Origin of the sequence: Methylobacterium sp. 88A, from assembly GCF_000376345.1 — a bacterium.
Taxonomy (GTDB): Bacteria; Pseudomonadota; Alphaproteobacteria; order Rhizobiales; family Beijerinckiaceae; genus Methylobacterium; species Methylobacterium bullatum.
Genome location: NZ_AQVT01000001.1, coordinates 2,414,189 through 2,526,844, shown reverse-complemented (window position 1 = coordinate 2,526,844; position 112,656 = coordinate 2,414,189). Strand labels below are relative to the sequence as shown.

The 112,656-nt window shown below is 67.9% G+C and carries 102 protein-coding genes and 1 tRNA gene (2 of these 103 only partly in view); 43 read left to right on the top strand and 60 right to left on the bottom strand.

Features of this window, described 5'->3' with window-relative positions:
- Window positions 1-403, top strand: partial view of an acyl-CoA thioesterase gene (locus A3OM_RS0112040; RefSeq protein ID WP_198290824.1) — the 3' portion only. Its footprint begins 5 nt before the window's first position; the window shows 403 of its 408 coding nt (coding positions 6-408); its start codon lies beyond the left edge, outside the window; the stop codon is at window positions 401-403.
- A 17-nt stretch (window positions 404-420) separates the two neighbouring features.
- On the opposite strand, the gene A3OM_RS23925 is transcribed toward A3OM_RS0112040, so the two are convergent.
- Together A3OM_RS23925 and A3OM_RS0112030 are read right to left on the bottom strand one after the other, a co-directional pair.
- Window positions 421-876: a MarR family transcriptional regulator gene (locus A3OM_RS23925; RefSeq protein WP_018044009.1), complete on the bottom strand. Its 456-nt coding sequence runs from the start codon at window positions 874-876 to the stop codon at window positions 421-423.
- A 149-nt stretch (window positions 877-1,025) separates the two neighbouring features.
- Window positions 1,026-3,368 carry a bifunctional salicylyl-CoA 5-hydroxylase/oxidoreductase gene (locus tag A3OM_RS0112030; RefSeq protein ID WP_026175972.1) on the bottom strand — a complete coding sequence of 781 codons (2,343 nt, stop codon included), beginning with the start codon at window positions 3,366-3,368 and terminating at the stop codon, window positions 1,026-1,028.
- A 242-nt stretch (window positions 3,369-3,610) separates the two neighbouring features.
- On the opposite strand from A3OM_RS0112030, the gene A3OM_RS0112025 reads away from it, so the two are divergent.
- From A3OM_RS0112025 to A3OM_RS0112005, 5 genes are all read left to right on the top strand, one after another.
- The gene (locus tag A3OM_RS0112025; protein ID WP_018044007.1) at window positions 3,611-5,278 is read left to right on the top strand and encodes a benzoate-CoA ligase family protein; all 1,668 of its coding nucleotides are present in this window, start codon (window positions 3,611-3,613) and stop codon (window positions 5,276-5,278) included.
- The gene (locus A3OM_RS0112020; protein ID WP_018044006.1) at window positions 5,275-5,766 is read left to right on the top strand and encodes a thioesterase family protein; all 492 of its coding nucleotides are present in this window, start codon (window positions 5,275-5,277) and stop codon (window positions 5,764-5,766) included. Before A3OM_RS0112025 ends, A3OM_RS0112020 begins: the two co-directional genes overlap by 4 nt.
- A 5-nt stretch (window positions 5,767-5,771) precedes the next feature.
- Entirely contained in the window at window positions 5,772-6,185 is a 414-nt protein-coding gene (locus tag A3OM_RS0112015; protein ID WP_026175969.1) for a RidA family protein, read from the top strand.
- 4 nt (window positions 6,186-6,189) lie between these two features.
- Window positions 6,190-7,032, top strand: a complete 843-nt coding sequence (locus tag A3OM_RS0112010; RefSeq protein WP_018044004.1) for an alpha/beta hydrolase — start codon at window positions 6,190-6,192, stop codon at window positions 7,030-7,032.
- 407 nt (window positions 7,033-7,439) lie between these two features.
- Window positions 7,440-8,975, top strand: a complete 1,536-nt coding sequence (locus tag A3OM_RS0112005; protein WP_018044003.1) for an FAD-dependent oxidoreductase — start codon at window positions 7,440-7,442, stop codon at window positions 8,973-8,975.
- Between the two features lie 141 nt (window positions 8,976-9,116).
- Here A3OM_RS0112005 and A3OM_RS0112000 read toward each other — a convergent pair whose 3' ends face one another.
- A complete protein-coding gene (locus A3OM_RS0112000; RefSeq protein ID WP_018044002.1) occupies window positions 9,117-10,148 on the bottom strand; it encodes an AraC family transcriptional regulator in 1,032 nt (343 codons plus the stop codon).
- Between the two features lie 217 nt (window positions 10,149-10,365).
- On the opposite strand from A3OM_RS0112000, the gene A3OM_RS0111995 reads away from it, so the two are divergent.
- From A3OM_RS0111995 to A3OM_RS0111985, 3 genes are all read left to right on the top strand, one after another.
- Entirely contained in the window at window positions 10,366-10,830 is a 465-nt protein-coding gene (locus tag A3OM_RS0111995) for a cupin domain-containing protein (RefSeq protein ID WP_018044001.1), read from the top strand.
- A gap of 118 nt (window positions 10,831-10,948) precedes the next feature.
- Window positions 10,949-11,965 (top strand): transporter, encoded by a 1,017-nt coding sequence (locus tag A3OM_RS0111990; RefSeq protein WP_210162314.1) that lies wholly within the window; start codon window positions 10,949-10,951, stop codon window positions 11,963-11,965.
- Between the two features lie 301 nt (window positions 11,966-12,266).
- Window positions 12,267-12,506, top strand: a complete 240-nt coding sequence (locus A3OM_RS0111985; RefSeq protein WP_026175967.1) for an Lrp/AsnC family transcriptional regulator — start codon at window positions 12,267-12,269, stop codon at window positions 12,504-12,506.
- Window positions 12,507-13,194: 688 nt separating this feature from the next.
- Here the strand turns inward: A3OM_RS0111985 and A3OM_RS0111975 are convergent.
- From A3OM_RS0111975 to A3OM_RS0111945, 7 genes are all read right to left on the bottom strand, one after another.
- Complete coding sequence (locus tag A3OM_RS0111975; protein ID WP_018043997.1) at window positions 13,195-14,556, bottom strand: CmpA/NrtA family ABC transporter substrate-binding protein; 1,362 nt, start codon at window positions 14,554-14,556, stop codon at window positions 13,195-13,197.
- 162 nt (window positions 14,557-14,718) lie between these two features.
- A complete protein-coding gene (locus A3OM_RS0111970) occupies window positions 14,719-15,486 on the bottom strand; it encodes a sulfite exporter TauE/SafE family protein (protein ID WP_018043996.1) in 768 nt (255 codons plus the stop codon).
- Between the two features lie 79 nt (window positions 15,487-15,565).
- Window positions 15,566-16,516 carry an MBL fold metallo-hydrolase gene (locus tag A3OM_RS0111965; protein WP_018043995.1) on the bottom strand — a complete coding sequence of 317 codons (951 nt, stop codon included), beginning with the start codon at window positions 16,514-16,516 and terminating at the stop codon, window positions 15,566-15,568.
- Window positions 16,517-16,526: 10 nt separating this feature from the next.
- Window positions 16,527-17,861 carry an FAD-dependent oxidoreductase gene (locus A3OM_RS0111960; RefSeq protein ID WP_018043994.1) on the bottom strand — a complete coding sequence of 445 codons (1,335 nt, stop codon included), beginning with the start codon at window positions 17,859-17,861 and terminating at the stop codon, window positions 16,527-16,529.
- Window positions 17,858-19,054: an acyl-CoA dehydrogenase family protein gene (locus A3OM_RS0111955; RefSeq protein WP_018043993.1), complete on the bottom strand. Its 1,197-nt coding sequence runs from the start codon at window positions 19,052-19,054 to the stop codon at window positions 17,858-17,860. The genes A3OM_RS0111960 and A3OM_RS0111955 overlap by 4 nt, the downstream gene beginning before the upstream one ends.
- Window positions 19,055-19,113: 59 nt before the next feature.
- A complete protein-coding gene (locus A3OM_RS0111950; protein WP_018043992.1) occupies window positions 19,114-19,665 on the bottom strand; it encodes an OsmC family protein in 552 nt (183 codons plus the stop codon).
- A 211-nt stretch (window positions 19,666-19,876) separates the two neighbouring features.
- Entirely contained in the window at window positions 19,877-21,409 is a 1,533-nt protein-coding gene (locus A3OM_RS0111945; RefSeq protein WP_081612663.1) for a sigma 54-interacting transcriptional regulator, read from the bottom strand.
- Between the two features lie 465 nt (window positions 21,410-21,874).
- Here A3OM_RS0111945 and A3OM_RS0111940 point away from each other — a divergent pair, with 465 nt between their 5' ends.
- On the top strand, window positions 21,875-23,350 hold the full coding sequence (locus A3OM_RS0111940; RefSeq protein WP_018043990.1) for a protein adenylyltransferase SelO: 1,476 nt from the start codon (window positions 21,875-21,877) through the stop codon (window positions 23,348-23,350).
- Window positions 23,351-23,384: 34 nt separating this feature from the next.
- On the opposite strand, the gene A3OM_RS0111935 is transcribed toward A3OM_RS0111940, so the two are convergent.
- From A3OM_RS0111935 to tgt, 4 genes are all read right to left on the bottom strand, one after another.
- Window positions 23,385-24,821, bottom strand: a complete 1,437-nt coding sequence (locus A3OM_RS0111935) for a carotenoid oxygenase family protein (RefSeq protein WP_018043989.1) — start codon at window positions 24,819-24,821, stop codon at window positions 23,385-23,387.
- A 59-nt stretch (window positions 24,822-24,880) separates the two neighbouring features.
- Complete coding sequence (locus A3OM_RS26585; protein ID WP_280790498.1) at window positions 24,881-25,006, bottom strand: hypothetical protein; 126 nt, start codon at window positions 25,004-25,006, stop codon at window positions 24,881-24,883.
- Window positions 25,007-25,248: 242 nt separating this feature from the next.
- Window positions 25,249-25,324, bottom strand: a tRNA-Lys gene (locus A3OM_RS0111925).
- Window positions 25,325-25,410: 86 nt separating this feature from the next.
- On the bottom strand, window positions 25,411-26,589 hold the full coding sequence (gene tgt / locus A3OM_RS0111920; protein WP_018043987.1) for a tRNA guanosine(34) transglycosylase Tgt: 1,179 nt from the start codon (window positions 26,587-26,589) through the stop codon (window positions 25,411-25,413).
- A 283-nt stretch (window positions 26,590-26,872) separates the two neighbouring features.
- On the opposite strand from tgt, the gene A3OM_RS0111915 reads away from it, so the two are divergent.
- Window positions 26,873-27,667, top strand: coding sequence for a DUF4239 domain-containing protein (locus A3OM_RS0111915; protein WP_018043986.1), 795 nt, complete (start codon window positions 26,873-26,875; stop codon window positions 27,665-27,667).
- Window positions 27,668-27,708: 41 nt separating this feature from the next.
- Here A3OM_RS0111915 and queA read toward each other — a convergent pair whose 3' ends face one another.
- Entirely contained in the window at window positions 27,709-28,797 is a 1,089-nt protein-coding gene (gene queA / locus A3OM_RS0111910) for a tRNA preQ1(34) S-adenosylmethionine ribosyltransferase-isomerase QueA (RefSeq protein WP_018043985.1), read from the bottom strand.
- Between the two features lie 209 nt (window positions 28,798-29,006).
- On the opposite strand from queA, the gene A3OM_RS23915 reads away from it, so the two are divergent.
- The 3 genes from A3OM_RS23915 to A3OM_RS0111895 all read left to right on the top strand — a co-directional run bounded on the left by A3OM_RS23915 (window position 29,007) and on the right by A3OM_RS0111895 (window position 32,311).
- Complete coding sequence (locus tag A3OM_RS23915) at window positions 29,007-29,336, top strand: hypothetical protein (RefSeq protein ID WP_018043984.1); 330 nt, start codon at window positions 29,007-29,009, stop codon at window positions 29,334-29,336.
- A 135-nt stretch (window positions 29,337-29,471) separates the two neighbouring features.
- Window positions 29,472-30,359 (top strand): cation diffusion facilitator family transporter, encoded by an 888-nt coding sequence (locus A3OM_RS0111900; RefSeq protein ID WP_018043983.1) that lies wholly within the window; start codon window positions 29,472-29,474, stop codon window positions 30,357-30,359.
- A 143-nt stretch (window positions 30,360-30,502) separates the two neighbouring features.
- Window positions 30,503-32,311: a hypothetical protein gene (locus A3OM_RS0111895; RefSeq protein ID WP_018043982.1), complete on the top strand. Its 1,809-nt coding sequence runs from the start codon at window positions 30,503-30,505 to the stop codon at window positions 32,309-32,311.
- Window positions 32,312-32,605: 294 nt separating this feature from the next.
- On the opposite strand, the gene A3OM_RS0111890 is transcribed toward A3OM_RS0111895, so the two are convergent.
- Together A3OM_RS0111890 and A3OM_RS0111885 are read right to left on the bottom strand one after the other, a co-directional pair.
- Window positions 32,606-34,585 (bottom strand): PAS domain-containing protein, encoded by a 1,980-nt coding sequence (locus tag A3OM_RS0111890; RefSeq protein WP_026175965.1) that lies wholly within the window; start codon window positions 34,583-34,585, stop codon window positions 32,606-32,608.
- A 736-nt stretch (window positions 34,586-35,321) separates the two neighbouring features.
- Window positions 35,322-36,026 (bottom strand): YoaK family protein, encoded by a 705-nt coding sequence (locus tag A3OM_RS0111885; protein WP_018043980.1) that lies wholly within the window; start codon window positions 36,024-36,026, stop codon window positions 35,322-35,324.
- Window positions 36,027-36,171: 145 nt separating this feature from the next.
- Between A3OM_RS0111885 and A3OM_RS0111880 the strand changes: the two genes are divergently transcribed.
- Window positions 36,172-37,041 carry a LysR family transcriptional regulator gene (locus A3OM_RS0111880; protein ID WP_018043979.1) on the top strand — a complete coding sequence of 290 codons (870 nt, stop codon included), beginning with the start codon at window positions 36,172-36,174 and terminating at the stop codon, window positions 37,039-37,041.
- Window positions 37,042-37,106: 65 nt separating this feature from the next.
- Here the strand turns inward: A3OM_RS0111880 and A3OM_RS0111875 are convergent, their stop codons facing one another.
- The 4 genes from A3OM_RS0111875 to dctA form a co-directional block, all read right to left on the bottom strand.
- Window positions 37,107-38,180 (bottom strand): tartrate dehydrogenase, encoded by a 1,074-nt coding sequence (locus A3OM_RS0111875; protein WP_018043978.1) that lies wholly within the window; start codon window positions 38,178-38,180, stop codon window positions 37,107-37,109.
- A 31-nt stretch (window positions 38,181-38,211) separates the two neighbouring features.
- Window positions 38,212-39,186, bottom strand: coding sequence for a 2-hydroxyacid dehydrogenase (locus A3OM_RS0111870; RefSeq protein WP_018043977.1), 975 nt, complete (start codon window positions 39,184-39,186; stop codon window positions 38,212-38,214).
- 430 nt (window positions 39,187-39,616) lie between these two features.
- Window positions 39,617-40,780: a mandelate racemase/muconate lactonizing enzyme family protein gene (locus A3OM_RS0111860; RefSeq protein ID WP_018043975.1), complete on the bottom strand. Its 1,164-nt coding sequence runs from the start codon at window positions 40,778-40,780 to the stop codon at window positions 39,617-39,619.
- 71 nt (window positions 40,781-40,851) lie between these two features.
- Window positions 40,852-42,183, bottom strand: a complete 1,332-nt coding sequence (gene dctA, locus A3OM_RS23910) for a C4-dicarboxylate transporter DctA (RefSeq protein ID WP_018043974.1) — start codon at window positions 42,181-42,183, stop codon at window positions 40,852-40,854.
- 172 nt (window positions 42,184-42,355) lie between these two features.
- On the opposite strand from dctA, the gene A3OM_RS0111850 reads away from it, so the two are divergent.
- Complete coding sequence (locus A3OM_RS0111850; protein WP_018043973.1) at window positions 42,356-43,255, top strand: LysR family transcriptional regulator; 900 nt, start codon at window positions 42,356-42,358, stop codon at window positions 43,253-43,255.
- 138 nt (window positions 43,256-43,393) lie between these two features.
- Here the strand turns inward: A3OM_RS0111850 and A3OM_RS0111845 are convergent, their stop codons facing one another.
- Window positions 43,394-44,527, bottom strand: coding sequence for an aminomethyltransferase family protein (locus A3OM_RS0111845; RefSeq protein ID WP_018043972.1), 1,134 nt, complete (start codon window positions 44,525-44,527; stop codon window positions 43,394-43,396).
- A gap of 98 nt (window positions 44,528-44,625) precedes the next feature.
- Entirely contained in the window at window positions 44,626-46,377 is a 1,752-nt protein-coding gene (locus A3OM_RS0111840) for an APC family permease (RefSeq protein WP_018043971.1), read from the bottom strand.
- Window positions 46,378-47,365: 988 nt separating this feature from the next.
- Between A3OM_RS0111840 and A3OM_RS0111835 the strand changes: the two genes are divergently transcribed.
- The 3 genes from A3OM_RS0111835 to A3OM_RS0111825 all read left to right on the top strand — a co-directional run bounded on the left by A3OM_RS0111835 (window position 47,366) and on the right by A3OM_RS0111825 (window position 50,036).
- Window positions 47,366-47,935: a dimethylamine monooxygenase subunit DmmA family protein gene (locus A3OM_RS0111835; protein WP_018043970.1), complete on the top strand. Its 570-nt coding sequence runs from the start codon at window positions 47,366-47,368 to the stop codon at window positions 47,933-47,935.
- Window positions 47,932-48,885 (top strand): PDR/VanB family oxidoreductase, encoded by a 954-nt coding sequence (locus A3OM_RS0111830; RefSeq protein WP_018043969.1) that lies wholly within the window; start codon window positions 47,932-47,934, stop codon window positions 48,883-48,885. The genes A3OM_RS0111835 and A3OM_RS0111830 overlap by 4 nt, the downstream gene beginning before the upstream one ends.
- A 92-nt stretch (window positions 48,886-48,977) precedes the next feature.
- Window positions 48,978-50,036: a DUF3445 domain-containing protein gene (locus tag A3OM_RS0111825; RefSeq protein WP_018043968.1), complete on the top strand. Its 1,059-nt coding sequence runs from the start codon at window positions 48,978-48,980 to the stop codon at window positions 50,034-50,036.
- A gap of 252 nt (window positions 50,037-50,288) precedes the next feature.
- On the opposite strand, the gene A3OM_RS0111820 is transcribed toward A3OM_RS0111825, so the two are convergent.
- Window positions 50,289-51,167, bottom strand: a complete 879-nt coding sequence (locus tag A3OM_RS0111820) for an SDR family oxidoreductase (protein WP_026175962.1) — start codon at window positions 51,165-51,167, stop codon at window positions 50,289-50,291.
- A gap of 212 nt (window positions 51,168-51,379) precedes the next feature.
- On the opposite strand from A3OM_RS0111820, the gene A3OM_RS0111815 reads away from it, so the two are divergent.
- The gene (locus A3OM_RS0111815) at window positions 51,380-52,411 is read left to right on the top strand and encodes a LysR family transcriptional regulator (RefSeq protein ID WP_018043966.1); all 1,032 of its coding nucleotides are present in this window, start codon (window positions 51,380-51,382) and stop codon (window positions 52,409-52,411) included.
- Between the two features lie 69 nt (window positions 52,412-52,480).
- Here the strand turns inward: A3OM_RS0111815 and A3OM_RS0111810 are convergent, their stop codons facing one another.
- Window positions 52,481-53,539: a LuxR C-terminal-related transcriptional regulator gene (locus A3OM_RS0111810; RefSeq protein ID WP_018043965.1), complete on the bottom strand. Its 1,059-nt coding sequence runs from the start codon at window positions 53,537-53,539 to the stop codon at window positions 52,481-52,483.
- Between the two features lie 427 nt (window positions 53,540-53,966).
- Here A3OM_RS0111810 and A3OM_RS0111805 point away from each other — a divergent pair, with 427 nt between their 5' ends.
- The 4 genes from A3OM_RS0111805 (at window position 53,967) to A3OM_RS23905 (ending at window position 60,853) form a co-directional block, all read left to right on the top strand.
- Window positions 53,967-55,322, top strand: coding sequence for an NAD(P)/FAD-dependent oxidoreductase (locus A3OM_RS0111805; RefSeq protein ID WP_018043964.1), 1,356 nt, complete (start codon window positions 53,967-53,969; stop codon window positions 55,320-55,322).
- Window positions 55,323-55,688: 366 nt separating this feature from the next.
- Window positions 55,689-58,067, top strand: a complete 2,379-nt coding sequence (locus A3OM_RS0111800; RefSeq protein ID WP_018043963.1) for an aminomethyltransferase family protein — start codon at window positions 55,689-55,691, stop codon at window positions 58,065-58,067.
- Window positions 58,068-58,377: 310 nt separating this feature from the next.
- Entirely contained in the window at window positions 58,378-59,010 is a 633-nt protein-coding gene (locus tag A3OM_RS26580; RefSeq protein WP_026175961.1) for a PAS domain-containing protein, read from the top strand.
- Between the two features lie 466 nt (window positions 59,011-59,476).
- Window positions 59,477-60,853, top strand: a complete 1,377-nt coding sequence (locus A3OM_RS23905) for a calcium-binding protein (protein WP_157196478.1) — start codon at window positions 59,477-59,479, stop codon at window positions 60,851-60,853.
- Window positions 60,854-60,877: 24 nt separating this feature from the next.
- Here the strand turns inward: A3OM_RS23905 and urtA are convergent, their stop codons facing one another.
- From urtA to A3OM_RS0111740, 10 genes are all read right to left on the bottom strand, one after another.
- Window positions 60,878-62,140, bottom strand: a complete 1,263-nt coding sequence (gene urtA, locus A3OM_RS0111785; RefSeq protein WP_026175960.1) for an urea ABC transporter substrate-binding protein — start codon at window positions 62,138-62,140, stop codon at window positions 60,878-60,880.
- A gap of 179 nt (window positions 62,141-62,319) precedes the next feature.
- Complete coding sequence (locus A3OM_RS0111780; RefSeq protein ID WP_018043959.1) at window positions 62,320-63,180, bottom strand: urease accessory protein UreD; 861 nt, start codon at window positions 63,178-63,180, stop codon at window positions 62,320-62,322.
- A gap of 5 nt (window positions 63,181-63,185) precedes the next feature.
- The gene (ureG, locus tag A3OM_RS0111775; protein ID WP_026175959.1) at window positions 63,186-63,821 is read right to left on the bottom strand and encodes an urease accessory protein UreG; all 636 of its coding nucleotides are present in this window, start codon (window positions 63,819-63,821) and stop codon (window positions 63,186-63,188) included.
- A 14-nt stretch (window positions 63,822-63,835) separates the two neighbouring features.
- On the bottom strand, window positions 63,836-65,548 hold the full coding sequence (ureC, locus tag A3OM_RS0111770) for an urease subunit alpha (protein ID WP_018043957.1): 1,713 nt from the start codon (window positions 65,546-65,548) through the stop codon (window positions 63,836-63,838).
- A gap of 10 nt (window positions 65,549-65,558) precedes the next feature.
- The gene (locus A3OM_RS0111765; protein ID WP_018043956.1) at window positions 65,559-66,254 is read right to left on the bottom strand and encodes an urease subunit beta; all 696 of its coding nucleotides are present in this window, start codon (window positions 66,252-66,254) and stop codon (window positions 65,559-65,561) included.
- Between the two features lie 59 nt (window positions 66,255-66,313).
- Window positions 66,314-67,012, bottom strand: a complete 699-nt coding sequence (locus A3OM_RS0111760; protein WP_018043955.1) for an urease accessory UreF family protein — start codon at window positions 67,010-67,012, stop codon at window positions 66,314-66,316.
- On the bottom strand, window positions 67,012-67,476 hold the full coding sequence (ureE, locus tag A3OM_RS0111755) for an urease accessory protein UreE (protein WP_018043954.1): 465 nt from the start codon (window positions 67,474-67,476) through the stop codon (window positions 67,012-67,014). The genes A3OM_RS0111760 and ureE overlap by 1 nt, the downstream gene beginning before the upstream one ends.
- Window positions 67,477-67,623: 147 nt before the next feature.
- A complete protein-coding gene (locus A3OM_RS0111750; RefSeq protein WP_018043953.1) occupies window positions 67,624-67,845 on the bottom strand; it encodes a hypothetical protein in 222 nt (73 codons plus the stop codon).
- Between the two features lie 119 nt (window positions 67,846-67,964).
- Window positions 67,965-71,840 (bottom strand): M10 family metallopeptidase C-terminal domain-containing protein, encoded by a 3,876-nt coding sequence (locus tag A3OM_RS26575; protein WP_018043952.1) that lies wholly within the window; start codon window positions 71,838-71,840, stop codon window positions 67,965-67,967.
- A 386-nt stretch (window positions 71,841-72,226) separates the two neighbouring features.
- Window positions 72,227-72,982, bottom strand: a complete 756-nt coding sequence (locus A3OM_RS0111740; RefSeq protein WP_051074320.1) for a GntR family transcriptional regulator — start codon at window positions 72,980-72,982, stop codon at window positions 72,227-72,229.
- Between the two features lie 79 nt (window positions 72,983-73,061).
- Here A3OM_RS0111740 and A3OM_RS0111735 point away from each other — a divergent pair, with 79 nt between their 5' ends.
- Together A3OM_RS0111735 and A3OM_RS0111730 are read left to right on the top strand one after the other, a co-directional pair.
- Complete coding sequence (locus A3OM_RS0111735) at window positions 73,062-74,081, top strand: PfkB family carbohydrate kinase (protein WP_018043950.1); 1,020 nt, start codon at window positions 73,062-73,064, stop codon at window positions 74,079-74,081.
- Window positions 74,082-74,172: 91 nt separating this feature from the next.
- Window positions 74,173-74,655 (top strand): hypothetical protein, encoded by a 483-nt coding sequence (locus tag A3OM_RS0111730; protein WP_018043949.1) that lies wholly within the window; start codon window positions 74,173-74,175, stop codon window positions 74,653-74,655.
- Here the strand turns inward: A3OM_RS0111730 and A3OM_RS0111725 are convergent.
- Window positions 74,646-75,476, bottom strand: coding sequence for a hypothetical protein (locus tag A3OM_RS0111725; RefSeq protein WP_018043948.1), 831 nt, complete (start codon window positions 75,474-75,476; stop codon window positions 74,646-74,648). The genes A3OM_RS0111730 and A3OM_RS0111725 overlap by 10 nt on opposite strands.
- Before the next feature lie 91 nt (window positions 75,477-75,567).
- Complete coding sequence (locus A3OM_RS0111720) at window positions 75,568-76,200, bottom strand: response regulator transcription factor (protein WP_026175958.1); 633 nt, start codon at window positions 76,198-76,200, stop codon at window positions 75,568-75,570.
- A gap of 385 nt (window positions 76,201-76,585) precedes the next feature.
- Here A3OM_RS0111720 and A3OM_RS0111715 point away from each other — a divergent pair, with 385 nt between their 5' ends.
- The 11 genes from A3OM_RS0111715 to A3OM_RS0111665 all read left to right on the top strand — a co-directional run bounded on the left by A3OM_RS0111715 (window position 76,586) and on the right by A3OM_RS0111665 (window position 88,519).
- Window positions 76,586-77,173, top strand: a complete 588-nt coding sequence (locus A3OM_RS0111715) for a hypothetical protein (protein WP_018043946.1) — start codon at window positions 76,586-76,588, stop codon at window positions 77,171-77,173.
- 3 nt (window positions 77,174-77,176) lie between these two features.
- Window positions 77,177-78,268 carry an AAA family ATPase gene (locus tag A3OM_RS0111710; RefSeq protein ID WP_018043945.1) on the top strand — a complete coding sequence of 364 codons (1,092 nt, stop codon included), beginning with the start codon at window positions 77,177-77,179 and terminating at the stop codon, window positions 78,266-78,268.
- A 66-nt stretch (window positions 78,269-78,334) separates the two neighbouring features.
- Window positions 78,335-80,290 carry an AAA family ATPase gene (locus tag A3OM_RS23895; protein WP_043764329.1) on the top strand — a complete coding sequence of 652 codons (1,956 nt, stop codon included), beginning with the start codon at window positions 78,335-78,337 and terminating at the stop codon, window positions 80,288-80,290.
- A gap of 19 nt (window positions 80,291-80,309) precedes the next feature.
- Window positions 80,310-81,689 (top strand): hypothetical protein, encoded by a 1,380-nt coding sequence (locus A3OM_RS0111700; protein ID WP_018043944.1) that lies wholly within the window; start codon window positions 80,310-80,312, stop codon window positions 81,687-81,689.
- Complete coding sequence (locus tag A3OM_RS0111695) at window positions 81,686-83,047, top strand: hypothetical protein (protein WP_018043943.1); 1,362 nt, start codon at window positions 81,686-81,688, stop codon at window positions 83,045-83,047. The genes A3OM_RS0111700 and A3OM_RS0111695 overlap by 4 nt, the downstream gene beginning before the upstream one ends.
- Entirely contained in the window at window positions 83,044-84,441 is a 1,398-nt protein-coding gene (locus tag A3OM_RS0111690; RefSeq protein ID WP_026175957.1) for a peptidoglycan-binding protein, read from the top strand. Before A3OM_RS0111695 ends, A3OM_RS0111690 begins: the two co-directional genes overlap by 4 nt.
- A 9-nt stretch (window positions 84,442-84,450) precedes the next feature.
- Window positions 84,451-85,779 (top strand): hypothetical protein, encoded by a 1,329-nt coding sequence (locus A3OM_RS0111685; protein ID WP_018043942.1) that lies wholly within the window; start codon window positions 84,451-84,453, stop codon window positions 85,777-85,779.
- Between the two features lie 44 nt (window positions 85,780-85,823).
- A complete protein-coding gene (locus A3OM_RS0111680) occupies window positions 85,824-86,708 on the top strand; it encodes a hypothetical protein (RefSeq protein WP_245257787.1) in 885 nt (294 codons plus the stop codon).
- An 85-nt stretch (window positions 86,709-86,793) separates the two neighbouring features.
- Window positions 86,794-86,991 carry a hypothetical protein gene (locus A3OM_RS0111675; RefSeq protein ID WP_018043941.1) on the top strand — a complete coding sequence of 66 codons (198 nt, stop codon included), beginning with the start codon at window positions 86,794-86,796 and terminating at the stop codon, window positions 86,989-86,991.
- Between the two features lie 147 nt (window positions 86,992-87,138).
- Window positions 87,139-87,558 carry a lysozyme inhibitor LprI family protein gene (locus A3OM_RS0111670; protein ID WP_018043940.1) on the top strand — a complete coding sequence of 140 codons (420 nt, stop codon included), beginning with the start codon at window positions 87,139-87,141 and terminating at the stop codon, window positions 87,556-87,558.
- 124 nt (window positions 87,559-87,682) lie between these two features.
- Window positions 87,683-88,519 (top strand): alpha/beta hydrolase, encoded by an 837-nt coding sequence (locus A3OM_RS0111665; RefSeq protein ID WP_018043939.1) that lies wholly within the window; start codon window positions 87,683-87,685, stop codon window positions 88,517-88,519.
- Window positions 88,520-88,586: 67 nt separating this feature from the next.
- On the opposite strand, the gene A3OM_RS23890 is transcribed toward A3OM_RS0111665, so the two are convergent.
- The 4 genes from A3OM_RS23890 to A3OM_RS0111645 form a co-directional block, all read right to left on the bottom strand.
- Window positions 88,587-88,979, bottom strand: coding sequence for a response regulator (locus A3OM_RS23890; protein WP_043764328.1), 393 nt, complete (start codon window positions 88,977-88,979; stop codon window positions 88,587-88,589).
- 171 nt (window positions 88,980-89,150) lie between these two features.
- Entirely contained in the window at window positions 89,151-89,822 is a 672-nt protein-coding gene (locus A3OM_RS0111655; RefSeq protein WP_018043937.1) for a response regulator transcription factor, read from the bottom strand.
- A complete protein-coding gene (locus tag A3OM_RS0111650; RefSeq protein ID WP_018043936.1) occupies window positions 89,819-91,762 on the bottom strand; it encodes an ATP-binding protein in 1,944 nt (647 codons plus the stop codon). The genes A3OM_RS0111655 and A3OM_RS0111650 overlap by 4 nt, the downstream gene beginning before the upstream one ends.
- Entirely contained in the window at window positions 91,744-91,944 is a 201-nt protein-coding gene (locus tag A3OM_RS0111645) for a hypothetical protein (RefSeq protein WP_157196477.1), read from the bottom strand. Before A3OM_RS0111645 ends, A3OM_RS0111650 begins: the two co-directional genes overlap by 19 nt.
- 539 nt (window positions 91,945-92,483) lie before the next feature.
- On the opposite strand from A3OM_RS0111645, the gene A3OM_RS0111640 reads away from it, so the two are divergent.
- Window positions 92,484-94,142, top strand: coding sequence for an FAD-dependent oxidoreductase (locus A3OM_RS0111640; RefSeq protein ID WP_018043934.1), 1,659 nt, complete (start codon window positions 92,484-92,486; stop codon window positions 94,140-94,142).
- A 31-nt stretch (window positions 94,143-94,173) separates the two neighbouring features.
- On the opposite strand, the gene A3OM_RS0111635 is transcribed toward A3OM_RS0111640, so the two are convergent.
- From A3OM_RS0111635 to A3OM_RS0111625, 3 genes are all read right to left on the bottom strand, one after another.
- Window positions 94,174-94,356: a hypothetical protein gene (locus A3OM_RS0111635; RefSeq protein ID WP_018043933.1), complete on the bottom strand. Its 183-nt coding sequence runs from the start codon at window positions 94,354-94,356 to the stop codon at window positions 94,174-94,176.
- Between the two features lie 49 nt (window positions 94,357-94,405).
- On the bottom strand, window positions 94,406-94,651 hold the full coding sequence (locus A3OM_RS0111630) for a hypothetical protein (protein WP_018043932.1): 246 nt from the start codon (window positions 94,649-94,651) through the stop codon (window positions 94,406-94,408).
- 184 nt (window positions 94,652-94,835) lie between these two features.
- A complete protein-coding gene (locus A3OM_RS0111625) occupies window positions 94,836-95,459 on the bottom strand; it encodes a response regulator (protein WP_018043931.1) in 624 nt (207 codons plus the stop codon).
- A gap of 290 nt (window positions 95,460-95,749) precedes the next feature.
- On the opposite strand from A3OM_RS0111625, the gene A3OM_RS23885 reads away from it, so the two are divergent.
- Both A3OM_RS23885 and A3OM_RS24770 read left to right on the top strand, forming a co-directional pair.
- Window positions 95,750-96,646 carry an AraC family transcriptional regulator gene (locus A3OM_RS23885; protein WP_043764656.1) on the top strand — a complete coding sequence of 299 codons (897 nt, stop codon included), beginning with the start codon at window positions 95,750-95,752 and terminating at the stop codon, window positions 96,644-96,646.
- 210 nt (window positions 96,647-96,856) lie between these two features.
- Window positions 96,857-97,789 (top strand): AraC family transcriptional regulator, encoded by a 933-nt coding sequence (locus A3OM_RS24770; RefSeq protein WP_245257786.1) that lies wholly within the window; start codon window positions 96,857-96,859, stop codon window positions 97,787-97,789.
- A 24-nt stretch (window positions 97,790-97,813) separates the two neighbouring features.
- Here A3OM_RS24770 and A3OM_RS0111610 read toward each other — a convergent pair whose 3' ends face one another.
- The 9 genes from A3OM_RS0111610 to phnG all read right to left on the bottom strand — a co-directional run bounded on the left by A3OM_RS0111610 (window position 97,814) and on the right by phnG (window position 104,860).
- Window positions 97,814-98,434 carry a pyridoxamine 5'-phosphate oxidase family protein gene (locus tag A3OM_RS0111610; RefSeq protein WP_018043928.1) on the bottom strand — a complete coding sequence of 207 codons (621 nt, stop codon included), beginning with the start codon at window positions 98,432-98,434 and terminating at the stop codon, window positions 97,814-97,816.
- A 148-nt stretch (window positions 98,435-98,582) separates the two neighbouring features.
- Window positions 98,583-99,119 (bottom strand): phosphonate metabolism protein/1,5-bisphosphokinase (PRPP-forming) PhnN, encoded by a 537-nt coding sequence (phnN, locus tag A3OM_RS0111605; protein ID WP_018043927.1) that lies wholly within the window; start codon window positions 99,117-99,119, stop codon window positions 98,583-98,585.
- Window positions 99,119-100,261, bottom strand: a complete 1,143-nt coding sequence (locus A3OM_RS0111600) for an alpha-D-ribose 1-methylphosphonate 5-triphosphate diphosphatase (protein ID WP_018043926.1) — start codon at window positions 100,259-100,261, stop codon at window positions 99,119-99,121. Before A3OM_RS0111600 ends, phnN begins: the two co-directional genes overlap by 1 nt.
- Window positions 100,262-100,290: 29 nt before the next feature.
- Window positions 100,291-101,004 (bottom strand): phosphonate C-P lyase system protein PhnL, encoded by a 714-nt coding sequence (gene phnL, locus A3OM_RS0111595; RefSeq protein WP_018043925.1) that lies wholly within the window; start codon window positions 101,002-101,004, stop codon window positions 100,291-100,293.
- Between the two features lie 11 nt (window positions 101,005-101,015).
- On the bottom strand, window positions 101,016-101,804 hold the full coding sequence (phnK, locus tag A3OM_RS0111590; protein ID WP_018043924.1) for a phosphonate C-P lyase system protein PhnK: 789 nt from the start codon (window positions 101,802-101,804) through the stop codon (window positions 101,016-101,018).
- Window positions 101,801-102,688: an alpha-D-ribose 1-methylphosphonate 5-phosphate C-P-lyase PhnJ gene (locus A3OM_RS0111585; protein ID WP_018043923.1), complete on the bottom strand. Its 888-nt coding sequence runs from the start codon at window positions 102,686-102,688 to the stop codon at window positions 101,801-101,803. The genes phnK and A3OM_RS0111585 overlap by 4 nt, the downstream gene beginning before the upstream one ends.
- A complete protein-coding gene (locus A3OM_RS0111580) occupies window positions 102,685-103,800 on the bottom strand; it encodes a carbon-phosphorus lyase complex subunit PhnI (protein WP_018043922.1) in 1,116 nt (371 codons plus the stop codon). Before A3OM_RS0111580 ends, A3OM_RS0111585 begins: the two co-directional genes overlap by 4 nt.
- Window positions 103,791-104,417, bottom strand: a complete 627-nt coding sequence (gene phnH / locus A3OM_RS0111575; protein ID WP_018043921.1) for a phosphonate C-P lyase system protein PhnH — start codon at window positions 104,415-104,417, stop codon at window positions 103,791-103,793. The genes A3OM_RS0111580 and phnH overlap by 10 nt, the downstream gene beginning before the upstream one ends.
- On the bottom strand, window positions 104,417-104,860 hold the full coding sequence (phnG, locus tag A3OM_RS0111570) for a phosphonate C-P lyase system protein PhnG (RefSeq protein ID WP_085984222.1): 444 nt from the start codon (window positions 104,858-104,860) through the stop codon (window positions 104,417-104,419). The genes phnH and phnG overlap by 1 nt, the downstream gene beginning before the upstream one ends.
- A gap of 120 nt (window positions 104,861-104,980) precedes the next feature.
- Here phnG and phnF point away from each other — a divergent pair, with 120 nt between their 5' ends.
- Entirely contained in the window at window positions 104,981-105,727 is a 747-nt protein-coding gene (phnF, locus tag A3OM_RS0111565; RefSeq protein WP_018043919.1) for a phosphonate metabolism transcriptional regulator PhnF, read from the top strand.
- Between the two features lie 91 nt (window positions 105,728-105,818).
- Here phnF and A3OM_RS0111560 read toward each other — a convergent pair whose 3' ends face one another.
- Complete coding sequence (locus A3OM_RS0111560) at window positions 105,819-106,262, bottom strand: PACE efflux transporter (protein ID WP_018043918.1); 444 nt, start codon at window positions 106,260-106,262, stop codon at window positions 105,819-105,821.
- 89 nt (window positions 106,263-106,351) lie between these two features.
- On the opposite strand from A3OM_RS0111560, the gene A3OM_RS0111555 reads away from it, so the two are divergent.
- Window positions 106,352-107,260, top strand: coding sequence for a LysR family transcriptional regulator (locus tag A3OM_RS0111555; protein ID WP_018043917.1), 909 nt, complete (start codon window positions 106,352-106,354; stop codon window positions 107,258-107,260).
- Window positions 107,261-107,287: 27 nt separating this feature from the next.
- Here A3OM_RS0111555 and phnE (A3OM_RS0111550) read toward each other — a convergent pair whose 3' ends face one another.
- The 6 genes from phnE (A3OM_RS0111550) to A3OM_RS0111525 form a co-directional block, all read right to left on the bottom strand.
- The gene (phnE, locus tag A3OM_RS0111550; protein WP_018043916.1) at window positions 107,288-108,139 is read right to left on the bottom strand and encodes a phosphonate ABC transporter, permease protein PhnE; all 852 of its coding nucleotides are present in this window, start codon (window positions 108,137-108,139) and stop codon (window positions 107,288-107,290) included.
- A complete protein-coding gene (gene phnE, locus A3OM_RS0111545) occupies window positions 108,136-109,014 on the bottom strand; it encodes a phosphonate ABC transporter, permease protein PhnE (protein ID WP_018043915.1) in 879 nt (292 codons plus the stop codon). Before phnE (A3OM_RS0111545) ends, phnE (A3OM_RS0111550) begins: the two co-directional genes overlap by 4 nt.
- Before the next feature lie 42 nt (window positions 109,015-109,056).
- Window positions 109,057-109,983 (bottom strand): phosphonate ABC transporter substrate-binding protein, encoded by a 927-nt coding sequence (phnD, locus tag A3OM_RS0111540; RefSeq protein ID WP_018043914.1) that lies wholly within the window; start codon window positions 109,981-109,983, stop codon window positions 109,057-109,059.
- 29 nt (window positions 109,984-110,012) lie between these two features.
- Complete coding sequence (gene phnC / locus A3OM_RS0111535; protein ID WP_018043913.1) at window positions 110,013-110,816, bottom strand: phosphonate ABC transporter ATP-binding protein; 804 nt, start codon at window positions 110,814-110,816, stop codon at window positions 110,013-110,015.
- A gap of 89 nt (window positions 110,817-110,905) precedes the next feature.
- The gene (locus tag A3OM_RS0111530; protein WP_018043912.1) at window positions 110,906-111,535 is read right to left on the bottom strand and encodes a DapH/DapD/GlmU-related protein; all 630 of its coding nucleotides are present in this window, start codon (window positions 111,533-111,535) and stop codon (window positions 110,906-110,908) included.
- 11 nt (window positions 111,536-111,546) lie between these two features.
- Window positions 111,547-112,212, bottom strand: coding sequence for a DUF1045 domain-containing protein (locus tag A3OM_RS0111525; RefSeq protein WP_018043911.1), 666 nt, complete (start codon window positions 112,210-112,212; stop codon window positions 111,547-111,549).
- Between the two features lie 245 nt (window positions 112,213-112,457).
- Here A3OM_RS0111525 and A3OM_RS0111520 point away from each other — a divergent pair, with 245 nt between their 5' ends.
- Window positions 112,458-112,656 carry the 5' portion of a DUF559 domain-containing protein gene (locus tag A3OM_RS0111520; RefSeq protein WP_245257785.1) on the top strand. The gene runs 818 nt beyond the window's last position, so the window shows 199 of its 1,017 coding nt (coding positions 1-199); its start codon is at window positions 112,458-112,460; its stop codon lies beyond the right edge, outside the window.

The window sequence follows — 112,656 nt, the reverse complement described above, 5'->3', positions numbered from 1 at the left end:
CCAGATGACGGAGCAGGCAACAAAGGAGTCCCAGTCCCCTCAAGGAGCCCTGCCGCTTCTGCGCACTTTGACCCTCCCGTCGGAAGCGAACCTCAACGGCGGGGTGTTCGGCGGCTGGATCATGGCGGAACTCGACAAGGCGGCCGGGCTTCTCGGGATGCGGCGGGCGCGGGGGCCGTGCACGACGGTCGCGGTGGAGAATCTGCGCTTCGTCGCGGCTCTCAAGGTCGGCGAGGAATTCTCGATATACGGACAGGTCGAATCCGTCGGCCGCAGCTCGATGCGGCTCAGGCTCGACGGCTTTGCCGCCGATCCGTCCGGGGGGGAGCCACGCCGCGTGGTCGAGGCACTTTTCGTGGCCGTCGCGCTCGACGATGCGGGACGCTCGCGGCCGCTGGCGTGATGCGTCCGGGTCGTGCCTCAGGTGCCCCGGCGGCGTGATGGCTCGCGGGGCGCGATCCCGTCATGCGCGGAGCGTTTGAGGCGGGCCAGGCTTTCCGTCAGCGTCGTGAGTTCGGCCTCCGAGAGGCCGGCGAATAGCTCGTCGACCCAGCCGCTATGCGCCTCCGCCATGGTACGGAAGGCAGCACGGCCCGCATGGGTCAGGCGGATGATCTGGACACGACGGTCGGTCGGCGAGGGTTGGCGGGTGATGTAGCCATTGGCCAGCAACTTCTCGACCACAGCCGTGACGTTACCGGCCGAGACCATCAGGAGCTTCGAGGCTTCGCCGAGCACAAGCCCGTCCTCGGCCTTGTCGAGCTGGGCCAGGAGATCGAAGCGCGGCAGAGTGAAGTCGAACTGCTCGCGCAGGCGCGAGCGAATCTCGTTCTCGATCAAAGTGGTGCAGGTGAGAAGGCGCAGCCACGCGCGCACGCTCGTACGGGCGTCCCGCCCCTCCGCTCCCGCCGAAACGCCGCCGTCTGCTGTCTCACCCAAAACCAGAACCCCGGCGCGATCACCGCCCCCGAGGGCATCAGCCCGATTTCGTCGCGCAACGCAAATACGAGCGGACGCGCCCCCGCTCACGATGTCTCGGCCGAGGGCCGTGCCCGCAACTCGGCTCGGGTCCTGGGACGCCCACGCAGCTTGAGATCCTCCAGGTCCGCGCGGTCACGCACGGAATTGCGGAACACCTGATCCTTGCCGGGGGCATATTGGGGTGGGCAGTGGATCTCCTCCGCGCCGTACCAGGCCGCCGCCCGCAGGGTGAAGCCCGGATCGGCGAGATGCGGACGCCCGAGGGCGACGATGTCCGCCCGGCCGGCCGCCAGGATGGTGTTGATCTGGTCCGGCGTCGTGATGTTGCCCACGCACATGGTCGCCGTGCCGGCCTCGTTGCGTATCCGCTCCGCGAAGGGTGTCTGGAACATCCGCCCGTAGAGGGGGCGCGAGGCGGTGACGGTTTGGCCGGTGGAGACGTCGACAAGGTCGACGCCGGCATCGCGGAAGGCGTTCGCGATCGCCACCGAGTCCTCGGGTGTCAGGCCGCCCTCGGCCCAGTCGGTCGCCGAGAGGCGGACAGACATGGGCTTGTGGAGGGGCCACGCCGCCCGCATCGCCGCGAACACCGCAAGGGGAAAGCGCAGCCGGTTCTCGAGGCTGCCGCCATAGGCGTCCGTACGGTGGTTCGTGAGCGGCGAGAGGAAGCTCGCCAGCAGGTAGCCGTGGGCGCAGTGCAGTTCCAGCATATCGAAGCCCGCCCGCTCGGCGCGGTGCGTGGCGGCGACGAAATCGGCGGTCACCGCCTCCATGTCGGCGCGGTCCATCTCCCGTGGCACGGTGCCGTCCGGGAGATAGGGAAGGCTCGAGGCCGACATCACCTCCCAGCCGCCCGTGTCGAGGGGGCGGTCGATGCCCTCCCACATGAGCCTGGTCGCACCTTTTCGCCCGGCATGGCCGAGCTGGAGACAGAATTTCGTCGCCGCGTTCGCGTGGACGAATCCGACGATGCGGGTCCAGGCCGCTTCCTGTTCGTCCGTGTAGAGCCCGGCGCAGCCCGGCGTGATGCGAGCCTCGCGCGAGACGCAGGTCATCTCGGTGAACATCAGGCCCGGGCCACCGATGGCCCGCGCGCCGTAATGGACGAGGTGGAAGTCGTTCGGAACGCCGTCCTTCGCCGAGTACAGGCACATGGGCGACATCGCGACCCGGTTGGGGATCACCATCTCGCGCAGGCGGAGGGGCTGGAACATCGGCGCGGCGGGCCTGTCGAGGGAGACGTCGAAGCCCGCCCGCCGCACGCCTTCGGCGAAGGTGCGATCCATCTTGGCGACGAAGTCGGGCGCGCGCAGGCGCAGGTTGTCGTAGGTGATCGCCTTCGCCCGCGTCATCGCCCCGAAGGCGAACTGCACCGGCTCGAAATTCAGGTAGCGCGCCACGTGCTCGAACCAGACGAGGGAGACGTCGGCCGCGTGCTGGATCTTCTCGACCGCCTCGCGCCGCCCGCTCTCGAAGCGGCCGAGGGCCGCGGAAACCTCCGGCTCGGCCACCAGGGCCTCGTAGAGCGCGATGGCGTCCTCCATGGCGAGCTTGGTGCCGGAGCCTATGGAGAAATGCGCCGTGGCCTTGGCATCGCCGAGCAGGACCCGGTTGCCGCGCACCCAGCGTGCGTTGCGGATCATCGGGAATTGCCGCCAGATCGAGCGGTTGGTGAGCAGCGGATGCTCACCCAGGAAATCGGCGAAGACGCGCTTCATGAAGGCGGCCGAGCCGGCCTCGTCGAGTCCGCCGAGCCCGGCGCGAGCGAAAGTCTCGGGGTCGGTCTCGAACACCCAGGTCGAGCGCCCGCGCTCATACTGATAGGCATGGGCGATGAACGGTCCCCACTCCGTCTCGCGGAACAGGAACGTGAAGGCGTCCAGCGGCTTGGTCGAACCCATCCAGACAAAGCGGTTCGGCCGCAGGTCCACCGTGGTGCCGAAATGCTCGGCGTGGCGCTGCCGGTAGGCGCTGTTGATGCCGTCGGCTACGACGACGAGGTCGTGATCGTCGAACGCCTCCGCGTCGGCCTCCGCCTGAAAGACCATCTCGACGCCGAGGGCGAGGGCGCGCTCCTGCAGGATACTCAGCAGGGTCGATCGCGCGCAGCCGCAGAAGCCGTTGCCGCCAATCCGGTGGACCTCGCCCTTCACGTGGATGGCGATGTCGTCCCAGTAGGCGAATTCCTGCGTAATCCGGGCGTAGCTTTCGGGGTCGTAGCGCTCGAAAATGTCGAGGGTGGCGTCCGAGAACACCACCCCGAATCCGAAGGTGTCGTCGGGCCGATTGCGCTCGTAGACGGTGATCCGCGCGGCCGGGAACCGCTTCCGGACCAGGATGGACAGGTAGAGGCCTGCCGGACCCGCGCCGACGACGGCGATGCGCAGGGCCGTGGCCCGGCTCGGGCTCCCGTTCGCGGGCAATTCGCCCGGCCGGGCTTCCGGACCGACGGCATTGACCTTGGTGACCACACCCATCGCATCCTCCCGGATCGCCCGGCCCAATCGCCGTTGGCCCGCGACATGCTTGAGGCTTAAAGCACCTTGCACCGAGGCGCAATATGCTTTAAGCCTCAAGCATTCCGGCGGACAACGCGGTCCGGCCCGATCCCGAACGCGAGGGCCTCACCGTGGATGCGCCGTCCGAACTCGCAAGGGGAATTGCCGCCCCTATCCTCGACACCTTCCCCCGCGACCATCTTCCGCCGCGCGACACCTGGCCCGACCTGCTCGTCGCGCTGCCGGACCTGCGTTACCCGCGCCGCCTGAACTGCGTGACGCAGTTCCTGGACCGTTGGATCGTCGAGGGGCGTGGCCATGCCCTCTGCCTGATCGGCGAGCATGAATCGCTCACCTATCGCCAGCTCTTCGAGCGCGTGAACCGCATCGCCAACGTGCTGGTGAACCGGCTCGGCCTCCAGCCCGGCAACCGCGTACTCCTGCGCTCGGGCAACACGCCGATGATGGTGGCGACCTACCTCGCCGTGCTGAAGGCGGGGGGCATCGTCGTCGCCACCATGCCGCTGCTGCGGGCGCGGGAGATCGCCTATCCGCTGAACAAGGCGCGGATCGCCATCGCTCTGTGCGATCGTCGCCTCGCGGATGACATGGAGGGTGCGCGCGCCCACGCGCCGGGCCTGGAACGGGTGGTCTACTGGGGCGGCGGGTCCAACTCCCTCGAGGCACTGATGAGCGCCGAGAGTCCGTCCTTCACCGCCGTCGACACCGCGGCGGACGAGGTCTGCCTCATCGCCTTCACGTCCGGGACCACGGGGGAACCGAAGGGAGCGATGCACTTCCACCGCGACATGCTCGCGATCTGTGACACCTACGCCCGGCACGTGGTCCGGGCCGGGCCGGACGATCGCTTCATCGGTTCCGCGCCCTTCGCCTTCACCTTCGGCCTCGCCATCATCCTGTTCCCGATGCGGGTCGGCGCTTCCGCCGTCGTTCTGGAGAAGGCCGGTCCCGAGGATCTGGCCCTGGCGATCGGACGTGAACGGGCCACGATCTGCTTCACCGCGCCGACCGCGTATCGGGCCATGCTGGCCAAGCGCACGGCCTACGATCTCTCATCCCTGCGCCGCTGCATTTCGGCGGGGGAATCCCTCAACCGGGCGACCTTCGACGCCTGGAAGTCCGCGACCGGCCTGACGCTCCTCGACGGCATCGGCGGCACCGAAATGCTGCACATCTATCTCGCTTCTCCGGAGGAAGAGGTGCGCCCCGGCGCCACAGGACGGCCGGTGCCGGGCTACGAGGCCCGTGTGGTCGACGAGCAGGGTCACGAGGTGGCACCGGGGACGATCGGGCGTCTCGCCGTGCGCGGTCCGACCGGCTGCCGCTACCTCGCCGATCCGCGCCAGACCACCTATGTCGTCGACGGCTGGAACTATCCGGGCGACAGCTACCTCATGGATGAGGACGGTTACTTCTGGTATCAGGCCCGCTGCGACGACATGATCGTCGCCTCCGGCTACAACATTTCCGGGCCGGAAGTGGAGGCCGCCCTCCTGCGCCATCCGGATGTGCTCGAATGCGGCGTCGTCGGTGCGCCCGATCCCGAGCGCGGGACCATCGTCAAGGCCTACGTGGTCCTCGCCCCCGGCGCGACGGTGCACGCAAAGACGCTCCAAGATTTCGTCAAGGCCGAGATCGCGCCCTACAAGTATCCACGCGCCATCGACTACGTCGCCAGCCTGCCCAAGACGGCCTCCGGCAAGATCCAACGTTTCGAGCTGCGTCGGCTCGCCGCCGAGCAGGCCGCCGCGGGGGCGTCGGTCGCGGTGCCGGCATGAGCGCGGCGGGCCGCGCGCCGGCGCCGGTTCTGGCGCATCAGGAGGGTCTCTTCAGCTTGCCCGTGCGCGTGCGCTTCTCGCATTGCGACCCGGCCGGCATCGTGTACTTCCCGCGCTGGTTCGACCTGCTGAACGGTGTGGTGGAAGACTGGTTCACGGACGGGCTCGGCCTGGATTACCGGGGCTTCCACGAGGAGCGGGGCATCGGCCTCGGCTACGGACACGCCGCGGCGGATTTTCTTAGGCCTGGTTTCTGGAACGACCGCCTGGATGTTTTTCTCCGCGTCGCACGGATCGGCGGCGCCTCGCTGGAGCTCGCCCTGACGGCGTTTCGCGACGTAGAGCCCGTGCTCGCCGCCCGCCTCGTCATCGTCACCACCGCTCTCGCGGAGCGCCGCGCGATCCCCCTTCCCACCGATCTGCGCGTGGCGGCCGAGCGCTACCGCGACGCCCAGCCACAGAACCACGCATCCGGAGACAGCCCGTGAGCACCATGATCGAGCCCCCGCGCCGGAGCGCCGCCTTCCTGCAGCCCACCAGTTGGCCCGCGCCGCGCGGATACGCCAACGGCATGGCCGCCTCCGGCCGGCTCGTCGTCACCGGCGGCATCGTGGGCTGGGACGAGACCGAGCGCTTCCCCGATGGGCTCGTCGCCCAGGTCGATCAGGCCCTCCGAAACATCCGGGCGATCCTGGCGGAAGCGGGCGCCGAGCCGCACCACCTCGTGCGGCTGACGTGGTACGTCACGGACATGGACGCCTATCTCGAAGCCCGGCGCGACCTTGGCGGCATCTACCGTGACGTGTTCGGCCAGCATTTCCCCGCCATGGCCCTGGTACAGGTCGTACGCCTCGTCGAGCCGCCGGCCCTGGTCGAGATCGAGGCCACCGCCGTGATTCCGGAGTAAGCCGATGACGCCGGCCGAACGCGACAGGCTGGATCGCGAATACAATGCACGACTGAGCGTTCCGAGCTTCGAGGTAGAGTACGCGCGCTACGTTGCGGCGAGCGCCGAGGTCGTCGATCGGTTGGAGCGAGTGGCGGGCCTCGTCTACGATCCGGCCTCGGGCGAGACCCTCGATCTCTACCCGGCGGGTCCGGGAAGCCCGCTCTTCCTCTGGATTCACGGCGGCTATTGGCGCGCTTTGTCGAAGGACGACAACGCTTTTCCGGCCCTTGGCCTCGTGCCGAACGGTGTCTCGGTGGCGGTGATGAATTATTCGCTCGCCCCCGCTGTCGACCTCGACGAGATCGTGCGCCAGACCCGCGCGGCGCTGGCCTGGCTCCACGCCAACGCCGCCACCTACGACATCACGGGCCGCCGCATCCATGTGGGAGGCTCCTCGGCCGGCGGTCATCTCGGCGGCATGCTGCTGGCGGATGGCTGGCACCACGCCTTCGGCGTTCCGGAGAATACGATCGCGTCCGCCCTGCTTCTCTCGGGCCTGATGGACCTCGAGCCCCTCATCGACACCCACATCAACGCGTGGATGAAGCTCGACACGGTGTCCGCCCGTCGCAACAGCCCTTTGCACCGGATCCCCCAGCGGTCACAGGCGCACCTGCTGGCCTCGGTCGGCGGCTTGGAAAGCGACGCCTTCAAGGCACAGACCTTGGATTTCGCTCACGCCTGGACCGAGGCCGGCCATGCCGGACACCAGATCGAGATGCCCGGCTACCATCACTTCGACATCGCCTTGAGCCTGCGCGAGCCGGCCGGTCCGCTCGCCCGGGCCGTGTCGGCACAGTGCTGACACGACCGCCGGCCGATCGCCGCGTCGGCGCTGCACGTTCGGATGCTCTTTGCGGCGCAGCGCACCCAACATCGTTCGAAATCCATGAAACCAGAAACCCCGCCCGACGAAGGCAGGGTTTTTCGTATTCGGGTAGGCTGATGGGTCAGTCGAACCTGAGGCGGCCAATGCTCAGGACGTCGGAAAACCGCCCGTTCATTGTGCAGGCCCAGCGGTTTATTCTTTGGGAATACCTCGCCCCGGACAGATTGCTTCCTCGAACGGACAAATATTGGCGCTTGTAAGATATTGCTGCGCGATCTGGATAGGTGGGACGTGTTCAGGATAGCTCGGCGCACAGTCTGACGTGAGATTTTCTCCATGAAAGCACGCCCCGTCTGGGACGTCCGTGGAGGAAGGTTCAAACCATGGTCACGCAACGCACCGTCTGCGTCATCGGCTCGGGCATCAGCGGGCTCGCCGCCGCCAAGGCGTTCCAAGAGCGCGGCCACCGCGTGACGGTGCTGGAACGCGGCCCCGAACTGGGGGGCGTGTGGGAGCCGTCACACTCCTATCCGGACGTAAAGACCCAGACCCCCAAGGGGATCTACGCCTTCAGCCAGATGTCGATGCCGGCCGATTATCCCGAATGGCCGTCCGGCGGCCAGGTCTTCGCCTACCTGCGCGCCTATGCCGAACGCTTCGGCCTCCTCTCCCTGATCCGCTTCGGCCAATCGGTGACCGCCCTGACGAAGCGGACGGATCGCGGATGGGACGTGGCGACGACGGGCGCCGACGGCGTGGTGCGGACAGAGCGTTACGACTTCGTCGCCCTCTGCACCGGGCAGTTCAGCCAGAAGAACACGCCGGTCCATCCCGGCGCCGACGCGTTCCGGGCAGCGGGAGGGACGATCTTGCATTCGAGCGAGCACACGGACGCCGAATCGGTGCGGGGCAAGCGAGTCATCGTACTCGGGTTCTCGAAATCGGCGACCGACGTGGCCGTGAGCGCGGTGAAGCACGGCGCCGAGGCGGTGACGCTCGTCTTCTTGGAGCCGGCCTGGAAGATCCCGTATTTCTTCGGCGGCCTGGTGAATTTCAAGAACATCCTCTATTGCCGCGCCGCGGAGTCGATGTTCCTGCCCTTCAATGCCGGCCCCGTACGACGCTTCGTCCAGAAGCTCGCCACCCCGCTGATCTGGGCGAACTGGCGCGCCCTGGAGGCGCTCCTGAAGGTTCAGTTCAAGCTCGGCAAGAACGGCCTCCTGCCCGGGACGCGGATCGAGGACGACATCCATTGCAACCTCGCGGTCGAGACGCCGGGCTTTTATAAGCTCGTCACGGACGGCAAGATCACGGCGATCCAGGGCACCATCACCGCCTATGACGGGGCGAACGCCGTGCTCACCGGGGGGCAGCGCCTGCCGGCCGACCTCGTGGTCATGGCCACCGGCTGGCGCCAGGAGATTCCGATCCTGAACGACTCCGACCGTGCCAAGCTCGTGGCCGAGGACGGACAGTACAAGCTCTACCGGATGATCGTGAACCCGGATCTGGCGGATCTCGGTTTCGTCGGCTTCAACTCCAGCTTCGCGACGAACCTCTCGGCCGAACTCGGAGCCAACTGGCTCGTGCGATTCATGGATGGACGACTCGCGCGGCAGCCAAGTCGCGCGCAGATGGAGACGGGGATCGCGCGGTCGCTTGCGTGGCGCCGCACCGAACGTCTCTCCGCCAGGACCTATGGTGGCCTGTGCATCGCCCCCTACCACAATCACCACTTCTCCGGGCTGCTCGCCGATATCGGCGTCCGCACTCGGGAGGCGAACCCGATCACCGCCGCGTTCGCGCCCTTGCGGCCCCCCGTCTACGCGAAGCTGCTCGCGCAGGCTCCGGCCTATCAGGCGACGCCCGCCGCCGAACCGGCCAACCTCACGGTCGTCGAGGCGTCGCACGCCGCCTGAACCGGACTCGCAAGAGCGAAGTCCAGCGCTCCCCGCCGACCGCTCTCCGCGTCGGTGGGGAGCGCGCCGGTGTCGAAGAACGCCCACCGGTTCGTGTTTCGACACAAGCCCCAGGGCGCTCCGCCCGCGGATCGGCCGGGATCAGCGATGCCGTTTGCGCAGGGTCCGGGACGGGACTTCGCCGAAGCGGGCCCGGTAGGCGGCGGCGGCGCGTCCGAGATGATTGAGGCCGACGGAGAGCGCAAGATCGCCGACCTTGACCTCCGGGCCGGAGGTGAGGATCAGGGTCCGCCAGCGGTCCAGGCGCTGCGCCATGATGAAATCCGAGATCGTACTGTCCCGGAATTGCCGGAACCCCTCCTGCAGTGAGCGAATACTGCTGCCGGCCTTATCGGAGATCTGCGGCAGGGTCAGTGCGGCGTCGAGATGGGCGCGAATATAGTCTTCGGCCCTGCGAACATGGACGGGCGCCACGGATGCACGGTGCGGTCGCAGGAGGACGCCTCCCTGTTCGGCATGTTCGAGCATGTGCCCGACGAGCAGCGTGACGAAGCCTGAGGCCAGTTCGCGCTCGAACACGTCGGTGCCGGCAACGCCCCCCTGCACCCGGCTCTCGGCGAGATGCAGCAGCAGCTTGGCTTGCGACAGGATCGCCGAACCGCGCGGGAGCCCAAGGTCAATGCCCGGATCGAAGCCGAAGAGCTTCGGAATCCGGTCGAGAACCCGGACCACGTGCTCCTCCAGAAGCTCGCGCGGGACGAGGATGATCAGTTTCTCGCACCCGGCCTCCCATACCATCTGGGTCGGCATCACCGGCGAGAGCAGGGTCGCCCGCTCGGTGTTGGCGATGGTGGTGTAGCGTCCGTTCCGAACCACCGCCGATCCGGCGAGGGGGATCTGCACCAGGAAGAACCGGTCCAGACAACCGGGATCGATCTCCACCCCGGCGCCGTAGGCGACGTAATTGATGGTCAGCCCACCGAACGCCACGGTGTGGTGCCGCGCGTCGAACAGGGCTGCGGCGCCTACCGGAACGAGACTGTGCGGACAGAAGAGGCGCCCGATCCGCTCGCGCGCTTCGTCGGCATCCCGGGTTTCGACGCGGGCGTATTGCGCCAGGGGACGGGCGTCGTACGGCCGCTTCGGTGGCGCGTGTGATGGGTCTTCGTCCATGGCCTCGTCTTTCGCTCAGGCCTGTCTGCGGACGGTGCCTGTTGCAGCAAAACCAGCACAAGGTGCGCCAAACCGAAATTCACGCTTTCCTGCGCGATCTGGATAAGGTGGACGCTAATTGGATAGCCCAGTCTGGATCCAAATATCAGTATTAATTGATTCGAACGTTCGGGTTTTACAATAAGTCTGCTGAATTATTCATCATAGTGAGTAGATCATGAGCGATATCGGACCGCTACCGGCGGGCATCACGAGATCCGGCGAGGGCGTCGATGGAACGGTGTGGAATATCCTGGGGCACACCTATTGGTTCAAGGCTAATTGCGACAGCGCGTTCTCATTCGAGACCTACGATCCGCCGGGAACGTTCGTTCCTCCGCATATCCACCCGACGCAGGACGAGTTCCTTTACGTCCTGGAGGGAACGTTCGATCTCTACTTGGATGGACAATGGCTGCAGGCCAAGTCCGGCGACCTCGTCTGCATGCCCAAGGGTAAGCCGCATGCGTATTACAACCGAACCGACACCCCCAACCGCGCGATTTTCTGGGTCAGCCCTGGCCGGAAGCTGAAGGAGTTGTTCGGCCTCCTGCACGACCTGACCGATCCGGAGGAGGTCGTGCGCCGCTCCGCCATCTGCGAGGTGGATTTTTTGCCGCCGGGCTCCGTTCCGGGCGCCTGAACCCGAATCGGTGCAGCATGACCGAACAATCGGATCCCACACATCAACGACACCGCGTTTGGGCGCCGAGCCCGACCGCCGAATGACTCGCGACGCATCCGGAACTGACGGGACAATCATGACGAACCAAATGGTCGAGCGGCCGAAACGGATTCGGACACGCACGAAGAAAAGCGCCGCCGGCCGGGCACGCCTCGTGCGGCACGCGGCACTCGCCCTGGCGACGCTCGCCGGCCTCTCGGGACCAGCGACGGCCTACGACCTGCCGAGCCTGAACCTCGGCTTCTCGAGCTTCCTCGACGGCGCGCCGCCAGCGGGGCCCGGCTGGTACCCGACCCAGTACCTGCAAGTCTATTCGGCCGGGCGCCTGACCGACAATCGCGGCCGCAGCCTTGGCCTTCCGCGTCAGGACATCAGCGTGTTCGCGAGCCTGACGCAGCTCCTCTACATCTCGCCCGTCAAGATCGGCTCCGGCGCCCTCGGCTTCGACATCATCATCCCGGCGATCATCTCCTCGAGTGCGGATGACGGCCTGGGCGGCGCGGCCCTGAAGGCTCAGCAGGGTATCGGCGACCTTCTGATCGGACCGTTCATCCAGTTCGATCCGATCATGGGGGAAAAAGGGCCGTTGTTCTTCGGTCGCATTGAGGCGCAGATGATCCTGCCCACCGGCCGTTACGACGCGGCTGCGGCGGTCAATCCCGGATCGAACTTCTTCTCGTTCAATCCCAACGTTGCCGGCACCCTGTTCCTGACGCCGGACTGGACCGTCTCGGTTCGTCTCCACTACCTTTGGAACGCCAGCAACGACCGCCCGAATGTCGGGTTCGGCCCGGCCGTCCTCTCGACCCAGGCTGGACAGGCACTGCATGCGAACTTCGCCAGCGAAGTCAGCGTGACGAAGGAGTTGAAGCTCGGCGTCAACGGTTATTGGCTGCAGCAGATCACTGACACGCTCGCGAACGGCGTCGCCGTTCCCGGCCGACGCGAACGCGTCTTCGCCCTCGGTCCGGGAGCATTGTGGGCGTTGAACAAGGAAAATTTCCTGTTTTTCAATGCGTATCAAGAGTTCGGCGCGCAGAATCGCCCGGAAGGCCAGCGTTATGTCATGCGCTGGGTCGGACACTTCAATTAGCCGTGTCTCGTCATGTCAGGAGATCGGCGCTCTTAGCAAACGTGGGGCCGTCGCCGGTACGTCGAAGGCGGCGTCCTCGCGCGGGGTCGGCATGGCCCACGACCTCGGTGCCTAGACGACGAAGCTCAACGCTAAGGCGGGGGGATCTTCATGGGAACGTCAACGCTTTTGCCGAACGTCTCAGACGCGCTCGACCAATTGACGCAAATTGCCCATTCCTGCTCCGCTTAGGCCAGCGTAGAGGAGCTTTCGCGAGAAAGGCTTGATTCGCTCGCCTGCAACCGATTCGATTGAGGGAAATATGAAAACTTTTTTTGTTCAAATAAAATGCGAGATCGGAAAGACATACGAGATTTCTGAAAATCTATTGTCTCTCAACATAGCATCGGAAATTTACTCGACCGCCGGAAAATTCGATATCATGGCAAAATTTCATGTTGATAATGAAGTCGACATTGGGTTGTTCGTCAACGACTTCCTCGGCAGACTGCCGGGCGTAAGAGATTCTGAGACGATCATTGGATTCAAGGCTTTTATTTAAGGCTCTTGCTTGCCTAGGTTCGCAAGGCAAGCATCTCCCAATGGAAGCTCGGCATCTGCCTCCTGTCCGTGCCCTACTGAGAGTTGCGGGAGATTTCGCAGGAAGGCTGAGATATGGTCACTTGGGTGGTCGGGTGATCGAGAGGCCTCGCCGGGGCGAAGGCGAGCGGCACGAACACGCCCTGAGCCGTGGCGGCCCTCTCGGCGAAGAATTACCGACAAAGCCCTTCCCACTCCTGAACAACCGCTCCTGCGGCGGGCCGGCGGCAAGGCTGTGGTGGGTATCATCGCTGATCTAGAGCACATGCATGCCCATCAGCCCGGCGACGCGCTCGGCCTCGGCCTTGTCCCTAGCGGCAAACCGCGAAGCGTGGGGGCGGTGGCGTTCGTCGCGGCCGAATGGGATCAAGCCTGGCGGTAGGGCGGTGGCTATGCTGATTACGGTGGCCATCGTCATGAATGGGCTCCAGCGTCGATAAAGGCGGCCCGGGGGCCGCCTTGCGTTGAGTGTGAGGGGGAGGATGCAGCCGATTGGGCTCGGGCGGCGGTAGTGATCGCAACGGCAGGCTCATCGAGGGCATCCGTTCAGCTGCAAACAGGCCGCAGCGACCCTCACCTCATAAGATTATAGTCTTAGTTTCAAACTTGGGCTGACTCATGACTTGCGCTAAGTTGTAGGCGAGAATGGCTCAGCCCGCCCGCTTGATCTTAAAGGAGTCGATGTACTCCTTCGGCTTGGCCGGATCGAAGGTCTTACCCATGACCACGAAGGTCTTCGTAGTGCCCTCCGGAGGCGTGAGGCCCGCCTCCCGCATCAGGCGCATGGCGTCGGTGGCTAGGTAGACCTGCTTCGCGATGGCCGCGTAGTTGACGTCGCCCTTGATCTGACCCCAGCGCTGCATCTGGGTCAGCGTCCAGACCGCGAAGCTCTCGTATGGGAAAGGATCGAAGGCGACGCGCTTCGGATCCTTCTTCACGCCGCCGAGCCCATCCGCATAGGTACCGGTGAGGACCTGCTCGATGACGGTCTGAGGCTGGTTCAGGTAATTCGCCGGAGCGATGGCGGCAGCGATGTCCTTGCGGTTCTCGGGCTTGGAGGCGTGCGCCGTCGCTTCCATGATGGCCCGCAGCAACGCCGCCGTCGTGTTCGGCATCTGCTGGATCGTGTCCTGCGCGATCGAAAAGGCGCAGCAGGGATGCCCGTCCCAGATCTCCTTCGACAGGATATGGATGAAGCCGACGCCATCGTAGACCGCGCGCTGGACCACGTTGTCGGGGGCCAGGAACCCGTCGATATTGTCGGCCCGCAGGTTGGCGACCATGTCGGGCGGCGGAACCGAACGCAGCTGCACATCCGCGTCGGGATCGATGCCGTGCTCGGCCAGATAGTAGCGCAGCAGGTAATTGTGGTTCGAGTAGTCGAACGGAATGGCGAACTTCATGCCTTTCCAGTTCTTCGGGTCGCGGTTGTCCCTGTGCTTCATCGCCAGGCAGATCGCCTGGCCGTTGACGTTCTCGATGGCCGGCACCGCGAAGGGCACCGCGGCCGAGCCAAGCCCCAGGCTGATCGCGATGGGCATCGGCGCCAGCATGTGGGCGGCGTCGTATTCCTTGTTCAGGGTCTTGTCGCGGATCACCGCCCAGCCTGCGGTCTTGACCACATCGACGTTCAAGCCCTGCTTCTCATAGAAGCCCATGGGTTTCGCCATGATGATCGGCGTGGCGCAGGTGATCGGGATGAAACCCACCTTGAGGTCGGTCTTCTCCGGCTTGCCGGCATTCGCGAAGGCTTCGGCCACGAACCGCGTCGGCAGGAGCTGGCTGATCGCCGCCGCGGCGGTGGCGGCGCCGACGCTTCGGAGGAAGGCGCGGCGCTCGGCTTCCCGGGGGAACACGGCACGCATCATCGACGCCTCGACGACCCGCTGGACAGCGGCGTCGCCCGTCGGGAGCGCCGCCTCGTGCTCGGCCTGGCTCACATGCACCCCGCAGTTGCAGCCACGGCGGCTCAGGCGGGGTCGTGAACCGGAAGACTTATCGAACAGGGCCATCGCGGACTCCGGTGATGATCGTTTAGAAAAATGGCAGCAAGAACTGAGCCGGCAGGTCTGTTTTGGGAGAGCGGCCGAAGGCCAGTACTCGTTCGGATCTCAGGCCGGATCGTCTTCATTCGCGGTGTCGGCCGGTGGCGAACACCCACGTTGCGCTCGGATCTACCGCATCAGCATCACCAGCCCCGCGCCTCCGATGATGGCGGCCAGCACCGTGTCCAGCGCGCCCTTGCGGGCGATACAGACGGAACGAAGACGAAGGCCGATGAGGCCGCCTCCCGCTCCCCCGGCCACGAAAGCCAGGACGAGGGCCCAATCCACGAGGTGGGACAGCGCGTAGCTCAGCCCGGTCGTCACCCCGAAGGCCGTGATGACCACGAGGGAACAGCCGACGGCACTCACCAGCGGCATCCCGGTGGCGGCGACGAGTCCGGGGACGATGAGGAAGCCGCCGCCTATGCCGAAGAAGCCCGACAGCAGGCCCGTGGCGCTTCCGTAGCCGACGAGTTTGGGCACGCTCTCCCGAGTGACCTCCAACGGCGCGGCGGCCGGTGCGAACCGCCGCTTCAACATCAGGCCCGCCGCCGCGAGCATTACCAGCGCGAACAAGAACTGCAGGCGGTGCCCGTCGAACTGCTTGCTCAGATCCGCGCCCAGCAATGCGGCGAGGATGCCGGCCGCCCCGAACAATCCCGCCGCTCTCCACGGGACCCGCGCGACCCGAAGATGGCCGACGAGGTTGACGAGAGAACAGGCGGCGACGGCGAAAGCGCCCGTTCCCACCGCCACATGGGTGTTGCGCAACCCCACCACGTGGATGAGCATCGGGAGGGCGAGGATTGAGCCGCCGCCGCCGACCAGCCCGAGGAGGAGCCCGACCAGCGAACCGGAACTCGCGCCGAGAGCGTATTGCACGGGTTCGAGCGTCAACACCCGCTCCCCTCGATCGGCCGGATCGGGCGCTGCGGGAAGACCCGCGCCGGGGACGGTCCAAGCGCTTCGGCCATGCTCATGACCGGACCGTCGTCAGCGGAATCTTGAGGTAGCGCGTGCCGTTGGCCTCCGGTTGCGGCAGGCGTCCCCCGCGCATGTTCACCTGGATCGACGGCATGATCAGCCGTGGCGCCTTCAGGGTGCGGTCACGCGCGGTGCGCATCGCGACGAAGTCGTCCTCCGCCATTCCGTCGCGGACGTGGACGTTCTCGGCCCGCTGCACGGCCACCGTCGTCTCGTAGATGAACTCGTCCCGGCCGGGGGCCTTGTAGTCGTGGCACAGGAACAGGCGCGTAATGTCCGGAAGCGCCAGCAGCCTTCGGGTCGAGCGGAACAGCTGCCGGGCGTCGCCGCCGGGGAAATCCGCACGGGCCGTGCCGTAATCCGGCATGAACAGGGTGTCGCCGACGAAGGCCGCATCCCCGATCACGTAGGCGAGGTCGGCGGATGTATGACCCGGTACGTGGAGCACGAGGGCCTCGATCCCGCCGACCGCGAAACGGTCGCCGTCATCGAACAGGCGGTCGAACTCCGAGCAGGCGCGGGCGAACTCGGTTCCGGCGTTGAAGAGCGTCCCGAACTCGTCCTGGACCTGGACGATGCCACGGCCGATCGCGAGCCGTCCGCCGAGCTGCTCCTGAAGGTACGGGGCGGCCGAGAGGTGGTCGGCATGGACGTGGGTCTCGAGGATCCACTCCACCGTCAGGCCCTGCGCGCGCACATAGGCGACGACCCGGTTCGCCGCCTCGTAGGACAAGGTCCCGGATGCCGGGTCGAAGTCGAGGACGCTGTCGATCACCGCCGCGGAACGACTTTGGGGATCGTGGACGACGAAGGTCGCGGTGTTCGTCGGCTCGTCGAAGAAGCCTTGCACGACAGGTCGGGGAACGGTGCCCGAGAGGGTCGCCGCCACCTGTTCGTGCGCCTGCGAAAGAACGGGATCGGTTGCGGGAACGGCGCTCGTCATCGTCGATTCCTCAGGCTGCGAGCCAGGCGGTGATGCCGCCGTCGTGCCGCTGCTCCATCGCGAGACGGCGTTCGGTGTCCTCGACGACGTGCCAGGGGGCGCCCGGAACCGGAATGCCGTGGAGTTCGACCGGCGCGGAGCGCGTCTTCAGGCGGATGACGGGCGCGGCGTGCGCGTAGCCCGGATGCGCCCGGCCGACGATGGCATGCGCGATCGCCTCGGCCTGCCGTGCGACCGGCTCGATGTAGCGGCAGGGCTGGCCGTCGATGCTGATGCAGTCGCCGAGGGCGAAGACGTCGGGTCGGCTCGTCCGCAGCGTCGACCGATCGACGACGATGCCACGCTCGAAGGCGAGGCCGGCTCCACGGACGAGCCGCGAGGGCGTGGCGAGGCCCGTCGCCGCGACCACGGTGGCGGCGTCCAGGACCCCGCCGTCCGAGAGGGCGAGCGCGACATGGCCGTCCGGCCTGCGGCTCAGGCCGGTCACCAGGGTGTCGGCACGGTAGCGTACGCCCAGGCGCTCCAGGCCCGCCAGGAGGCGAAGACCGGCCATGGCGGGCAGGAGTTCGGGCAGCGGAAGCGTCCCGGCGCCGATGAGCGTGACGCCATGACCGGCCCGCGTGAGATCCTCGGCGAGCTCGCAGCCGACCATGCCGGCGCCGATCACCGCCACGGTGCGGGGACCGCGCCCGAGTTCGGCATGCAGGGCGGACCATGCCGCGAGATCGTTGACGCGCCAGCACAGCGTGGGGTCGAGGCAGGCCGGCAATGCCGCCCTGGCGCCGTGGGCGAGAACGAGCTGCGTGTAGGCCAGGGTGCCACGGGTCGTCCGCAGCCGATGCCGATCCGGCGAGAGGCCCACCGCCACCGTGTCGGGCATGAGATGCAGGCCGAGGCGGGCCGCCGCGGTCGCGCCGCTCTCCCGGAGCAGAGTGTCCGGTGACATACCGCGTCCGAGCGCGACCGAGAGTTCCGGCTTGTGGTAGACGTCGCCGCTGCAGGCCGTCACCAGGGTGATCGGAACCTCTGCATCCTCGGCACGGATCGCCTCGGCGACGCTCCAGCCCGCCACACCGGCCCCGACGATCACCACGCCCGGCCGGCGCTGCCGGACGAGGGGAAGGGGCGCGGGCGCGACGGATGCCCGCCGTCGATAGGGCTCGAAATCCGATTTCGTGACGCCGCAGATCGGGCAGGCCCAATCCTGCGCGATGTCCTCGAAGCGGGTGCCGGGAGCCAGCCCGCTATCGGGATCGCCGTCGCCCTCGTCGTAGATCAGGCCGCAGGCCCGGCAGAGGAACTGTCTCCAGGGCCCGAGCCCGTCGGTCGGCGCGAGCGCGGTCATGCCCGGCCTCCCTCGCGGGTATCGGCCGGAAGGATCTCCCGCGACAGGCGGGCCATCTCCCAGCGCAGATGCTTGATGGCGGGCGTGACGATGGCGACGAAATGCGCTTCGCGGATACGCCGTTGGGGCGCGGCCGACATCAGGTAGCCGCGCGCGCCCTGGTGGAGCAGGGCGGATTGCGAGGCGCGAAGCGCGAGCTCGGAGGTCTGCGCGCGGGCGTCGAGCACGTCGATCAGGTAGTCGTTCGAGCCGTCATAGGGGGATTCGGCGAGCGTGAGGATTCGGGCGCGGAGTTCGGCGAGTTCGGCCGCAATCTGTCCGGGGCGGTCGTCGAGGAACTGGTTGACGTGCCCGAGGGTCTCCTCGACCGCGTTCATGGAATCGAGGCTTCCCTGCGCGACGCCGAGGCCCATGCCGCATTGAAGCAGGATGAAGGCGGCTCGGATGCGGCCGATGAAGGGACGGGCAGGATCGGCGATCAGCTCGTCCTGGCAGACGAAGTACTCGTCCAGGCGCAAGCCCCAGGTGCTGGTGCCCTCCATGCCGGAGAATTGCGGACAGGGCCGCAGCTCGGCCCGGTCGCAGCGCAGCAGGAACATGATCTCGTGGCTGATCGTGTCGCCGGCGCCGACGACACCCGCGATGGCGCCGCAATACTGCCCCGGTCCGATGTGGCTGACCCATGGCAGCATGCCGTTGACCCGGTAACCGCCCGGCACGCGCCGTGCGCGCAGCAGGATCGGTTCGATTCCAGCAAAGGCCTTCATCGGGTTGGAGAGGGCCGTGCCGCCGAAGGTGCGACCCGCGGCATGGTCGTCGAAAATGGCCCCCGTCAGGGCGGGATTGCCAGACTGTTCCAGGTAGAGGCCGCAGACGTTCTGGCACCACATCAGGAAGCCGGTGGCACCGCAGGCACGGCTCGCCGCCTGCATGGCGGCGATGGAGAGGCCGACGCGGGTGCCGTGCCGGTCGAGATGGACGCCGAGAGCGCCCGCGCCACCGAGCCCGGCCATGATGTCGAGCGGGTAGGCGCCATGGTCGATCTGGGCCGCTGCCGCGCTCAGGGGACCGTCGGCAATGACCGTCGTTCCGGCGAGAACGGTCTCATCCGTCCATTCGGAAGCGGCGGGCGCGGAGTGTGGCGCCACCGCGATGGGGGCATCGGCCAGCCGAAGAGCGGGGGCGCTCGACATCGTGCAATCTCCTCAGGAGGGATCGGACGGGGCGGGACCGACCGGTCCCGCCTCCGGCTTCAGTCGGCCAGGCCGATGTCGAAGGCGATCGGGTTGCGCATGGAGTTGGCGACCGGCGAATAGACATTCGCGTGGCGCACGATCTCGTCGAGCTCCTCTCGTGTCGCGTCGCCTTCGATGGTCACGGCGACGCGGATCGCCTGGAAGCCCATTTCCTCCGGCTTCTTCTCGGCACCGCCCGCGCCCCAGGCGGCCGGGTTTCCGATGTCGCCCTCGATGTGGAGTTCGAGGCGCGACAGGCGCACCTGCTTCCACGTCGCGACGGCGGTGATGCCGACGGCAAGGCAGCCGCCCAGCGCCGACAGCACGATCTCGCCGGGTGCCGGGGCGGTATCCTCACCGAACAGGTGCAACGGCTCGTCGACCACGACCGGCTGGTGATTGCCGACATAGCTGAGGGTTCGATACTGGCCGTCGACGACGGTGTGGACCTTGTTGGTCCCGCGTGAACCGGGATTGGCGCGGCCCTTCTCGGCGAACTTGGCGAGGCCGTCGCGATCGATCGGACGCAGGTAGGTCGTGAGGGTCGTCGGGGCGGCGCTGGCGCTCATGGTTAGCTCCTCTTGCTGCACGTGCCCCACGCGTTCTGGGGCCGGCTCGAGGAGAGATGCGCAAGGCCGGTGCCAGGGCGACCGCGCGCTCAATATTTTTGAAAATCCTTGTACGACAGTATCTTAGCATAGATCTCGGATCCATCGTCCGGATCCGCTAACCATCGAATGTCGACACTATGTCGACATTGTCGAACTTTGTCGGTCGACCTCAGGGCGTGCTCTGCAGCTTCCTCCATCGGTAGGAGAACTGCCGCTCGGTGAGGCCGAGTCTCTGTGCGGCGCGGGTCTTGTTCCCCCCGGCCTGGGCGAGCGCGAGGCGCAATTGCTCGTGTCCGTGCGAGTCGGCCGACAGATAGGGGCGGATCGTCGCCATCGGGGCGGCCAGGAAATCCCTTTCCATGGAGCCGGGGAGGGCAATCGACGTCCGGGCGGCGTCTCCGAGCATCGGCCGCAGGTCGTCCACATCGAGCACGCCCTCACTCGACAGCAGCACCGTTCGCTCGATGAAATTCGCGAGCTGCCGGATATTGCCCGGCCATTGCTGGCGAGCGAGATGCGCGATCGCGGCCTGTGTCAGGTTGACGTTCCGCTGGTTCTCCTGGTTCGCCCGCGTCAGGAAATGCAGCACGAGATCGGGAATATCGCCCCGTCGCCCCGCGAGCGGCGGCAGCGTGATCGGGATGACGTTGAGGCGGTAGAACAGGTCTTCGCGGAAGCGGCCCTGCGCGACGTCTCCCGCGAGATCCCGGTTCGTCGCGGCCACGAGGCGCATGTCGACCCGGATCTCGCGCTTGCCCCCGAGGCGCACGACGGTGCCCTCCTGAAGGGTCCGCAACAGCTTGGTCTGGAGGAGGGCGGGCATCTCGCCGATCTCGTCGAGAAAGATGGTGCCATCGCTCGCCTGCTCGAACCAACCCGCGCGGGCCTCGACCGCGCCGGTGAACGCACCGCGCTCGTGGCCGAACAGCTCGGATTCGAAGAGGGTTTCGGGAATGGCCGCGCAATTGACCTTGATGAAGGGCTTGCCCCGCCGCGGGCTGGCGAGATGGAGCGCTCGCGCGAACAGTTCCTTGCCGGTTCCCGAATCGCCGAGCAGCAGGACGCTCGCCGTCGCGTTCGCGACCTTCTCGACCTGAGCGAGGGCGCGCAGGAGCGCTGGCGACGTGCCGATGATGCCGTAGCGAGCCCGCTTGATGCGAAGCTCACGCGCCAGCATGTCGTTGTGTTCCTCGAGCGCACGCGTCTTCTGCTCGACGCGCTCGTTCAAGGTCAGCAACTGACCGATCAACGTGGCGATGATGCGCAGGATGGTGAGATCGTCGGAGAGCGCCCTCTCACGGTGGCGGATCCGGTGACACGCGATGGCACCCACCGTTCTCTGGTCGACCCGGATCGGAAGCGCCAGGAACGAGACGGCATCTTGCGGTAGCGTGGTCCGTTCCACGGCCCGCCCGAGGAAGGTCGGGTCCTTGTCGATGTCCTGGACGATGATGAGATGGCCGTCCTGGATGACGCGCCCGGTGATGCCTTCGCCCGGTGCGTATCTGCCCCGGTCGACCTCCTCGCGGGTCAGGCCATAGGAGTGGGCGATCCGATAGCCTTCCCCGTCCGGGTCTTGCAGGACGATGCGTCCGCGGTTGAGCCCGACGATCTCGGACAGCAGATGCAACATTTCTCGTGCGACCTGATCGAGGCGGATACCTTTGCCGATCAGGTTCATGACTTCTTGAAGCAGGAACATTTCCTGGGTACGCCAATGCGCACTGGATGCAATCTTGCTCACACGTCCATCGCTCACTCAGTGAGCCTCATTTTCGCATTCAAGGCCCCGACAGACAGCAAGCTTCGTGCAAACTGTCCGCTCACCAAGCATTCCTGATCGCCAAGTGGGGTCCGACGACTTTCTACCTGAACGCCGGGGACATGCCCAACAAGGCAACGTGTGCCCGACTCGTCCAATGGGGCATCGAGAGCCCGCACCGCTGGTCGGTCTCACGGGCGACGGCGATACGTTGTGGGGGGGGCTCTCGACGCCTGCAGCCGCCTCCGGTGGCGAGGGAAAGGGGGGCGCCCGGTAGGGCGGGCGGGGTAGCGCGCAACCGAGTAACGCGGCTCCATATGCCCCAACCAACCTACATCACCCGGATGGCCGACCGGTCCCGGGAAGGCGCTTGTCCGCCGGCGTGGTCGCCCCTAACTCCTGACCATGACTACGATCCCGTTCGACAACAGCTACGTCCGCTTGCCGGACCGCTTCTTCGTCCGCCGCGCCCCGACACCTGTCGCAGCCCCGCGCCTGATCCGTTTGAACCACGCGCTGGCGGCGAACCTCGGCATAGGCCCGGATTGGCTCGCCGTCCCCGACGGGGTGGGGATGCTCGTGGGGAATAGCGTCCCAGAAGGTGCCGATCCGATCGCGACGGCTTACGCCGGGCACCAGTTCGGCAATTTCGTGCCGCAGCTTGGTGACGGGCGCGCCGTTCTGCTCGGCGAGGTCGTCGACCGTGACGGGCAGCGCCGCGACATCCAGCTAAAAGGCGCGGGTCCGACCCCATTCTCCCGCCGTGGCGACGGCCGGGCGGCGCTCGGGCCGGTCCTGCGCGAGTACCTCGTGAGCGAGGCCATGGCCGCGCTCGGCATCCCGACCACACGGGCGCTGGCGGCGGTCACTACCGGCGAGTTCGTCGTGCGTGAGACCCGGCTGCCCGGCGCGGTGCTCGCCCGCGTGGCAGCCAGCCATATCCGGGTCGGCACCTTCCAATATTTCGCCGCCCGGGGCGACGCAGAGGCGGTGCGGGCGCTCGCCGACCACGCCCTCGCCCGGCACTATCCAGAAGCATTGTCTGCACAGCATCCCTACCGGGCGCTGCTCGACGGCGTCGTGGCCCGCCAAGCCGACCTCGTGGCGGCCTGGCTGCTGGTCGGCTTCGTCCACGGGGTGATGAACACCGACAACATGTCGGTGGCCGGCGAGACGATCGACTACGGTCCCTGCGCCTTCCTCGACGCCTACGATCCGCGCACAAGCTTCAGCTCGATCGATGCGCACGGGCGCTACGCCTACGGCCAGCAGCCCGGGATCGCCCTTTGGAACCTGACCCGTCTCGCCGAGACCTTGCTGCCGCTTCTGGCCGAAGACGAGGGGGCGGCGGTCGCCGCGGCCGAGGCGGCGCTCGCCGGGTTCGGCCCGCGCTTCGAGAAAGCGTATCACGATGGCCTTGCGCACAAGCTCGGGCTGTCCGCGAACCGGGACGGAGCCGTCGCGCTCGCTGACGACTTGCTGGCGCGGATGGCGGAGAACCGGGCGGACTTCACCCTGACCTTCCGCCGCCTGTGCGACGCGGCCGAGCGGCCGGAGGCGGATGTCGGGGCGCGCGACCTGTTCGTCGACCCGACCGAGTACGACGCCTGGGCCGTACGCTGGCGGAAGCTGTTGGAAGAAGAGGGACGGAATCCCGCCGCGACGGCGTCAGCGATGCGCGCCGTCAACCCGGCCTTCATCCCGCGCAACCACCACGTCGAGGCGATGATCGCAGCGGCGGTCGAGCAAGGCGACTTCGGCCCGTTCGAAGAGCTGTTGGCGGTGCTGTCGAAGCCCTACGACGACCAGCCTGCCCACGCCCGCTATGCCGAGGCGCCCGAGGGCGGCGGGGCGGACTACCGCACGTTCTGCGGCACGTGAACGCGCGCGTCGGCGTCCGCGTCACTGGAGATCGTCATTCGGCCCCATGATTCGGAAACCAGTTTCCGTGGAATCCCGGCGGGATACGGTGCCCGAGACGGACCGTGGCGACGGGCGGCGCCTCGAACGCGCGAGCGTCGAGGACGGTGAAGTCCGTCGTGTCGCTCACCGTGTCGATAACGAGCCCGACAAGCCACCCCTCGTCTTCGCCGCTCTCCGGCCCCGCCGGCACGAACACGAATTCCCCCGGGACACGGTCGGCACCGAACTCGTGCACGCGCCGCTCCCCCGTCGCCAGGTCGTGCTTGTAGACCTGTGTCGCCCCGACGAGCTGCGTGTTGCCGTCAGCGGGGACTGAGCCCGTGTAGACGTAGCGGTGGGGCCGCCCGAAGCGGCGCTCGTCGATCCGGGGAAACTCCTGTGCCGCGGGGTCGATCACCCGCCGCTCGACCCGCCCCGTTGCGGGGTCGGCGGTCCAGCGCTCCAGCCGGCCCGGCGTGTCGAGGCCGCCACCGGCCGAGACGAACACCCTATCGTAAGCGACGACGTCGAGGACCACCCGCCCGTCCGCGTCGTCGTAGGCATTGGCCACGTGGAAGACGAAGCACGGCTCGACCGCGCACCACGTGATGTCGGCGGCCGTGCCGTGCCGGGGGAGCAGGCCGACGCGGGCGCGGTGGGCAGGGTTCCAACGGAAAGGGAAGCGGTGGCCGGCCAGCACCGCCCGCATCGAGAAGGTGACCGGCAGGTCCAGCACGACGACGAAACGCGCCGTGATCGCGCAATCGTGGATGCACGGGCCGTGCTCGACCGGGATCGACACGTCGCGCACCACTAGGCCCGCGGCCGAGAGGACGACGTGGCGCACGCTGTCCCAAACGCGGCCGTCATAGGCGATGGCATGTGTCTCGCCGCTCGCCGGGTCGCGGTGGGGGTGGCCGCTGAAGGAGCCGGCGAGCGTGCCGTCGAACCGATCGTAGCGTTGCACTTCCAAATCGTCGGACAGAGCGACGGGAAAGCTGCCGGCCTCGACCACGGCGAAGGCGCGGCCGCCGATCTCGACGACGTTGGTGTTGACGGTATCATCGCCCCGGCGTGGTCCAGGCGCAGCGGGCCGGCGGAGTGCCGCGGATGCCGTCCGCGAGCCGATCCAGCGGTTGCGGTACCACAGGGCTTTGCTGCCCTCGATACGCAAGCCGTGCACCATGCCGTCGCCCAGAAACCAGTCGTGGCCGCGCGTCGTCGGACTGGCAGGGTTGGCGCCCATCTTGAAGTAGCGTCCGTCGAGCCCAGCCGGGATCGCCCCGGTCACGGGCAGGTCCCACAGCGTCAGTTCCTCACGCATCGGCGCGTGCACGCCGACCACGAACGGGTGCGGCGTCTGCGGCAGGCGTAGCCGGTTGCAGGCCGCCACCAGCGCGACGAGGCCCTCGGCGGCGACACGCAGGCTGGATTCGACGAGGTTCGGCATCTGTGGCGATCTTGGTGCGGTGCGGGGGCGAAGGCCGTCGTGACGCGGGGCGTCCCCCGTCACTGGACGAAGACGACGGCCTTGCCCGCGTGGGACGGTTCTGCGATCCGGCCGTTGCGCATTTCTTGGGCATCCTTGTCGTCGTAGGCGCGTCCGAGCATCAGGCGAAACGGCAGCCGCTGCATGAAGCCGATCGCGTCGCGGCTGTCCCCCCGTTCCGACGCACGCCCCAAAGCACCGCAGTGTCGCATAATTATTACAGAAAGATGGTCGTCAAGCGAGACCGCACAGTGTCTCTGGGCAATTAAGAGATTTGAAGGCAGCAGGCCCAAACAGCTCGAGCGGGAGGGTGCAACGCGATGGTAGCTATATGGTCGCTAGAAATCCTAGAACCACAAATATCAACAGGCTAAGTCATTGAAAATACTGGTGAGCGCGCTGGGACTCGAACCCAGGACCTACAGATTAAAAGTCCGTTGCTCTACCAGCTGAGCTACGCGCTCGCTTGCTCAGAAGGGCCTGGCTCGATGACGATCGGGCCGGCTGTCGTGAGAAGCGTGGCTCGCAATAGGGGGTTGGGTCGAAGGGGTCAACCGGCCAGATTCGCGCTGGCGCGCTCGGCCTCTGCGCGAGCCCAGGCCTCGCGAGTCTCGCCGGCGAAATCCGCAAGGCGGCCCGCCGCGATCGCCCCCCGCATTCCGGACATCAGATCCTGGTAATAGGACAGATTGTTCCAAGTGAGCAGCATCATGCCCAGGATCTCGTCGGTGCGCACGAGATGGTGGAGGTAGGCGCGGGAATAGTCGCGCGCCGCCGGGCAGGCGGAGGTCTCGTCGAGGGGGCGGGTATCCTCGGCGAACCGGGCATTGCGCAGGTTGATCCGTCCAAAGCGGGTATAGGCGAGGCCGTGGCGGCCGGCGCGGGTCGGCATCACGCAGTCGAACATGTCGATGCCGCGTGCCACCGATCGCATGAGATCGTCGGGCGTGCCGACGCCCATGAGGTAGCGCGGCTTGTCCCTGGGCAGATGCGGCTCCACCGTCTCGATCATCGCCAGCATCACCGCCTGTGGCTCGCCCACGGCGAGGCCACCGATGGCGTAGCCCTTGAGGTCGAGATCGACGAGGCCCCTGGCGCTCTCGACGCGCAGGTCCGCCAAGTCGCCGCCCTGGACGATGCCGAACATCGCCTTGCCCGGCTGCTCGCCGAACTGAAGCCGGCAGCGCTCGGCCCAGCGCAGGGACAACCGCATCGCGCTCTCGATGGCCGGCCGCTCGGCGGGGAGCCGCACGCATTCATCGAGCTGCATCTGGATGTCGGAGCCGAGGAGCCCCTGGATCTCGATGCTGCGCTCCGGGCTCATGTGGTGGGCCGAGCCGTCCACATGCGAGCGGAAAGTGACGCCCTGCTCGTCGAGTTTCCTCAAGGCGGAGAGAGACATCACCTGGAAACCGCCGGAATCGGTGAGGATCGGGTGCGGCCAGTTCATGAAATGGTGGAGGCCGCCGAGTCGCTCCATGCGCTCGGGGCCGGGACGCAGCATCAGGTGATAGGTGTTGCCGAGCACCACGTCGGCGCCGAGGTCGCGAACCTGGCCCGGATACATCGCCTTGACGGTGGCGGCCGTCCCCACCGGCATGAAGGCCGGTGTGCGGATCGTGCCGCGCGGCATCGAGATCGCCCCGGTGCGGGCCTGCCCGTCGGTGGCGTCGACGCGGAATGTGAAATGCTCGGAAGCGTTGCTGCGAAGGGAGGGAGTCTCGGACATGGGCATGGTGTTTAGAGCATCGGCCGGAAAAGTGGATGCCGGTTCTCGGCAAAAGCCGATGCGGGAGGACGTGCGCCGTAAACGGAAATGACAGCGCCAGACGAGTCGGCCCGTGCCGGGGCGGTGGCCGTCGATCCAGGCTACTGGTCCACAGCGCATTCAAGGAGTATCGGAGATCCGCCAACCACCCGGGCATTCAGACTAGGAGTCCCCAAAACGAGGACTCCTCCAGACGAGGGCTCTTCCGCGCGGCCGGCTCACCATATGATCGCGAGGTCTATAGATGCTCCTAGGACTCTGGCTCGATCAGCCGATCTGGCTGATGATCGTCATTCTCGCCTCTCTGTTTGCGACAGTCTCGATCGTCCTGGTCGTCCTGACGAACGTCCCCTACACCCGGACCCATCTGCTCAACAATGTCGGTGGGATCGTCGCGTCGTTCTTCAGCTCGATCGGAATTCTCCTCGCCCTGCTGACCGGTTTCGTGGCGAACGATGCCTGGGAGCGGCAGGGCAAGGCGTCGCGCATCGTTCAGACGGAGCGGGCCAACCTGATCGCCGCCTACGATCTCAGCGAGGCCACGGTCTCGGACATGTCCGACATTCAGAAGGCGCTGCTCGCCTATGCGGATGCGGTCATCGCCGACGAGTTCCCCAAGATGGGAACGAAGACGCCCTATTCCAGCGAGGCGGGAGCGGCGCTCAGCAGGCTCATGAAGATGGTGGCCGACCCGGTTCAGACCAGCGCATCCGGTGTCGTCGCTCATACCGCCCTGATGACCACGATCATGAACCTGCGGGAGGCGCGCGGCGAGCGGCTGGCCCTGAGCGCGAGCGAGAGCGACGATTCGAAGTGGATGACGTTGCTGTTTCTCTGCACTCTGACGCTGATCTCAATCGGCATCGTCCACGTCGACAAGCCGCGCGCTCAGGTCATCACGCTCGTCATCTTCTCCACGGCGATGGTCGGGACGCTGTCGGTCATCGCGCTCCACGAGCGCCCCTTCGACGGCCCTTTCGCCCTCGGTCCCGCGGCCTTCGAGCGCGCCAAGAGCATGATGACGACCCATATGGAATGATTCTCCGATCGATGGGGGAGGCGGGGCGCCGCCAGGGACGTTCACTTGGATGGTGCGGGAAACAGCAGGCTCGAATCCCCATACGAGTAGAACCGATAGCCGCCCTCGACGGCATACGCATAGGCCGCCCGCATCGTCTCCAAGCCCGAGAAGGCAGAGACCAGCATGAACAGGGTCGAGCGCGGCAGGTGGAAGTTGGTCATCAGCGCGTCCACGGCACGGATTCGGGTGCCCGGCGTGATGAAGATGTCGGTGGGGCCGGCAAAGGCGCGAAGCCGGCCGTCTCCGTCCGCCGCGCTTTCGAGAAGGCGCAGGGCCGTGGTCCCGACCGCGACGATGCGACCGCCCGCGGCGCGCATGGCATTGAGCGCCTCGGCCGTCGCCTGATCGAGGAGGCCGATCTCGGCATGCATGCGGTGGTCGTCGGTGTCATCGGCCTTGACGGGGAGGAAGGTGCCCGCGCCCACATGCAGGGTCACGCTGTGACGCGCGATCCCGGCGGCGTCGATGCGGGCGAGGAGGTCGTCGGTAAAGTGCAGGCCCGCGGTGGGGGCGGCCACGGCTCCGGCCTCGCGGGCGTACACCGTCTGGTAATCCACCGTGTCCCGCGCGTCGGTGCTACGCTTGCCCGCGATGTATGGTGGCAGCGGCAGCTCGCCGGCGAGCGCGATCGCCTCGTCGAGGGCGGGACCGGAGAGGTCGAAGCGCAGCACGATCTCGCCCCCCGCCCCCTTCTCCACGATGGTGGCGTCGAGAAGCCCGAGGGCGCAGGCGTCGCCTTCGCCATCCCGTCCGAAGCGGACCCTGTCGCCGACGGCGAGGCGCTTGCCCGGCCGGGCGAAGGCGCGCCAGCGTTCGGGTGCTTCGCGCAGGTGGAGCATCGCCTCCATGCGCAGGCCCGGCGAACCGGGGCGATGGCGGATGCCGCGAAGCCGGGCCGGGATCACGCGGGTGTCGTTGAAGACGAGGGCATCGCCCGGTCTCAGCAGATCGGCGAGGTCGCGCACGGCGCGGTCCTCCAGCGCCTCGCCGGGACGGACCACGAGCAGTCGCCCGGCATCGCGAGGCTGCGGCGGCCTGAGGGCGATGCTCGCTTCGGGCAGATCGAAATCGAAGAGGTCGACGCGCATCGCGCGCCAACAGCACGGTTCCTGGCCCGGGATCAATGGCCGATGACAGCCTTCCAGCCCGATGACGGTGCGAAGGAATGTTGTGGCCCAGGCGGAAGCCGCACGACGGAGAGGGGCCAACAATGCGTGGCCTGCATGGCTCGTGCTTCTTTGCGTGCCAACAACCTTCACACGCGCCGCATTGTTACAGATCTACGTTGAAAACAACCTTGACCGCCCGGAAGCAAATCGGCGTGGTCTCCAAGCAATCTTGCTCCAATGCGGTTCGTTTGATGATTGAAAACCTCAAGAATGGCGCGACCAACATCAAGGTTCCGCGCCGTCGGGTCACGCTGGACTCGCAGTTGATGTCCTATTGGGAGCGCGAAGCCCGGCGTCTCGACGTGATGGCGGCCAATGCCCGCTGGGGGTGGATGGCCCGGACTTATGCGCGCAAGGCCGAGCGGGCACGAGCCCAGGGCGCACGCAGCGCCGCGCGCGAAGCGGAGCGTCGGGCGGGTGCGGCGCCCGGTCCGCAGGAGGGTGAGCCCCAGACATAGCCGCGACTAAACCCTTCACCGGTGGGTTCAACCTTTGCCGTGGCCTTCCCGGCGGGGATGATCGTATGGGCGGGGCCGCCTAGCGCCACGCCCCGCTCCTTTATCCGGCGGGCCCGTCACGGATCGGCACCGGAAATGGACCGCACCCAAAAAGCCGCCCTCGCGAGCGCCGGAATCGGCCTTCTCGTGATGGCGATCAAATTCACCGCCTACTGGCTCACCGGCAGTCTCGCGCTGTATTCCGACGCGCTGGAGAGCATCATCAACGTGGCGGCGGCGGCCTTCGCCTTCATTGCCTTGCGTGTGGCCGCTGCGCCCGCCGATGAGGACCACCAGTTCGGGCATCACAAGGCCGAGTATTTCTCGGCGGTGATCGAGGGGGCTCTCATCATCGTAGCTGCTATCCTCATCCTACGTGAATCCTATTACGGCCTTCTCAACCCGAAGCCCCTCGATGCGCCGATGCTGGGCCTTGCCGTCAGCGCGGTGGGGACGGCCATCAACGCCGCCTGGGCCGTCGCGCTTCTGAGTCGCGGCAGGGCGTGGCGGTCGCCGGCCCTGGTCGCCGATGCGCGTCATGTGATGTCGGACGTGGTCACTTCGGGCGGGGTCCTTATCGGCGTCGCCCTGGTGGCCGTCACCGGAACCCTGATCCTCGACCCGCTCATCGCCGGCCTCGTCGCCTTGAACATCCTGTGGTCGGGCTGGACCATGGTGCGCGATTCCGTGAGCGGCCTCCTCGACAAGGCGGCGCCCGCCGAGATGGTGACCCAGATCCGCACGTTGATCTCGGATCATGGGGAGGGCGCCCTGGAGGCGCACGACGTGCGCACGCGCCATGCAGGCCAGGCGACCTTCATCGACTTCCACCTCGTGGTGCCCGGCGAGATGACCGTGAAGGACTCGCACGACATCTGCGACCGCCTGGAAAGTGCCATCGAGAGCGCCATCGAGGGGGCCGTCGTGGTCATCCACGTGGAGCCGGCCGAGCATGCCAAGGGACGCGGCGTGCCGGTGGTGTAGGGGGCGAGCCCCCCGGAATCCGGCAGGAATCCACCGCCACGCGCACCGTCGTTCGAGCGTCATCCGACCCCCCTAATGTCCGCCACGCCCGGTGATTTGACGTCCGCCCGTCCGCGGACGCGTCCGGCCGAGGATGAGACCGCATGACCGCCCATTCCGTCGCGAACGGCACCACGCAGACGGGCCGTATCACCCTGGCCGGCGCGGACACCCTGCAGGTGGACGGAACCCTTTCTGTCTCCGCAAACGCTCAGTCCGTGCGCTTCACCTCCGCCCCCGACGGCGCCGAGATCCACAATGACGGCCTGATCGAGAACACCACCGACGGCGGCCGGGCGATCCGCTTCGAGAGCGGAATCGGCGCGACCCTGACCGCGACGATCGACAATGGCGGCACCATCCGCTCCGACGACGACGCCGTGCAGATCCAGTCCGGCACCGTCGCCGCCGGCACGCTCACGATCGTCACGGAAGCCGACTCCATCATCGTCTCCAGCACGGGCCAGGCCCTCGACCTCGCCGCGACCACGGGCGAATTCCTCGCCGAGATCGACAATGCGGGATCGCTGCTGGCGCTGACAGCCGACGGCGTGAAGATCGGCGCGACCCTCGATCTCGTCAACAGCGGCACCATCCTGGGCGGCTCGGCCGACGGCTACGTTCAGGGCGCCGACGGCATCCAGTTCGAGGACGGGGCGAGCGGGACGATCCGCAACGCGGCCGGCGGCGCCATCCTCGGCGACCGCCACGGCATCAATATGGGCGAGGACAGCCTCGTCACGGTGACGAACGAGGCCGGAGCCCGCATCCTCGGCGGCAACGGCTCCGGGATCGGCTCCGACGGCACGGCGACCGTGATCAATCACGGGATCATCACGGGTTCCTTCGCCGATGCGACCGGCTCCGACGTCAACGGCGCGACGCCCGGTGCCGAGGACGGCGGCGGCCCGGACGGCATCAACGATGGCGACGGCGACGGGATCGACATCGATTTCCGTGCGACGATCGAGAACCACGGCACCATCCGCGGCCTCGGCGCCGGCGGCACGGGCTCCGACGGCCTGCCCAACACGGCGGAGGGCATCGCGGCGGGCGGCGGCGACATCGTCAACCTCGCCGGCGCGCGGATCTACGGCGCCGGCCTCGGCATCCTGATCGACGACTCGTCGCAGGGGGACGCGCCCTTCGTGACGAGCATCGACAATGCGGGGCTCATCCAGGGCGGCTCGGGCATCGCGATCAGAATCGTCAGCGCGCTCGACGACGTGGTCGTCAATGCGGGCCGCATCCTCAGCGGGGGCGGCACCGCGATCCAGTTCGGCTCCGGCGACAACACCCTGGCCATCGAGACGGGCTCGGCCATCCGCGGCCTGAGCCTGGGCGGCGACGGCACCGACACCCTCGACTATTCGGAGTTCGGCGCGTCGGCGCGCGCGCTGTTCGAGAGCGGCCGGGCCACGGGCACCGGCGGCGTCTCCGGCTTCGAGATCGTGAAAGGCTCGGCCTTCGCCGATTCCATGAGGGGCGATGCCGGGGCCAACCAGTTCCTCGGCGGCGCGGGCGACGACCGCCTGTTCGGCGGCGACGGTGACGACATCCTGACCGGCGGCGCGGGGACGGATGTTTTGCGCGGCGATGCCGGGGCCGACGCCTTCGTGTTCGATGTCGTGCCGCCGGCCGGCGAAAAGGACCGGATCGTCGATTTCAGCCACGGCGAGGACAGGCTCGTCCTCAATGCGGGCGTCTTCACGGCCCTGACCGCCGGCCAGTTGACGGACGAGGCCTTCGCCCTCGGCGCCGCGACCACGGAAGACCACCGCATCGTCTACGACGCGGCCAAGGGCCATCTCTACTACGACGCGGACGGCTCCGGCGGCGCCCACGATGCCATCCTGCTGGCGACCCTCCTCGACAAGCCGGCGCTCACCGCCTCGGACGTGCTGGTGGTCTGACACGGGCAGCGGGCGCGGGGTTCGAGGAATCTTCCCCAAAGCGGGCCTTGGCCACGGGCCCGTCGGCCTCTCCGCCCGGTGCGAGCCCGCGGCTCCACCGGGCGGGAGGGATCGGCGATCGCGCCGAACTGCCTTCCCGAACGCGCGGCCGGGACGCGACACCGGGTGAATGGGTGCAGCACGCGTTGCCGTAGGAGTGCCTCACGACCTTCCGATCACGGTCGGTTCCCGCTCCGAGCATGACGGCGCAGCGGGAGTTTCGTGAGGCACTTTCGGTCGCCAGGGACGCAAGCTCTAAACGGCGACGGAACGCATTGGCTTCGCATCTGAAGATTGAAGGAACTGCACGTTCATGCTCGCGCCGGAGCGATGCCGTACGAGGCAGTCGAACCGGCGTCCGTCCGCATCGACGATGAGGACGAACCGTTCCGGCACCGTGGTATGCAGGCGCACATGCAACCGTGCGCCGCCGTCCGACAGGTCGCGGATCGAGCAGGCGATGCGGCCGCCGTCCGAGACATGAATGTGAGCAGGCAGCAGGATACGCGTTCGGCGATCGGCGCGCCGTTCCTCCATCCCAACGGTCCAATTGTCCAAGCCCGTGCTGATGCTCGACACACCGTCGGCAGCCTGCTGCATGCTGGCCAGGATCTCACCCGTGGCGTGCGCCTGCTGATCCATCGAAGCAGCAACGCCATCGACATGCTGGCTGATCGTACCGATCGCCGCAGTGATCGAGGCCAGGGTGGCCGCGACCTCGCTCGAGACAGCCTGCATGCCCGTGATTTCGCTGCTGATCCGGTTCGTGGCCGCTGCGGCCTGACCAGCCAGGTTCTTCACTTCGGTCGCGACCACAGCAAAGCCGCGCCCTGCCTCGCCGGCCCGTGCCGCCTCGATCGTCGCGTTCAACGCCAGCAGATTGATCTGTTGCGCAATGTCCGTGATCAGGGTGGCAACGCCGCTCATCGAATGCGCGGCCGAACGCAGCCGCTCGGTTGCGGCATCCGCCTCGCCGGCTCGACCATGGATGTCGTCCACGACGGTCTTGGACTGAATCATGCTGCGAGAGATCGAGAGCGCCGACGCATTCATGGCGTCCGCCGCATCCGTGACCGCCTGAACGTTATCGAGAGTGCGCTCGGCGGCCTCCACCGCGACCGACCGCGCCTCCATGTTGGCGGTGACGTCGGAAGCGTACTTGACGATCTTCATCAATCGGCCACTCGGGTCGAAGATCGGGTTGTAGCTGGCCTGGATCCAGACGGCACGGCCGCCCTTGCCGAAGCGCTGGAACATGCCCGATGAGAAACTGCCGCCTCTCAGGCGGTCCCAGAACGCGGCGTAGTCCGCCGTCTGTGCGTAGCCTGGCTCCACGAAGATGGCGTGCGGTCGCCCCCTGATCTCCTCGATCCCGTAGCCGAGCGACTTCAGGAAATTCGCATTGGCATCGAGGACCGTCGTGTCGGGAGCGAACTCGATGACGGCCTGTGAGCGATTGACCGCCGCCAACTGAGCCATGGCATCCGCGACCTGCAGTTTCTGCCCGGTAATGTCGGTGGCGAACTTCACGACCTTGATCGGAACACCATCCCGATCACGGATCGGATTGTAGGTTGCCTGAATCCAGACTTCGCGACCGCCCTTGGCAATCCGCTTGAACTCCCCTGAGCTGAACTCGCCTTTGCCCAGAGCGGACCAGAACTTACGATAGGCCTCACCCTCGCGCTCGGCCGGTTCCACGAACATGCTGTGATGACGACCTTGGACCTCGTCGAGCGCGTAGCCCACGGCTGAAAGGAAGTTGGCGTTGGCATCCAGGATCGTGCCATCGAGTGCGAAGGCGATGACGGCTTGTGAGCGCTGCAGAGCTCCGAGCTGTCCGTCATTGTCGATGTTGCGCAAGACCTGCTTCGTCACATCTGTCGCGAACTTGACCACTCGAATCACCCGTCCGGCACGGTCGAGGACGGGATTGTATGTGGCCTGGATCCAGACCTCGCGACCATCCCTCGCGAAACGCTTGAACTCGCGCGTCTGCGGCTCGCCATGACGCAGCGCTTCCCAGAACGCTCGATAAGCCTCACTGCCTTGCTCCGCGGCAGAGACGAATCGAGCGTGGTTCTGCCCCTTCAGGTCGGAAAGGGTATAGCCCATCAGCTCGAGAAAGAGAGTGTTGGCAGTGAGCACGGTGCCGTCAGGAGCAAACTCGATCCGAGCTGTTGACGTGTCGACCGCGGCCATGAGCGCACGCAGATCAGTATCAAAAAACGGCACGTCGCTGTCCCCACGATGCCTCGTTCGCATTCCCTTCTAGTTGGCAGCCTTTCGTTAAACAAAACTGAAACAACTTTTATGCGCGCTACGAATTTTTTAATATCAGCAACAAATACCAGTCAAGCAATAACACTAAAATACAAACAGTGAAGCGAACGACTGCGACTTCCGACATTGAGCATCGCTGATGCTTGCCTTGGCATATCGAAGAGGAAGCGATCTGTATTAAATTGCATTTTTATTTGTGATGACTTCGTGAGATTACACCAAATATATTTCATCGAGACCCCGGCATGTGTTTAAGTGCATTTTCTCCAGCCGTCGCAGGGGCATATCGGTTTGATTGAGTCGACGCATGGACCGGCCGATGTCGATTCAATTTTTCATTTTGTTCCACCCCACTGTCTGCCGGTCAGCCGATCCTCGATCACCGTACCGACTATTCCTCACGGCCATGCAATGTCGGGCTCAGAGTTCCTCACAAAACTCCCGATCACGGTCGGTTCTCGCTCCAAGCACGACAGCGCAGCGGGAGCTTTATGAGAGACAGTTACGCACCGGCCACGATCATCCTCCCCTCAGCGGCCGGAAAGCGGACCTTTCGAGGGTCGGCGGCGGAGGTCGTTTCATCGCCCGGAGGCCGACATTCGCTTTTGCACGTATCCGGACCGTCCATCGATTTGGGACAGCGCGAGCGTACGGGCGGAGTGGGAACGTTTGGACCAGCCCAACCGTCTCACGGCGCGGTGTTGGCGTCGGCGGGCGCTATCGCCAAGACAGTCAGGACGACGAGCACGATGAACGGCAGCGCGATGCAGCCGAACGCGAGATGGGCGATCCCGAAGGCTCCGCACAACGCGCCCGCGGCGAAGGCCACGATGGCCGGCAGCACGCGCAGAAACCGCGCGCGCGTCTGCGCGGGGTTCCCCGCCGTTCCGAGAGCGAGATCCGTCGCGTCGATGACGGCCTGGCTCACGCTCACGGTCATCACCGTGGTCGGGGCGAGATGACCCAGCGAGAGACGGCCGATGGCGTTCTGCACGCCCATGGCCGCGACGGCGAGCATGCCGACGGCCAGAGCCGGGGCGCCGTCCGGCGCATCGAGGGGCGACACCACGGTCCCGTACAGGCCGAAGCCCGCGAGGAGGGCCGCCTCGACGGCAAGCAGCCAGGGCAGCGGATCGGTCGCCCGTCGCTCCAGAAGCAGCCCGAGGATGCGGGCCCCCGCCACCGCCCCCATGAAGACGGGCAGCGCCAGCAGTTTCGCCAGGACGCCGGTCGAGCTTGCGACCAGTTCAGCGCCGATCAGGACGAAGTTTCCGGTGACGTGAGCCGTGAACAGGCCGGTCAATGCGATGAAGGCCGCAGCATCGACGAAGCCGGCGACGAAGGCGAGGGCGGTTCCGGCGGACGTGCCGCCACCGGTGATCTGCGGCTTCACGAGACTGTCCCTGGTTGGCAGACGATGATGGCGCTGCGGTGCACGGATCGCCGAGGCGAGAACCGACCGTGACCGGGAGGTGTGTGAGGCGCTCTTAGCCCGCCGACCTCCAGGGCGGTCAGAATATCGGCTATCATGAAACGTGATGAGCACCCTCAACGTCGACCACATCCGCTCCTTCCTGGCCGTGCTCGAAAACGGCAGCTTCACGGCCGCGGCGCAGGCACTCGGCGTGCGGCAATCCACGGTCAGCGGTCATATCGCGCGGCTGGAACTGGCGCTGGACCGCTCTCTCCTCATGCGGGACACGCATCGGGTCGCCCCGACGCCGGACGGCCAGGCCCTGATCGGCTTCGCGCGGGAGGTGCTGGAGGCGCACGACCGGCTTCGCGCCTTCTTCTCACCAGGCGGCCTGCGCGGCCGTATCCGCCTCGGCGTCTCCGAAGACTACACCCTGTCGGCCCTGGCCCATGTTCTGGCACGCTTCGCCGAGCGCCACCCCTCCGTCGATCTACAGCTGACGGTCGGGCTGAGCCGGACCCTCTATCAGGGCTACGATGCGGGCGAACTGGACGTGATCTTCTGCAAGCGCCGACGCGGTGACCCGCGCGGCGAACTGGCCTGGGCAGAGGAACTGATCTGGGCGGGCAGACCGGGCTTCGTTCCCAATCCTGCGCTGCCGTTGCCCCTGGTCCTCTATCCGCCGCCTTCGATGACACGCACCCTGGCGCTCAATGCCCTCGACGCGGCGGGCCGTCCCTGGCGGATCGCCTGCACCAGCGGCAGCCTGATGGGAGTGCGCGCCGCCGTCGAAGCGGGTCTGGGCATCGCGCCGCACTCGGCCAGGGTCATGCCGCCGGGACTTGCCCCGATCCCGACACTGGCCGGTTTGCCACCGATCGGCGACGTCGAGTTCGTGGTCCTCGGCCCGGGCCGCCAGCATGCCGTCGCGACGGCGTTGCAGGAGACGATCCTGGCGAGTTCGGCGGAGCTACAGGCCGTCCCTGAGGTCTGATACCGGGCCCCGGTGACCCCGACCCATGGGTCCGGGTCACCGAGACGCCGTCAGAGGGGACGCCCTTATCCGAGGGCCTCTTCCACCGCCCTGCCGCAGGCTTCGGTATCGGCGTTGCCGCCGAGATCGCGCGTGCGCAGGGTCCGCTCGGAGAGGACGCGCTCGATCCCGGTGACGATCTCGCGGGCCGCCTCGTGCTCACCGAGATGCTCCAGCATCATCGAGCCGGACCAGATCTGGCCGATGGGATTGGCGATGCCCTGGCCGGCGATGTCGGGGGCCGAGCCGTGCACCGGCTCGAACACCGAGGGGAAGAGCCGCTCCGGGTTGATGTTGCCGGAGGGTGCGATGCCGATCGTGCCCGTGCAGGCGGGGCCGAGATCGGAGAGGATGTCGCCGAACAGGTTCGAGGCGACGACCACGTCGAACCGGTCCGGGTTCAGCACGAAATGGGCGGTCAGGATGTCGATATGGTACTGGTCCCAGGCCACGTCCGGGTAGGCCTTGGCCATCTCCTTCACCCGCTCGTCCCAATAGGGCATCGTGATCGAGATGCCGTTGGACTTGGTGGCCGAGGTCAGGTGCTTCTTCGGCCGGCTCTGGGCCAGTTCGAAGGCAAATTTCAGGATGCGGTCGACGCCGTGGCGCGTCATGATCGTCTCCTGCAGGGCGAATTCGCGGTCGGTGCCGGCGAACATGCGCCCACCCGCATTCGAGTATTCGCCCTCCGTGTTCTCGCGGACCACCCAGAAATCGATGTCGCCGGGCTTGCGATCGGCGAGCGGGCTCTTCACCCCCGGCATCAGGCGCACCGGGCGCAGGTTGGCGTATTGATCGAATTCCCGCCGGAACAGGATCAGCGAGCCCCAGAGCGAGACGTGATCGGGCACCCGGTCCGGCATGCCGACCGCGCCGAAGAAGATCGCGTCGTGGCCCCCGATCTGCGCCTTCCAGTCTTCCGGCATCATCCGGTCGTGCCGCTCGTAATAATCGCAGCTGGCGAAGTCGAACCAGTCGAACTCGAGGCTGAAGCCGTGGCGCTTGGCGGCCTTTTCGAGGACGCGCACGCCCTCCGGCACGACCTCCTTGCCGATCCCGTCGCCCGGAATGACGGCGATGCGATAGCTGCGTGATGTCATGGGAATGGCGCTCCGCGGATGGGTTTGGGGATCAGGCGGCGCTCGGCGGCCAGGGCGTCTCGGCGACGGGGGTCACTGGCCCCCGACCCTCGAACCAGGAAACGAGGTTGTCCACGAGGAGGTTGCCCATGGCGCGGCGGGTGTGATGGGTGGCCGAGCCCACATGGGGCAGAAGAACGACGTTGTCCAAGGCCACGAGGGCATCGGGAACCCGTGGTTCGTTCGCGAACACATCGAGACCGGCGGAATGGATCACGCCCTGCTCAAGGGCCGCGATCAAGGCAGGCTCGTCGATGAGGCTGCCGCGCGCAACGTTGATCAGGATACCGTCGGGTCCGAGGGCGCCCAGCACCTCCGCGGTGACGAGGGGGCCGGCGCCACCGCCGGGCGCGACGACCATCAGGACGTCGCAGGCGCGCGCCAGATCGACCGCGCTCGGGTGGTAGTCGTAGGCCACTTCGGGTTGCCGGCGGCGTCCGTGATAGGCGATGGCGCAGCCGAACCCGCCGAGGCGCGTGGCGATGGCGTGCCCGATCCGCCCGAGGCCGAGGATGCCGATGCGGCGCCCGCGCAGGGAGGGCGAGAGCGGAAACGGGGCTTTCGGCCAGGCGCCCGCGCGGAGATAGCGGTCGGCCTGGGGAATGCGGCGAACGGTGGCCAGGAGCAGGCCGAGGGCGAGGTCGGCGACCTCCTCGGTGAGCACGTCCGGGGTGTTGGTGACGACGGCGCCCCGCCCCTTGGCGGCCGCGACGTCGATCGTGTCGTAGCCGACACCGAAATTCGCGACGATCTCCAGGGCGGGGAGGCGCGCGAAGAGATCGGCTCCCGCCGGCGCCTGTCCTCCCACCACCACGCCGCGGATGGCTGGGCTGACCTCCGCCAGGAACGCGTCCCGGTCCGTGGCCCGATCCAGGCGGTGGAGGACGAAGCGCTCGTCGAGGGCTCGGATCGTATCGGGAAGGATCGCCTTCAGCAGCAGGATCTCCGCCTTCACATGCGCTGTCATGGGGCCTCGTCGCAGTTGCGTGTTCCGTGGAGGTGGCGCTCCCGCTCCGGGGCGAAGCCACCTCGTGCTTTCCGCCAACGGAGGGTGGACCGCAACCCGGAGCCGGCCCGCTCGGCCAGACCGCGTTGCGCCAATCCCAGGCAGGCTTCGAGCACTTTCTCGTTCCGCTCTCCGCGCGGGAGACCAGACCTGACCTTGATAACGGTGGCGCTGACGAAGTCTTCGGTCAGAGCGGACAGAACGGCTCGCTCGTCATCGCTGAGCGGACGCATCGTATGGATTTCCTCGTCACGTCGATTCCGGTTTGCCGTCCCCGGGGCCGGCCCGTCTCGGCTGACCGGCTCGCAGGAACGGCTGTCGCCCGAGGCCAGGCGACAGGGGGAGGGGCCGTGCCGGGCTCGATGAACCCCGCACGGCGATCGATCGGCGCTTACTCCGCGAGCTCGCGCATGACCTTGATGAGGTCCGACTTGCCCTCGAAGCCGATGCCCGGAAGCTCGGGCATGACGATGTGGCCGTCCTCGACCTTCACCCCGTCCGGGAAACCGCCATAGGGCTGGAACAGGTCCGGGTAGCTCTCGTTGCCGCCGAGCCCCAGGCCGGCCGCGATGTTGAGCGACATCTGGTGACCGCCATGCGGGATGCAGCGCTTGGGCGACCAGCCGAACTGCTCCAGCACGTCGAGGGTGCGGAGATACTCGACGAGTCCGTAGGATAGGGCGCAGTCGAACTGCAGGTAGTCGCGGTCGGGCCGCATGCCGCCGTAGCGCAGGAGGTTGCGGGCATCCTGGTGCGAGAACAGGTTCTCGCCGGTCGCCATCGGGCCGGGATAGAACTCGGAGATCGCGGCCTGCAGGGCGTAGTCGAGGGGATCGCCGATCTCCTCGTACCAGAACAGCGGGTACTGGCGCAGCATCTTGGCATAGGCGATGCCCTGTTCGAGGTTGAAGCGGCCGTTCACGTCCACGGCGAGCTGCGCCTGGGAGCCGATCTCCTTCAGCACGGCCTCGATGCGGCGCTGGTCCTCCTCGATCGGCACGCCACCGATCTTCATCTTCACGACGTTGTAGCCCCGGTCGAGGTAGCCGCGCATCTCGGCGCGCAGCTGGGTGTCGTCCTTGCCGGGATAGTAATAGCCGCCGGCCGCGTAGACGAAGACGCGCGGATTGGCCTCGACGCCCTTCTGCTCGGCGAGCATCCGGAACAGCGGCTTGCCGGCGATCTTGGCGGTGGCGTCCCAGATCGCCATGTCGAGGGTGCCCACCGCCACCGAGCGCTCGCCGTGGCCGCCGGGCTTCTCGTTGGTCATCATCGCCGCCCAGAGCTTGTGCGGGTCGAGGTTGTCGCCGGCCTCGTTCAGCACGCTCTTGGGGTCGGCCTCGAGGATGCGGTTCTTGAAGCGCTCGCGGATCAGGCCGCCCTGGCCATAGCGGCCGTTGGAATTGAAGCCGTAGCCCACCACCCGGCGGCCGTCGCGCTCCACGTCCGTGACCACGGCCACGAGGCTGGCGGTCATCTTCGAGAAGTCGATATAGGCGTTGCGGATGGGCGAGGAGATCGGCTTGGTGACCTCGCAGACGTCGACGATACGCATGGTGGCTCTCCTTGAGATGCGAAGAATTTCGCGTGAGGGGAACGGGATGGAACGGGGGTCGGTCGGAAGGTCTAGTGGGCGGCCGCCACGGGGCGGGGCAGGGCATGCCCGGCTTCCCTGTCGGGAACGACGTTCTCGGAGGCGACGGCGGCCCGGTCGCGGTAGGCTTCTTCCGCTTTGTTCAGGTCGAAGGCGCCTTCCCACTTGGCGACCGCGATGGTGGCGACCGCGTTGCCGATCAGGTTCGTGACCGCCCGCGCCTCGTTCATGAAGCGATCGACGCCCAGCAGAAGGACGAGGCCGGCGACCGGGACGGTGTGGATGCTCGACAGGGTGGCGGCGAGGGTGACGAACCCGGCCCCGGCGACACCCGCCGACCCTTTCGAGGTCAGGAGCAGCACGCCCAGGACGACGAGCTGGTCGCCGATGCCCAGCGGCGTGTTGGTGGCCTGGGCGACGAAGATCGCCGCCATGGTCAGGTAGATGCAGGTGCCGTCGGCGTTGAAGGTGTAGCCGGTGGGCAGCACGAGGCCGACCACCGACTTCTCGCAGCCCACCCGCTCCAGCTTGGCCATCATCCGGGGCATCACCGCCTCGGTGGAGCAGGTGCCGAAGGTGATGAGGATCTCGTCCTTGAAGAAGCCGAGAACCTTGACCAGGGAGAACCCGGTCCAGGCGCAGACGGAGCCGAGAACCAGCACGACGAACAGGATCGACGTGACGTAGACACCGAGCATGAGGTAGGCGAGGGACCAGACGGTGCCGAAGCCGTACTTGCCGATGGTGAAGGCGACACCGGCACCCGCACCGATGGGAGCCAGGCGCATCACCATGGCGACGATGCGGAACAGCGCGTCCAGCAGGCTGTCGATGACGACGACCACCGGCTTGCCGCGTTCGCCCGCCTGAACCAGCGCGACGCCGAAGAGCAGCGAGATCAGGATGATCTGCAGCATCGCGCCCTTGGCGAAGGCATCCACCATCGTCGAGGGGATGATGTCCATGAAGAAGCCGACGATGCCGGGCTGGGCTTCCGCCCGCTTGGCGTAGGAGGCGATGGCGCTGCTGTCGATCTGCGTGGCGTCGATGTTCATGCCGACGCCCGGCTGCATCACGTTGACCACCACGAGGCCGATGACGAGGGCCAGCGTGGAGACGACCTCGAAGTAGATGAGCGCGCGCACACCGATGCGGCCGACCTCCTTCAGGTTGCCCATCTTGGCGATGCCGACGACGATGGTGCCGAAGATGACCGGCGCGAGCAGCATCTTGATCAGCTTGATGAAGCCGTCCGCCAGGGGCTGCAGCGTGACGGCGACGTCGGGCAGGAAATACCCGACGAGCCCGCCGATGACGATTGCTATGAAGACTTGAACATAGAGTCGGCTTAGCCATGACTTCATGATCTGTTTCCTCCTGATCTGCCACTTAGCGGGCAGCTTGATTAGTGATCCCTCTTGCGGGGCTTGATGCCGTCCTTACGCCTGGACACCGTCGCTCGGCCAATGCCATGTTCGGTGCGCGCTATGCGCGGTCGGCATCGGGCTGGACGGGCTGACGGACACTGGCTGATCGATGGATCTGGACTGGCTGAAGGACTTCCTCGCCCTGGCGGAGCAGAAGACGTTCTCGCGCGCGGCCGAGGCGCGGAGCGTGACGCAGCCGGCCTTCAGCCGGCGCATCCGCGCCCTTGAGGATTGGGTCGGCACGCCCCTGTTCGCCCGTGGTCCGCAGGGGGCGGTGCTCACGCCGGCCGGGCTCGCCTTCCAGCCGGCGGCCCAGGACATGATGCGCAGCCTGGAGCGGGCACGACGCGACGCGCGGGAGGTGGGCGCCCGGGACACGGCGACGCTCTCCATCGCGGCGACCCACGCCCTGTCGTTCACGTTCTTTCCGAACTGGATCCGCGGCCTGATGCACCATCAGACGCTGGGCACCCTCAACCTGATCTCTGACAGCATGGAGGCCTGCGAAGCCATCATGCTCGCCGGCGAGGTCCACTTCCTCCTGTGCCACCATCACCCGGATGCACGGACGCGCTTCGAAGCGGAGCGGTTTCCGAGCCTGTCCCTGGGCGACGACCTGCTGGTTCCCCTCTGCGCGCCCACCTCGGACGGCGGCCCGACATGGTCGCTGCCGGGAACGCCGGAGGCGCCTCTGCCCTATCTGAGATACAGCCAGGCCTCGGGGCTCGGGCGCATCATCGCGGCCTTTCCGGATCGCGAGCCGGCCCATTCGGCGACGGCGCTCACCTCTCATCTGGCGGCGGCGCTCATGACGATGGCGCGGAACGGACACGGCATCGCCTGGCTGCCGCAGACGCTGGCGGCCGAAGATCAGGCGCGCGGCAGGCTCGTGCGCGCCGGTCCGGACCGGTTCGACATCCCCATCGACATCAGGCTGTTCCGCTCCCTCGACTGCCGCAACGATGCGGCCGACCGGCTCTGGGACGACCTCACCGAAGCCCGTGCGTGACCGTCGCCGGTCTCCGTTCGCGGAAGGGGCCTGCGTGAGCGCGAGCCTCTGGAAGCAGGACCGCCGATTTCGCCGGTACCGCGGGTTCCCCCTCCGTCCAGGCCGTAGCCACAGGGGGGAGGGGGACGCCGCCCGGTATCAGGCGGTCCGTTCGTCGGCCGGATGGGTGCGCAGGCGCATCGGGTCGTAGAACGGCGTCCGCACCACGTTGGCGACCAGCGGGCCGGTCTCGGTCCGGACCTCGACCTCCGTGCCGAGGGCGGCGAGCTCCGGCGGCAGGTGGGCGAGGCCCAGCGACTTCATCAGGTGGCGGCTGTAGGTGGTGCTGTTGACGGTGCCGACCTCGAGTCCGTCCTTGACGATCTTGGCGCCGGGCGTCACCGCCTCATGGTGCAGGATCTCGAGGCCGACCTGGCTGAAACGCTCGGTGCCCCTCCGCGCCAGCAGGGCGGCCTTGCCGCGGAAATCCGGCTTGTCGAGGTCGACGGTCCAGGCCAGGCCCATTTCCCACGGCGTGGTGTCGGGTTTGGGCATGTCGAAGGGGAAGAACAGCAGGCCGCCCTCCACGCGCACGATGTCGAGGCAGTCCCAGGAGGCCGCCACGATGCCGAAGGGCTCGCCGGCCTGCATGATCGCATCCCAGATGGCGACGGCGTCCTTGGCGGCGCAGAACACCTCGTAGCCGCGCTCGGCCGAGTAGCCGCCCCGCGCCAGGGACACGTCGCGGCCGAACAGCGTCGTGCGCACATGCTCGAAATACTTCAGCGTCGGCAGGTCGAAGGGCGTGTGCGGCGCGAGGATAGCGAGCGCCAGCGGTCCCTGCAGCGACAGGATGTGGACGTCGTCGTCGCGGGCCGCCTCCACGGCGCGGCCTTCGGTGAATTCGGGAAGAACGTCTTCGAGGCTGCCGCCGCCATGCGAGACGCGGAAGGCCTGCGGCCCGTCGCGGTAGACCAGCACGTCGTCGATCAGGGAGCCGTTCTCGTCGACGATGTTGCTGATGGCCGATCGGCCCTGCGCGATCTTGCCGACGTCGCTGGTGAGCATCGCGTTCAGCATCGCTTCCGCGTCCGGACCGGAGACGTTGACGATGCGAAGGCCGGAGACGTCGAACAAGCCCGCCCGCGAGCGGACGATGGTGGTCTCCTCGTAGCGGTCGGTGCGGTAGGATTGGGGGATGGGCATCCCGTTCCACTCGGCGTCGAGTGTCGAGCCCAGGGCCAGATGGCGTTCGTTGAGGGCCGACTGGCGGGGAAGGTCTTTGTAGCTCATGGCGGCTGTCCCTTAGTGTTCCGTTTTTTGATTGGGCGGACTCTGTCTCGTCTCGCGTTCGGGCTGCCAGAGCCGACGGCCCCGGCAGCCCGGTTCGATCAGAGCTGGAAGAACCAGTTCGAGAGGAGGAGCACCACGACGCCGGCGGCCAGCGTCAGGTAGGGCAGGATTCCCGCCCGGCGGCGGCTCACCATCCCCTCGGGGCCGACATGCAGGTCCTCGTACATCTCGGCCGGGAACTTGCCGCCGTCCTGGACATAGTGGCGGTAGCAGAAGACCGGGATGATCAGGGCGGCGGTGATCAGGCCGGCCCAGAGGGCGATCGGGTTCCAGACCTTCGCGCCCGCGCCCATGAAGATCACGTTCACGAAGGCGAAGACGCCGCCGAGCACCAGGACGAAGGTCGGTGCGCGGTAGGGGCGCGGGATATGCGCCGAGTCGATGCGGTGGATCCAGGCCGAGTTGAGGTTGAGGAAGTTGAAGATGATGTAGCCGCAATTCGACACGGCCAGGATGAAGAAGAAACTCGTCGCATCGGCACAGGCGATCGCCAGGATCGCGAGATTGAAGACGAGATCGGTCCACATCGCCCGCGTCGGCGCGCCATGCTCGTTCACATGGCTGAGGTAGCGCGGCAGCCAGCCGTCGGCCGAGCCCTGGTAGAGGGTGCGCGAGGACCCCGCCATCGCCGTCATGATGCAGAGCACGAGGGCCAGGATCATCAGCATGACGAGGAAGTTCTCGACGATGGGACCGCCGCCGACCATGTGCGCCAGTGCGGCCGCCACACCCGACCCGTCGACGATGGAAGCCTCCAGCATCCCCTCGACGCCGAGCATGCTCTGGAAGGTGAAGGGCACGAGGGTGAACAGCAGGAGGCAGAGCAGGCCCGAATAGAAGATCGCCTTGAACGTATCCTTGGCGGGATCACGGAACTCGCTGGTGTAGCAGATCGCCGTCTCGAACCCGTAGGTCGACCAGGCCGCGATGAACATGCTGCCGAGGACCAGCGTCCAGCCCGTGATGTTCCAGGCACCCGGCGCGGGAGCGGCCGGTGCGGCGAGGGGGACGAGGGGAGAGAAGTTCTCCCAGTTCACGCCGTGGATCAGCAGCGGAACCACGCCGACGATGAACATCGGGATGATGACGAGGAGACCGATATACTTCTGGACGTTCGCCGTTCCGAGGATACCGCGGTGCTGCACGGCGAAGACCGCGAGCATGAGGGCGGCGCCGATGAAGAAGGCCAGGTTCAGCGAGAGCGAGACCGGGCCGAGGGTGGTGGTGAACAGGGTCCAGGTGCGGATGCCGGGCGCCACGGCCGCGATGGCCGCCGTCACCTTGTCGGCATCGGCCATCTGCAGGGCGGCACCGTTGGTGGCGAGCCATTGCACCACGGCCGGCGACGTGGCCGTGGGCTGCGGCGCCACCGCGTTGATGATGTAGGAGGCCGCGATGGAACAGCCCAGCGACAGGACCGGCGACCAGGCGAACCAGTTGCACCAGACCGAGAGGGGCGCCACCAGCTTGGTGTAGCGGACCCAGGCCGCGGCCCCGTAGACCGACGCGCCCCCCGACTTGTTCGGGAACAGGCCGGCGATCTCCGCATAGGTGAAGGACTGGATGAAGCCCATGATCATGGAGAGCGTCCAGATCAGGAAGGCGAGCTTACCCGTATTGCCGGCAATGCCGCCCACCGAGAACAGGACGAGGGCGGGCACACCGCTCGCGACCCAGAACGCGCCCGTCCAGTTGATGCTGCGATGCAGCTTCCCGTCTTCGGCCGTCCCGGTGGCGGGGGACGTGAAGCCCGCCACGGGCTTTGCCGAGGATGCCAGTCCGGTGCTCATGATTCAGCTCTCCATTGGTCGTATCGAGGGTTCGGTCCGGATCGACCCGTGCCCTCGCCGAAGGTGTGATCCCGGGGCGATGCGTGTCCGCACGGTCTCGGCGGGGTCGTGGCGCATCCGGAGTGTCGTCTGGCTCGGGGCGCCGCTCCGCCAAATGGATCGGCGCCGCAGAAGGGTGTTCCGAAAGACTTTCGAGTATTCCTCACGAGACTCCCGCCGCACCGGCGTGCCCGGAGCGAGGACCGGCGCCGACCGGACGTTTCGTGAGGGACTCCAAACTAGGGATGTGCGTGTCGATGTATCGTCGGCGACATGGATATTTCCCGTCCTTGCGGAGAGGGTCACACGAAGTCTTTCCGAATAGCCGGGGCGCCGCGACCGCCGGTGCGCACGTTTCATGCGAGCCCGACACATCAGGTCAGTGGAAGACTGCCGGTCGAACTCCTGAAATTCTCTACAGGAATAATCATTTCTCTTCGGTTGAGCCGCTGTCAAGCGCTATTGCGGCTCCCCCTCGAGCGAACAGTGGAATTGCATCGAAATTTTCCATGAGATTTGATTTTCGGGCAGATGTGACCAGTAAATGGGCATGGATGTCTGCCGATCGCGGGCATGACGAGAGATCCGACCGCGATGGGCTTCTCGATTCGAGTGGATCGTCGACATGGCCTCTCGCTTTCGCGCGCACGCCCTGCGACCCTGCGCGTCCCGCACGGGAGTGCGGACCATGACGGCAGCAGGTGCCGAAACACGTGTCCGCCGCCCATCGAACCGGCATCCGCCCCATTGGCCGAAACTCCTTGGCCGGGATTCCGGTCGAAAACGGCGATTGACATTGTTGTTCTCTTGGAGAAAATGAAATTCTCTTAAAGAACCAGATCGCCGCGCAAGCAAGACGGAGCCGGCTTTGTCGACGGGACTGAATTGGTCCTCTGGTTCGGCGCCCTCCGCTCCGGCCGCCGCCCCGCCCATTGTCGAGTCGAGGTCGATGTCAGATCAGTCCATCAAGAGCCGACCGGTCTATCAATCGCTGGCGATGGATCCGTCCGGGTTGCGCCACCTGTTGGTGTCGGATTCGCCCGCCTACCGCTTCGGGGCCCCGCCCGACAGGGAGGTGGAGGTCTGGTCCGTCGCAGGCCCCGACCAGGAGGGCCGGATCCCACCCTCCGAGACCGTTCACGAACGAGGGTTCCGTTCGCCGAGGCACCTCATCGATCGCCTCGACCATCGCCTCGCGCGGGAGCGCATGGGTCTGCGGCTCTACGTGAGCGGGACCGAGGATTTCCTGTGGGACGTCTTCAACACGGCGCAGCGCGCGGGGATGACCAAGCAGGAGATCTTCCAGTGCCATTCCGGCACACGGGCGCGGCGCGTGGCCTGCGTCCATTGCCGGACCTTCAATCACGGCGTGACGACCACCATCGTCCGATGCGACGGCTGCGGCGCCAACCTGTTCGTGCGGGATCATTTCTCGCGGCGCCTATCGGCCTTCATGGGGGTCAAGATCGATGCCGAGGTCGCCGGCGAAGTCCCTCCGGCAGAGCAGGCCTATTCATGATCCTCGACGGCAAGCTGTCGGCGCGCGTCGCCGAGATCGAACGCCTGAACCCGACGCTGAAGCGGTTCCGCTTCGTTCCCGAGAAGGGCGGGGCGTTTCCCACATCGCCGCCGGGGGCGCATGTCCTCGTCACCCTGCGGGGGCCGGACCGGGTCTGGCAGAACGCCTATTCGCTGGTGACGCCGCCCGATCAGCGCGATCACTACGCGATCGTCGTCCGCCGGGTTCCGGACTCGCGCGGCGGCTCCCACTTCCTGCACGACAGGCTCGAGATCGGTGACGCCGTCGAGCTGAGCGCGCCGGCCAGCCTGTTCCCGATCGCGTCGCTCGCCCGCAAGCACATCCTGATCGCCGGCGGCATTGGGCTGACGCCGTTCCTGTCCTACCGGCCGGTCCTGGCGTCGCGCGGCGCCGCCTACGAACTGCATCAGTTCTGCGCCCCCGACGAGGTCGAGACCTTCCGGGGCCTGCTCGGCTCGGACGCGGCCGGCATCCACGTCCATGGCGTCGGACGGGGAGAGCGGCCGGATCTCGCCGCCATCCTGGCCGATCAGCCGCTGGGAACCCATGTCTATACCTGCGGGCCTCAGGGCCTGATGGACGCGGTCGAGGAGACGGCGCGCGGCCTCGGCTGGACGCCGCACGCGATCCACCGCGAGAGTTTCGGCGGGGACAAGGGCGGCGAGCCGTTCACCGTCACCCTGGCGCGGTCCGGCCGGTCGATCGCGGTCGGGGCCTCGCAGACCCTGCTCGAAGCGCTGGAGGGCGAAGGCATCGAGGCTCCGTGCCTCTGCCGGGGGGGCGCCTGCGGCGTCTGCCTCCTGCCCCTCGTGGAGGGCATCCCCGATCACCGGGATCACGTCCTGTCCGATGCCGAGAAGGCGGAGGGCCGCCTCATCGCGACCTGCGTCTCGCGGGCCAGATCCGAGACCCTGGTGCTCGATTTTTAAGACCGGACGACCGCGCGGCGGCGGGCATCCGCCGAACGCATCGATGCCGGCCGTCGGCCGGGATCGGCGCCGCTTGGTAAAGGGAAGCTGAGATGGGTATTCAGTTCAAGACCGACGAGACGTTCCGGGACGACTTCTCCTACCGGAACAGCGACGCGGCGGTGCTCCGCTTCCCGTTTCCGTTCGGCGAAGACAAATATATGTACTCGGTCAACATCGAGCCGCATGTGAAGGCGGGCACGTCGCCGGCCTTCGAACACGCATTCGACGTGGACGAACATTACGTCGCCGAATGCCGCGAGCGCGCGATCGTCCTCGATCACGACCCGAAGCGATGCCAGGTGCTGGCGCACATGATGCCGGCGCAATGGGACACGCTCGAACTCCTGATGGAGAGCCTGTCGGCGGATTACCCCGAGCATTTCAGCCTGACGCGGGACGGCACCGCCTGGCACTGGATCAACCGCCCCCTGGGCCTCGACCAACGCTTCGTCTTCGGCGACGCGTCCACTCTGCCCTGCGAGCCGTTCGAGTACATCACCCGGCAGGCTCAAGGGGACTTCACCCTGCAGGATCAGCGGGACGACAACCTCTACGTCGATGGCGGCATGGTCACCACGCAGGCGGATTGGTCGCTGGAATTCGATATCGGCATGAGCTTCCACGAGTGGCACGGGCCGGTGCCGCTGGCGCACGAGATCGGGGTGTTCGACCGGGCGCTGCAATATCTCCTGCGCCTACAGTACGGGCATCCCGTCCGCCGGCTGAACTGGACGATGACGATCAACCCGCGCCTCGACACGTCGCCCGAGAACTATCCCGATTGGGGGCCGGACCGCACCACCGTGACCCCGGAGAACATCGCGGGCAAGCTCCACCTGCGCGTGGAACTGCAGACCCTGTTCCGCCTGCCGCGCTCCAACGCGATCCTGTTCGGCATCCGCTGCTACCTGATCAGTCTGCAGGACATCGAGCGGGTGGAGAAGTGGCGCAAGCGCCTTCACCGCGTCCTGGCGAGCCTCCCGCCCGAACTCGTCGAGTACAAGGGCCTGACCCGGTTCCACGGCATGGCGGTGTCGCGCCTGGCCGCCCTGGACGACGGGGCGCCCCTGTCCCTCGGCATCCAGCCGGACCAGGCCCGCCTCAAATGAGACCCCCCTCATCCTGAGGTACCCTTTGCTCGAGCAAAGGGTCTCGATGGAGCCCTCCAGTGATCGCGCGATCCCCAAAGCTGTGCCCGACCACGTTGGGTCGGGACACAGCTCTAGGCCTTTGACTGCCGCGCTCTTTTTCGCCGAACCGGCATCCACTTCGGCGGAGAGCGCTCTAAGGGGCTCCTTCGAGGCCGCTACGCGGCACCTCAGGATGAGGTAAATCCTTGGAAAGACGACTTAAACGGGCTTTTAGATCATGTGCGCCATGCCCATGGCCCTGAGCACGTCGTTCTGAATGGGAGCGACCGCCTCGTTGATGCGCGCGACGCCGAAATCCATGCCCTCGGGCATCACGACCGTGCGCAGGGGACGCCGCTCCGTTGCCTCGACCAGCCCTGCGATCGCATCGGCGACCCGTTGCGGGCGCGGCGGATGGGCGGGATCGTAGGGCTGCTCGGCATGGGCCTTGATCTGACCCGGGATCGCCGCGACCTCGCCATAAGAGGCCAGGACCCCCGCATCGGACGGTTCGGGGCTCGACGAGATGAGGTTGCTCGGGAACTGGCCCGGCTCGACGATGACCGAATCGATCCCGAATCCGCCGAGCTCGTAGCGATAGGTCTCCGCCAGTGCCTCGAGCGCGAACTTGCTCGCCGCATAGACACCGAAGAAGGGAATGACGAATCGCCCCATCAACGACGTGATCTGCACGAGAAGTCCGCTGCCGGCGGCGCGCATATGCGGCAGGACGGCCCGATTGGTGCGAATGGCCCCGAAGACATTGACCGCGAACAGCCGTTCGACATCGGCGATCGTATAGGCTTCCGTCACACCGATCGGCATCAGGCCGGCGTTGTTGACCAGAACGTCGATCCTGCCGTGCTGGGCAATGACGTGACCGATGGCGGCCTCGACCGACTCGTCGCTGGCCACATCCATTTCGAGAACCTGCAGCGGATTCCCGTCCGCCTTCGCGGCGTCGATCAATTCGCTTCGGACCGCGCTATTCCGGCCCTCGACGTCACGCATGGTCGCGATGACGGTATGACCCCGCCTTGCGAGCTCTAGGACCGTGAGCTTCCCGAAACCACTGCTCGCGCCGGTCACGACAACGACTTTACCGCTCATCCCTCAACCCTTCCGATTGTCGTCCCAGCCGTGCCTTCGGTCAGGAACCGCGTCGGCTGCCCATGGGGCGGAGCCGTTCCTGTCCGGGCCGCGCTGTGCGCCCGCCACTCCTCTAGCGTAGATTGCCATTCGGCTTTAGACCCAGTTATTCGCTTCTTTGTTGCCTGTAGCGCTACAATCTACGTGGCAGGCCGTGCGGGACCGGGCGACCGATGCGAGACAAGTTCGATGGCGTGCAGATCTTCGTGGAGGCGGTGGAGGCCGGAGGCTTCGCGCGGGCGGCCGACCGGCTAGCCCTGTCACGCTCCGCCGTCGGCAAGGCCGTGGCGCGCCTCGAAGAGCGGCTCGGCGTGCGGCTGTTCCAGCGGACCACGCGAACGCAGAGCCTGACGGAAGCCGGGCAGCAATTCTACGAACATTGCCTGCGGGCCGTCGAAGAAATGCGCACCGGCGAGGCGCTCCTCGAATCGGGCCGCCGGGAAGTCGCGGGGTGCTTGAGGATTTCGATGCCCGTTCTCCTCGGTCGGCGCTGCGCTGCGCCGATCCTGCTCGACTACGCCAAGGCGCATCCGAAGCTGGAACTCGAGCTGAACTTCAGCGACCGGGTCGTCGACCTGATCGCCGGCGGCTTCGATCTCGGATTGCGCTTCGGCGCGCTCGGCAACAACAGCTCCCTGCGTGCCCGGCGGCTGGTGACGGAACGCATGGTGCTGTGCGCTGCCCCGTCCTACCTCGCCGCGCGCGGACGGCCGGACGACATTGCCGATCTGGCCGGGCACGACACGCTGGTCTATGCGCGCGGCGACCGCGGCTATGTCTGGCGCCTGCCGGATGCCGGCGGGGTCCTCGTCCCCGTTTCCCCTCATGCCAGGCTTCGGTTCGACGACGTCGAAGTCATCCTGGCCGCCGCCAAGGCCGGGCTCGGCCTCTGCTGGCTCCAGCATTGGCTGATCCGCGACAGCCTGCAGGCGGGCGAACTCGTCCAGCTCTGGGCGAACCGCCCCTACGCGACCATGGATTGCTACGCCGTCTGGCCCGCGGCACGGTATCTGCCGCTGCGGTCGCGCCTCGCCATCGACGCGCTCGCCAGCCGGATGCCGAGGGACGACATCCTTCATCGCGCATCACGCAACGGCGACGAGGAGGACGCCGATGCCGATGGCGGCGACGTCCTCACCGTCGACCCCGCCGCCGGCACACCGCCAAAGGCTGCAAAACTCAAATCACCCGAATCGTTTCCGTGAAGGCCGCAGCCACGAGGGGAAGGAGGGCAGGGCGGCGCAGCCGGCGAACCATGTGAACGTCGTCCTCCCTCAGGCCGAGGGGAAGAACGGACTGAACTTCTTGATGAGATCGCGCTCGGAGGTGACCTCCGCCTTCCGGTAGATGCGGATCTTGCAGTTCTTGACGGTGCCCTTGCCGATTCCCAGACTCTGCGCGATCTGGCCCGTGGCCTGGCCTTTCATCGTCAGGGTCAGGATGTCCCGCTCCCGCGGGGTCAACGCCACCAGCACCTCCGCCGCCGCCCGGTAGCCCACCGATTCGTCCTGCGGCGCGGGCTTCGGCCCGAGCATGAAGATCCGGCCGCCCGGCGCCAGGGCGAAGTCGCGGTCGAAGACCTCCGATGTGATCACGTGATCGCGCGCATGGACCGTGCGGATGGAGTCCGACGGCGCCAGGGTCTCGAGCATCGGCAGGATCGAGGCATCCGACTGGACGGCCCGCTTCCAGGATTCGTTGGCGAACACCTCCACGTCGTGCCGGTCGCGGATTAGGGTCGGCCGGTTGAGGAGCCCCTCCGCCTGCGTCCCGTCGGTGTAGCGCAGGTTGCTGAACAGATGGCCGAGATGGCTCCGGTGGCATCCCTCAAGGGCGGGAAAGACCAGCTTGGCCCGCCGGATGTCGCCTTCCGAGAAGACGCCGCGCTCGCGTTCGAGGAACAACCCGAAGCAGCAATGCCCCACCGTCGAGAAGAACATGCCGAGCTCGTCGGAAATGTTCGCGGCCGGCCTGAATATCTTGCCGTAGAGGATCGATTCCGGGCTGCTGTTCCCGATCTCCGACAGGGTCAGGATGCCCGGCTTGCCGCCGTTCTTCCAGTAGAGGGAGAACGGATCGATGCGAAGGCACTTCCTGTTGTAGAACTCCACGATCTCGCTCGGAACCCCGGTCGTGTAGAGCACGTCGGGCGGGGCCACCCGCGAATACCGGATGATCCATCCCGAATCGCTTTTCACGCAGAGGGCGAACAGGGACAGCAGGTTCCGGTGAAAGTGCTCGGTCCCGATGGATGCGGCGACGTCGCCCAACCGACTGTACCATTCGGCGGTGGCCAGCGGATCGGGTCCGCTCCGGATCGGTTCGTCCTTCATCCTGAAACGGTGCCATTCCCCATGAAGCAGGCGCGTCGTCGCGGCGCCCGGCCTCGGACCCGAGCGGCCCGCGAGATGTGTGAATACCGTAGCCCCGCCGGGAAAGGGATAGGCCCGCGCCGGACGTCCGGGACGTGCCGCCCGGTTCGATCGGGATGCCTGGCATGGTTCTCGCTTAACAGTAACCCCCCTTTTCGTTTGCAATGCACAACTGAGCGACGACAGTAGTGCCAACAGTCACTATTGCACGGCCATTTCTCCGAGGCGTATAAATTTTCTCAGCAGGAATGTTCCGCCGAGGTTTCGCCCTCGCCGGATCTATCCTCGGGGGAGAATGGTCTTTGGCGGGCGTCCGGCACCGATCGGGAACCCGCCATCGGGAGACCCGGACCGCCCGGCTCACGAGACATAGAACGGGGATCTGATCATGAAGAAGCGGGTTGCGATCATCGGCGCGGGTCCGAGCGGCCTCGCCCAGCTGCGCGCCTTCGAGGCGGCGCGGCGCGCGGGCGAGGAGATCCCCGAGCTCGTCTGTTTCGAGAAGCAATCCGATTGGGGCGGCCAGTGGAACTACTCCTGGCGCACCGGCCTCGACGAGAACGGCGAGCCGGTCCACAGCAGCATGTATCGCTACCTCTGGTCGAACGGCCCGAAGGAGTGCCTCGAATTCGCCGATTACTCCTTCGAGGAGCATTTCGGCCGACCGATCCCGTCCTATCCGCCGCGCGCCGTACTGCATGATTACATCGCCGGCCGCGTCGCGCGCAGCGACGTGCGCAAGTACATCCGGTTCTGCACCCCCGTCCGCTGGGTGAGCTATTCGGAGGAGACCGGCCGGTTCACCGTGACGGCGAAGGATCTGATCAAGGACGAGCATCAGGTCGAGGACTTCGACTACGTCGTTGTGGCCAACGGCCACTTCTCGGTGCCCAACGTTCCGAGCTTCGAGGGGCTCGAATTCTTCCCCGGCCGCGTGATGCACGCGCACGATTTCCGCGTCGCCGACGAGTTCGCCGGCAAGCGCCTGCTGATGATCGGTGCGAGCTACTCGGCGGAGGATATCGGCACGCAGTGCATCAAGTACGGCGCCACGTCGATCACCTTCAGCTACCGCACCAAGCCCATGGGCTTCGACTGGCCGGCGGGGTTCGAGGAGAGGCCGCTGCTGGAGAAGCTCGTCGGCAACACGGCCTATTTCAAGGATGGCAGCGATACCGAGGTCGACGCGATCATCTTCTGTACGGGCTACAAGCACACCTATCCGTTCCTGCCGGACGACCTACGGCTGAAATCCCACAACTGCCTCTACCCGGCGGGGATCTACAAGGGCATCTTCTGGCAGTCCAACCCGAACCTGATCTATCTCGGGATGCAGGACCAGTATTATACCTTCAACATGTTCGACGCCCAGGCCTGGTATGCCCGCGACTACATGATGGGCAAGCTCGCGCTGCCGGGTCCGGAGGAGCAGGAAGCCGACATCGCCAAATGGCTGGCCTATCAGGACACGCTCACCAACCCGTTCGAGGCGATCGACTTCCAGACGGAATACGTCCGCGAACTCCTGGCGGCGACCGACTATCCGCGTCTCGACGTCGACAAGGTCGCCGAGCTGTTCAAGGAGTGGGAGCACCACAAGATGGAGGGCATCCTCACCTATCGCGACCGGTCCTACCGCTCGACCATCACCGGAACTCTGTCGCCGGCCCATCACACCACATGGATGAAGGCGATGGACGATTCGCTCCAGGCCTTCATGGGTCTGCCCCAAGCCGCGGAATGAGCGCGGAGCTGTATTGGAGCCTGTTTGAGGTGTTTATCCAAGACTTGACCTCATCCTGAGGTGCCGCGTAGCGGCCTCGAAGGAGGGTTCCGGGGATCGCGCGACAACTGGAGGCCTCCTTCGAGGCCCGCTGACGCGGGCACCTCAGGATGAGGAGGTCGGCCTGGATGATCGACTTTGGCAGCCGATTTACTTTGGCATGAGCATCCGCTGTGAAATCTGATCAAGCAGGCTCTTCGCGCGTAACCGTGTTGGAATCACGCCGTTCCCCGGCTTCTCCGGGCAGCGGCCTCCGATGGCGATGACGGCCCCGAGCGGGGCGCGTCGGCCCGCATCCGTTGCGACCCGTTCACCCTGGATAGACGAATGAACCAGATCTGGATGCAGCCCGAGGGCGCGTGGGGGGCAAGGTCGCCGCGCACGCTCTCGTTCTCGGCGAGGGGAGGGGCCTGTGCCGTCTTTGAGGTCGAGGCCGGGGATCGCCTGCGCATCGTCGACCCGGAGGGGCGCCAGCCCGCCCGGCTCTATGCCGGCCCCGGCGCGTTCGGGGAGGCGACACCGGGCGCCCCGCCCCTCTTGGATACCCTGCGGACACGAGGAGACGGGGCCGGCGGCGGATCGGTGGAGGCCGCCCTCGCGGCGCGCGGCATCGCGCCGTCCGATCTCGAAGCCCATGCGCTGTTCCATGCGGAATCCCCGCCGGGATCGAGCTTCCACGCTACGGCGGCGGCGAGCTCCGTCTGCGTTCTCATCATTCCCGGCGGCCCGATGGCGCCGGACGCGCAGGATCCGCCGACCGATCTGCGGGTGGAGATCGAGCCCGCCACATCCCTCGAAGGGAGGGCGCCGCCGCCGCTGGCTCCGCCCCTCCTCGACCTGCGGGTGAAAGCCGCCACCGCCGAGGCTTTCTCCGTCAAGGCCGGTCAGTACATCCAGATCATCGACGTGGATGGGCGCCAATGCGCGGATTTCCTCGCCTTCGATGCCGTCGCCCTTCAAGCGGGTGACGAATACGGCCTCGACGCCACAACCACGCATACCCTGATGGGATCGACGGCTCCGAAACCCGGCCTGCTGTCGAAGTATTTCGACGCGCGCATGGTCCCCCTGGTGGAGATCGTCCAGGATACGGTCGGGCGCCACGACACGTTCATGCTCGCCTGCTCGGCCAAGTATTACGAGGATATGGGATATCCCGGCCATTCGAACTGCACCGACAACTTCAACGCGGTGCTGCGCCCGCATGGGGTCCAGCCCAAGAAAGGCTGGCCGGCGATCAATTTCTTCTACAACACCGTCGCGGGGCCGGACGACAGGATCACCATGGACGAGCCCTGGTCACGCCCGGGCGATTACGTCCTCCTGCGGGCGCTGACCGACCTCGTCTGCGCCACCTCGTCCTGCGCCGACGACATCGATCCCGCCAATGGCTGGTGCCCCACCGACATCCACGTCCGGGTCTATGATTCCCAGAGCGCCTTCTCCAAGGGTATGAGCCACCGCATGACCCCCGATGCCGAACCGCGCCTCACCCGCGAATCCGGGTTTCACCCGCGCACCGCCGCCCTGACCCGGAAGATGGAGGATTATCGCGGGTTCTGGGTGCCGACCTGCTTCAACGCGGCCGGCCCGCTGGAGGAATACTGGGCCTGCCGCGAGCGGGCCACGATCATGGACCTCTCGGTGCTGCGCAAGTTCGAGGTGATCGGACCCGATGCCGAGGACCTGATGCAGCTGGCGGTGACGCGCAACGTGCGCAAGCTCGCCGTCAACCAGATCGTCTATACCGCCATGTGCAACCCGCATGGGGGGATGATCGACGACGGCACGCTGTTCCGTCTCGGCCAGAACAACTTCCGCTGGATCTGCGGGGACGAGTATTCCGGCATCTGGCTGCGCAAGCTCGCCGAAGACCACAAGCTGAAGGTCTGGGTGAAGAGCTCCACCGACCAGCTCCACAACGTTTCCGTCCAGGGGCCGAGATCGCGGGCGATCCTGTCCGGCCTCGTGGTCAGCCCGCCCCAGGAACCCACGATCGACGAGTTGAAATGGTTCCGGTTCACCGTCGGGCGCATCGACGGCGTGCCGGTCCTGGTGTCGCGGACGGGCTATACCGGCGAGCTCGGCTACGAGGTCTGGTGCCACCCGAGCCAGGCGACCGCGATCTGGGACTCGATCATGACGGCCGGCGAGCCGGAGGGTCTCACGCCGATGGGGCTCGCCGCCCTCGACATGCTGCGGATCGAGGCCGGCCTCGTCTTCGCCGGATACGATTTCTGCGACCAGACCGACCCGTTCGAGGCGGGCATCGGCTTCACGGTTCCCAAGGACAAGCCTGACGTCTCCATCGGGTCGGAGGCCGTGGCGCGGCGGCGGGACAACCCGCACAAGCGGATGGTCGGCCTCGACGTCACGGGCAACGAGCCCGTCGGGCACGGCGACCCCGTCTATGACGGCCGGACCCAGGTCGGGATCGTCACCAGCGCCACGAAATCACCGATCCTCGGCAAGACCATCGCCCTGGCGCGCCTCGACGTCTCGGCGGCGGCCATCGGTGGGTCGGTGGAGATCGGCAAGCTCGACGGCCATCAGAAGCGGCTTCCCGCGACCATCGTCGCCTTTCCCCACTACGATCCCAAGAAGACCCGCGTCCGGGCGGAATCGCCCACACGCGGCGATCAGGGACAGGCCAGCCCCGCCGAGCCCTCGCCGGAGAGCGTGGCAACGGCCGGAATCCCCGCTTAGGGCAGAATGAGCAATGGCTCNCCCGAGGCATCGCTCGACGATGCCTCGGGCGAGCCTCGCGAGAACCGATGACCCGATATCGGACGGGCGTCGGGTCGAAGGCCGCTTGCGCCCCGTGAGCGATGCGATTGCACGTCTTTAGGATTCCGGGCGACCCTCGACGATCGAACGACGCCGCGAGGGCGCCTGAAACCGTGATGCGGTCGCGCCCATGGGGACGATGCGCAAGATTCCAGACCTCGGAATGGCCTGAACCATGCTTGCACGAGAACAACGGGAACGCGAAACACGTCAGGGATCGGTTGAAGACATGCTCGATGCCGATGCCTTCCTGCAGAATTTATCGAGCAGGATAGATGGCTTTATGTATAGCGGCCTCAACAATGCCGATTACAATATGACCTATCTATCGGATGGCTTCGAGAGATTGCTGGGATACGACGTCGCCTCGTTTTTGAGGAACGGTACCAGCTTCTCGAGCCTGATCCATGCGGACGACCTGCCTGCGGTCGATGCGGCCGTTGGGGCCGCCCTGAGCGCGAGTTCGCGCTGGCAGGTCAGCTACCGGGTCAAGACGGCCGGCGGCACGTGGAAACACGTGCTCGAAACCGGCGGTGGCCGCGCCGATGCCTCGGGCGAGATCGCCTATCTCGACGGCATCGTCATCGACTTCGGACGCGCCAACGACCTGGCGGATCGAATCCAGTCCGGTCAGACTGCGCTGGACGCGATCGGCCAGGCCTCGGATCGGATGATCGAGATGCTGCGATCCCTGAAGATGCTCTCGCTGAACGCCCGGATCGAAGCGGCGCGCTCCGCCGAGGCCGGGGCCGGATTCGGCGTCGTCGCCAAGGAGATGGGCCAACTCGCCGCGCTCGGTGAGCATGTGACGAAGGCCGTCGGAACCGAACTCGGTCATTTGAAGAGCGCCCTGCGATTGTAGGACCCCGCCGGCAGGCCGGCTCCTGGCACCGGGTCGCGCCGATCGATTCGACGACCTGCGCGGAGAACCGGTCACGACGGAAGTCGGCATTTCAGGCCGCCGAAACGGGTCTTCCATGTCCCCATATCGCGCGAACATGACCATTCCCGCCCGCACCTGGGATTTCACCAGATTGCATCGATGAGCGTTACTTCGGCGTCGCACCGGCTTTCTCTTCGCAACCGAGACATCATCGGTCGGCCCACCTTGTCATCGATGTTTTTTAATAAAAATCGCGCGACTATCGGCCGTCAAGACGCATCGATCTGGATGGCAATGCCGATTTTGCAGAATAAGCAAGATACTTCCACGCCCACCGATCGTTGACACCTCGCTCCGATTTATAGTATATTGTATCCGCCCGAACTAAGCTGCGCTGGTTTTGGTATCATCTTTTGTCGACCAATGCATACGATAGTGTACTCCAATGGCCAGCTTTAAAATTTCGCTTGGAAGCTCATACGATGAAATTAGCAGCATCGATCTTGGCCTGACGCATTTCGAATACGATGGAGCCAATTTTTCTTATAAATCAGTATATGAAATCGGTACAGGCAACCTTGATTTGTATAGGAATAATTTATTTACGGGCGTAATATTTAAAACTTCAGTTGCATCGAGCTTCTCCATTGATTTTTCTGATAATATATCCGCCGTGAGCCTGGACGGGGGAATACAAGGCGACATCCTGCGCGGTGGATCGGGCAATGACATCCTGAATGGCGGCGACGGCAACGATGTGCTCGAGGGCGGCGCCGGCAGCGACACCTTCGATGGCGGCGCCGGAATTGATACGGTCAGCTACGAGCACTCGACTGTGAGGGTGCAGATCGGGCTTTTCGGTCAGACCGATGGGTACGGCGTGGACGGCGATGCGAATGGCGATACTTGGATCGGCATCGAGAACGCCAGGGGCGGCTTTGGGGACGATAGGATTTCCGGAAACACCGATCCCGGCCGCAACGTGATCGAAGGCGGCGGCGGTGCGGACTTGATCACCGCCGATCCCAGCGACGTCGTGATCTACGAGCATTCAGACGACGCCGTGTCCATCAACCTTCTGACGGGCATCAATGGCGGCGGCGATGCAGCCGGCGACACTCTTTACGGTGTCCAGAACGTTCGGGGCAGCTCCCACGACGATACCCTCATCGGCAACGACGGCGCCAATACCTTGCGCGGCGGAGGCGGAATCGACACCCTCGAGGGTGGCCTCGGCAATGATCGGCTGGCGATCACGGAGACGCCGGCCGATATCGATGGCGGAGCGGACAAGGACTTCCTGTTCGTCGAGGGCGGTGGGACCGTCGCGCTGAGCGACGGCGCCTTCGCCGCCATCGAAGCCGTCTACGTCCGTAACGACACGCATCTGGACATGTCCGCCGTCAGCACCGGTTCCACGATCGTGTCGCAGTCCACGGTCGGCCACGCCGTCGCGATCATCGGCAGTACGGGATCCGACCGCATCAAGGCCGGCAAGGGCGGCGACGCGATCGAGGGTGGGGCAGGCGGCGACAAGCTGTTCGCCGGCTCGGGCGCCGACACTTTCCATTTCCAGGCGGGCTTCGGTCGCGACAACGTCTACGGCTTCGACGCCGCGACCGATCACATCCATATCGCCGTCGAGGGCATCGACGCCCTCGACATCACGCTCACGCCCTTCCATAGCGGCGGCCGGGACACCCTCGTGACGTTCACGGGCATCGAGGGCACCAACAAGCTCATCCTGCACGACGTGACGGTGGCCGAGATTCAGGCCGAACTCCAGGCGGGTCCGAGCGACCTGTTCACGTTCGGCGCATGACGCCCGGACCGCCCTCGCTCGGGCCTATTGATACCCTTTGGGGAAGGGGTCCGGCTTGATCAGCTCCGGGCTCGTATAGACGATCTCGAACTGGCCATCGGCCTTGGCCTTGCCGACGCGGGTCTTGGACCAGAGGTGGTGATTGGGATCGACGCGCACGTAACCTTCCGGCGCGGCCTTGAATTCCAGGCCCGGAGAGGCCGCGACGACCTTGTCCACATCGAAGGAACCGGCCTTCTCGCAGGCCATCTTCCATAGGAACGGGCCGAGATAGGCGGCCTGGGTCACGTCGCCGATGACGGTCTTCTCACCCCACATCTTGTGGAAGGCGGCGACGAAGGCCTTGTTGTTCTCGTTCTCGATGGACTGGAAGTACTTCATGCAGGAATAGGCGCCCGCGATGTTGTCGCCGCCGATGCCCTCGACCTCGTCCTCCGTGACGGAGAGGGTGAGCAGGGTCTGTTTCGACAGGTCGATGCCGGAGGCCTTGAGCTGCTTGTAGAACGCCACGTTCGAGCCGCCGACCACGGTGACGAAGATCACTTTCGGCTTGGTGAGCTTGATCTTGTTGATGACCGAGTTGAACTGGGTGTGGCCGAAGGGGAAATACTCCTCGCCGACGACCTTGCCCTTGAGCACGCTCTCGATATGCTTGCGGGCGATCTTGTTCGAGGTGCGCGGCCAGATGTAATCGGAGCCGATGAAGAAGAACGTGTCGCCGCCCTTCTCCTTGTTGACCCAATCGAGACTGGCGAGGATCTGCTGCGTCGCCTCCTGCCCGGTATAGATGACGTTCTTGGACTGCTCCAACCCCTCGTAGAAGGTCGGGTAGTACAGGAGGCCGTTATACTGCTCGATCACCGGCAGCGCCGCCTTGCGCGAGGCCGAGGTGAAGCAGCCGAAGATCGCCGCGCAATGGTCGTTGACGAGGAGCTTCTTGGCCTTCTCGGCGAAGGTCGGCCAGTCGGAGGCGCCGTCCTCCTGGATCACCTTGATCTTGCGGCCGAGGATGCCGCCGGCGGCGTTGATCTCTTCGAAGGCGAGCTTCTCGGCCTGCGTGGCGCCGGTCTCGGAGATCGCCATGGTGCCGGTGACGGAGTGGAGAATGCCGACGGTCACCTCGCTGTCGGTGACGGCGAGGCCCGTGGTGTTCACGGCGGCGGTGGCGGTATCGGCGGCAAGGACGGACGAACTTCCCGTGGCGGCGACGAAAGGTGCGGCGGCCAGGCCGAGCAGCAACCGGCGCCGAAGCCGAAGATGAGCAGTGCCTTCGTCTTTTGACGCCATCGGTTCGTTCCCTACTCGTCATTGTGGAGGACACGCTCCTGTCCATCCACGGTTGTTCCCCGGAGCCGGATCACTCCAACTCGACCGAGACACAGTTTCGGGAAGAAAATTCGTTTCTTAAAGAGCAAATTGGCCGCACGCTGCATCATTGCTGGGCAGGCGCGGATCCGGTGCCGTCCTCACTTGCGGCGGCGCGCGGGGGCGAAACCGAACAGCGCTTCGAAGGCGACCGCGAAGACCGCATCCATCCCCGTCGACAGGGCGCCCCCGTTGGGCGCGAGGACCCGCACGGCCAGCCCGGCGGCGTTCGGCAACGGGCTCGCTCCGCACAGGCACCCCATCGCATCGGCGGCGCCCTGCAGCGCGGCGATGTCGGGATGGCCCTCGACGCCCCCGAGGATCGCCATCGAGCCATAGGCCGCATACGTGCCGAGGGGGGAGGCGGGGCCGGCGAGACTCGCGCCGTCGAGCGTCGAGCGCTCGTTGACGAGGATGCGTCCATCCTCGGTCTCGATCCGAAGGGACAGGGCGATCCGGGAGAACGGCCGGCCCATGCCGGTGGGATCGTGGCTGGCGAAGCCTTCGCTGACGATGGCGCGCGCCTCACGGCCGACGACGATGCGGGTGTCGAGATCGAGCGCCGCGCCGGGAAACAGGATCATCGGATCGGGATGCAGCGCCAGGCCCGCGTCGCCGGCGATGGCCAGACGCGTGTCCTGGCGTGCCGTGAAGGCGCCGGTGTCATGCACGACGGTGGCCGATTGCGTGGTGACATGGGCCCGGCTTCCGGGCCTCGCCGTGATGTCGAGGCCCAGGCGGTCGGCCCGGTAGAGCCCGCCGGAGGCCGATTGGAGATACAGCGTCGCGATGTCGGGATGGTCCGGATACATCCGGAACGGCCGGGTGATGTGGAACGGATAGGGCACGACCTGCCGCGACAGCACCGTGGTGCCGCCGCCGCGCACGAAGACCAGGCGCGCCTGAGAATGGCGCGAGCGGCCCGCTCCCTCCGGCGAGACGCCCCGGACCTCCTCTCCCACGTCACTCAAGGCGCGAAGAGCACGGCGCGGCAGATCGCATCCGCCACGGCGTCGATCCCGTCGCCCGCGCGGGCATTGGTGGCGATCATCGCCTTGCCGCCGCGCACGGCTGTGGCCTCGGCGAGCATGGCGGGGAGGTCGATCCCCACATGGGGGGCGAGGTCGGTCTTGTTCACCACGAGAAGGTCGCAGCGCAGCACGCCGGGGCCGCGCTTCCTCGGGATGTCGTCGCCCCCCGCCACGTCGATGACGAAGATCCACCAATCCACCAGATCGAGGGAGAAGGTGGAGGCGAGGTTGTCGCCGCCGGATTCGAAGATGAGGAGGTCGAGGCCGGGAAAGGCCGCCTCCAGGGCATCGCCCGCCGCGATGTTGAGGGTCGGGTCCTCGCGGATCACCGTGTGCGGACAGGCGCCGGCCTCCACCGCCGAGACCCGGGCCGGGTCGATCAGCCCGGACCGGCGCAGGCGCTCCGCGTCCTCCTTGGTGACGAGGTCGTTGGTGACGATGGCGAGATCGACGCCGCGCCCCGCCAGGACCGGAATCAGACGCTCGATCAGCGCCGTCTTCCCCGAGCCGACCGGTCCGCCGATGCCGATCCGCGCGGCGCCGGCGCGGGACGGGGAGGGAGTGAGGATCATCGCGGTGTCGGGCATCATCGCAGCATGTAGCGTTGGGCGAGGGGGAGGATTTTAGCCGGTTCGCAGGTGGCGATGGTCCCGTCGACGAAGACGTCGAAGGTCTGGGGGTCGACGCGGATATCGGGGCAGGCGTCGTTCCAGAGCATGTCGGCCTTGCTGAGCGTCCGGGTGCCGTGGGCCGGCAGCAGCGCCTTACGCAGGCCGAGTTCGTCGCGCAGGCCCCGCTCGATCGCCAGCGGATGGACGAAACAGGCCGAGAGCCCCTGCTTGGCGAGGCCGAACGCGCCCCATTGCGGGCGCAGCAGCATCGGTTCGCAGGTCATCAGCGAGGCGGCGGAATCGCCCATGGCACCCCAGGCGATGAAGCCGCCCTTGATGACGAGTTCCGGCTTGATTCCGAAGAAGGCGGGGCGCCAGAGCACGATGTCGGCCATCTTACCCTCTTCGAGGGAGCCGATGTGCTCGGCGATGCCGAAGGTGCGCGCCGCGTTGATGGTGTATTTGGCGATGTAGCGCTTGATCCGGGCATTGTCGCCGAAGCCGGCCCGGTCCTCGGGCAGGCTCCCGCGCTGGTCCTTCATCTTGGAGGCGAGCTGCCAGGTCCGGCAGATCACCTCGTGGATGCGGCCCATGCCCTGGCTGTCGGAACCGAGCATCGAGATCGCGCCGATATCGTGCAGCACGTCCTCGGCGGCGATGGTCTGGGCGCGGATGCGGCTCTCGGCGAAGGCCACGTCCTCCGGCAGGGCCGGGTTGAGGTGGTGGCACACCATCGTCATGTCGAGGTGCTCGTCGAACGTGTTCACCGTGTAGGGATTGGTGGGGTTCGTCGACGAAGGCAGGCAATGGGGCAGGCCGGCGACGCGGATGATGTCCGGCGCGTGCCCGCCGCCGGCCCCTTCCGTGTGATACATGTGGATCACACGGCCGCCGATGGCGGCGAGCGTGTCCTCGACGAAGCCGGATTCGTTGAGCGTGTCGGTGTGGAGCTGGACCTGGAAGTCGTGCTCGTCGGCGAATCCCAGGCAGGCATCGATGGCCGAGGGCATCGCCCCCCAATCCTCGTGGATCTTCAGGCCGAGCACACCGGTCTCCAACTGCTCCTTCAGGGCCGCCGGCTTGTGGGTGTTGCCACGGCCGAGGAACCCGAAATTTACCGGCCACTGCTCGGCCGCCTGGAGCATCTTGCCCGTGTTGAACGGCCCCCCGGAATCGATGCCCACGGTGATCGGCCCGAGCGACCCGCCGAGCAGGGTGGTGATGCCCGACGCGATGGCGTGATCGGGCAGGGCGGCGGAATCGAAATGCACATGGACGTCGATGGCGCCCGGCGTCGCGATCAGCCCCTCGCAATCGCGCACCGTGGTGCCGGCCGACACGATGAGTCGGGGATCGACCCCGTCCATGATCGCCGGGTTGCCCGCCTTGCCGATGCCGACGATCTTGCCGTGGCGGATGCCGAGATCGCCCTTCACGATGCCGAGCACGGGATCGATGACGAGGACGTTGCAGAGCAGGAAATCGAGGGCGCCCTCGGCCGAGGTGATGCCGGGCGCCATGCCGATCCCGTCGCGCAGGGTCTTGCCGCCGCCATGCAGGCATTCGTCGCCGTAGACGGCGTAATCCTTCTCCACGACGGCGACGAGAGAGGTGTCGGCGAGGCGCACGCCGTCCCCCGTGGTGGGGCCGTAGAGGGCGGCGTAGTCGCGGCGGGGGATCGTCACCATGATGATATCCTCATGCGCCTTTGAAGCCGCCGGCTCTGGCCCGTGCCAGGGCGGCGGCGCGGTCAGCCGGCGTGTCGATCGTCCCCCGGGTCAGGTCGTTCAGGCCGGTGAGCCGGCGCTCGCCGCCGAATCCCACGAGGGTCACGGTCTTGCGCTGGCCCGGCTCGAACCGCACCGCCGTGCCGGCCGGGATGTCGAGGCGCAGGCCCAAAGCCGCCTCGCGGTCGAAATCGAGGGCGCGGTTGACCTCGAAGAAGTGGTAATGCGACCCGATCTGCACCGGCCGGTCGCCGGTATTGACCACCTCGATGGTGGTGCGCGGACGCCCCGCCGCGAGCTCGATCTCCCCCTCGGCGGGCAGGATCGCGCCGGGCTCCAAGGTATCGGCCGGCGCCCCCTCGGCGGGCCGGATCGGCTCGTGCACGGTGACGAGCTTGGTCCCGTCGGGGAACACGCCCTCGACCTGCAGGATCGGCAGCATGGCGGCGATGCCGGGCATGACGTCCCCGGTGGTCAGGATGGTCGAGCCCCACCCGATCAGGTCGGCGACGCTGCGCCCGTCGCGCGCGCCCTCCAGGATCTCGTCGGAGATGATGGCGACGGCCTCCGGGTAGTTGAGCTTGAGGCCGCGCGCGCGGCGCTTTCGCGCCAGTTCCGCCGCCGTGAAGATGGTCAGCCGTTCGAGTTCGGTCGGTGTCAGCAGCATTGGTGGTCCCTACGGCCTCGTTCGTTCCCGGAACCGGGTTTCACCGTCCGGCGGCGGTTTCAATTCGCGAACAGGCGCAGATCGGCGCGGGCGTGACGCATGGTGGCGATCTCGATGAGCGGCGTGAAGGCGACGAGCATGATGTCGGCGTGGTCGGTGTCGTCCTCTTCGCCCCCTTGCACAGGCCGGGCCGCGATCTCCGCCAGCACCGGCATCAGGGCGGAGAGGATGCGCTGCGCCTCGATGGCGCCGACCCGCCCGAGCCTCACGGCGGCGGTGACGAGGGCGGCGGCAGCTTGGTAGCCCGCGATCTCGGTGACCGTGGTCTCGTCGAGGCCGAGGGAGCGCCACAGCGCCCCCTGCATCACCGCGAGGTGCCCGAGAAGCCGGCCGTCGCGCACCGCCATGCGCAAGCCTTCGGCTCCCGGCGTTCCGATGCGGGTATGGGCGGCGAGCAGCGCCCCGCCGTTGCGTCGGCTGCCGGTGCGCATCGGCTCCGCCAGGCAGGCCGCCTCCACGGCGGCGTCGATGCAAGCGAGGCGGGCGAGATCCCCTTGCGCGCGATGGGCCAGGACCAGGGCGACCCGGTCGCTGCCGGCCCAGCGATGGCGCAGGATGACCTCGACCGCATGGCCGAGTTCCGCCCCGCCGAGACCGTCCGGGAGCGCCGCGAGCCCCTCGATCCCGTTCGAGAAGGCGAAGCTGCCGCTGGGAAAGGCCGAATCCGCCTGCTGGAGGGCGATGAGCCGCTGCAGCATCAGGCGGCCTCGTTCCGCCCGTCGACGCCATGGGCCACGCGGCCGGACGCGGTCAGATCGCCGAGGCGCGCAAGATAATCCTCCGGCGGGCCTTCGAGGGCCACGAGCAGGTCTTCGCCGTCGAAGCGCACGCGCCAATGCAGGTTGCCCGCGTGGTAGCCGAGTTCGATCGCGGCGGCCTTGTCCGCGGGCGCCAGCCGAAGCCAGCGCTCCGCCCCGACCCGCACCACCAGGGCGCGGTCCGTGTCGAGGATCAGGACGGCACCGTCGAACAGGGTTTCCTCGCGGGGCAGGGCGATGGCGATGTCCTCGCCGCCCTCGGTGGTCGCCCTGAGCCGCCGCCGGGCCGTGTCGGCGCTGTCGATGGCCAGGATGTCGACGGCATGGTGGTGATCGAGATGATGCAGGCGGTGTGCGATCTCGGGATCGAGCCGGCTGCCCACGATACGGTCGATGACGCGCATTCGATATCCACTCTCCCGGCGAGATCCAGGAGAGGAAACTAACCGGGTTCGCATCGGCACGCCAATGCTTCCCCACGCTCGGCCCTTCCGGCGCGAACGGGAGCCCGTCGTCGACCGACGCATCGGGTCGGGACAGCACTCGGGGCGCTACGCCGTCGCCGTCCTGGCGATCAGCGGCGGGCGATAGAAGGCTCCGATCTCTCGGATCAGGTCGCGCCTCTGCTCCTCCACCAGATCGGAGAGAATGTCATCGCGATTCCGGTTGATGACCGACAGAAGGCGAATATTGGGGTATCGGCCTTCGAAAACCACGAACACTTCCGATCCCTCATGGGGATCCAAAGGGTCCAGGCAGTAATGGTTCGCCATGCCAGCCCTCCGAAACATCACGACGAGGGAAAACCTCTCATCGACATCCTTCCGGTCACACGAATCATGGACCGTTTTCTCGATGCATGACGCATCTTCGACGGCTCGTCAGGCCGACACTACAGGATGAAATCCGCCGTCTGGAGGGCAAAGGTGCCGCTCAGGAGAATGGCGAAATCGGCCTTCGCATCGCCATTCACATCGCCGCTCACCAGGGTATTGCTCCCTGAGACGATGGAGCGAAGCTCGCCCGCCCTCATCGTGAACGCGTCGTCCTCGATGAAGCGGAAGGCCTGGTTCACCACGCCGCCGGCGACCGCATCGATGAGGTGAAGGTCGATCCGGTCCCCCTGGGACGTGCTGAAATCCTTGAGCGTGTCCCGACCGGCGCCGGACACGGTGCTGTCGCCGAGCCGGTCGAAGACGAAGGTATCGGCGCCTCCTCTGCCATAGAGCAGATCGGCCCCATCGCCGCCGGACAGGATGTTGAGCCCGTCGTTGCCGAGGATCTTGTTGGCGAATTCGTTGCCCGTCAGGTCGATGGCGGCGGTGCCGGCATCCCGCACCGTCCGCAAGGTCTCGATGGATTGACCGGCGGCCAGCCCATAATCGACCGCCGCCCTCACCGTGTCGGCACCGTCGTTGAGCGCTTCGAACACTTTATCGGTCGCCGCCGAGACGATGAACGTGTCGTCCCCGTCCCGCCCGTACAGGCTGTCGGCCCCGGCGCCGCCGTCGAGAACGTTGGCCCCGTCATTGCCCACGAGCTTGTTGACGAGGTCGTTGCCGGTGAGGTCGATGGCGGTTGTGGCGGTGTCGAGGATCGTCCGCAGGGTCTCGATGGATTGACCGGCGGCGAGCACGTAATCGACCGCCGCCCTCACCGTGTCGATCCCGTCGCCGAGCGCCTCGAAGACCTTATCGGTCGCCGCCGAGACGATGAACGTGTCGTTGCCGGCCCGCCCGTACAGGCTGTCGGCCCCGGCGCCGCCGTCGAGGAGGTTGGCCCCGTCATTGCCCACCAGCTTGTTGACGAAGTCGTTGCCGGTGAGGTCGATGGCGACGGTGCCGGTGTCGAGGATCGTCCGCAGGGTCTCGATGGACTGGCCGGCGGCCAGCGCGTAGCTCACGGCGGCCCTCACCGTATCGATGCCGTCGCCGGCGGATTCGAACACCTTGTCGGTCGCCGCCGAGACGATGAAGACGTCGTTGCCGGCCCGCCCGTACAGGCTGTCGGCGCCCGCCCCGCCATCGAGGACATTGGCCCCGTCATTGCCCACTAGCTTGTTGACGAGCGCGTTGCCGGTGAGGTCGATGGCGATGGTGCCGGTATCGAGGATGGTCCGCAGGGTCTCGATGGATTGGCTGGCGGCGAGCCCATAGCTCACGGCGGCGAGCACCGTATCGGCCCCGCCCCCCGCGACCTCGAAGACGAGATCGCCGCTGTCGTCGACGACATACACATCGTCGCCGCCGAGCCCCTGCAGGCTGTCGGCCCCGGCCCGCCCGTCGAGGAGATCGACCCCGAGCGTCCCGACCAGGGTATCGGCGAAGCGCGATCCCGCCACCCGCTCGATCCCGACGAGGACATCCCCCGCCGCGTCGCCGCCGCTCACGGCCCCGGTGGAGAGGTTGACCGACACACCGGCGGCGGAGGCGCCGTAATCCAGGGTGTCGAAGCCCGCACCGCCATCGAGCCTGTCCGCGCCCGCGCCGCCGAGCAGAGTATCGTCGCCGTCATAGCCGTAGAGCGCGTCGTTCCCGGCGGCACCGCTGAGGATGTTGGCCAAGCCGTTGCCGGAGAGCTTGTCGTCGAAGGCCGAGCCGAGGATGTTCTCGAAATCCACCAGGGCGTCGCCCTCGGCGCTGCCGCCGATGCCGGCGACCTTGCCGGCGCTGATGTCCACGGTCACGCCCGCACTCGAGTCGCTGTAATAGGCCCAGTCGACGCCGTCGCCGGCCGTCATGTAATCGGCCCCGGCACCGCCCGTCAGGATATCGTTGCCGTCGCCGCCCCCGAGGAAATCGGCCCCTTCGCCGCCGGCGAGGGTGTCGTCTCCGGCGAGGCCGCTCAGCGTGTTGGCGGCGGCGTTACCGACGAGGTTGTCGTCGTAGCCCGAGCCTTCCAGGTTCTCGATGCTGACGAGGGTGTCGTCGTTGGCATCGCCGTAGAGCACCTTGCCGAGGGACAGGTCGATATAGACGCCGGCGCTCGACCCCGCATAGCTCGCCGTATCGATCCCGTCGCCACCGTCGATCCTGTCGGCGCCCGCGCCGCCCTCCAGCTTGTCCGCGCCGCCGTTGCCGGAGAGGCTGTCGTTGCCGCCGCGTCCCAGGAAATCGTCGGCCGAGGCCGCGCCGACGAAGGTGTCGTCGAAGTTACTGCCGGTATAGCGTTCGATCGAGGAGAACAGGTCACCGGCGGCGTCGCCGGCATGGTTTCCGGTGGTCAGGTTCACCGTGACGCCGGCGCTGCCGTCGAACCCCGCGATGTCGAACCCGTCGCCGCCGAACACGATATCCGCCCCGGCGCCCCCCACCAGGGTATCGTTGCCGGCCTCGCCATAGAGGATGTCGTTCGCCCCCAGGCCCCGCAGCCTGTCGTCGCCGCCGCCGCCGTACAGGCTCGATGTCGTGGATGCGCCGCTGAGCGTATCGGCGTAGGCCGACCCGTAGACGCCCTCGATCCCCGTGATCGTATCGCCGTTGGCGTAGCCGCCGAGCACCTTGCCGACTGACAGGTCCACCGTGACGGCCGCCGTCGAACCGGCATAGCTGGCATAGTCGAACCCCGCCCCGCCATCGAGGACATCGTTGCCGGCGCCCCCGGAGAGGGTATCGCTACCGCCGAAGCCGTAGATCCGGTCGTTCCCCCCGTTCCCCGTCAGGGTGTTTCCGCTGGCATTGCCGTAGATCGTGTCGTTGCCCGACCCGCCGACCGCCGCCTCGATCACCGTGTTCCGGGCGATGGCGACGTTGTCGGTCATGCTGCCGATGTCGGAGAAGGTGCCCGCGCCGAGATCGATCAACTGGTTCGTGGTAAATCCCGACACGTCCAGGGTGTCGTATCCCCCCGCATCGTAGATCGCGATGACGGGGTCGGTGTTCAGGGTGAAATCGAAGGCCCCGCGGCCCGCATTGGCGTTGAACCCGTAGGTCGTGTTGCCCACCCGGGTGTTGGGATCGGCCCCGTACTTGTCCTGGATCGCCGCGATGTCGTCGAGGAGCGGCGTCGCGCCGTAGGTCACGTTGAAACTGCGGCCGACATGATCGACGCCGGTCCCGTCCTCACTTGCGTCGAAATAGGACATGACGGTGTATTTCCGCGTGTCCTGCGCGTATTCGGCGTTGCCGTCATACGTGATCGATCCACCGGACCCGGCATTGTACTTGCCGGGATGCGAGAGGCCGAGGGTGTGGCCGATCTCGTGGACGTAGGTCTGGACCCCGTAGCCGCCATAGAACATATCGGCATCGGTATCGTGGGTCGTCCAGCTCGAATTCAACCAGATCCGCTGCTGGGTGATCGTGTCGACGCCGTTATTCCCCTGAGTCAGGGTGGGGGCGGCATAGCTGCCGCCTCCGTCGGTGACCGAGCTATAGGCGAAGCTGATGTTGTTGTTGGTCGCGGAGGTGGTCTCGACGAGGTCGATGGCGATCAGGTCGTCCCAGAGCTCGAAGGCTTCGCGGGCCCGGTCGACCATCAGCGTGGTCATCGTCCTGAATCCGGTGGATTCCGTGGTGACGCTGCTCGGCGGCGAGGTCGCGGGGATCGCGTAGGTCAGCTGCGTCCCCGCCCAGGTCCGGGCGTCATCCTCAGGCGGTTGGCCGGGGCGGACGGTCCACGAGGTGGTGAGCTGGTCGATGACCCGGGCGAGATCGCCGGGGGGAGGGGCGGAGACCGCCACCGCCGCGAGCGAAGCGTTCCCCGCCGACTGTCCGGTCATCCAATGCCGGGACACGTAGCCCGGCTCATCGCTGCACAGGATGCACATCGCCCGATTTCTCCCGTGAGTCCCCGAGCCCGCGCGCCGATGCAACGGCTCGCGAGAGGAAGAACTTTGCGTGGATGCCCTGGAAGCATCGCCCTCGAATCGGTCCGTCCGACCGACTCAAGCGCTACCATGCAGAAGTAATGGATGCTACCAAAACAGAACCAAAATAGTGATCGCGATAGTATTCGATGGCAAGCTTCAGAAAATGGTATCCTTCGATGGTACCAAAATCAGAAAATGCCGGCACAGCTCCCGCAATGGCGGACCGTCGTCGAAACGCCGCCGCCGCGACATCCTCACGGACAGCGCAACCGTGGCGGCGCGTCGAGATGTCGGCGTCGGATCGTCTTGTCCGGGAGCGGGTACCGATCGCGCGGGATCAGGCCCTATGCCCGCAGGCGCAGGCGGTAGGCGTAGGAGTCGCCGCGAAAGAGCCCTTCGACATACTCGATCATGCGGCCATCGGCGCCGTAGGAACGGCGCTTGATGAGCAGGCAGGGAAGCGGTTCGGAAAAGCCGAAGACCGCGCATTCCTGCGGCTCGGGAGAGGCCGCCTCGATGGTCTGCTCGCAATCGACGAGAGGCGCGCCGCATTCCAGGAGGCGGGCATAGATGGAGCCCGACAGGTCCGCCTCGGCGAGGCCGGGCGCGATGCCGACATCGTACCAGGCCTTCTCCACCGACAGGGGGATGCCGTCGCCGAGACGGACGCGCACGAGCCGGAGGAACCGGGCCGTGGAGGAGAGGCCGAAGATCGAGGCGATGGAGCGGTCCTCGCCCACCGCCCGTTCGAGGATGCGGGTGGAGGGGACGCGCCCCAGTTCCTGCATCTCCTCGGTGAAGCCCTTGAGGCGCTCCATGCCGGGCTTGATGCGGCGGAAGCCGTCCTCGACGATGTAGCCGTTGCGGCCATGCGCGCTCACCAGCCGCTGCTGGCGCAGGGCATCGTAGCATTGCTGGACGGTCTTCCGGCTGATGCCGAGGTCGAGCGCCAGCTTTCGCTCGGCGGGCAGGGTGGCTCCGGCGGCAAGAAGACCATCCGTGATCATGGCCCGGAACTGGTGCTCCAGTTGCCGATACATCGGGAGAGCCGTGTCGTTCTGGATGCGGAGGCTCGCGAAAACGCTTTGTGTTCTGGTCAATGCGGCGGCATCGTAAGAAGGGCGGGCAGGGCGCGCGTCACACTCCCTCCCTTATATGACCTTGCGAGGGACTGGCCACATGGGAAGCGCCTTCGTGCTCGGCAGTTTCGTCGCGGCGGGCACGTTCCGGGTCGACCGGCTTCCCCGTCCCGGCGAATCGCTACTGGCCTCCGCTGTCGCCTGGGAGGCGGGCGGCAAGGGGTTCAACGTCGCCGCCGGCCTCAGCCGCCTCGGCGTGGAGGTGGACGGCCTGATCCCGGTCGGCACCGACCATCTCGCGGCACTGGCCGAGCCGGCACTCGTGCGGATGGGCCTGCCGGCCTTGATGATACGGGTCCATCCCGGCCCTACCGGCATCGGCGTCGGCTTCGTCGGAGCCGATGGCGAGAACTGCCTCGCGGTCCATCCCGGTGCCAACCTGCTCCTGTCGCGGGAGACCGTGCGGGCGGCGGCGGCGCGCATCGCCTCCGCCGCGATGGTGCTCGCGCAGTTCGAGATCGGCGACGGCCCCATCGCCGAAGCCTTCGCGATCGCCCGCGCCGCCGGCGTCCCGACCCTGCTCAACCCGTCGCCGTTCCGGATGACGAGGCCGGAGACCTTGGCGGAAATTCTGGCCTCCACCACGATCCTCGTGGTGAACGAGACCGAGGCGGAGGCCCTTTTCGAATCCCTGTGCCCCGGTCAGGCCGGCACCGGGACTCTGCGCGCGGCGGCGGAGGAGCTCGGGCGGGCGCTGCACGCGCGCGGCGTCGAGGCGCTGGCGATCACCTTCGGCGCGGCCGGGGCGAGGATCGTCCTCGGCGGTACGACGATCCTCGATCAGCCGGCCTATCCGGTGGCCGCCATCGACACGATGGGTGCCGGCGACGCCTTCACCGCCGGCCTCGCGGCCGGGCTCGTGGCGGGCAGGCCCTGGGATGCGAGTTGCCGGATGGCGGCGGCCTGCGGCGCCCTCATGGTGACCCGCGCCGGAATCCTCGACGGCTTGCCCGATCCGGGGGAGGTGACGGCCTTCCTCCGCGCCCACGTGCCCGGGACGGCGGCCCCACGAGCCGAAGACCATGACCCGCGCAAGACCCTGACCTGCGCAAGACCCTGACCTGCGCAAGACCCTGACCCGCGCAAGACCCCGACCCGCGCAAGACCCCGACCCGCACCGCGTTCGCGCGCGCAAGACGAGGAGCACATTCATGGCTGTGACGATCCGTGCCCTGGACCCTTCCTATGCGACGCTGGGGATCGCCCTTCACTTCCTCGCCCGCCGCGCGCCCTTCTCCGGCTTCCGCTTCGGCGACCTGACCCAGACCGTGGACGACCAGATCCGCCGCGGCCACGCGCTCTTCGCCTTCGACGACAGGCGGGTCGTCGGCTATCTCGGATGGCATCTCTACAGCCACGCGGAGGCCCGCGACTTCGCCCGGACGGGCAAGCCGCCCCCCCTCGACCGGCCCGACGGCGCCGATGTGGCCTGGGTGATGACGGCGGCCGCAGCCGTGCCCCAGACGCTGATGGCGCTCGTGGAGGCCGGCAAGGCCCTGAACATCGGTCGCCGGGCGATGGGCGTGCGCTACAGGACAACGGGCAAGCGCGTGATCTTCGATCAGCTGATCGCGCCGCGCCGCGCGACGACGGGCGCCCTCCGGGATGAGGATGGCGCCCGGCCTCAGCGATAGGCGCCCTTCGCCTCGTCGAACGCGAAGGTCCTGGCATCCCGGTCCGTCGCGGGACGGACCTTTCCGTCCTCGCCACGGACCGTGCCCGTGAGGGTGACCCGGACGGGAGGCCATGCGAGGGGCTTGAACGACTCCTCCGGCAGGATCTCGAGCCGGCCCTCGCTCTTGCCCATCCGGCAGGGCTCGCCGTCATCGGTATCGCAGGCGGCGGTCTCGTCGGACCCGGCGGGGACCTCCCCCGCCACGCTCCAGCGCAGCGGCACCTTGCTGAATTGCAGCAGGAGAAACGAGAAGCTGCGCGCGCCCGCCGCTCCATACGAGGTGAGGCGCAGGCCCATCACCAGGCGCACCCGGTTCACGGCCCTGGTCACCGCCCCGAGCCCCTCGTCCACCTGCGGAGCGTCCCCGTTGCGGTTGCCGGTGCCGATGCGCCCGATCTCGGTCTGCACACCCTTGAGGCGCCAGCGTGAATCCTCGAACGCGAAGGTCGCCGCCGCGACGGTCCGCCGGTTGGGCGTGTCCGTGTCCTCACCCGGCGCCGGCATCGTCGCGAAGCCCGTGAACCAGGTCCCGGTGGCGGCGGGGATCATCGCCCCGTGCCAGAACGCCGCCGGGCGGCCGTCCTTCATCCGGCAGGTCCCGGTCTCCGTGCGCGCCGGATTCCCGCAGATCGCCGCCAGCACCGTCTCCTCGGGCGGCCCGACGAGGTCCGGATCGGCCGCGGCGGGGGAGACACCACCGATGGCCGAGGCCGCCAGAGCCAGCAGCGCCGACGCGCTCACGCGGGCCGAACGCCAGCCCGGTCCCTTCGATCGCTTCATGCCCTTCGATCGCCTCATGGGGCCGAGCAATGCCACGGGCGCCGCCGGTCCGACACCGGGACAGATGTACGATGGCCGGGACCGGGGCCGGTCACCCGCACACCCCGGCATCGGCCGCCTTCGCCGCGGCCGCGGAACGGGAGGTGACGTCGAGGGCCCGCAGGAGCGCAGAGACGTGGACCCGGACCGTGAACGGGGAGATGTCCAGTTCGCGGGCGATCTCCTTGTTGGTGTGCCCCATGGCGACGAGGCGCAGAACGTCGCGCTGGCGCTGCGTCAGGGCCGGCAGGGGAGAGCGCGGCGCGGAGAGGCCCGAGGCGAGGTCGCGCCGGATCACGAATTCGCCATTGCGGATCGCCGCAATCGCCCGCGCGATCTCCTTCGCGGGCAGGGATTTGCGGATGAATCCGTCGGCGCCCTCGGCCATGACCGCGCGGATCACGGCGTCGTCCTCGATCATCGAGACGACGACGATCGAGGCCCTCGGAACCTCCTCGCGCAGCGCACCGATGGCGCGATGGGGATCGAGGCCGGAAAACACGGGGTCGAGGAAGACGATTTCCGGCGGCGGCCCCTCACGCGACAGCGCCAGAACCTGTTCCAGCGTGGCGGCCTCCTGCACGAGCGCTTCCGGGTAGAGCCGTTCGGCGATGTGCACCATCCCCGCGCGGAACAGCGGATGGCCATCGGCGACGATGATCGTCTCTTTCACCGTTCCACTCACTCCACTCCCGATCACAAGATCGGACTTGAGCCCCCATGCGACCGGATTGGCTGCCTAGAGCTGCGCCCGACCACGTTGGGTCGGGGCACATCTCTAGACCTTTGTTGTGCCGCGCTCTTTTTCGCCGAACCGGCATCCACTTCGGCGGAGAGCGCTGTAGTGCCAGGCAAGGGGCAGGAGGGGTCAAGGCCAAGGCCATAGGTCATGTGTACTAGTAGACCGGTTTTTGGCGGGTGCATAGAAGCTCGAACGAATAACGAACGCATCTTCGCCGAGAATTTTTAGAATAATTTTAATTCATGCGATGAGCGATGTTCGTGCGAAAGACGAAATCCAACAAAAAGCAGCGAATAGGTTAAGTCAGTAAAGATAAAGGGCCGGATCAATGTCGAATACTGAGCACCAGACGCAGGCTCAGGTTAAGGGCGCCGAGAGCAAGGCCGCCCCGTCCGGACCGGGCCCGTCGAAGCCAGCCCTCTCTCCGAGCGTCATCGCCCTCGCGGGCGGCGTCGTGGCGGCGGGCGCCATCGCGGGTTTCCTGCTCCTGAGCGGCGGCGGGGAGACGGCCGGGACCGTGGAGCGGCCGGCCCTGAACCTCGTCAAGACGAGCGAGATCGACAAGGCCGCCGAGACCCTGGTGCCGGAGGAGAAGGAGAAGCTCGTCAGTCAGGCCAAGGCCTGCACCGCGCCCCTCGGCAACATGCGCCTGTCGAAGATGACGGCGAATGCAGGCGGCGTGGTGCGTATCCGGGCGGGCAACTACCTCTCGCCGGCCTTCAACGTCGCCGAGGGGCCGATCAACATCGCGGTCCCGTTCCCCGCCCCCTACGAGGTCGGCAAGGGAGAGATCGTCGTCGAGGGCGCGGCCAAGGACGTCTTCTTCGAGCTGACGCCGGGCCTGAAGATCGACACGACGGGCGGCGTCCAGCGGATCCCCGTCATCTGGAACACCAGCAAGCCCTGCGGAGGCTGACCGATGTCGAAATCCGCCATCATCCCGTTCGTCATCTCGGGACTTCTCGTCGCGATCCTGACGCCTTTGCTGATGAGCACGGAGTACGGGCCGGTGGCATGGTGGAACGCCGCCGGAAGCGAATTGCGCTGGCAGGCCGCCATCGGGTCGGCCGCCGCCCTCTTCGCCGCCCTCGGCCTCGTGGTGACGGCCACGGCCGCGCGGCGGGCCGAGGCGGGCCTGGGGCAACCGGCCGGGGGCTTGAGCCTGCCGCGCCTGCTCTTCGCCCCGCGCCGCATCGTCGAGGCGCGGTCGCCGGAAGAGGTCATCGCCACGCTTGAGGGCATGGTCGGCCTCGCGCCGGTCAAGCGCGAGGTCAACGCCCTCATCGCCCGGCTCGAACTGGAGCAGCGCCGCCGCGCGGAAGGCCTCCCGGTCTCGGCGATCAGCCAGCACATGATCTTCACCGGCCCTCCCGGCGTCGGCAAGACCGAGGTGGCGCGGGCGATCGGCGAGATCTTCCGCGCCCTGAACGTCCTGCGCCGGGGCCATCTCGTGGAGGTCGACCGCGCCGGGCTGGTGGCGGGCTATGTCGGGCAGACCGCCGCCAAGACCCTGGAGAAGTGCCAGGAGGCCCTCGACGGGGTGCTCTTCATCGACGAGGCCTACACCCTCGCGGGCGGGGCCGGCGGCGATTTCGGCAAGGAAGCGATCGACACCCTGCTGAAGTTCATGGAGGACAACCGCGACCGGATCATCGTCATCGTGGCCGGCTACACCAACGACATGCGCCGGTTCATCGACACCAATCCGGGTCTCGCCGGGCGCTTCACCAAGACCATCGAGTTCCCGCCCTACAAGCCGAAGGAGCTCTGCGAGATCCTCCGGCGCATGGCCGCCCGCCAGCAATTCGCGCTGCCAGAGGGATTCGAGGCGGCGCTGACCCCATGGCTCGCCCAGCGTTCCCGCTCCGACGACTGGTCGAACGCCCGCGAGATGCGCACCCTCCTGGAAAAGGCCCGCGAGGCGCAGGCCGCCCGCGTCGCCCTGGAGGGCGGCGACATGCGCCGCCTGGAGATCGTCGACCTGCTCTTCGCGATCGGCGAGGACGCCTGAGGGCCAGCGCCCATTCCGGACCGCGACACGCACCGCGCCCGACCCGCATCAAGGCACGTCACATCCATGGAACGCCTCGACAAGCATCCCGCCGCCCTCTTCCTGGCCATCGTGCTGGGCGCGACCGCCCTGGTGGTCGCCCTGCGGCCGGACGTACTCGCCCCCCTGGCGGCGACACCCTCGGCCCTGCTGCGCAACGTTCTGATCCTGGGGGGAATCGTCGGCGGCCTGCTCGCCGCCACCTACATTCCGGCGCGGATCGCCGGCATGCGGCGCGCGATGGATCAGGAGAGGGCGAACCGGAAGATCCGTCCGATCCAGTTCGAGGATGACGGCGCGGCGGTGGAGAAGAAGGACCTCCTCGCCACGGCGCTCGCGACCCTGGACGGCATGGTCGGCCTCGCGCCGGTGAAGGCGGAGGTGAAGGGCGTCATCGCCCGGATGCAGGTGGAGCAGCAGCGCCGCGCCCAGAACCTGCCCGTGGCGGCCATGAGCCAGCACATGGTCTTCACCGGCCCCCCCGGCGTCGGCAAGACCGAGGTGGCGCGGGTGCTCGGCAGCGTCTTCAAGGCGCTGAAGGTGCTGCGCAAGGGACACCTCGTCGAGGTCGACCGGGCCGGGCTGGTGGCGGGCTATGCCGGCCAGACCGCGATCAAGACCCTGGAGCGCTGCAAGGAGGCCCTCGACGGCATCCTGTTCATCGACGAGGCCTACGCGCTGGCACCCGGCGGGGCCGGCGGCGGCGATTTCGGCAAGGAGGCGATCGACACCCTGCTGAAGTTCATGGAGGACAACCGCGACCGGATCATCGTCATCGTGGCCGGCTACACCAACGACATGCGCCGGTTCATCGACACCAATCCGGGTCTCGCCAGCCGCTTCACCAAGACCATCGAGTTCCCGCCCTACAGCCCGCCGGAACTCGCCGAGATCCTGCAGCGCATGGCGGCCAACCAGGGCTTCGTCCTGCCGGAGGGCTTCCAGAAGGAGCTGATCCCCTATGTGAGCGCCCGCTCCCGCGCCGAGGATTGGGCCAATGCCCGCGAGATGCGCACGGTGCTGGAGAAGGCCCGCCAGGCCCAGGCGATGCGGCTCTCCGCCCATCCCGGCGGCGACATCAACCGGTTCGAGCCCTCGGACATCGCCGCCGCCCTCGGCAGCCAGGGCGCCGGCGCGATCGACATGGAGGAGGCGCGCAGGGTCATCGGCCGCCTTGAGGCGATGATCGGGCTCGCCCCGGTCAAGCAGCAGGTGAAGACCGTGGTGGCGCGGGTCCTGGTGGATGCCAAGCGGCGCGCGGAGGGCATCGAGGTCGGCGCGGTGAGCCAGCACATGGTGTTCACCGGTCCTCCCGGCGTCGGCAAGACCGAGGTGGCGCGCATCATGGGCGACATCTTCAAGGCTTTGGGCGTCCTGCGGAAGGGCCACGTGGTGGAGGTCGACCGCGCCGGGCTGGTGGCGGGCTATGTCGGGCAGACCGCGGCGCGGACCCTGGAGCGCTGCAAGGAGGCCCTCGACGGCATCCTGTTCATCGACGAGGCCTACACCCTGGCCGCTGGCGGCGGCGGTGGCGGCGGCGATTTCGGCAAGGAGGCGATCGACACCCTGCTGAAGTTCATGGAGGACAACCGCGACCGGATCATCGTCATCGTGGCCGGCTACACCAACGACATGAGCCGGTTCATCGACACCAATCCCGGTCTCGCCGGGCGCTTCACCAAGACCATCGAGTTCCCGGCCTACGAGCCCTACGATCTCCTCGAGATCCTGCGCCTGATGGCGACCCGGCAATCGTTCCGGCTGCCGCCGCGTTTCGAGACCCTGCTGCTCCCGTGGATCGAGCGGCGCGCGCAAAGCCGCGACTGGGCGAACGCGCGCGAGATGCGCACGCTCCTCGAGCGCCTGCGCGAGGCCCAGGCCCTGCGGCTCTCGGCCGATCCCCTGGGCGATCACGGCCAGTTCGAATTCGTCGACGTCGAGCGCGCCATCGGGGGCGCGGCGCCCTCCGCCACGGCGTCGTGAGCGCATGAGATCCGGCACGATGACCCCGCGCGCCGCCGTCCATGGCAGCCTGTGGTACGAGGATCCCTGGTACCGGCTGGCCTGGCTCGCCCTGCCGCAGGCCGGCACCGTTCTGCTCGCCAACCTGCTCTTCGCCCTCGTGGCGCAGGGCGAATGGGGTCGCCCCGCCACCGGGTCCCGGCAGCGCGCCGCCGAACTCGAAATCCTGCGCGACCGCGCGGGCGGGGAGGGCGACGCCGCCGCGCTGAGCCAGCTCGCGGCCGGAGCCAAGGCGGGGGAGATCGACGCTCAGACCCGGCTGGCGACCCTCTACGATCCCCTCGTCGCCGGAAAATTCCTGCGCAAGGCCGTGCCGAGCGATCGTGCGCGCGCAACCGAGCTCTACCGCGCCGGCAGCGAGGCCGGAGACCTCGTGGCCATCGCACGCCTCGCCGACCTGCTGCTCGAGGAAGCCGGTTCCGAGGACGACCGGAGACGGGGATGCCGCCTGGCCAAGGCCTGGCTCGACCATCCGGCGACGACGCGGGACATGCTTCGCGGGGAGGAGCGCCTGGCCGAGAAGCTCGCCCGCTGCCTCGTCGATGCCGAGAGCGGCATTCCCCAGGATCCGCGGCGGGCCGGCGACCTCATCGTCGACACCCTCCGGCTGAAATACGAACCGTCGATCCGCACCTATGTGCGCGGCCTCGGCCTGCACAAGCCCGCGCTGATCCGCGCGCTGCAGGAGGCGATGGCGGCGCGGACCATCGGCCGCTACACCGGTCCGGTGGACGGGCTCGTCCACCCCGAGACGATCGCGGCGCTGGAACGGGAGGCGGGCCTGCGCCCGTTCCTGCCGGATCCCGCCCCGGAGCGCCGTGCCGAGACCGGCACCGGCCTGACGGCTGAGGAGTTCCGCAGCCTCGCCCAGGCGGCGACCCGGGATCTCGCCGCCCTGGCGCGGGTTCAGGCCATCGCCGACCGGGGGGATGCCACCGCGCTGGCGACCCTCGGCTACCTCTACAGCCCGTTCCTCAACAAGGGCGAGGTCTTCGCGCCGGACGCCCGGCGGTCCGCCGCCAATTTCGAGCGGGCGGCAGCGGCCGGCGCCCGCGACGCCGCCGCCCAGGCGGCGGGTCTCTACGACAAGGGCGCGGGCGCCCTGGAGAAGAACCCGGACCGGGCGGCCTCCCTCATCCTTCGCCAGCTCGAGCTCGATCCGGGCTACCAACTCTTTCTGACGGACCCGGTCTTCGGCGCGACCTGGAGCCCCCCTTTCTGGGGAGCGCTCCAGCGGGCGCTCGCCGCGCGCGGCATCTACACCAACCCGGTCGAGAACCGCCGCAACGACGCGGTCATCGCCGCGATCCGACGCTTCGCCCAGGCGAACGAAACGGCCCGGAGCCCATCGAGACCATGAGCAACGCGCGAGACGAGTGGCTGCGCGCGCACGCGGCCCTATGGTACGGCGATGCCCGCTACCGCCTGGCCTGGTTCGGCCTGCCGCAGGTGGTGACGCTGGGGCTGGCGGGGCTGTGCCTGTCCCTGGCCGCGCAGGGGGAATGGGGACAGCCGGCCACGGTCTCGAAGGCGCGGGTGGCCGAGCTGACGACCTTGCGCGACCGGGCCGGCAAGGAGGGCGACCTCAAGGCGTTCCAGGAACTCACCGCCGCGGCCACGCGCAACCAGATCGACGCCGCGACCAAACTCGGCACGCTCTACGACCCGCTGACCGCCGCCTATTTCCCGAAGAAGCCGTCGCCCAACGACTTCTCCCGGGCCGCCGCCCTCTATGCTCCCGGCGCCGCGGCGGGCGACCTCCTGGCGATCACGCGCCTGGCCGACGTGCTCCTCGACCCCGCCAACCCCAATGGCGACCTCAAGCGCGGCTGCCGCCTCGCCCAGACCTGGATGGACGACCCGGAGACGCTCAACCGGACGATTACCGGCGAGGAGCGCGTCACCGTCAAGCTCGCCAAATGCTACGTCGAGCCCGAGAGCGGCCTGCCGCAGGATCCCGTCCGGGCGGGCGAGCTGGTGACCGCGGTGCTGTGGCGCAAGCACCAGCCGACCATCGACGCCTTCGTCAACAATCTCGGCATGCAGAGCCCGGCCCTGGTGGCGGGGATCCAGCGCCATCTCGCCAAGTCCGGGCGCTATATCGGCCTCGTGGACGGGCGCGCCAATCCCGCCATCGTCACGGCCCTCCAGGTGGAGGCCGGGATCAAGAACACCGTCGCGGCCCCGAGGCCCGAGCCGCGCAAGGTGGCACCGAGCGGGCCGGACCCGGAAGTCACGGCCCTGGCGGGGGCCGCCATGGCCGGAGACCGGGGGAAGATGGCGCAGCTCAAGGCCCGGGCCGATTCCGGCGACGCGGACGCGCAGATCGCCTATGCGCGCCTGTACAATCCGGTGCGGAACAAGGGACAGGTCTTCGCGCCGGATGCGCAGGTCGCCGTCGCCTATTACGAGCGCGCCGCGGCCGCCGGCAACGTCATGGCGGCGGGTGAGGCCGCCTCGATCTACGATCAAGGCTGGGGCAACGTCGCCAAGGATCCGAAGAAGGCGGCCGCCCTCGCCCTGCGCGGCGTCGACCTCAAGGACGACCAGGTCACCTTCTGGCTGTTGTTCGAGGAGGCGGGCAGCTGGAGCGGCCCGTTCTGGGGCGCCCTCCAGGCCGAGCTGACGGCGCGCGGCTTCTACACGCTCCCCGTCGAGAACAAGCGCAACCCCGCCGTCATCACGGCCCTGCGCGCCTACATGAAGGCGAAGTCGTGAGCGGGACCGACCGGCTCGGCGCACACGCGGCGCTCTGGTACGCGGAGACGCGCTACCGTCTCGCCTGGTTCGTCCTGCCCCAGGCGGCGGTCGCCCTCGCGGCCGGCCTGGCTCTCGCGGTGCTGAAACCCGCGGGGGAATGGGGCAAGCCGGCCGACAGCAAGGAGAGCGAGAAGACCTATCTCGACCTCCTCGACAAGGCCGGCAAGGATGGCGACAAGGCCGCCTTCGACAAGCTGAAGGCCGCGGCGGATGCCGGCGACATCTCCGCCCGCTCGTTCATGGGCGCCCTCTACAATCCCGAATGGGCCGGCATCTACGTCAAGAACCCCGTCAAGGCCGATGCCGCCACCGCCCTGAGCTATTATCAGAAGCCCGCCGATCTCGGTTATCCGGGCGCCCAGCGGGGCATGACCGACCTCCTGCTCAACCGCGGGCGCGGCCAGTACGACCTCAAGCGCGGCTGTCGCTACGGGCTCGCCTTTCAGGCGAACCCGGTCGCGATCCGGAACAACTATCTGAACTCGTGGTCGACACTCTTCTGGATCGCCGGCTGCTACGCCGACGTGGAGAGCGGCGTGCCGAAAGACCCGCAGAAGGCCGCCGACATCTACATGGACACGGTGGCGGCCAGGCTGCCGCTGGCCATCGGCACCTTTACCGACGATCTCGGCCGCCAGCCCCCCGATCTCGTGGCCGCGATCCAGCGCAATCTCACCCGGCGCGGCTTCTATTCCGGACCGGCCGACGGGGCGGCGACGCCCCAGACCCAGGCGGCCATCCGTGCCCTGTCCGGCACCGCCGCCGCTCCGCAGGCTCGGCCCGCCGATCCGGGCCAGCCGCCGCCCCAGGCGCGCCCCCCGGCACCGGCGCCGGCGCCGGCGCCGGCGCCGGCGCCGGCGCCGAGCACCGACGAGATGATGGCGCTCTTCAAGAGCGCGACCACCGACGCCGCCGCCGAGGGGAAGCTTCGCGCCCTGGCGGAGAGCGGCGTATCGGTGGCGCAGTATCTCTATGCACTCCTCCTGTCCCCGGCCAACACCAACAAGCAGCGGATCACCGCACCCGACGCCGCCCTGGCGAGCCGGTATCTCGAACGCCTCGTGGCGGAGCGGTCCTTCGCGCCAGCGGCCGCGGCGGCGGCCTTCCTCTACGATGTCGGCGGCGCCAATTTCCCCCGCGCCCCCGGGAAGGCGGCGGACATGACGATCCGCGCCCTGGAATTGAAGTCCACCGACATCATTCAGAACCTCAGCGAGGACAAGTGGGGCGCCGGCTTCTGGGCCGCCCTGCAGCAGCGCCTGGCCGACCGGAATCTCTATCAGGGCCGCATCGTCGACCAGCGCAACGACCGGACCATCCAGGCGGCGCGCCGCCTCCTCGGCAACCCTTAGGAGATGCGCGTGGCGGCTGATCGCGAACCGAACATTCCCGACTCGCCTTGCCGGCGGGTCGGCCGTTGCCTCGCCCTCTTGGCGGGCATTCTCATGCTGGCCCTCATCCAACCCGGCCGCGCCGAAGCGCAGATCAAGGTCCGCAAGGCCGATTGCTACGTCGAGGCCGATGGCAGGATCGCCATCAACGGCGTCTGCGAGTTCCTGACCGACGCGCGCAGCTACGGGACGGGCGGGTTCCGTCTCGCCACTTACGAGAACGGCTACCTCCGCTACGGGGTGGTGGTGGCGGTGACGAGCCCCGGAAGCGGCACGGCGACATGGAACGAGACGCCCGGCGGCAAGCCGGACGAGGGCCCCTCCGAAGCCGTCACCTCCGGCGGGGCCTGCTGGACGGGGCCCCGCACCCGGACCTGCGCCTGGAAGATCGGCGAGGGCCGTCCCGGTTTCGCCGGGGGCGGCGTCGCGCCGGCACCCGGGATCGGCGCGCCCCGCACCGCCGATTGTCTCATCGAGGTCAGGGGCGCGGCCCGGATCGACGGCCCCTGCCAGTTCCGGGTGGATGCCGGACAGGACGGGGCGGGCGGATTCGAGGTCCGCTCCTATGCAAGGGGAGGGCTGGACTTCATCGCGCGGCTCACCCGCGATCCACGGGACCCGCAGACGGCCACCGCCTCGTGGAACGAGCGCCCCGGCGCACCGCAGGCGACGGCTCCCCTCGGCACCCTGGCGCCCAAGGGGCCGTGCTGGGAGGGTGCGGAGGCGCGTCTCTGTGTCTGGCAGGCCGGACAGCCTCGCGACGCGTCGGACCGGCCCGGTACCGATCCGGGCCGCGCCCCGCCCGCAGAAACGCCGCCGGCCGAGACCGCGCGCCCGGCCTCGCCGCCCGTGCCCCGGGACAATGCGGGGACGGAGACGGGAGTGACACCGCCGGGGATGGTCCTGAAGCTGACCTTCAAGGGCCGCTGCGAATCGCTGGTGGTCGATGGCGAGGACATCACCGCGTCCTGCGCCCCCACCGCCAGGAATTCCTCCACCACCGGGTCGGCACGGGCCGAGTTCGTGTTCGGAACCACCGACGACCGGGAGGTCAGCTTCCTCGCATCGGCGAAGGGATGGGTCGAGAGCGGCACCCTGCGTCAGCCCATCGACGAAGTCATGTACGAAGAGCGCGGCCAGAGCCTCCTCGTGAAGGCCAAGGGCGTCTGCGAGATGCCCAACCCCATGGGCGGTCCCGTGGTGATCACGTGCAGCGCCCAGACGTCCAACAGCACCTACACCGTCCGCTTCCGCACGGATGGCGGCAAGCCGGTCCTGGAGCGGTCCAGCCCCGGTTGAGCGCCCGCCACGACACGCCCGTCCCGAAGCCGAGGAGAAGCCCCATGAAACACCGTCTCCCGAACTTGGCCTTGCGATCCTTGGCCCTGCGATCCTTGGCCCTGCGATCCTTGGCCCTGCGATCCTTGGCCCTGCGATCCTTGGCCCTCCGATCCTTGGCGCTCGCCGGCCTCGCCGGCCTCGCCGGCCTCCTCGGGCATGGCCTCGTGCTGCCGGCGCAGGCGGAGACCGAGAACAAGACCGCCCGCCCGGGCCAGCGGATCTTCCTCCAGGGCTTCACCCATTACTTTCCGACGCAAGGATGCCGCTCCAAGGCGGCCCTGGTCGATATGGTCTCGCCACCGCGCGGCGGACGCGTCGAAATACGCCGCGAGTTCAGGATCCTCAGCAACAAGATCGACGAGCGGGGCGCCACGATCCGGCAGGTGGATGGCTGCGAGGACGTGAAGAAGGATTCGATGTCGATCTTCTATACCGCACGGCCCGATTTCTCCGGTCTCGATACCCTGTCCGTCGCCGTGACCTTCCCCGACGGAACGACGGTGCCCTACACCTTCCGGATCACGGTGCCGGAGGGCGAACGCCGCCAGGCTCCCGCCGTCTCCCAGGCGCCCGCACCGCGCGGCAACGGCGCGGGCCAGGCCGCCGGGACCACCGCGACGGCACCGGCGGCGCGGGCCGCCAGCACCGGCGACTTCCTGCGCGACACGGTCCGCGGGGCGACACCCGCGCCCCGGCAGGTGCCGGCTTCCCCGCCACCGCCGGCGGTGAATGCGCCCGGCGCCACCGCCGCCGCCGGCGTGGCAGCACCTCCCCCCCGCGTCGAAGCCCCGCCGCCCGCGCGGATCGAAGCCCCGGCGTCTCCGCCCGCCCCGCGAGAAATGGCGCCCGCGCCTTGGCCCCGTCCCGCTCCCATGCCACAGCTGTGATCTGTCCCGCCTCGGAATCCGCTGGTCCGAGCGAGCGCTGCCGCAACACCGCCGTCGATGACCTGCCGAGCGGTGCTGTGAGGCGATGACGCAGCTTCTCATCGGGGCGATCGTCGCCCTCGGCGCGATCCTCTCTGTCGCACGCGTGCGGCAGATGCTGAATGCCGCCACGCGCGCGCATTTTCCGCGACGAATCCTGCTGGTCTACATCCTCGTTCGGACACTGATCTTCGGGGCCGTCCTTGCAGGCGGCATCTGGCTGGTGTCGTGGCTGATGCGCTGACAAGGGGACGACCGGCAGCGCCTTGCGGAGCGGGGCGGGATCATTGCAGAACCGGGCGCCATGACGTCCGGCTTCCACGGCCACCTGAGAGCCGGCTTCATACCGGTCAGATCATGGCTGTTCTTGTCTGGAGAACCGAAGATCACAATGACTCGCACACTAGCCTTTCCCGTCGCCGTGATGGTCAGCCTGCTCGGCAGCATCGTCGTCGAGCCGTCCTACGCCGCCGGCATGAATACGCAGACCTATTCACCGGACTACGATAAATGCATGGACAAGTCCGGTGGCGTCACGGCCGAAATGCTGGATTGTGCCTCCGCTGAACTGTCGCTGCAGGACAAGAAGCTGAACGCCGCCTATCAGGCGCTCATGCGCAAATCGACGGACGAGGAGAAGACGGCGCTGCGCGATTCCCAGCGGGGCTGGCTGGCCTACAGGACCGCCTCCTGCAAGCTGACGATGATCTTCGGGGGAGGAGGGACCATGGACCTGATCGCCGCATCGAGCTGCAATCTCGATGAGACGGCGCGGCGGGTGTTCTTCTTGGAAAGCCTGCTCGCCGAGTAGGGCCGTCCGGCCGAGGGCATCGGCAATGGCGCATTCGTCCAAGCGGTGACGCGAATCGTCAAGCCGACTCGGCGCCATGCTTCCATAGCTCGGACCAGCCCCCTCCCGAACCGGACATCCTCCCATGCCCTTCGTCACCACCCAGGACGGCGTCGAGATCTTCTTCAAGGATTGGGGTCCCAAGAGCGCCCAGCCCATCGTGTTCCACCACGGCTGGCCGCTCTCGTCGGACGATTGGGACGCGCAGATGCTGTTCTTCCTGCATCACGGCTACCGGGTCGTGGCGCATGACCGGCGCGGCCATGGCCGCTCGGCCCAGGTCGATACCGGCCACGACATGGATCACTACGCCGCCGACGCCTTCGCGGTGAGCGAGGCGCTGGATCTGCGCGACGCCGTGCATATCGGCCATTCCACCGGCGGCGGCGAGGTCGCCCGCTACGTGGCCAAGCACGGAGAGCCGGCCGGCCGCGTGGCCAAGGCCGTGCTGGTCTCGGCGGTGCCGCCGCTGATGCTCAAGACGGAGGCCAATCCCGAGGGTCTGCCGATCGCGGTGTTCGACGGGTTCCGCGCGGCCACCGCCGCCAACCGCGCGCAGTTCTTCCTCGACGTGGCGAGCGGCCCCTTCTACGGCTTCAACCGCGACGGCGCGACCGTGCAGCAGGGCGTGATCCGGAATTGGTGGCGCCAGGGCATGATGGGCAGCGCGAAGGCCCATTACGACGGTATCAAAGCGTTCTCCGAGACCGACCAGACCGACGACCTCAAAGCCATCACCGTGCCGACCCTGGTTCTGCACGGCGAGGACGATCAGATCGTCCCGATCGCGGATGCCGCGCTGAAATCGGTCAAGCTTTTGGCCAATGGCACGCTCAAGACCTATCCGGGCTTTCCGCACGGGATGCTCACCACCCACCACGACGTCATCAACCCCGACCTCCTCGCCTTCGTGAAGGGCTGAGCCGGGTCTTTCGCGACGGCCGCCGCGCCCGCGCGCCGGTCGCCGCCCTCTCACTGCTCGACGGCGGTCACGCCGTCGCGTCCCTCGTCGACCCGCCCGTCAGGGCGTGCTCCAGGGAGCGGATGATCGTCGCGCCGTCGCAGGGCTTGCCCAGGAAGTCGCTGGCGCCCGCCGCCAGGACGGTGTTGCGCAGGGCCTCGGTGGGGAACGCCGTCACGAAGATCACCGGCACCCGCGCCCCCAGGGCGAGCAGGCCCCGGTGCATCTCGACGCCGGTCATGCCGGGCATCTGCACGTCGGTGATGACGCAGTCGGGCGCGTCCACCGGACAGCTCTCGAGGAAGTCGCGCGCCGAGGCGTAGATGCGGGCGGTGTAGCCGAGGGAGCGCACGAGGCTTCCGGTCGCCACGCGCACGTCCTCGTCGTCGTCGACGATCGCGATCACAGGCAGAGCTGGCATTCCATTGACCTACGGGTTCGCCTTCCGGTCCCTGTGACCGGCGAGTCTTGGACTGGGAAGTCTTGGACCGGTAAACGTTGGCCCGAGCCGAGATATGGTCCCTCGCACCGTGGGTTGGAATCATACGGAGGTTTGCCGGCCTCCACCTTTCGCTAAAGGCCGGCGGATCGGTCACCGCGTCGGCGCGCCGCCGGCATGCGAGACGCCGAGGGCTTCGGCGCTGCGAACCAGATCGGCCAGGGAGCGCGCCTTCATCTTGCGCATGACGTGGCCCCGGTGGATCTTCACCGTGATCTCGCTGAGCCCGAGATTGCCGGCGACCTGCTTATTCATCAGTCCGGCGGTGACCTGCGCCATCACCTCGCGCTCCCGCGCCGTGAGGGTCTCGTAATCGGCCCTGAGATCGTCGAGGGCCGCATGCGCGCTGCGCTGGACCGCGTCGCGCGCCAGGGCCGTGCCGATCGCGTCGAGGAGGTCCTGCTCGCGGAACGGCTTGGCGAGGAAGTCCACCGCCCCGGCCTTCATCGCCTTCACGGTCATCGGAATATCGCCGTGCCCCGTCATCAGGATCATCGGCAGGTCGATCCCCAGCGCGCTGAGCTGCCCCTGGAACTCGAGGCCGCTCACGCCCGGCAGGCGGACATCGACCACGAGGCAACCGGCGCCCAGGGGGCGCGCCGCGGCCAGGAACTCCGCCACCGACGCGAAGGCGGCGCAGGCGAGATCGATGGAGCGGAGCAGGCCGGACAGGGCCTCCCGGATATCGGGGTCGTCATCCACGACGAAGACGGTCTGCCTCGCGGCCGACGCACGTGCCGGCCCCGCCGCGTTGCCTCGGATCATGGTTCCCTCTCGGCCGTGGTCGGTATGGTGAAGTGGAAGGCGGCGCCCGGATCGTCGTGACCGGTGATCCAGAGGCGCCCGCCATGCGCCTCGACGATCGAGCGGCAGATCGCCAGCCCCATGCCCATCCCGTCCGCCTTGGTGGTGAAGAACGGCTGGAAGACCCGCTCGACGGCCTCCGCCGCGATCCCCCCGCCGCTATCGGCGACGGTGACGCGGACATGCTCCGCCCCGTCCGGCGCGACGCGGATCGTGAGAAGGCGGGGCCGCTCGGTGACCGTCGCCATGGCCTGGATCGCATTCACCATCAGGTTGATGAGCACCTGCTGCAACTGCACCCGGTCCCCGTGCACCAGGGTCACGTCGGAGGCGACGTCGCGGATCAGGCGCACGCCGCCGCGGACCATCTCGCGCTCCACGAGAAGGACCGATTCCCCGATCATCTCACGCAGGTCGAGCCAGTCGCGCGGGGGCGGCGTCTTGGCGAGGAAGGTCCGGATGCGGGACACGATCTCGCCGGCCCGGGTGCCGCTCGCCACCACCCGGGTCACCGCGGCCGAGACCTCGCCGAGGTCCGGCGGGCTCCGCCTCAGCCAGCGCAGGGCCGCCTCGCCATTGGTGACGATGGCCGCCAGGGGCTGGTTCACCTCATGGGCGATGGAGGCGGTGAGTTCACCGAGCGTCGTCACCCGCGCGGTGTGGGCCAGCTCGGCCTGGACCGCCAGCAGCGCCTCCTGCGCCTGCTTGCGCTCGGTGATGTCCACGGCGAAGACCAGCACGCCCTCGAACCCGTCCGCATGGGACGGGAACGTGATGCCGAAGAGGATCGGCACCGGATCGCCGGACAGGGCGCGGATCGTGGTCTCGCCCTCGAAGAAGGTCTCGCCCCGCGCCAGCGCCAGCAGCGCCTCGATGAAGGTCGGCTCGTCCTCGAACAGGAGCGCGTCGAGGGATCGCGGCGCCGCAGCGCCCGCATCGGCGCCGATCAGCCGCCGCAATTCGGCATTGGTGTCGACGATGGTGACGCTGCGGCGGAGATCGCGGACGACCTCCGGATGGGCGTGGAGATGGGCACGAAGAGGCGTGGCCGCATCGGGCGGGACCGCGTCGAGGACAGCCTTCACCTCGCGCCAATCCTGCTGCAGGATCGCGACGCGAGCCGTGTCGAAGATGGTGCGGTAGCGCCGCTCGCTCTCGGCCAGGGCCGCATGGGCGCGCTTGCGCTCGGTGATGTCGGTGTTCGTCTCGAGGACCGCGAGCGGCTGGCCGACGGCGTCGCGCTGGAGCGACCAGCGGCTCTCGACGACCACCCTGGCGCCGGACCGCACCGTCTGGACGAGTTCGCCCTCCCACCGCCCGTTCCGCATCAGCGCGTCTCGGATCGCCGCCTCGCCACCGGGGAAGGCCGTGCGCAGGAGGACGTGCACGTTGCGCCCCCGGACCTCGTCCCGGCGCCAGCCGTAGAGGTCTTCCGCAGCACGGTTCCAGAACGTCACCGTATCGGTGGGCGTGCGCACGAAGATGGGATCGTGGGTGAGTTCGAGCAGTTCGGCCTGCTCCGCGAGGATGCGGGCCGCCGCCTGATTGCGCAGCACCAGGAGCGCGCTGATCGCGATGGCCGCCAGGCTGACCAGGGCGCGCAGCAGCGCCGAATCGCTGTCGAAGAATCGGTGCGACAGGAAATAGGCCACCGCCGTCAGAAGCAGGCAGCCGGACGCCGTCAGGATCACCCCGTTCCGCCGGAACGCCCGCGCCGAGACGAGCACGACGACCACGTAGAGCACGGCCACCGCGCCTTCGAGGGGCGTGAACGCATCGACGAGGAAGATCGCCAGGGCGAGGCCGAGGGCGAGGACTCCCAGGAGCCGGCCCGTCCGGCGGGTGTCCGGGCCGATCCCGGAACGGGGAGGCGAGGGGGCCGCTACGACAGGCGCGTCCATCGCCCCTCCCTGGCCTCGACACGGCACCGAGGCGCCCCGTCGTCCGGCCGGTCGGCACACGGCAGCGTGACGGAGAACCGGGAGCCGACGCCCTCCAGCGACCGGACCGTGATCCTGTGATCCAGGGTCCGCGCGGTCTGGCGCACGATCGCCGGACCCTGTGCATGAACGGCCTGACGCATCGCCATCTCCCCATTTCCGGCGGCCTGGACGGCGGATGAATGCCTCGGCCGTTCGAGCGGACCATGAAGCGTGACCGCATGCCTTGTGAACTATACTGTCGTTTATTGGCGAGGGGGCGCGGCGTTCGCGTGGACGACGAAGGGACCGGGCTGCACCGCCGATCCGGCCGGCATCGAGTCATCATGGGCCGGGCCACTCGTCTTGCACGGACGTTCCATGATTTGAACGATCCGCGTCAAGCAGAGCGACGCGTTAGCGAGCCAACGCTTCGCTCTCTGGTGTGTCGCAGGTTCTTGTCGCAGAACCGGGGGCCACTTCTGCGAAACCTGCTTCGCCGGAGGACCATCCCTCTTCTCGAGCGCGTCACCCCGGCCGATCGAGCGGCAGCCGGGAATTGGCGCCGGACCGTGCAAAACATCGCGTGATCGGACAAGCCAGGGAGCGTGCCGTCCCTGCAGCTACGGTGGTGCCGGCGGGACGGGACGCCATCCGGGGCAGGGGTGGCAGGTTCGCCTTCGACGAGACGGAGTGATCCGAGATGACCGACACCCTCCTCCCGGTGGAACCCGACGGCGACGACCGGACGGCGCAGACCTTCCCCCGCCTCGGCGCGGAGATGGAGAGCCGGGTCGCCGGCTACGGCATGGAGGAGACCCTGCCGGCGGGTACGCTCATCTTCGCCAGGGGCCAGCGGCGGGTGGATTTCTTCCTCGTCCTCGCCGGCCGGATCGAGATGTTCGAGACCGACCACGAGGGGGCCGCCAGGGTCTTCGTCGTCCACACCGAAGGTCAGTTCACGGGCGAGCTCGACCTCTTCAACGACCGGGAGATCCTGGTCTCCGGCCGCACCGTGGTGGAGACGCGGGTGGTGCGGATCGACCGCGCCGCCTTTCGCCGCCTGGTCACCGCCGAACCGGATATCGGCGAGATCATCATGCGGGCCTTCATCCTGCGCCGGGTCGGCCTGATCCGCCACGGGCGGGGCGGCGTCGTCCTGATCGGCCCCGGCCATCAGCGGGAGACCCTCCGCCTGGAGCGCTTCCTCGTCCGGAACGCCTACCCGCACCGCATCCTCGACACCGCGAGCGACCCGGCGTCCCGCAACGCCCTCGACGGGTTCGGCCTGGCCGAGGCCGACCTGCCGGTGGTGATCGCGCCGGGCGCGGCGGTGATGCGCAATCCCACCAACGCCGCGCTGGCGGACGCCCTCGGGCTGACGGAGGCGATCGATCCCGGCCGCGTCTACGACGTGGCGGTGATCGGCGCCGGACCGGCGGGCCTGGCGGCCGCCGTCTATGCCGCCTCCGAGGGGCTCGACACCATCGTCATCGAAGGGCTCGCGCCCGGCGGCCAGGCCGGCACCTCCTCGAAGATCGAGAACTATCTCGGCTTTCCGACAGGGATCTCCGGTCAGGCCCTCGCCGGCCGCGCGCAGGTCCAGGCCCAGAAGTTCGGGGCGCGGCTCGCGATCTCCCGCATGGCGACGGGGCTCGATTGCGGCGGGTCGCCCTTCCGGGTGATCCTCGAGGACGGCACCGCCGTCCCGGCACGCGCCGTCATCGCCGCCACCGGCGCCCGCTATCGCCGCCTGGATCTGCCGCGCTACGCGCATTTCGAGGGGCAGGGCATCCATTACGCCGCCACCGCCATGGAAGCGCAGCTCTGTGCCGGCGAGGCGGTGATCGTGGTCGGCGGCGGCAACTCGGCCGGCCAGGCCGCGATGTTCCTGTCCCGCACGGTGGCGCACGTGCACCTCCTCGTGCGGGCCGACGGCCTCGCCGCGACGATGTCCGACTACCTCGTGCAGCGGATCGCGTCGTCGCCGCGCGTCACCCTGCATACGCAGACCGAGATTACCGCGCTCGTGGGCGACGACACCCTGACATCGGTGACCTGGACCGATCGGGCGAGCGGGGTCAGCGAGACGACGGTCATCGGCAACGTCTTCGTCATGATCGGCGCCGTGCCGAATACCGGATGGCTCGCGGACTGCCTCACCCTCGATCCGAAGGGGTTCGTCCCGACCGGCCTGCTGAGAGACGGCACGCCCGCCCTATCGCCCTACGCCACGGTGGTCCCCGGTCTCTACGCCGTGGGTGACGTGCGCGCGGGCTCGGTGAAGCGGGTCGCCTCCGGGGTGGGGGAGGGGTCGGTGGTGGTCCAGGCCGTCCACGGCTTCCTGCATCCGGAACCGTGAGCCCCGCGCCGCCGGCCGGAACGCGAGACGCTTACTGAGGACGCCGATCCATGCGTCGATGGGCGTGGCGGCGATCGAACTTGGCGACGATGGGCGCCGACGCCATCCAGGAGGACACGATCGGCCCCGCCGGAGGCGTGGAGGATCGCGCGAAGGGCATCGTCGACACCAGCGCCAGAATGGCCGCGAGAGACGGTCTGATGAGGAGGTTCATGGCCGCTCTCCCGGGTTCGAGGACCGCGCTGGCGCGATGGGTCGGAGGATCAGTCGGCGGGACCGCCCGAGGTGGTGCCGAAGTTCGGAACCGCGTGGTTGGTCTCGTCGGCATTGCCGCCCTTGGCCGAACTGTCGATGGTCCGGGACGCCTGCGGCTCTCCGAAGGATCGCGGGGCGCTCTCCAGGTCGACCCGCTCGACGATGGTATGGGACGGACGATGCTCCGGCATCGCCAGGGCAGGGGCCATCAGGCCAAGCTGAAGAAGGGTGATGGAAGCGAGATGCTTGATCATGGTGCGTCTCCTGATGTCGGACTGGTTTCAAGGACAGAACGGAGCCGCTCGAAATCTCTGCTGCAGCCCTGAGTTCATGTCCGGATCTTAGCCCGTCGGAGGATCCTGAATATTATACGGCGGATCACCGGATCGATGCTTAGGTTATGCCTCCTCATACGAAGGTTTCGGCTGCCCCTCTTTCTCAGCGCTGGCGGGTGGCGGCGACGCCGAGTTGATCCGCCATGCGGACGAGGTCGGCGAGGGATCGCGCCTGCATCTTCTCCATGACGCGCCGCTTATGGACCTTGGCGGTGATCTCCGTGATGCCGAGTTCGGCGGCGATCTGCTTGTTCATCAACCCGCCGATGGCGCAGCGCATCACATCGCGCTCGCGGGGCGTCAGGGTGGAGAGCCTGGCCGAGAGGTCGTCCCGGGCGCGACGGTCGGCGAGCGCGACGGCATCGGCCGCCAGCGCCTTGCGGATGGCGGCGAGCAGAACCTCGGCGATGAAAGGCTTGGTCAGGAACTCGACGGCCCCGCCCCGCATGGCGCGGACGGACATGGGAATCGTGCCGTAGCCGGTCAGGAAGATGATCGGGACCGTATTGCCGTCCGCGCGCAACGAGTCCTGGACGGCCAGCCCGCTCTGTTCGGCGAGGCGCACGTCGAGAAGGACGCATTCGGGGGATCGGCGCCGGAGGGACTGCGCCAGCCCGCCGGGATCTCCGTGCCCGACCGCCGCCAATCCGTCGGACAGGCAGAGGCTCACCAGCGCTTCGCGGAGCACCGGATCATCGTCGACGATATGAACGGTCGCTTCGGGCATGGTTCTCGATGCGCACCTCGCCGATGCGAATACGTTCACCTGATACACGATTTGGGTCGCATGGCGATTGCAAGCTTGACGATTGCCTTCGCCTCGACATGAGCTTCGGCGTCTTCCGATGGCCCATACCCGGCGATCCGCATCGGGTGGGGACTCGGCCCGGCCACCGCGAGAGGACCGACGGCTTCCTCTGGCCCGCCCGGCTCGGCCGCGATGGCGGACAGAGCTCGTCTGGTATCCGATACATCTGTATAATAGCCGTCTTCGCGCACGGCTTGCACGGTGCCGGCATGGATCTTCACCGGCACGGCGCACACAAATTCCCGAAAGCCGGTCTCTTCGCCTCATCGGCGGGGCGGCGTTGGGAGGGCGTCGCCGCGGAAGTCCGGTCCCACCCGGCGGGCGACCTGCCCGCCATCGTCCCGGCCCAGATGGAGATCACCCTGGCGATCCGGCGCAGCCCGGATGCGCATGTCAGCCGCAAGGGGGCCGGGATCCGGCAGCGGACGCCGGTGGAGGCGGGGACGATCTGGCTCTGTCCCGTGGGGGTCGGCGAGGACGACATCCACATCTCCGCGCCCCTCGACGAGATCCTCCACATCTATCTGCCGGCGGAGCGCTTCGAGACTCTCGCGGGGCTGTACGGCGATGCGCGCATCCGTGCCGATACGGTACGCTATCTCGCCGGCGTCGAGGATCCGTTGCTCGCCCAGATCGGGCTCTCGATCCACCAGGAGCTGATCCGGGAAAGCTCGGCCGGCCGCATGATGGTCGAGGCCGCCGCCCTCGCCCTGACGGCGCGGGTCGCGCAGGCCTACGGTCACGACCGGCCGGACACGCGCGTGCGCCCCGCCACGGAGACCGCTGGCCCGGATCGGATCGACCGCGCCGTGGCGTTCATCCGCGACAATCTCGAACGGGACCTCTCCGTGGCCGAGATCGCCGCCGTGGCGTGCCTCAGCCCCTTCCACTTCAGCCGCATGTTCAAACGCGTCACGGGTCGGACGCCCTATGCTTTCGTCAGCGAGGAAAGACTCGCTCGCGCACGGCGGTTGCTGAACGACACCAAGATCCCGCTGGTCGACATCGCCTTGTCGTCCGGTTTTTCGAGCCAGGGCTCGTTCAACACGGCCTTCAAGCGCGTCATCGGCAAGACGCCGGGCGAGTACAGGCAGCATGCCTCATGAATGCCGGTCCCGCGAACAGCAGGATTTGGACACGCCACCGCAGCCTCGCGAAAGACGGGTCCTAGCTTGGCCGTTTAGCATCTCGCCATCGTACGATGGGAGACAGACATGCTTCGAACGCTTGTCCACGAAGGGAATGCGCCGAGTGCCGTGCCGCCGGCGCCGGCCTCTCTCCGCCCCACCCCGACGCACGACGTCCGGTTCGGCGGCATGTCCCATGACTCCGTCCGCCAGGCGAGAATCCGGCCCGACGATTGGTCGGACGGCGCCATCGTCCTCGGCTGGCGGGACGGCATGGCCGGCGGCCTCCGGGTCGACCGGCACGATGCACTCATCCTCCAGGTCCGGCTCGGCGAGACGGAAGGGCGATCCCCGCACCGGGAGGTCGTCGAGGGGGGCCAGCCCCCGATGGTCCCGCGCGCGGGGGAGGCGATCCTCCATGATCTGCGCCAGACCTGCATCGTGCGAACACCGAAGCGAACCCTCCTGATCGGGCTCGACAGTCGACGTCTGAAGCGGGTGGCCGAGGATCTGGGCATCCTCGACGCCGATCCCCTCGATGAACTCGTGCCGGCCTACGGCGCGGTCCTGGCGGACCCCGCCCTGCACAACCTCGCCGTCAGTGTCGGGGAAACGCTGGCGCGGCAGGATCGCTGGGCCGACGTCATCCGCCGCCAGTTGACCCGCGCCGTCGCGGCTCATCTGCTCGGGACCTATACGTCGCTCCAGCCCGCGCCCGAGACGGTTCGTGGCGGCCTGGCTCCCTGGCAGCTCCGTCGCGCCCAGGACCATATCCGCTCCGATCTCGCCCGGCCGATCCACCTCCAGACGGTCTCGGAATCCTGCGGGCTCTCCGTCAGCCACTTCGCGCGCGCCTTTCGCCAATCCACCGGCATCGCCCCCCATTCTTGGCTGACGCGGGAGCGCATCGCCCAGGCCAAGACCATGATGCGGAAGGGAGATCGGACGCTCGCCGACATCGCGCTCGCCTGCGGCTTCGCCGATCAAAGCCACTTCACCCGCGCCTTCGCCAAGGATCAGGGCACGACCCCGGGACGCTGGCGTCGCCGGGTGGAACCGGACTCGCGGCACGCGTCGCGCGATCGTGGCCCGGTGGAGTCGGTGGTCGGCGGCGGTGGCTGACGACCTGCGCCCGCCTGTCCTCGATCACCACATGGTGTGCTTGGCCTTTTCAGCCCACGTCGAATCGTAGACCTCGCCCCCGACTCGACCATGGCTCAGTTCGGCCAGAATCTGCCCGGGCGACGGCAGTGTCTTTGGGTCTACGTGGTTGGCCTGCTGCCACAGGCCGGATCGGATGAGGGCGCGAGCACACTGGAAGTAGACCTCCCCAACGGTGATGACCATCACGGTGCGGGGCGCTTTGCCATCGACGGCGAAGGACGCGCACAGGGTTCGATCGTCGTCGATGACCGCTCGGCCATTCACCCGCAGGGCGTTGCCGATGCCGGGGATCAGAAACATCAGCCCCACCCTCGGATCGCGCACGACGTTGCGGAGGCTGTCGATCCGGTTGTTCCCCCGGCGATCGGGTAAGAGAAGCGTGCGGGGATCGGCGACGCGGACGAACCCTGGACGATCACCACGGGGAGAGCAGTCCAGGCCTTCGGGACCAGCGGTGGCGAGGGTCGCGAAGGGCGCGACCTCGATGAAGCGCCGGTAATGCGGGGTGATGTGGTCCGCGACCTTGGCGGTGGACGCGTCAGCGACGGCGCCCCACTCCCCATAGATGCGCTCGAGTCCCTCCACCGTTTCGATCACTGCCATCGCTCGTACACCTCTTGGCCAATGGATGGGCTCTAACCCCTCTCGCATGAAGCGGGGCGGCCGAAGCAGAGCGACGGCATTCCGTCGCCGGCTCGGCCCCGGGACCTGGGCCTCGATGGAGTGCGAGCCGGGAGCCGGAGTCGAACCTTCAGGCCGCCCGCTCACGCAGATGCGCGATGAGCTCGGCCGCCGCGCTGTCCGGGTCGGTATCGTTCCGGATCGTGCATTCGGCCTCGATCGGAACGACGCGGTCGAGGCGGGCGCGCAAATCCCCATCCTCCGGCCGGCCCCGCGCGGCGAGACGGCGGGCGAGAATGTCGGGCGAGGCCGTGACGGACACGACGCTGACGCTCGGCTGGGCGAGGCGGGCCGCCTGGACGATACGGCGTGAGACGTTGCAGACCACCACGCGTCCGGCTCGCGCGTGATCCAAAGTCTCGCCCGGGATGGCGTAGCCGAGGCCGTGCGCACGCCAATGCAGGGCGAAGGCGCCGGAGGCCGCTCCGTCCGTGAACGCCTCCTCCGAGATCGCGACATTGTCCTCGTGCGCCGAGGGCGCGCGGGTCACGAGGCGACGCGGGAACACGAAGCGGGACTCGTGGGCGAGGGCCTCGCGTGCCAGGCGCAGCAGGGTGTCCTTGCCGGCCCCGCTCGGGCCGACGACGAGAACGAAGCCGCCGGGCATCACACCACCCGCGTGCCGGCGCGCCAGACCTGACGCACCACCGGCACGCCCCGGGCGAGACGGACGCGGACGAGGTCCGCGCGGAGAGCCGGCTCCAGACGGCCGCGATCGGTCAGCCCGGTGGCGCGCGCGGGGTTGGCCGTCACCGTGGCGATGGCGTCCGGCAGGGCAATGCCGGGCACGCGCTCGGGCAATCCGAACGCCGCCATCAGCAGGCTCGCCGGCACGTAGTCCGAGGACAGAATGCTGAGATAGCCGGCCTCCGCCAGGGTCTGGGCCGCGACGTTGCCCGAATGCGAGCCGCCCCGGATCAGGTTGGGCGCCCCCATCATCACGGTGATGCCGGCCGCATGCGAGGCTTCCGCCGCCTCGAGGGTGGTGGGAAACTCGGCGATCGCCACCGATTCATCGCGGGAGAGGGCGACGTCGGCCAGAGTGGTGTCGTCGTGGCTGGCGAGCGGAATGCCGAGCTCCCGCGCCAGGGCGACGAGGGCCGGGCGGTTGACGGCATTGAGGGCGTGGCCATCGCGCATCTTGCGCTCGGTGCTGAGCTTGATCTCCTCCAGGGAGCGGCCACCGCGCCCGGCATAGACGTAGTACTTGGCCACATCCCGGAACTGGCGCTGGCCCGGCGTATGGTCCATCAGCGACAGGAGGCCGATGGCATAGCGCCCGGCGAAGGCGCGCACGGTCTCGACCACGTCGGTCGAGGGGATCTCGCAGCGCAGGTGCGTGCGGTGCTCGGCCCGGAACAGGTCCGCCCCTCGCGCCTCCGCCAGGGCGGCGGCCAGGAGCTCGAGCTCGGTGCCGAGGCCGCTGCCATCCGGGTCGGTGCCGGCGCGCAGCGAATCGAACACCGTGGTGATGCCGGATGCAGCGATCTGCGCGTCGTAGGCGAGCACCGCCCCGAGGGGGTGCCAGCGCACGCCGGGGCGCGGGGCGTAGTGGCTCTCCAAATGGTCGGTGTGGAGCTCGATCAGGCCCGGGATGATCGTGTCGCCGGCGCAGTCGAGGCCGCGCTCGGGGGCACGTCCCGTGCCGACCTCGGCGATGCGCCCGTCGACAACCGCGAGCCAGCCCGTCTCGACCCGGTCGGGCAGAACGAGGCGCGCGTTCTCAAGGATCTCGACCCGGTCCGTCATGCCTGTCTGCTCCCGATCCTGTATCCGGTTCATGCGGCCATCGCCCCGCGGAAGGCGGCGACGTCGACGATGCGCGTCGCCACCGCCTCGCGGACATCCGCGTCGTGGAAGATGCCGAGGATGCCGGCGCCCGCCGCCCGCTTCTCGGCGATGAGCTCCACCACCACGGCCCGGTTCTCGGCATCGAGGGAGGCGGTGGGCTCGTCGAGGAGCAGGATGGGCCGGTCGGCGATGAGACCGCGCGCGATGTTGACCCGCTGCTGCTCACCTCCCGAAAAGGTCGCGGGCGGCAACCCCCATAGGCGCTCGGGCAGGTTGAGGCGGGCGAGCAGGTCGGCCGCGCGGGACCGGGCCGCCTCGGGCGCCAATCCCCCTTCGATTCCCGCGGCCTCCACCACGGCGCGGGCGCCGACGCGGGGAATCACCCGCAGGAACTGCGAGACGTAGGCCAGCGTCGTGCGGCGCAGGCCCAGGATCTCGCGCGGCGCGGCCGTGGCGAGGTCGATGACGCGGGTTCCGTCGCGGACCCGGATCGCGCCCGCGTCGCAGCGGTAATTGCCATAGGCCATCTTGAGGAGGGAGGACTTGCCTGCGCCCGAGGCGCCGCCGAGCACGACGCATTCGCCGGGATGAACCGCGAGGGTCGCGCCGGCGATCACCGGCAGCACGGCGCCCCCGCGCAGGTGCAGGGTGAAGCTCTTGGCCACGTCGTCGAAGGCGAGGAGGGGCGGAAGGGACGTCATGAAGGGGGACGTCATGCGGCGAGCACCGAGGAGACGAGGAGCTGGGTGTAGGCGGCCTGGGGGTCGTCGAGGACCTGGTCGGTCAGCCCGGTCTCGATCACCCGGCCAGCCCGCATGACGAGGACGCGGTGCGAGAGCAGGCGTGCCACGGCGAGGTCGTGGGTGACGATGATCACCGCGAGGTCGAGCTCGGCCACCAGCCCCCGGATCATGTCGAGGAGGCGGGCCTGGACCGAGACGTCGAGGCCCGAGGTCGGCTCGTCCATGAGCACGAGGCGGGGCGCGGTGACGAGATTGCGGGCGATCTGCAGGCGCTGGCGCATGCCGCCGGAGAAGCGCGTCGGCGGGTCGTCGACCCGGTCGGCGGCGATCTCCACGCGGGAGAGCCAATCGAGGGCGGTGGCGCGGATGCGTCCGTAATGGCGGTCCCCGACGCCCATCAGGCGCTCGCCGACATTGCCGCCGGCCGAGACCGCCATGCGCAGCCCCTGCGTTGCGTCCTGGCGCACGAATCCCCAGTCGGTGCGCATCAGGGCGCGGCGGTCGACGACGCTCAGCGCGGCGAGGTCGCGCGTCACGCCGTCCCGCATCCGGTAGGAGACCGTTCCGGCATCGGCCGCGACCTCGCCGGCGATGAGTGACAGCAGCGTCGACTTGCCGGAGCCCGATTCACCGACCACCGCCAGCACTTCGCCGGGATCGAGGGTGAAGCCGATGCCGTCGCAGGCGAGGCGCCGGCCGTAGCGCTTGGTCAGGCCGTCGACGTTAAGCAAAGGTTCGGGGAGCGGGGGTTCGATCACGCGGCCTCTCCCGTATGGCCGTCGGCGCGGCGGGTCTCGCAATGGTCGGTGTCCGAGCAGACGAACATCCGCCCGCCGGCATCGTCGAGGACGACCTCGTCGAGATAGACGTCTCCCGCCCCGCAGAGCGCGCACGGGCGGTCGAAGCTCTGGACCCGGAACGGATGGTCCTCGAAATCGAGGCTGCGCACCCGCGTGTAGGGGGGAATCGCGTAGATGCGCTTCTCGCGGCCCGCGCCGAAGAGCTGGAGCGCGGGGCAATCGTCCATCTTGGGGTTGTCGAATTTCGGGGTCGGGGAGGGGTCCATCACGTAGCGGCCGGCCACCTCCACCGGGTAGGCGTAGGTGGTGGCGATGTGGCCGTGGCGGGCGATGTCCTCGTAGAGTTTCACATGCATGAGGCCGTATTCGGCCAGCGCGTGGAGCTGGCGCGTCTCGGTCTCGCGCGGTTCTAGGAAGCGCAGCGGTTCGGGGATCGGCACCTGGTAGACGAGAACCTGCCCCTCGGCCAGCGGCGCTTCCGGGATGCGGTGGCGGGTCTGGATCACCGTGGCCTCGGCCGTGCGCGTCGTGGTGGCGACCCCGGCGGTGGCGGTGAAGAAGCGGCGGATCGAAACCGCGTTGGTGGTGTCGTCGGCGCCCTGGTCGATCACCTTGAGCACGTCGGACGCGCCCAGGATCGCGGCCGTCACCTGCACCCCGCCCGTGCCCCAGCCATAGGGCATCGGCATCTCGCGCGCGGCGAAGGGCACCTGGTAGCCGGGGATCGCGATGGCCTTGAGGATGGCCCGGCGGATCATCCGCTTCGTGCCCTCGTCGAGATAGGCGAAGTTGTAGCCGGTGCCCAGCGACGGCGTGACCTGGATTTGGACCTGCGAATTCATTCGGCGGCCTCCCGCAGCGTGGGTTCGTCCGGCTCGGCCGTCCGGGCGGCGTGCTCGGCGCGCAGGCGCCGGACGAGTTCCAGTTCGGCCTGGAAGTCGACGTAGTGCGGCAGCTTCATGTGCTCGACGAAGCCCGTCGCCTGCAGGCTGTCGCAATGGGCCAGCACGAATTCCTGGTCCTGGGCCGGCACCACCACGGCCTCGCCGAGTTCGGCCGCCCGCAGGGAGCGGTCCACCAGCGCCATGGCCATGGCCTTGCGCTCGCCCTGGCCGAAGACGAGGCCGTAGCCGCGGGTGAATTGCGGCGGCACCGCCCCGTGGCCGTGGAACTGGTTGATCATCTGGCACTCGGTCATGTCCACCGTGCCGAGGCTGACGGGGAAGCCGAGTTCCTCCGGCGTGAAGTCGAGCTCCACGGACCCGACCCGGATCTCGCCGACGAAGGGGTGGGTGCGGCCGTAGCCGCGCTGGGTCGAGTAGCCCAGCGCCAGGATGAAACCCTCGTCGCCCCGCGCCAGCCCCTGGAGCCGCACCGCGCGGTCGGCGGGGTAATCCACCGGCTCGCGGGTGAGATCGCCCACGGGCGCGCCGTCGTCCGGCGGCGAGGGTTCGAGCAGGCCCGCCTGCCCCAAAAGATCGGTCACCCGCGGGCAGGCGGCGGCATCCGCCTCCGGCTCGGCCTCGGCGGCGGGTCCGGGGACGGCGCCGTCGGCCAGGGCGAAATCGACGAGGCGGTGGGTGTAGTCGAAGGTCGGGCCGAGCACCTGGCCGCCGGGCAAGTCCTTGAAGGTGGCGGAGATGCGCCGTGCCAGGGTCATCGCGCCGGTGTCGAGGGCCTCCGTGGCGCCGAAGCGCGGCAGCGTGGTGCGGTAGGCCCGCACCAGGAACACCGCTTCCACCACGTCGCCGCGGGCCTGTTTCAGGGCGAGCGCGGCGAGATCGGGATCGTAGAGCGACCCCTCGGTCATCACCCGGTCGACGAGGAGGCGCATCTGCTCGCGGATCTGCGCCACGGTGAGGTCGGGCACCGCCGGGTCGCCGCGCCGGACCTCGGCCAGCAGCCGGTGGGCATTGTCGATGGCGGCCTCGCCACCCTTCACCGCTACGTACATGGGGATGCCTCCGGGGTGAGGGGGCGGGCCGAGCGCGGGAGCCCGGCGAGGCGCCCGGGGGCGACGAGGAGACAGTCGATGCCCAGCGGGAAGCCGGCATGGTTCGCGGCCCAGCGCGACGCCCAGTCAGCTGGCAGGGGGCCGGCATCGAGGCGCACGGTGCCGCGGATGCCCGGCCCCGCAAACGCGAGACCCGTCGCGTCGGACAGGGTCTCGACGGCGAGGATCAGGGTGGCGGAGGCATCGGGGTAGGCGGGGGTCCCCTGCGCGAAATCCGTAAAGGCCGGGCAACGGGCGGGATCGGCGATCAGCGCGAAGGCGGCCTGCCCAGGGGAGGCGACGATCGGCGCCCCGGTGTGGAAGCGCAGGAAGCCGGCCACCGCCGGTTCGGCCCGGAGCGGAGCGTCGAGCCAGACCGGCGTGTCGGCGTCGATGAGCGCCAGCGCCACGGCCGCGAGTTCCGTCGTGAGCGGGGCAGGTGGCGTAAGGGCGGTATCCAGGGGGCGGATGCGGCCGGGCCGGCTCAGGGCCTCCATCGCGGCGCGGAACACCGCCTGCCCGTCATGGACGGGATCGGCGAAGCCATGGGCGAGCTGTGGAGCGAGGGTATGCACCATCAATCCTCTCCCCGCGCCAGGGTGAAGAAGTTCACCCGGGTCGCCGCCACCTTGCGGGCGGCCTGCCGCGCCGCCTCCGCCCGGCGCGCGGCGATAACGGCCAAGGCCGCATCGAGGACCGGGCGCGTCTCCGGGCGTTGCCAGTGCGCGTCGAGGATGGCCGCGAGGCGGGCGCGATCCCGGTCGCGCCCGAGATGATAGGCGAAGCCGGTCTCGCCGCCGGGCAGCCGCACCGCCGCTCTCGTCACCGTGGCCTCGCCGGCGTTGAAGGGCCGGCCGTCGCCGCCGATCCGCCCCCGGACCATCACGAGGCCGGTCTCCGCCGGGCGCAGATCCTCCGCCTCGGGCGTGATTCCGGCCTGTGCCAGGGCGGCCAGCAACTCGGCCGGGCTGGCCTGGCCGGCCCGCTCCATCGCATGCCGGCGGGCTGCGGGGTCTGGCATCCCCGGCTCAGGTGGTGTTTGGCTGGCACTCGGCATCGATCGGTCTCCAGACATGTCTAGATGTATAGACAAGAGGATGATCAGGCGCAAGGAGTTTCGGGCGGGCTATGCGAGCGATCCATGAATGAGGCGGGCGACAGCCCCGTGACAGCGCTCCGGCGCGGGGGCGGTCTCGCCGCCTGGCGGCAGATCGCGGACGCGCTGGCGGGCGAGATCCGCAGCGGTTCACTCGCCGCCGGGGCGCGACTGCCGGCCGAATCGGCGCTCGCCACCCGTTTCGGCGTGAACCGGCACACGGTGCGCCGGGCGCTCGGCGTGCTCGCCGAGGACGGGCTGGTGCGCACCACGCAGGGCAAGGGCAGCTTCGTGGAGCAGGGCCCGATCCCCTATCCGATCGGGCCCCGGACCCGATTCTCCGAGATCGTCACACGCACGGGCCGCGAGGCCTGGGGCGACCTGATCGCGGCCGCGACGGTGCCCGCCGATGCGGGCTGGGCCGAGGCCCTGGGGATCGCCCCCGGCGCACCGATCCTCGCACTCCATACCGTGCACCGGGCCGACGGCGCCCCGATCTCGACGGCCCGGACCTGCCTGCCCCTGCCGCGCTTCTCCGGCTTCGACGCGGCCTACGCCGCCAGCGGGTCGATCACCCGCGCCTATGCGGGCTACGGGGTCGCCGACTACACCCGACTCTCGACCCGGATCGGCGCCCGCCCCGCAGACGCCGAGGAGGCGGCCCGCCTCGACATCGCCCCCGGCCGCAGCCTGATCGTCCTGTCGAGTGTGAACGTGGACGGCGACGGCCAGCGCATCCAGGCCACCCGCAGCCTCTTTGCGGCCGACCGGGTGGAGCTGGTGGTGGAGTGATCGGCGTCTGCGCGACCACGATATCGTCGACACAGGCGACCGGGCGCGTGGACCCGCAATCCAGCCGCCGGCGGAACGGCTCGCCTGCGGTTCAGGCGGACGGCTCGGCTGTGGCCTTGCCCCAGTTCGGCAGGGGAAAGGCGCGGTCGTAGGTCAAATTGAAGACGAAGGCGTAGGCCACGTAGAAGACCGCGATCGCCAGATCCATGAAGAAGGCCTGCGCGAGGCCGATGCCGAGATACCAGGCGATCGGCGGCAGCAGGATCATGAGCAGGCCCGCCTCGAACAGCACGGCGTGCCCCACCCGCAGGAGGAGGCTCTTGCGCGTGTGCCCAACGAGACGCTGCATCGCCCGGTCGAAGCCGAGGTTGTAGACGTAGTTCCAGGCCGTCGCGATCAGGGCGCTGCCGATGCCGATCACCCCCATGTCGGAGGCGTGCAGCCCGAACAGCACGGTGCCGAACGGGACGATGAGGGCCAGCCCGAACAGCTCGAACAGGAGGGCGTGGCGGATACGGTCACGGGTGCTGCGCATGGTCTCGTCTCGAAAAGCCTCGTTGGTTCGTGGCTTTCTATCTGCCATACCCCGTCCGGCAAGTTAGAACGCATCTGAGGATCAGATAGATGGCGGTCTCGCTGGACCAGCTCCAGGCCTTCGTGGCAGCGGCCGAGGCTGGGTCCTTCTCGGGTGCCGCCCGCGTGCTGCGCAAGGCGCAGTCGGCCGTCAGCACGCAGGTCGCGAACCTGGAGACGGATCTCGGGGTGGCCTTGTTCAGCCGGGCGGGCCGGAACCCGGTGCTCACCCCGGCGGGGGAACGGCTGCTGCTGGAGGCGCGCGTGGTGCTCGACCGGCGCGAGCACCTGATCGGCCTGGCGAGCAGCCTGGAGCGGCGGGTGGAGAACCGGCTGGTGGTCGCCATCGACGAGCTCTATCCCGAGCATGCGCTGGGTGCCCTGTTCGCCGACTTCGCCCGGCACTTTCCCTTCGTCGAGCTGGAGCTGCTCTTCCCGCTGATGGAGGATGTCAGCCGCATGGTGCAGTCCGGCGCCGCCGATCTCGGCGTGATGTGGCGCCAGGAGGTGCTGCCCACGGAACTCGGCTTCCAGACCATCGGCTGGGTGCCGCTCAAGCTCGTCTGCGGGCGCGACCACCCGCTCGCCAAAGCGCGGGTGGAGTGGGAGGAACTGAAGCGGCACCGCCAGATCCTGGTCGCCGCGCGCAGCGACGGGCCGGAGAAGCGCCGCCTGCGGGTGGCCGCCGAGGTGTGGTGGGTGGAGAGCCACTGGGTGATCCTGGAGCTGGTGAAGCACGGGATCGGCTGGGCCTTCGTCACCGACCACGTCATCGCCTCGTCGCTCACGGCGCCGTACCTCGTCACGCCGGACCTGCAGTTCGACGCGGGCGACTGGCCGATCGCCCTGGAACTGGTCTGGCACAAGCAGCGGCCCTGCGGCCCCGCCGCGACCTGGCTGCGCGCGCGCTTCGCGGCGGAGCGGATCGGCCCCGTCTCGCGGGACGGACAGACGGGCTGACGGGGAGGGCCGGGCAGACCTTCCCGCTCAGGTCGTCGCGCCGCCGATCAGGGCCCGGCGCAGGCGGCCGGAGACGGCGTCGATGATCGCCACGGTGATGAGGATCATCAGGATCAGGAAGGCCACTTGGCGCAGTTCGAGGACGCGGATCAGCTCGGTCAGGTACTGGCCGATGCCGCCCGCGCCGACGATGCCGATGATGGTGGCCGAGCGGGTGTTCGACTCGAAGAAGTACAGCACCTGACTGCCGAGCACCGGCAGCACCGCCGGAATGAGGCCGAAGCGGATGCGATGCAATTCGGCGCCGCCGGAGGCGGAGATGCCCTCGCCGGCCTTGCCGTCGACGGTCTCGACCGCCTCCGAGAACAGTTTGCCGAGCGCCCCGACATCCGCGCAGGCGATGGCGAGCGCACCGGCGAAGGGGCCGAGCCCGACCACGTTGATCCAGATCAGCGCCCAGATCAGCACGTCGACGGAGCGCACCACGTCGAGGCCGCGCCGGACGGTGAAATGCACGAAGGGATTGGGCACGACGTTGCGGGCGGCCAGGAACGCCACGGGAAACGCCAGGATCGCCGCCGTCAGCGTCCCGATGAAGGCGATGCCGAGGGTCTCGGCGAGCGCCTGAAGGAAGGCCCAGGCTCGCCCGCCGGTCTCCGGCGGCAGCATCATGAGGCTGAACTCGCCGAGGCGGCCGAGGCCATTGAGAAGGCGGGCGGCGGAGAAATCGAGGCGCACCAGCGCGTAGCCGGCCACAGCGACGAGGGCGGCGAGGGCGAGACCCGCGAGAAGGCGGGCGCGCCAGGCCGGGCGGAAGCTGTCGGGAAAGCGCCGGCGCAGGGCGGCGATCTCAGCCGGATCGAGGTCGGGACCGGTCATCGCAGGCTCCCGAGAAGGTGGTGGCGCAAGCGCTCGGTGCCGAGGTCGATCGCCATCACGGTGAGGATGATCAGGACCAGGATCGCGCTGACATCGGCGTAGTAGAAGTTGCGGATCGCCACGAGGAGCTCCTGCCCGATGCCGCCGGCGCCGACGAAGCCCATGACGCCCGCGCCCCGCACGTTGATCTCGAAGCGCAGCAGCCCGTAGGAGACGAAGTTCGACAGCACCTGCGGCAGCACGGCGAAGCGCAGGGTCTCGATCCGGCCCGCCCCGGCGGCGGTGAGGCTCTCCACCGGCTTCATGTCGATGTTCTCGACGACCTCGGAGAACAGTTTTCCCAGCGCCCCCGTGGTGTGGATCGCCAGCGCCAGCACGCCCACCATCGGCCCGAGGCCGAAGGCGATGACGAAGAGCAGCGCGAACACGATCTCGGGCACCGTGCGGCAGAATTCGAGCCCGCGCCGCACCAGGAAACAGGCCGTCCGGCTGCCGGTCACGTTGGCGGCGGCGGAAAAGCACAGGAGGACGCCGCCGATGGCCCCCAGCAGGGTGCCGAGATAGGCCATCAATAGGGTCTCGCCCAGGAGAGCCAGCCATTTCGGCCAGCCCCAGTACCATTCGGCGAGGTCCCCCGGCAGGTTCGCCAGGGTCAGGTGGGGCAGGATCTGGGCGATGTAGTCGGTGAACCGGCCGATATTGGCCGCGAGCACCAGGGGACGCACCTCGGCGGCGTGGGCGGCGAGCCCGGCGAGGACGACGATCACGGCGAGGCCGGCCCAGGTCCGGCGCCGGGTCGCGGAGACGGCCGCGTCGTAGGCCCCCGCCAGGGCGGAGGCCCGGTGCGGGGGCAGGGGCGCGATCCGCTCAGGCATCGGTCGTGACCGGCGGTGCCGCGTGGATCGGGACAGGTCCGGTCAAGATTTGCGGCGCTGGTCGTCGTTGAACTTCAGCATCTCGATGATCGGCTGGTAATCCTTCAGGGTCACGGCGGTGAAGCCCTGGTCCTTGCCGTCCGAGAGCCGGTCGAACGCCGCCTTGTCGGCCGTCGGCATCGCCACGAGGGCGTCGCGGATCTTCGCCTTGAGGTCGTCGGGCAGGCTCGCCAGCATGGCGAAGGGCCCCTCGGGCAGGAAGTCGGACTTGAACACGACACGGAAATCGGCCTGCGTCAGGGGCGTGCCGTCGGGCTTCTTGAGCATGCCCTTGGCGGCCATGCGGGTGACCATGGTGTCGGTGTCGGTGTTGTAGAGGTTGGCGGCCGCCTCCACCGTGCCCTGGACGAGGGCGAGGACGGCGTTCTCGTGGCTGCCGGCATAGACGGTCTTGCCGAAATGCGCGTCGACCGGGTGGCCGGCCTTGTGCAGGAAGAAGCGCGGCGCCTGGTTGCCGGAGGTGGAGTTGGGGTCGACCAGGGCGAGGTTCTTGCCCTTCAAGTCTTCGATCGTCTTGTAAGGGCTGTCGGCGCGCACGTAGATCACCGAGTAGTAGCCCGAGGCGCCGGTGTCGTGCTTCTGGTTGACGATGGGCTCGATCTTGACGCCGGTCATCACCGCGCGGGCGAAGGAAGCGGGACCGTAGAAGGCGAGCTGGGCATTGCCGGCGCGCTGGCTCTCGATCACGGCGGCGTAGTCGTTGGCGATGCGCAGCTTCACCGGGACGCCGAGGGTCTTCGACAGGTAGGCGGTCATCGGCGCGTAGCGATCGGTGGTGCCCGACGCGTTCTCGGCCGGAATCACCGCCAGGGTCAGCTCGGGATAGGCCGCCTTCCAATCCTGCGCAGCGGCCGGGACGGCGAGGAGGGCGAGCGCGAGGGCTCCGGCGAGGGATCGACGGGTCAGCATGGGGATCTTCCGGATGGGGTGGTGAGGAATCAGGCGACGAGGGCGGTGGGATAGACCCGGGGCGGCGCCGACGCGGCGGGGGCGTCGAGGACCTCGCCGGCCTCCAGCCCGTAGAGCTGGCGGGCGACATCCTCGGTGAGGTCGGCGGGCGCGCCGTCGAACACGAGGCGTCCGTCGGCGAGACCGACGAGGCGGTCGCAATAGCCGCGGGCGAGGTCGAGGGAATGCAGGTTGCACAGCACGGTGATGCCGTGGCGCCGGTTGGCCTCGGCGAGCGCGTCCATGACGATGCGTGTGTTGCGCGGGTCGAGGGAAGCCACGGGCTCGTCGGCCAGGATCAGATCCGGGGCCTGCATCATCGCCCGCGCTATGGCGACGCGCTGCTGTTGTCCGCCCGAAAGCTGGTCGGCCCGGTGGCAGGCGAAGTCGCCCATCCCGAACTCGTCGAGGGCGGCCAGCGCGAGGGCGCGCTCGCGCTCGGACCAGAGCTTGAACAGGGAGCGATGCCGGGGAACCTCCGAGAGCCGGCCCATCAGCACGTTGCTCAGCACGTCGAGGCGACCGACGAGGTGGAACTGCTGGAAGATCATCGCACAGCGCGCCCGCCAGCGCCGCAGGTCGCGGCCACGCAGGGCAGTGACGTCGAGGCCGTCGAACAGGATGCGGCCGCCCGTCGGCTCGGCGAGGCGGTTGATCATCCGCAGCAGGCTCGACTTGCCGGCGCCCGAGCGCCCGATGACGCCGACGAACTGGCCGCGGGGAATGGCGAGAGAAACGCCGTCCACCGCGCGGCGGTCGCCGTAATGGCGGGCGAGACCTTCGAGGATCAGCATGCGGGGGTCCAGTGTTTCATGTCGAACGCTGGTAGACCCGCTCTGCACGACAGGAGAATGACTATTCTCTGGCTAAACAATTGCCGGGATTATTGTGCCTCGCTCTCGTGACGCTCCAGAAATGCTTCGATCGACAGAGCGCGGAAGTCCGGCAGTGCCCGGCGGAGGCGCGCATGGTCCCAGTCCCACCAGGCCAGCGCCTGCAGGCGCTCGGCGACCGCCTCGGGGAACCGGCGCCGCACGACGCGGCCGGGGTTACCGACCACGATGGTGTAGCGCGCGACATCCCGCGTCAGGATCGTGCCCGCCCCGACCACCGCCCCGGTGCCGATACTGCGACCGGGCAGGATGACGGCGCCATGACCGATCCAGACATCGTGGCCGATGGTGACGGGTAGGGCGCGGCGCCGGGCGAAGAAGGCCGGCTCGTCCTCCTCGCCCGGCCAGTAGGCGCTGGCCCGGTAGGTGAAATGGGATTGGGAGGCCCGCTCCATCGGGTGGTTGCCGGGGTTGATCCGCACATGCGAGGCGATGGAGCAGAACTTGCCGATGGTCGTGTAATTCACCTGCCCGTCCTCGACGATGTAGGAATAGTCGTCGAGGCTCGTCTCGCTGAGGCGCGTGCGGGCGCCGACCTCGGTGTAGCGGCCGAGGCGGCACCGGGAGAGTTCGGCGGTCGGGTGGACGGCCGGTTCGAGGCCGAGGCGATCGGAGACCATCGGGGTTTCCTTCAGGGCGAGAAGGGCAGGCGGCGCAGGAGGCGGAACGGCGCCGTGCCGTCCTGGACGACGACGCTCACCGCATCGATCACCAGGTCGGGCAGGTCCGCAGCGGCCTCGGCCAGCAGGGGCAGAGCGGTCGCGCGCTCCTCCGGGGCAAGGCGGCCGGTCAGGGTCATGTGGAAGCGGAACGTCTCGAACACGTGCGGGTAGCCCCAGCGCTCCAGCAGCGCCCGGCCCCGGGGATCGAGGCGCTCGGGGCGGCGGCGGGCGCGCTCAGGGGGGGTGAGGGGCGCGCGCAACGGATCGAGGGCGCAAACGCACTCGGCCGCGAAGAGGCCGAGAGAGGGCGGGGGCGCCTCCGGCACCAGGGCGATGAAATCCCCGAGGGCGGCGACCCGCAGGGGGCCGACGGGCAGGGGGCTCCGGTGCGCCGCCAGGGCCGCGGCCGCATGGAGGAGATCGGCCTCGGTCGCGTCCGGGGCGAGGCGCATCGGCGCCTTCAGGGTGGCGTGGAACCCGTAGACGCGCGGCTCGGCCGTGTTGGCCGCGAGGATGGCCCGGAGCGCGTCAGGACCGGGCGCCGGGCCGGCTCCCAGGATCGCGTCGCCGAAGGCGGCGAGCGCCGAACTCGGAGCAGGGGTGAAATACAGGGCGTATCGGGCAAGGTCGTCCAAAGGAGCTTTTCCTCGGCTGCGCGCGACGGGCCGAAGACCTCATAGGTCGTCGCCCGGACGGTGATATGACAGGCCGGATGCCGAAGAAGAGAGGTCCGCCGTGGCCTGCCAGGCCTGATACTTCGTCACATGGGCGGTCGGGTAGCCAAGAAGGACAACCTGTGCTGGTCTGCAACCTTGACCGACGACAGGAGATCGAGGACGACCCGACGCGCGATGCACAGTCTCAGCGTAAGTCTCTCATCGTGAAAACGGCAGCCGCCTTTAGCGACAGGGCGAGGCCGCGCCTGGAGCGGACCGCACTCGCCGAACGGGTCTTCCGGCTGGCGCCGGGCCGTCGGCTCGTCGTCGTCGACATTGGTTGCGACGGCATCGCCCAGGCCATCACCGCCGATGACGATCACGCCCGCGGCGCGTTCCTGCTCGTCACCGACGGTCTGCGAA

Excerpts from the sequence above, each read along its gene's own strand:
- A3OM_RS0112020 (WP_018044006.1), top strand. The coding sequence starts at position 5,275 with ATGAGCGCGGCGGGCCGCGCGCCGGCGCCGGTTCTGGCGCATCAGGAG.
- A3OM_RS0112015 (WP_026175969.1), top strand. The coding sequence starts at position 5,772 with ATGATCGAGCCCCCGCGCCGGAGCGCCGCCTTCCTGCAGCCCACCAGT.
- A3OM_RS0112010 (WP_018044004.1), top strand. The coding sequence starts at position 6,190 with ATGACGCCGGCCGAACGCGACAGGCTGGATCGCGAATACAATGCACGA.
- A3OM_RS0112005 (WP_018044003.1), top strand. The coding sequence starts at position 7,440 with ATGGTCACGCAACGCACCGTCTGCGTCATCGGCTCGGGCATCAGCGGG.
- A3OM_RS0112000 (WP_018044002.1), bottom strand. The coding sequence starts at position 10,148 with ATGGACGAAGACCCATCACACGCGCCACCGAAGCGGCCGTACGACGCC.
- A3OM_RS0111995 (WP_018044001.1), top strand. The coding sequence starts at position 10,366 with ATGAGCGATATCGGACCGCTACCGGCGGGCATCACGAGATCCGGCGAG.
- A3OM_RS0111990 (WP_210162314.1), top strand. The coding sequence starts at position 10,949 with ATGACGAACCAAATGGTCGAGCGGCCGAAACGGATTCGGACACGCACG.
- A3OM_RS0111985 (WP_026175967.1), top strand. The coding sequence starts at position 12,267 with ATGAAAACTTTTTTTGTTCAAATAAAATGCGAGATCGGAAAGACATAC.
- A3OM_RS0111975 (WP_018043997.1), bottom strand. The coding sequence starts at position 14,556 with ATGGCCCTGTTCGATAAGTCTTCCGGTTCACGACCCCGCCTGAGCCGC.
- A3OM_RS0111965 (WP_018043995.1), bottom strand. The coding sequence starts at position 16,516 with ATGACGAGCGCCGTTCCCGCAACCGATCCCGTTCTTTCGCAGGCGCAC.
- A3OM_RS0111960 (WP_018043994.1), bottom strand. The coding sequence starts at position 17,861 with ATGACCGCGCTCGCGCCGACCGACGGGCTCGGGCCCTGGAGACAGTTC.
- A3OM_RS0111955 (WP_018043993.1), bottom strand. The coding sequence starts at position 19,054 with ATGTCGAGCGCCCCCGCTCTTCGGCTGGCCGATGCCCCCATCGCGGTG.
- A3OM_RS0111950 (WP_018043992.1), bottom strand. The coding sequence starts at position 19,665 with ATGAGCGCCAGCGCCGCCCCGACGACCCTCACGACCTACCTGCGTCCG.
- A3OM_RS0111945 (WP_081612663.1), bottom strand. The coding sequence starts at position 21,409 with ATGTTCCTGCTTCAAGAAGTCATGAACCTGATCGGCAAAGGTATCCGC.
- A3OM_RS0111940 (WP_018043990.1), top strand. The coding sequence starts at position 21,875 with ATGACTACGATCCCGTTCGACAACAGCTACGTCCGCTTGCCGGACCGC.
- A3OM_RS0111935 (WP_018043989.1), bottom strand. The coding sequence starts at position 24,821 with ATGCCGAACCTCGTCGAATCCAGCCTGCGTGTCGCCGCCGAGGGCCTC.
- A3OM_RS26585 (WP_280790498.1), bottom strand. The coding sequence starts at position 25,006 with ATGCAGCGGCTGCCGTTTCGCCTGATGCTCGGACGCGCCTACGACGAC.
- tgt (WP_018043987.1), bottom strand. The coding sequence starts at position 26,589 with ATGTCCGAGACTCCCTCCCTTCGCAGCAACGCTTCCGAGCATTTCACA.
- A3OM_RS0111915 (WP_018043986.1), top strand. The coding sequence starts at position 26,873 with ATGCTCCTAGGACTCTGGCTCGATCAGCCGATCTGGCTGATGATCGTC.
- queA (WP_018043985.1), bottom strand. The coding sequence starts at position 28,797 with ATGCGCGTCGACCTCTTCGATTTCGATCTGCCCGAAGCGAGCATCGCC.
- A3OM_RS0111900 (WP_018043983.1), top strand. The coding sequence starts at position 29,472 with ATGGACCGCACCCAAAAAGCCGCCCTCGCGAGCGCCGGAATCGGCCTT.
- A3OM_RS0111895 (WP_018043982.1), top strand. The coding sequence starts at position 30,503 with ATGACCGCCCATTCCGTCGCGAACGGCACCACGCAGACGGGCCGTATC.
- A3OM_RS0111880 (WP_018043979.1), top strand. The coding sequence starts at position 36,172 with ATGAGCACCCTCAACGTCGACCACATCCGCTCCTTCCTGGCCGTGCTC.
- A3OM_RS0111875 (WP_018043978.1), bottom strand. The coding sequence starts at position 38,180 with ATGACATCACGCAGCTATCGCATCGCCGTCATTCCGGGCGACGGGATC.
- A3OM_RS0111870 (WP_018043977.1), bottom strand. The coding sequence starts at position 39,186 with ATGACAGCGCATGTGAAGGCGGAGATCCTGCTGCTGAAGGCGATCCTT.
- A3OM_RS0111860 (WP_018043975.1), bottom strand. The coding sequence starts at position 40,780 with ATGCGTATCGTCGACGTCTGCGAGGTCACCAAGCCGATCTCCTCGCCC.
- dctA (WP_018043974.1), bottom strand. The coding sequence starts at position 42,183 with ATGAAGTCATGGCTAAGCCGACTCTATGTTCAAGTCTTCATAGCAATC.
- A3OM_RS0111850 (WP_018043973.1), top strand. The coding sequence starts at position 42,356 with ATGGATCTGGACTGGCTGAAGGACTTCCTCGCCCTGGCGGAGCAGAAG.
- A3OM_RS0111845 (WP_018043972.1), bottom strand. The coding sequence starts at position 44,527 with ATGAGCTACAAAGACCTTCCCCGCCAGTCGGCCCTCAACGAACGCCAT.
- A3OM_RS0111840 (WP_018043971.1), bottom strand. The coding sequence starts at position 46,377 with ATGAGCACCGGACTGGCATCCTCGGCAAAGCCCGTGGCGGGCTTCACG.
- A3OM_RS0111835 (WP_018043970.1), top strand. The coding sequence starts at position 47,366 with ATGTCAGATCAGTCCATCAAGAGCCGACCGGTCTATCAATCGCTGGCG.
- A3OM_RS0111830 (WP_018043969.1), top strand. The coding sequence starts at position 47,932 with ATGATCCTCGACGGCAAGCTGTCGGCGCGCGTCGCCGAGATCGAACGC.
- A3OM_RS0111825 (WP_018043968.1), top strand. The coding sequence starts at position 48,978 with ATGGGTATTCAGTTCAAGACCGACGAGACGTTCCGGGACGACTTCTCC.
- A3OM_RS0111820 (WP_026175962.1), bottom strand. The coding sequence starts at position 51,167 with ATGAGCGGTAAAGTCGTTGTCGTGACCGGCGCGAGCAGTGGTTTCGGG.
- A3OM_RS0111815 (WP_018043966.1), top strand. The coding sequence starts at position 51,380 with ATGCGAGACAAGTTCGATGGCGTGCAGATCTTCGTGGAGGCGGTGGAG.
- A3OM_RS0111810 (WP_018043965.1), bottom strand. The coding sequence starts at position 53,539 with ATGAAGGACGAACCGATCCGGAGCGGACCCGATCCGCTGGCCACCGCC.
- A3OM_RS0111805 (WP_018043964.1), top strand. The coding sequence starts at position 53,967 with ATGAAGAAGCGGGTTGCGATCATCGGCGCGGGTCCGAGCGGCCTCGCC.
- A3OM_RS0111800 (WP_018043963.1), top strand. The coding sequence starts at position 55,689 with ATGAACCAGATCTGGATGCAGCCCGAGGGCGCGTGGGGGGCAAGGTCG.
- A3OM_RS26580 (WP_026175961.1), top strand. The coding sequence starts at position 58,378 with ATGCTCGATGCCGATGCCTTCCTGCAGAATTTATCGAGCAGGATAGAT.
- A3OM_RS23905 (WP_157196478.1), top strand. The coding sequence starts at position 59,477 with ATGGCCAGCTTTAAAATTTCGCTTGGAAGCTCATACGATGAAATTAGC.
- urtA (WP_026175960.1), bottom strand. The coding sequence starts at position 62,140 with ATGGCGTCAAAAGACGAAGGCACTGCTCATCTTCGGCTTCGGCGCCGG.
- ureG (WP_026175959.1), bottom strand. The coding sequence starts at position 63,821 with ATGATCCTCACTCCCTCCCCGTCCCGCGCCGGCGCCGCGCGGATCGGC.
- ureC (WP_018043957.1), bottom strand. The coding sequence starts at position 65,548 with ATGGTGACGATCCCCCGCCGCGACTACGCCGCCCTCTACGGCCCCACC.
- A3OM_RS0111765 (WP_018043956.1), bottom strand. The coding sequence starts at position 66,254 with ATGCTGCTGACACCGACCGAACTCGAACGGCTGACCATCTTCACGGCG.
- A3OM_RS0111760 (WP_018043955.1), bottom strand. The coding sequence starts at position 67,012 with ATGCTGCAGCGGCTCATCGCCCTCCAGCAGGCGGATTCGGCCTTTCCC.
- ureE (WP_018043954.1), bottom strand. The coding sequence starts at position 67,476 with ATGCGCGTCATCGACCGTATCGTGGGCAGCCGGCTCGATCCCGAGATC.
- A3OM_RS0111750 (WP_018043953.1), bottom strand. The coding sequence starts at position 67,845 with ATGGCGAACCATTACTGCCTGGACCCTTTGGATCCCCATGAGGGATCG.
- A3OM_RS26575 (WP_018043952.1), bottom strand. The coding sequence starts at position 71,840 with ATGTGCATCCTGTGCAGCGATGAGCCGGGCTACGTGTCCCGGCATTGG.
- A3OM_RS0111735 (WP_018043950.1), top strand. The coding sequence starts at position 73,062 with ATGGGAAGCGCCTTCGTGCTCGGCAGTTTCGTCGCGGCGGGCACGTTC.
- A3OM_RS0111730 (WP_018043949.1), top strand. The coding sequence starts at position 74,173 with ATGGCTGTGACGATCCGTGCCCTGGACCCTTCCTATGCGACGCTGGGG.
- A3OM_RS0111725 (WP_018043948.1), bottom strand. The coding sequence starts at position 75,476 with ATGAAGCGATCGAAGGGACCGGGCTGGCGTTCGGCCCGCGTGAGCGCG.
- A3OM_RS0111715 (WP_018043946.1), top strand. The coding sequence starts at position 76,586 with ATGTCGAATACTGAGCACCAGACGCAGGCTCAGGTTAAGGGCGCCGAG.
- A3OM_RS0111710 (WP_018043945.1), top strand. The coding sequence starts at position 77,177 with ATGTCGAAATCCGCCATCATCCCGTTCGTCATCTCGGGACTTCTCGTC.
- A3OM_RS23895 (WP_043764329.1), top strand. The coding sequence starts at position 78,335 with ATGGAACGCCTCGACAAGCATCCCGCCGCCCTCTTCCTGGCCATCGTG.
- A3OM_RS0111700 (WP_018043944.1), top strand. The coding sequence starts at position 80,310 with ATGACCCCGCGCGCCGCCGTCCATGGCAGCCTGTGGTACGAGGATCCC.
- A3OM_RS0111695 (WP_018043943.1), top strand. The coding sequence starts at position 81,686 with ATGAGCAACGCGCGAGACGAGTGGCTGCGCGCGCACGCGGCCCTATGG.
- A3OM_RS0111680 (WP_245257787.1), top strand. The coding sequence starts at position 85,824 with ATGAAACACCGTCTCCCGAACTTGGCCTTGCGATCCTTGGCCCTGCGA.
- A3OM_RS0111675 (WP_018043941.1), top strand. The coding sequence starts at position 86,794 with ATGACGCAGCTTCTCATCGGGGCGATCGTCGCCCTCGGCGCGATCCTC.
- A3OM_RS0111670 (WP_018043940.1), top strand. The coding sequence starts at position 87,139 with ATGACTCGCACACTAGCCTTTCCCGTCGCCGTGATGGTCAGCCTGCTC.
- A3OM_RS0111665 (WP_018043939.1), top strand. The coding sequence starts at position 87,683 with ATGCCCTTCGTCACCACCCAGGACGGCGTCGAGATCTTCTTCAAGGAT.
- A3OM_RS23890 (WP_043764328.1), bottom strand. The coding sequence starts at position 88,979 with ATGCCAGCTCTGCCTGTGATCGCGATCGTCGACGACGACGAGGACGTG.
- A3OM_RS0111655 (WP_018043937.1), bottom strand. The coding sequence starts at position 89,822 with ATGATCCGAGGCAACGCGGCGGGGCCGGCACGTGCGTCGGCCGCGAGG.
- A3OM_RS0111650 (WP_018043936.1), bottom strand. The coding sequence starts at position 91,762 with ATGGACGCGCCTGTCGTAGCGGCCCCCTCGCCTCCCCGTTCCGGGATC.
- A3OM_RS0111645 (WP_157196477.1), bottom strand. The coding sequence starts at position 91,944 with ATGCGTCAGGCCGTTCATGCACAGGGTCCGGCGATCGTGCGCCAGACC.
- A3OM_RS0111640 (WP_018043934.1), top strand. The coding sequence starts at position 92,484 with ATGACCGACACCCTCCTCCCGGTGGAACCCGACGGCGACGACCGGACG.
- A3OM_RS0111635 (WP_018043933.1), bottom strand. The coding sequence starts at position 94,356 with ATGAACCTCCTCATCAGACCGTCTCTCGCGGCCATTCTGGCGCTGGTG.
- A3OM_RS0111630 (WP_018043932.1), bottom strand. The coding sequence starts at position 94,651 with ATGATCAAGCATCTCGCTTCCATCACCCTTCTTCAGCTTGGCCTGATG.
- A3OM_RS0111625 (WP_018043931.1), bottom strand. The coding sequence starts at position 95,459 with ATGCCCGAAGCGACCGTTCATATCGTCGACGATGATCCGGTGCTCCGC.
- A3OM_RS23885 (WP_043764656.1), top strand. The coding sequence starts at position 95,750 with ATGGATCTTCACCGGCACGGCGCACACAAATTCCCGAAAGCCGGTCTC.
- A3OM_RS24770 (WP_245257786.1), top strand. The coding sequence starts at position 96,857 with ATGTCCCATGACTCCGTCCGCCAGGCGAGAATCCGGCCCGACGATTGG.
- A3OM_RS0111610 (WP_018043928.1), bottom strand. The coding sequence starts at position 98,434 with ATGGCAGTGATCGAAACGGTGGAGGGACTCGAGCGCATCTATGGGGAG.
- phnN (WP_018043927.1), bottom strand. The coding sequence starts at position 99,119 with ATGCCCGGCGGCTTCGTTCTCGTCGTCGGCCCGAGCGGGGCCGGCAAG.
- A3OM_RS0111600 (WP_018043926.1), bottom strand. The coding sequence starts at position 100,261 with ATGACGGACCGGGTCGAGATCCTTGAGAACGCGCGCCTCGTTCTGCCC.
- phnL (WP_018043925.1), bottom strand. The coding sequence starts at position 101,004 with ATGACGTCCCTTCCGCCCCTCCTCGCCTTCGACGACGTGGCCAAGAGC.
- A3OM_RS0111585 (WP_018043923.1), bottom strand. The coding sequence starts at position 102,688 with ATGAATTCGCAGGTCCAAATCCAGGTCACGCCGTCGCTGGGCACCGGC.
- A3OM_RS0111580 (WP_018043922.1), bottom strand. The coding sequence starts at position 103,800 with ATGTACGTAGCGGTGAAGGGTGGCGAGGCCGCCATCGACAATGCCCAC.
- phnH (WP_018043921.1), bottom strand. The coding sequence starts at position 104,417 with ATGGTGCATACCCTCGCTCCACAGCTCGCCCATGGCTTCGCCGATCCC.
- phnG (WP_085984222.1), bottom strand. The coding sequence starts at position 104,860 with ATGCCAGACCCCGCAGCCCGCCGGCATGCGATGGAGCGGGCCGGCCAG.
- phnF (WP_018043919.1), top strand. The coding sequence starts at position 104,981 with ATGAATGAGGCGGGCGACAGCCCCGTGACAGCGCTCCGGCGCGGGGGC.
- A3OM_RS0111560 (WP_018043918.1), bottom strand. The coding sequence starts at position 106,262 with ATGCGCAGCACCCGTGACCGTATCCGCCACGCCCTCCTGTTCGAGCTG.
- A3OM_RS0111555 (WP_018043917.1), top strand. The coding sequence starts at position 106,352 with ATGGCGGTCTCGCTGGACCAGCTCCAGGCCTTCGTGGCAGCGGCCGAG.
- phnE (WP_018043916.1), bottom strand. The coding sequence starts at position 108,139 with ATGACCGGTCCCGACCTCGATCCGGCTGAGATCGCCGCCCTGCGCCGG.
- phnE (WP_018043915.1), bottom strand. The coding sequence starts at position 109,014 with ATGCCTGAGCGGATCGCGCCCCTGCCCCCGCACCGGGCCTCCGCCCTG.
- phnD (WP_018043914.1), bottom strand. The coding sequence starts at position 109,983 with ATGCTGACCCGTCGATCCCTCGCCGGAGCCCTCGCGCTCGCCCTCCTC.
- phnC (WP_018043913.1), bottom strand. The coding sequence starts at position 110,816 with ATGCTGATCCTCGAAGGTCTCGCCCGCCATTACGGCGACCGCCGCGCG.
- A3OM_RS0111530 (WP_018043912.1), bottom strand. The coding sequence starts at position 111,535 with ATGGTCTCCGATCGCCTCGGCCTCGAACCGGCCGTCCACCCGACCGCC.